At 59.2% G+C, this 113,707-nt stretch carries 109 protein-coding genes, 1 pseudogene and 3 riboswitches (2 of these 113 only partly in view); of the genes and pseudogenes, 53 read left to right on the top strand and 57 right to left on the bottom strand.

Annotation, left to right across the window (positions count from 1 at the left end; all coding sequences use genetic code 11):
• From PYR65_RS23400 to PYR65_RS23390, 3 genes are all read right to left on the bottom strand, one after another.
• A protein-coding gene (locus PYR65_RS23400; RefSeq protein WP_276121141.1) for an FAD binding domain-containing protein crosses the window boundary here: on the bottom strand, positions 1–210 show its 5' portion. It extends 777 nt beyond the left edge of the window; the window shows 210 of its 987 coding nt (coding positions 1–210); the start codon lies at positions 208–210; its stop codon lies beyond the left edge, outside the window.
• Positions 207–713, bottom strand: a complete 507-nt coding sequence (locus PYR65_RS23395; protein ID WP_276121140.1) for a 2Fe-2S iron-sulfur cluster-binding protein — start codon at positions 711–713, stop codon at positions 207–209. The genes PYR65_RS23400 and PYR65_RS23395 overlap by 4 nt, the downstream gene beginning before the upstream one ends.
• Positions 714–1,038: 325 nt before the next feature.
• Entirely contained in the window at positions 1,039–2,064 is a 1,026-nt protein-coding gene (locus PYR65_RS23390) for an AraC family transcriptional regulator (protein ID WP_407951354.1), read from the bottom strand.
• 60 nt (positions 2,065–2,124) lie between these two features.
• Here PYR65_RS23390 and PYR65_RS23385 point away from each other — a divergent pair, with 60 nt between their 5' ends.
• The 3 genes from PYR65_RS23385 to PYR65_RS23375 all read left to right on the top strand — a co-directional run bounded on the left by PYR65_RS23385 (position 2,125) and on the right by PYR65_RS23375 (position 5,290).
• Complete coding sequence (locus PYR65_RS23385) at positions 2,125–3,438, top strand: MFS transporter (RefSeq protein WP_276121139.1); 1,314 nt, start codon at positions 2,125–2,127, stop codon at positions 3,436–3,438.
• Positions 3,439–3,595: 157 nt separating this feature from the next.
• Positions 3,596–4,576, top strand: coding sequence for an oxidoreductase (locus PYR65_RS23380; RefSeq protein ID WP_276121138.1), 981 nt, complete (start codon positions 3,596–3,598; stop codon positions 4,574–4,576).
• Positions 4,577–4,687: 111 nt separating this feature from the next.
• Positions 4,688–5,290: a class I SAM-dependent methyltransferase gene (locus PYR65_RS23375; RefSeq protein WP_276121137.1), complete on the top strand. Its 603-nt coding sequence runs from the start codon at positions 4,688–4,690 to the stop codon at positions 5,288–5,290.
• A gap of 21 nt (positions 5,291–5,311) precedes the next feature.
• Here PYR65_RS23375 and PYR65_RS23370 read toward each other — a convergent pair whose 3' ends face one another.
• Positions 5,312–6,250 (bottom strand): LysR family transcriptional regulator, encoded by a 939-nt coding sequence (locus PYR65_RS23370; protein WP_276121136.1) that lies wholly within the window; start codon positions 6,248–6,250, stop codon positions 5,312–5,314.
• A gap of 94 nt (positions 6,251–6,344) precedes the next feature.
• Here PYR65_RS23370 and PYR65_RS23365 point away from each other — a divergent pair, with 94 nt between their 5' ends.
• The gene (locus PYR65_RS23365; RefSeq protein WP_276121135.1) at positions 6,345–7,181 is read left to right on the top strand and encodes an SDR family oxidoreductase; all 837 of its coding nucleotides are present in this window, start codon (positions 6,345–6,347) and stop codon (positions 7,179–7,181) included.
• Between the two features lie 55 nt (positions 7,182–7,236).
• Positions 7,237–7,734 carry a lipocalin-like domain-containing protein gene (locus PYR65_RS23360; protein ID WP_276121134.1) on the top strand — a complete coding sequence of 166 codons (498 nt, stop codon included), beginning with the start codon at positions 7,237–7,239 and terminating at the stop codon, positions 7,732–7,734.
• Positions 7,735–7,861: 127 nt separating this feature from the next.
• Here the strand turns inward: PYR65_RS23360 and PYR65_RS23355 are convergent, their stop codons facing one another.
• Entirely contained in the window at positions 7,862–8,767 is a 906-nt protein-coding gene (locus PYR65_RS23355; protein WP_276121797.1) for a LysR family transcriptional regulator, read from the bottom strand.
• A gap of 124 nt (positions 8,768–8,891) precedes the next feature.
• On the opposite strand from PYR65_RS23355, the gene PYR65_RS23350 reads away from it, so the two are divergent.
• On the top strand, positions 8,892–9,884 hold the full coding sequence (locus tag PYR65_RS23350; protein WP_276121796.1) for an MBL fold metallo-hydrolase: 993 nt from the start codon (positions 8,892–8,894) through the stop codon (positions 9,882–9,884).
• Between the two features lie 26 nt (positions 9,885–9,910).
• A complete protein-coding gene (locus tag PYR65_RS23345; protein WP_276121791.1) occupies positions 9,911–10,999 on the top strand; it encodes an aldo/keto reductase in 1,089 nt (362 codons plus the stop codon).
• 51 nt (positions 11,000–11,050) lie between these two features.
• Here PYR65_RS23345 and PYR65_RS23340 read toward each other — a convergent pair whose 3' ends face one another.
• Positions 11,051–11,740, bottom strand: a complete 690-nt coding sequence (locus tag PYR65_RS23340; RefSeq protein ID WP_276121790.1) for a FadR/GntR family transcriptional regulator — start codon at positions 11,738–11,740, stop codon at positions 11,051–11,053.
• Positions 11,741–11,933: 193 nt separating this feature from the next.
• Here PYR65_RS23340 and PYR65_RS23335 point away from each other — a divergent pair, with 193 nt between their 5' ends.
• The 5 genes from PYR65_RS23335 to hydA all read left to right on the top strand — a co-directional run bounded on the left by PYR65_RS23335 (position 11,934) and on the right by hydA (position 16,934).
• A complete protein-coding gene (locus PYR65_RS23335) occupies positions 11,934–12,734 on the top strand; it encodes an ABC transporter substrate-binding protein (protein WP_276121789.1) in 801 nt (266 codons plus the stop codon).
• A gap of 61 nt (positions 12,735–12,795) precedes the next feature.
• Positions 12,796–13,470, top strand: a complete 675-nt coding sequence (locus PYR65_RS23330) for an amino acid ABC transporter permease (protein WP_276121788.1) — start codon at positions 12,796–12,798, stop codon at positions 13,468–13,470.
• Positions 13,467–14,204: an amino acid ABC transporter ATP-binding protein gene (locus tag PYR65_RS23325; protein WP_276121787.1), complete on the top strand. Its 738-nt coding sequence runs from the start codon at positions 13,467–13,469 to the stop codon at positions 14,202–14,204. Before PYR65_RS23330 ends, PYR65_RS23325 begins: the two co-directional genes overlap by 4 nt.
• Positions 14,205–14,233: 29 nt before the next feature.
• Complete coding sequence (locus PYR65_RS23320) at positions 14,234–15,517, top strand: cysteine desulfurase-like protein (protein ID WP_276121786.1); 1,284 nt, start codon at positions 14,234–14,236, stop codon at positions 15,515–15,517.
• A gap of 16 nt (positions 15,518–15,533) precedes the next feature.
• Complete coding sequence (hydA, locus tag PYR65_RS23315) at positions 15,534–16,934, top strand: dihydropyrimidinase (RefSeq protein ID WP_276121785.1); 1,401 nt, start codon at positions 15,534–15,536, stop codon at positions 16,932–16,934.
• A gap of 159 nt (positions 16,935–17,093) precedes the next feature.
• On the opposite strand, the gene PYR65_RS23310 is transcribed toward hydA, so the two are convergent.
• Entirely contained in the window at positions 17,094–18,032 is a 939-nt protein-coding gene (locus PYR65_RS23310; RefSeq protein ID WP_276121784.1) for an AraC family transcriptional regulator, read from the bottom strand.
• A 104-nt stretch (positions 18,033–18,136) separates the two neighbouring features.
• On the opposite strand from PYR65_RS23310, the gene PYR65_RS23305 reads away from it, so the two are divergent.
• The 5 genes from PYR65_RS23305 (at position 18,137) to PYR65_RS23285 (ending at position 23,282) form a co-directional block, all read left to right on the top strand.
• Complete coding sequence (locus PYR65_RS23305) at positions 18,137–19,345, top strand: MFS transporter (protein WP_276121783.1); 1,209 nt, start codon at positions 18,137–18,139, stop codon at positions 19,343–19,345.
• Between the two features lie 362 nt (positions 19,346–19,707).
• Positions 19,708–20,817 carry a PAS domain-containing protein gene (locus PYR65_RS23300; RefSeq protein ID WP_276121782.1) on the top strand — a complete coding sequence of 370 codons (1,110 nt, stop codon included), beginning with the start codon at positions 19,708–19,710 and terminating at the stop codon, positions 20,815–20,817.
• A gap of 13 nt (positions 20,818–20,830) precedes the next feature.
• The gene (locus PYR65_RS23295) at positions 20,831–21,241 is read left to right on the top strand and encodes a response regulator (protein ID WP_060639544.1); all 411 of its coding nucleotides are present in this window, start codon (positions 20,831–20,833) and stop codon (positions 21,239–21,241) included.
• 179 nt (positions 21,242–21,420) lie between these two features.
• Positions 21,421–22,308, top strand: a complete 888-nt coding sequence (locus tag PYR65_RS23290) for a PAS domain-containing protein (RefSeq protein ID WP_276121781.1) — start codon at positions 21,421–21,423, stop codon at positions 22,306–22,308.
• Entirely contained in the window at positions 22,251–23,282 is a 1,032-nt protein-coding gene (locus PYR65_RS23285; RefSeq protein WP_328518516.1) for a sensor histidine kinase, read from the top strand. The genes PYR65_RS23290 and PYR65_RS23285 overlap by 58 nt, the downstream gene beginning before the upstream one ends.
• Before the next feature lie 54 nt (positions 23,283–23,336).
• On the opposite strand, the gene PYR65_RS23280 is transcribed toward PYR65_RS23285, so the two are convergent.
• From PYR65_RS23280 to PYR65_RS23215, 14 genes are all read right to left on the bottom strand, one after another.
• Positions 23,337–24,428, bottom strand: coding sequence for an ABC transporter ATP-binding protein (locus PYR65_RS23280; protein WP_276121780.1), 1,092 nt, complete (start codon positions 24,426–24,428; stop codon positions 23,337–23,339).
• A 2-nt stretch (positions 24,429–24,430) separates the two neighbouring features.
• Positions 24,431–25,477: an NAD(P)-dependent alcohol dehydrogenase gene (locus PYR65_RS23275; RefSeq protein WP_276121779.1), complete on the bottom strand. Its 1,047-nt coding sequence runs from the start codon at positions 25,475–25,477 to the stop codon at positions 24,431–24,433.
• A 19-nt stretch (positions 25,478–25,496) separates the two neighbouring features.
• On the bottom strand, positions 25,497–26,318 hold the full coding sequence (locus tag PYR65_RS23270; RefSeq protein WP_276121778.1) for a carbohydrate ABC transporter permease: 822 nt from the start codon (positions 26,316–26,318) through the stop codon (positions 25,497–25,499).
• Positions 26,315–27,178, bottom strand: coding sequence for a carbohydrate ABC transporter permease (locus PYR65_RS23265; RefSeq protein WP_276121777.1), 864 nt, complete (start codon positions 27,176–27,178; stop codon positions 26,315–26,317). Before PYR65_RS23265 ends, PYR65_RS23270 begins: the two co-directional genes overlap by 4 nt.
• Before the next feature lie 93 nt (positions 27,179–27,271).
• On the bottom strand, positions 27,272–28,549 hold the full coding sequence (locus PYR65_RS23260) for an ABC transporter substrate-binding protein (RefSeq protein WP_276121776.1): 1,278 nt from the start codon (positions 28,547–28,549) through the stop codon (positions 27,272–27,274).
• Positions 28,550–28,778: 229 nt separating this feature from the next.
• On the bottom strand, positions 28,779–29,723 hold the full coding sequence (locus tag PYR65_RS23255; protein ID WP_276121775.1) for an AraC family transcriptional regulator: 945 nt from the start codon (positions 29,721–29,723) through the stop codon (positions 28,779–28,781).
• A 78-nt stretch (positions 29,724–29,801) separates the two neighbouring features.
• Positions 29,802–30,563 carry a 2-keto-4-pentenoate hydratase gene (locus PYR65_RS23250; protein ID WP_276121774.1) on the bottom strand — a complete coding sequence of 254 codons (762 nt, stop codon included), beginning with the start codon at positions 30,561–30,563 and terminating at the stop codon, positions 29,802–29,804.
• Positions 30,564–30,580: 17 nt separating this feature from the next.
• Positions 30,581–31,636 carry an Ldh family oxidoreductase gene (locus PYR65_RS23245; RefSeq protein WP_276121773.1) on the bottom strand — a complete coding sequence of 352 codons (1,056 nt, stop codon included), beginning with the start codon at positions 31,634–31,636 and terminating at the stop codon, positions 30,581–30,583.
• Positions 31,633–32,601: a phosphoglycerate dehydrogenase gene (locus tag PYR65_RS23240; protein ID WP_276121772.1), complete on the bottom strand. Its 969-nt coding sequence runs from the start codon at positions 32,599–32,601 to the stop codon at positions 31,633–31,635. Before PYR65_RS23240 ends, PYR65_RS23245 begins: the two co-directional genes overlap by 4 nt.
• Positions 32,598–33,494 (bottom strand): dihydrodipicolinate synthase family protein, encoded by an 897-nt coding sequence (locus PYR65_RS23235; protein WP_276121771.1) that lies wholly within the window; start codon positions 33,492–33,494, stop codon positions 32,598–32,600. The genes PYR65_RS23240 and PYR65_RS23235 overlap by 4 nt, the downstream gene beginning before the upstream one ends.
• 35 nt (positions 33,495–33,529) lie before the next feature.
• Positions 33,530–35,146, bottom strand: a complete 1,617-nt coding sequence (locus PYR65_RS23230; RefSeq protein ID WP_276121770.1) for an ABC transporter ATP-binding protein — start codon at positions 35,144–35,146, stop codon at positions 33,530–33,532.
• Positions 35,139–36,062 (bottom strand): ABC transporter permease, encoded by a 924-nt coding sequence (locus PYR65_RS23225; RefSeq protein ID WP_276121769.1) that lies wholly within the window; start codon positions 36,060–36,062, stop codon positions 35,139–35,141. The genes PYR65_RS23230 and PYR65_RS23225 overlap by 8 nt, the downstream gene beginning before the upstream one ends.
• A gap of 10 nt (positions 36,063–36,072) precedes the next feature.
• Positions 36,073–36,987: an ABC transporter permease gene (locus PYR65_RS23220; protein ID WP_276121768.1), complete on the bottom strand. Its 915-nt coding sequence runs from the start codon at positions 36,985–36,987 to the stop codon at positions 36,073–36,075.
• 87 nt (positions 36,988–37,074) lie between these two features.
• Positions 37,075–38,565, bottom strand: a complete 1,491-nt coding sequence (locus tag PYR65_RS23215; protein WP_407951353.1) for an ABC transporter substrate-binding protein — start codon at positions 38,563–38,565, stop codon at positions 37,075–37,077.
• Positions 38,566–38,957: 392 nt separating this feature from the next.
• Here PYR65_RS23215 and PYR65_RS23210 point away from each other — a divergent pair, with 392 nt between their 5' ends.
• From PYR65_RS23210 to PYR65_RS23200, 3 genes are read left to right on the top strand one after another with little or no spacing between them, the layout of a single operon-like run.
• Positions 38,958–40,154, top strand: coding sequence for a sialidase family protein (locus PYR65_RS23210; protein ID WP_276121766.1), 1,197 nt, complete (start codon positions 38,958–38,960; stop codon positions 40,152–40,154).
• Positions 40,151–41,107 (top strand): 4-hydroxythreonine-4-phosphate dehydrogenase PdxA, encoded by a 957-nt coding sequence (gene pdxA / locus PYR65_RS23205; RefSeq protein WP_276121765.1) that lies wholly within the window; start codon positions 40,151–40,153, stop codon positions 41,105–41,107. Before PYR65_RS23210 ends, pdxA begins: the two co-directional genes overlap by 4 nt.
• 4 nt (positions 41,108–41,111) lie before the next feature.
• Positions 41,112–42,230 (top strand): iron-containing alcohol dehydrogenase, encoded by a 1,119-nt coding sequence (locus tag PYR65_RS23200; RefSeq protein ID WP_276121764.1) that lies wholly within the window; start codon positions 41,112–41,114, stop codon positions 42,228–42,230.
• A 24-nt stretch (positions 42,231–42,254) separates the two neighbouring features.
• On the opposite strand, the gene PYR65_RS23195 is transcribed toward PYR65_RS23200, so the two are convergent.
• The 7 genes from PYR65_RS23195 to PYR65_RS23165 form a co-directional block, all read right to left on the bottom strand.
• Complete coding sequence (locus tag PYR65_RS23195) at positions 42,255–42,965, bottom strand: FadR/GntR family transcriptional regulator (RefSeq protein WP_060637466.1); 711 nt, start codon at positions 42,963–42,965, stop codon at positions 42,255–42,257.
• Positions 42,966–42,968: 3 nt separating this feature from the next.
• On the bottom strand, positions 42,969–43,997 hold the full coding sequence (locus PYR65_RS23190) for a four-carbon acid sugar kinase family protein (RefSeq protein WP_276121763.1): 1,029 nt from the start codon (positions 43,995–43,997) through the stop codon (positions 42,969–42,971).
• A gap of 152 nt (positions 43,998–44,149) precedes the next feature.
• Positions 44,150–45,532 carry an FAD-dependent oxidoreductase gene (locus tag PYR65_RS23185; protein WP_276121762.1) on the bottom strand — a complete coding sequence of 461 codons (1,383 nt, stop codon included), beginning with the start codon at positions 45,530–45,532 and terminating at the stop codon, positions 44,150–44,152.
• Positions 45,533–45,582: 50 nt separating this feature from the next.
• On the bottom strand, positions 45,583–46,818 hold the full coding sequence (locus PYR65_RS23180) for an LVIVD repeat-containing protein (protein WP_276121794.1): 1,236 nt from the start codon (positions 46,816–46,818) through the stop codon (positions 45,583–45,585).
• Between the two features lie 99 nt (positions 46,819–46,917).
• Positions 46,918–47,925, bottom strand: coding sequence for a sugar ABC transporter substrate-binding protein (locus tag PYR65_RS23175; RefSeq protein ID WP_060637469.1), 1,008 nt, complete (start codon positions 47,923–47,925; stop codon positions 46,918–46,920).
• Positions 47,926–48,134: 209 nt separating this feature from the next.
• Positions 48,135–49,205, bottom strand: a complete 1,071-nt coding sequence (locus PYR65_RS23170; RefSeq protein ID WP_276121761.1) for an ABC transporter permease — start codon at positions 49,203–49,205, stop codon at positions 48,135–48,137.
• Between the two features lie 110 nt (positions 49,206–49,315).
• Complete coding sequence (locus tag PYR65_RS23165; RefSeq protein WP_276121760.1) at positions 49,316–50,836, bottom strand: sugar ABC transporter ATP-binding protein; 1,521 nt, start codon at positions 50,834–50,836, stop codon at positions 49,316–49,318.
• A 569-nt stretch (positions 50,837–51,405) separates the two neighbouring features.
• On the opposite strand from PYR65_RS23165, the gene PYR65_RS23160 reads away from it, so the two are divergent.
• Genes PYR65_RS23160 through PYR65_RS23135 form a run of 6 tightly spaced genes read left to right on the top strand, consistent with a single transcriptional unit; the run spans position 51,406 to position 56,243 of the window.
• Entirely contained in the window at positions 51,406–52,128 is a 723-nt protein-coding gene (locus PYR65_RS23160) for a FadR/GntR family transcriptional regulator (RefSeq protein WP_244490129.1), read from the top strand.
• Between the two features lies 1 nt (position 52,129).
• On the top strand, positions 52,130–53,128 hold the full coding sequence (gene denD, locus PYR65_RS23155; protein WP_276121759.1) for a D-erythronate dehydrogenase: 999 nt from the start codon (positions 52,130–52,132) through the stop codon (positions 53,126–53,128).
• A 1-nt stretch (position 53,129) separates the two neighbouring features.
• Complete coding sequence (otnK, locus tag PYR65_RS23150; RefSeq protein ID WP_276121758.1) at positions 53,130–54,380, top strand: 3-oxo-tetronate kinase; 1,251 nt, start codon at positions 53,130–53,132, stop codon at positions 54,378–54,380.
• Entirely contained in the window at positions 54,377–55,012 is a 636-nt protein-coding gene (gene otnC, locus PYR65_RS23145; protein WP_276121757.1) for a 3-oxo-tetronate 4-phosphate decarboxylase, read from the top strand. Before otnK ends, otnC begins: the two co-directional genes overlap by 4 nt.
• Before the next feature lie 4 nt (positions 55,013–55,016).
• Positions 55,017–55,793: a hydroxypyruvate isomerase family protein gene (locus tag PYR65_RS23140; protein ID WP_276121756.1), complete on the top strand. Its 777-nt coding sequence runs from the start codon at positions 55,017–55,019 to the stop codon at positions 55,791–55,793.
• A 33-nt stretch (positions 55,794–55,826) separates the two neighbouring features.
• Complete coding sequence (locus PYR65_RS23135) at positions 55,827–56,243, top strand: GlcG/HbpS family heme-binding protein (protein ID WP_276121755.1); 417 nt, start codon at positions 55,827–55,829, stop codon at positions 56,241–56,243.
• A gap of 206 nt (positions 56,244–56,449) precedes the next feature.
• On the opposite strand, the gene PYR65_RS23130 is transcribed toward PYR65_RS23135, so the two are convergent.
• Both PYR65_RS23130 and PYR65_RS23125 read right to left on the bottom strand, forming a co-directional pair.
• Positions 56,450–56,596, bottom strand: coding sequence for a DUF1127 domain-containing protein (locus tag PYR65_RS23130; protein ID WP_276121754.1), 147 nt, complete (start codon positions 56,594–56,596; stop codon positions 56,450–56,452).
• Between the two features lie 168 nt (positions 56,597–56,764).
• Positions 56,765–57,643 carry an NAD(P)-dependent oxidoreductase gene (locus tag PYR65_RS23125; RefSeq protein WP_276121753.1) on the bottom strand — a complete coding sequence of 293 codons (879 nt, stop codon included), beginning with the start codon at positions 57,641–57,643 and terminating at the stop codon, positions 56,765–56,767.
• Between the two features lie 298 nt (positions 57,644–57,941).
• On the opposite strand from PYR65_RS23125, the gene gcvA reads away from it, so the two are divergent.
• The 9 genes from gcvA (at position 57,942) to dhaL (ending at position 67,669) form a co-directional block, all read left to right on the top strand.
• On the top strand, positions 57,942–58,838 hold the full coding sequence (gcvA, locus tag PYR65_RS23120; protein WP_276121752.1) for a transcriptional regulator GcvA: 897 nt from the start codon (positions 57,942–57,944) through the stop codon (positions 58,836–58,838).
• Between the two features lie 430 nt (positions 58,839–59,268).
• The gene (locus PYR65_RS23115) at positions 59,269–60,276 is read left to right on the top strand and encodes a TRAP transporter substrate-binding protein (protein ID WP_276121751.1); all 1,008 of its coding nucleotides are present in this window, start codon (positions 59,269–59,271) and stop codon (positions 60,274–60,276) included.
• Positions 60,277–60,278: 2 nt separating this feature from the next.
• Entirely contained in the window at positions 60,279–60,872 is a 594-nt protein-coding gene (locus PYR65_RS23110; protein ID WP_276121750.1) for a TRAP transporter small permease, read from the top strand.
• Entirely contained in the window at positions 60,872–62,131 is a 1,260-nt protein-coding gene (locus PYR65_RS23105; RefSeq protein WP_060637638.1) for a TRAP transporter large permease, read from the top strand. Before PYR65_RS23110 ends, PYR65_RS23105 begins: the two co-directional genes overlap by 1 nt.
• A 142-nt stretch (positions 62,132–62,273) precedes the next feature.
• Positions 62,274–63,125: a transketolase gene (locus PYR65_RS23100; protein WP_276121749.1), complete on the top strand. Its 852-nt coding sequence runs from the start codon at positions 62,274–62,276 to the stop codon at positions 63,123–63,125.
• Between the two features lie 11 nt (positions 63,126–63,136).
• On the top strand, positions 63,137–64,180 hold the full coding sequence (locus PYR65_RS23095) for a transketolase family protein (RefSeq protein WP_276121748.1): 1,044 nt from the start codon (positions 63,137–63,139) through the stop codon (positions 64,178–64,180).
• A gap of 68 nt (positions 64,181–64,248) precedes the next feature.
• On the top strand, positions 64,249–65,007 hold the full coding sequence (locus PYR65_RS23090) for an SDR family NAD(P)-dependent oxidoreductase (RefSeq protein WP_276121747.1): 759 nt from the start codon (positions 64,249–64,251) through the stop codon (positions 65,005–65,007).
• A 54-nt stretch (positions 65,008–65,061) separates the two neighbouring features.
• Positions 65,062–65,880, top strand: coding sequence for a sugar phosphate isomerase/epimerase family protein (locus tag PYR65_RS23085; RefSeq protein WP_276121746.1), 819 nt, complete (start codon positions 65,062–65,064; stop codon positions 65,878–65,880).
• A gap of 34 nt (positions 65,881–65,914) precedes the next feature.
• A complete protein-coding gene (dhaL, locus tag PYR65_RS23080; RefSeq protein ID WP_276121745.1) occupies positions 65,915–67,669 on the top strand; it encodes a dihydroxyacetone kinase subunit DhaL in 1,755 nt (584 codons plus the stop codon).
• 347 nt (positions 67,670–68,016) lie between these two features.
• On the opposite strand, the gene PYR65_RS23075 is transcribed toward dhaL, so the two are convergent.
• Positions 68,017–68,952: a LysR family transcriptional regulator gene (locus PYR65_RS23075; protein WP_276121744.1), complete on the bottom strand. Its 936-nt coding sequence runs from the start codon at positions 68,950–68,952 to the stop codon at positions 68,017–68,019.
• A gap of 95 nt (positions 68,953–69,047) precedes the next feature.
• Between PYR65_RS23075 and PYR65_RS23070 the strand changes: the two genes are divergently transcribed.
• The 8 genes from PYR65_RS23070 (at position 69,048) to PYR65_RS23035 (ending at position 77,906) form a co-directional block, all read left to right on the top strand.
• The gene (locus PYR65_RS23070; protein ID WP_276121743.1) at positions 69,048–70,499 is read left to right on the top strand and encodes an aldehyde dehydrogenase family protein; all 1,452 of its coding nucleotides are present in this window, start codon (positions 69,048–69,050) and stop codon (positions 70,497–70,499) included.
• Positions 70,500–70,503: 4 nt separating this feature from the next.
• Positions 70,504–71,523: a membrane dipeptidase gene (locus PYR65_RS23065; protein ID WP_060639129.1), complete on the top strand. Its 1,020-nt coding sequence runs from the start codon at positions 70,504–70,506 to the stop codon at positions 71,521–71,523.
• Positions 71,520–73,172, top strand: a complete 1,653-nt coding sequence (locus tag PYR65_RS23060) for a hypothetical protein (RefSeq protein WP_276121742.1) — start codon at positions 71,520–71,522, stop codon at positions 73,170–73,172. Before PYR65_RS23065 ends, PYR65_RS23060 begins: the two co-directional genes overlap by 4 nt.
• Positions 73,169–73,753 (top strand): DUF3726 domain-containing protein, encoded by a 585-nt coding sequence (locus PYR65_RS23055; protein ID WP_082546818.1) that lies wholly within the window; start codon positions 73,169–73,171, stop codon positions 73,751–73,753. Before PYR65_RS23060 ends, PYR65_RS23055 begins: the two co-directional genes overlap by 4 nt.
• A gap of 5 nt (positions 73,754–73,758) precedes the next feature.
• Positions 73,759–74,763, top strand: coding sequence for an Ldh family oxidoreductase (locus PYR65_RS23050; RefSeq protein WP_407951352.1), 1,005 nt, complete (start codon positions 73,759–73,761; stop codon positions 74,761–74,763).
• Positions 74,764–74,873: 110 nt separating this feature from the next.
• Entirely contained in the window at positions 74,874–75,884 is a 1,011-nt protein-coding gene (locus PYR65_RS23045) for a glycine betaine ABC transporter substrate-binding protein (protein ID WP_276121741.1), read from the top strand.
• Between the two features lie 88 nt (positions 75,885–75,972).
• On the top strand, positions 75,973–76,845 hold the full coding sequence (locus PYR65_RS23040) for an ABC transporter permease (protein WP_276121740.1): 873 nt from the start codon (positions 75,973–75,975) through the stop codon (positions 76,843–76,845).
• Complete coding sequence (locus PYR65_RS23035; protein ID WP_276121739.1) at positions 76,845–77,906, top strand: quaternary amine ABC transporter ATP-binding protein; 1,062 nt, start codon at positions 76,845–76,847, stop codon at positions 77,904–77,906. Before PYR65_RS23040 ends, PYR65_RS23035 begins: the two co-directional genes overlap by 1 nt.
• Before the next feature lie 175 nt (positions 77,907–78,081).
• On the opposite strand, the gene PYR65_RS23030 is transcribed toward PYR65_RS23035, so the two are convergent.
• From PYR65_RS23030 to PYR65_RS23000, 7 genes are read right to left on the bottom strand one after another with little or no spacing between them, the layout of a single operon-like run.
• Positions 78,082–78,885 (bottom strand): transporter substrate-binding domain-containing protein, encoded by an 804-nt coding sequence (locus PYR65_RS23030; protein ID WP_276121738.1) that lies wholly within the window; start codon positions 78,883–78,885, stop codon positions 78,082–78,084.
• A 28-nt stretch (positions 78,886–78,913) separates the two neighbouring features.
• A complete protein-coding gene (locus PYR65_RS23025) occupies positions 78,914–79,645 on the bottom strand; it encodes an amino acid ABC transporter ATP-binding protein (protein ID WP_276121737.1) in 732 nt (243 codons plus the stop codon).
• Between the two features lie 27 nt (positions 79,646–79,672).
• Positions 79,673–80,344, bottom strand: coding sequence for an amino acid ABC transporter permease (locus PYR65_RS23020; protein ID WP_276121736.1), 672 nt, complete (start codon positions 80,342–80,344; stop codon positions 79,673–79,675).
• Positions 80,345–80,354: 10 nt separating this feature from the next.
• Positions 80,355–81,032 carry an amino acid ABC transporter permease gene (locus tag PYR65_RS23015; protein ID WP_276121735.1) on the bottom strand — a complete coding sequence of 226 codons (678 nt, stop codon included), beginning with the start codon at positions 81,030–81,032 and terminating at the stop codon, positions 80,355–80,357.
• Entirely contained in the window at positions 81,029–81,952 is a 924-nt protein-coding gene (locus tag PYR65_RS23010) for an NAD(P)-dependent oxidoreductase (RefSeq protein ID WP_276121734.1), read from the bottom strand. Before PYR65_RS23010 ends, PYR65_RS23015 begins: the two co-directional genes overlap by 4 nt.
• A 34-nt stretch (positions 81,953–81,986) precedes the next feature.
• The gene (rpiB, locus tag PYR65_RS23005; RefSeq protein WP_060639117.1) at positions 81,987–82,433 is read right to left on the bottom strand and encodes a ribose 5-phosphate isomerase B; all 447 of its coding nucleotides are present in this window, start codon (positions 82,431–82,433) and stop codon (positions 81,987–81,989) included.
• Between the two features lie 28 nt (positions 82,434–82,461).
• A complete protein-coding gene (locus PYR65_RS23000) occupies positions 82,462–83,208 on the bottom strand; it encodes a FadR/GntR family transcriptional regulator (protein ID WP_276121733.1) in 747 nt (248 codons plus the stop codon).
• A gap of 329 nt (positions 83,209–83,537) precedes the next feature.
• Here PYR65_RS23000 and PYR65_RS22995 point away from each other — a divergent pair, with 329 nt between their 5' ends.
• The 8 genes and pseudogenes from PYR65_RS22995 to PYR65_RS22960 all read left to right on the top strand — a co-directional run.
• Entirely contained in the window at positions 83,538–84,155 is a 618-nt protein-coding gene (locus tag PYR65_RS22995; protein ID WP_060639115.1) for a helix-turn-helix domain-containing protein, read from the top strand.
• A gap of 39 nt (positions 84,156–84,194) precedes the next feature.
• Complete coding sequence (locus PYR65_RS22990; protein ID WP_060639114.1) at positions 84,195–85,271, top strand: extracellular solute-binding protein; 1,077 nt, start codon at positions 84,195–84,197, stop codon at positions 85,269–85,271.
• 60 nt (positions 85,272–85,331) lie between these two features.
• On the top strand, positions 85,332–86,219 hold the full coding sequence (locus PYR65_RS22985; RefSeq protein WP_276121732.1) for an ABC transporter permease: 888 nt from the start codon (positions 85,332–85,334) through the stop codon (positions 86,217–86,219).
• Positions 86,220–86,223: 4 nt separating this feature from the next.
• Positions 86,224–87,009, top strand: a complete 786-nt coding sequence (locus PYR65_RS22980; protein WP_060639112.1) for an ABC transporter permease — start codon at positions 86,224–86,226, stop codon at positions 87,007–87,009.
• 2 nt (positions 87,010–87,011) lie between these two features.
• A complete protein-coding gene (locus tag PYR65_RS22975) occupies positions 87,012–88,127 on the top strand; it encodes an ABC transporter ATP-binding protein (protein ID WP_276121731.1) in 1,116 nt (371 codons plus the stop codon).
• A 16-nt stretch (positions 88,128–88,143) separates the two neighbouring features.
• A complete protein-coding gene (locus PYR65_RS22970) occupies positions 88,144–89,529 on the top strand; it encodes an NAD(P)/FAD-dependent oxidoreductase (RefSeq protein ID WP_276121730.1) in 1,386 nt (461 codons plus the stop codon).
• 27 nt (positions 89,530–89,556) lie between these two features.
• Positions 89,557–89,916, top strand: coding sequence for a cupin domain-containing protein (locus tag PYR65_RS22965; protein ID WP_276121792.1), 360 nt, complete (start codon positions 89,557–89,559; stop codon positions 89,914–89,916).
• 50 nt (positions 89,917–89,966) lie between these two features.
• Positions 89,967–90,329: pseudogene (locus tag PYR65_RS22960) on the top strand (integrase core domain-containing protein); the annotation flags it as partial.
• A gap of 238 nt (positions 90,330–90,567) precedes the next feature.
• Here the strand turns inward: PYR65_RS22960 and PYR65_RS22955 are convergent.
• From PYR65_RS22955 to PYR65_RS22890, 14 genes are all read right to left on the bottom strand, one after another.
• Positions 90,568–91,887, bottom strand: coding sequence for an LLM class flavin-dependent oxidoreductase (locus PYR65_RS22955; RefSeq protein WP_276121729.1), 1,320 nt, complete (start codon positions 91,885–91,887; stop codon positions 90,568–90,570).
• 9 nt (positions 91,888–91,896) lie between these two features.
• Positions 91,897–93,219, bottom strand: coding sequence for an LLM class flavin-dependent oxidoreductase (locus tag PYR65_RS22950; RefSeq protein WP_276121728.1), 1,323 nt, complete (start codon positions 93,217–93,219; stop codon positions 91,897–91,899).
• Between the two features lie 34 nt (positions 93,220–93,253).
• Positions 93,254–93,595: a hypothetical protein gene (locus PYR65_RS22945; RefSeq protein WP_276121727.1), complete on the bottom strand. Its 342-nt coding sequence runs from the start codon at positions 93,593–93,595 to the stop codon at positions 93,254–93,256.
• Between the two features lie 13 nt (positions 93,596–93,608).
• Positions 93,609–95,129 carry a sodium:solute symporter family transporter gene (locus PYR65_RS22940; protein ID WP_276121726.1) on the bottom strand — a complete coding sequence of 507 codons (1,521 nt, stop codon included), beginning with the start codon at positions 95,127–95,129 and terminating at the stop codon, positions 93,609–93,611.
• 329 nt (positions 95,130–95,458) lie between these two features.
• A complete protein-coding gene (locus PYR65_RS22935) occupies positions 95,459–96,223 on the bottom strand; it encodes an ABC transporter ATP-binding protein (RefSeq protein WP_276121725.1) in 765 nt (254 codons plus the stop codon).
• On the bottom strand, positions 96,220–97,260 hold the full coding sequence (locus tag PYR65_RS22930) for a FecCD family ABC transporter permease (RefSeq protein WP_276121724.1): 1,041 nt from the start codon (positions 97,258–97,260) through the stop codon (positions 96,220–96,222). Before PYR65_RS22930 ends, PYR65_RS22935 begins: the two co-directional genes overlap by 4 nt.
• An 8-nt stretch (positions 97,261–97,268) precedes the next feature.
• Positions 97,269–98,315 carry an ABC transporter substrate-binding protein gene (locus PYR65_RS22925; RefSeq protein ID WP_276121723.1) on the bottom strand — a complete coding sequence of 349 codons (1,047 nt, stop codon included), beginning with the start codon at positions 98,313–98,315 and terminating at the stop codon, positions 97,269–97,271.
• A 225-nt stretch (positions 98,316–98,540) separates the two neighbouring features.
• Positions 98,541–98,782, bottom strand: a riboswitch (cobalamin riboswitch).
• Positions 98,783–98,839: 57 nt separating this feature from the next.
• On the bottom strand, positions 98,840–99,628 hold the full coding sequence (locus PYR65_RS22920; RefSeq protein ID WP_276121722.1) for an SDR family NAD(P)-dependent oxidoreductase: 789 nt from the start codon (positions 99,626–99,628) through the stop codon (positions 98,840–98,842).
• 170 nt (positions 99,629–99,798) lie between these two features.
• The gene (nrdF, locus tag PYR65_RS22915) at positions 99,799–100,773 is read right to left on the bottom strand and encodes a class 1b ribonucleoside-diphosphate reductase subunit beta (protein ID WP_276121721.1); all 975 of its coding nucleotides are present in this window, start codon (positions 100,771–100,773) and stop codon (positions 99,799–99,801) included.
• Between the two features lie 183 nt (positions 100,774–100,956).
• Positions 100,957–103,083 carry a class 1b ribonucleoside-diphosphate reductase subunit alpha gene (gene nrdE, locus PYR65_RS22910; RefSeq protein WP_407951351.1) on the bottom strand — a complete coding sequence of 709 codons (2,127 nt, stop codon included), beginning with the start codon at positions 103,081–103,083 and terminating at the stop codon, positions 100,957–100,959.
• 53 nt (positions 103,084–103,136) lie between these two features.
• Positions 103,137–103,544: a class Ib ribonucleoside-diphosphate reductase assembly flavoprotein NrdI gene (gene nrdI, locus PYR65_RS22905; RefSeq protein WP_276121719.1), complete on the bottom strand. Its 408-nt coding sequence runs from the start codon at positions 103,542–103,544 to the stop codon at positions 103,137–103,139.
• Positions 103,545–103,583: 39 nt separating this feature from the next.
• Positions 103,584–103,805 (bottom strand): glutaredoxin-like protein NrdH, encoded by a 222-nt coding sequence (gene nrdH / locus PYR65_RS22900; protein WP_276121718.1) that lies wholly within the window; start codon positions 103,803–103,805, stop codon positions 103,584–103,586.
• A 281-nt stretch (positions 103,806–104,086) separates the two neighbouring features.
• A riboswitch (cobalamin riboswitch) is annotated at positions 104,087–104,309 on the bottom strand.
• Between the two features lie 162 nt (positions 104,310–104,471).
• A complete protein-coding gene (gene metE, locus PYR65_RS22895; RefSeq protein WP_276121717.1) occupies positions 104,472–106,817 on the bottom strand; it encodes a 5-methyltetrahydropteroyltriglutamate--homocysteine S-methyltransferase in 2,346 nt (781 codons plus the stop codon).
• A gap of 110 nt (positions 106,818–106,927) precedes the next feature.
• Positions 106,928–107,142, bottom strand: a riboswitch (cobalamin riboswitch).
• 141 nt (positions 107,143–107,283) lie between these two features.
• On the bottom strand, positions 107,284–108,483 hold the full coding sequence (locus PYR65_RS22890) for a multidrug effflux MFS transporter (RefSeq protein ID WP_276121716.1): 1,200 nt from the start codon (positions 108,481–108,483) through the stop codon (positions 107,284–107,286).
• 237 nt (positions 108,484–108,720) lie between these two features.
• Here PYR65_RS22890 and PYR65_RS22885 point away from each other — a divergent pair, with 237 nt between their 5' ends.
• A complete protein-coding gene (locus tag PYR65_RS22885) occupies positions 108,721–109,392 on the top strand; it encodes a TetR/AcrR family transcriptional regulator (RefSeq protein ID WP_276121839.1) in 672 nt (223 codons plus the stop codon).
• 46 nt (positions 109,393–109,438) lie between these two features.
• On the opposite strand, the gene PYR65_RS22880 is transcribed toward PYR65_RS22885, so the two are convergent.
• Complete coding sequence (locus tag PYR65_RS22880; RefSeq protein ID WP_244490097.1) at positions 109,439–110,653, bottom strand: ROK family transcriptional regulator; 1,215 nt, start codon at positions 110,651–110,653, stop codon at positions 109,439–109,441.
• Positions 110,654–110,966: 313 nt separating this feature from the next.
• Here PYR65_RS22880 and PYR65_RS30605 point away from each other — a divergent pair, with 313 nt between their 5' ends.
• Positions 110,967–111,143 (top strand): hypothetical protein, encoded by a 177-nt coding sequence (locus PYR65_RS30605; protein ID WP_407951360.1) that lies wholly within the window; start codon positions 110,967–110,969, stop codon positions 111,141–111,143.
• On the opposite strand, the gene PYR65_RS22870 is transcribed toward PYR65_RS30605, so the two are convergent.
• The 4 genes from PYR65_RS22870 to PYR65_RS22855 form a co-directional block, all read right to left on the bottom strand.
• Positions 111,121–112,041, bottom strand: a complete 921-nt coding sequence (locus PYR65_RS22870) for a fatty acid desaturase (RefSeq protein WP_276121715.1) — start codon at positions 112,039–112,041, stop codon at positions 111,121–111,123. The two genes, PYR65_RS30605 and PYR65_RS22870, sit on opposite strands and share 23 nt — an antisense overlap.
• 176 nt (positions 112,042–112,217) lie before the next feature.
• Positions 112,218–112,733 (bottom strand): RES family NAD+ phosphorylase, encoded by a 516-nt coding sequence (locus PYR65_RS22865; protein WP_276121714.1) that lies wholly within the window; start codon positions 112,731–112,733, stop codon positions 112,218–112,220.
• Positions 112,726–113,097 carry an antitoxin Xre/MbcA/ParS toxin-binding domain-containing protein gene (locus PYR65_RS22860; RefSeq protein WP_060636662.1) on the bottom strand — a complete coding sequence of 124 codons (372 nt, stop codon included), beginning with the start codon at positions 113,095–113,097 and terminating at the stop codon, positions 112,726–112,728. The genes PYR65_RS22865 and PYR65_RS22860 overlap by 8 nt, the downstream gene beginning before the upstream one ends.
• A 77-nt stretch (positions 113,098–113,174) precedes the next feature.
• Positions 113,175–113,707 carry the 3' portion of a crotonase/enoyl-CoA hydratase family protein gene (locus PYR65_RS22855; RefSeq protein WP_276121713.1) on the bottom strand. 259 nt of this gene lie beyond the right edge of the window, so 533 of the gene's 792 nt are visible here — the last part of the coding sequence; its start codon lies beyond the right edge, outside the window — the gene reads right to left on this strand; it ends in the stop codon at positions 113,175–113,177.

Below are 113,707 nucleotides of genomic sequence, written 5' to 3'. Positions count from 1 at the left end.
CGCGCTGCCGATCATCAGGCCTCCGCTTTCTGTTTCCTGGATCGCCGCTGAGAGGCTCGTTACGTCAATCAGGTTGTCGGGGCGCGCTATCGTCTCACGCATCAAATCGACGAGATTGGTGCCGCCCCCCAGGTAGGCAGTTGTACTTCCCTGCCCCAGTCGCACCGCTTCCGCAGCGTCAGCCGTACGCACATATTCGAACGGGTTCATGCCACCATCTCCGCAGCGACCGTATCGCGGATTGCATCGATGATCCCATTATGCGCGCCGCAGCGACAGAGGTTGCCACTCATGCGCTCCTGCAGTTCCTCACGCGTCAGAACCACGTCGGCGCGCAGATCGGCGCTGACATGACTTGGAACGCCGCGCCTTGCCTCTGCAGCCATTCCGATTGCCGAACAGATCTGTCCAGGTGTACAATAGCCGCATTGGAAGCCGTCATGGTCGATAAAGGCCTGTTGCAACGGATGCAGGCCATCAGGGGCCGCAAGTCCTTCCACCGTCGTGACCGCGCGTCCGTCATACTGGATGGCCAGCGCCAGGCAGGACAAAATCCGTTCCCCCTCAACCAGCACCGTACAGGCCCCGCATGCGCCTTGGTTACAACCCTTTTTGGTGCCGGTGAGGTGCAGTTCCTCACGCAGAAAATCCAGAAGCGATATGCGTGCATCGCGCGGTAGTTCGGTAGGCGACCCGTTAATCATTATCGACATGTGATGGCCTCGTGATTGCACAGCGTATTTTTATCAGTCCGACACAGCAAAACACGCAGCTTCAATGATGGTTCCGCGAAACATCAACGGTGTATGAAAATGCAATACCTGATCCTGCTTGCCAGATCCTCCATCACAAGATGCTTGGTGCATTCGCTCATTTTCCAGCCGAAACCCCCAGGTTGTTTTGTAGAGATTGGATCGTCGCGTTTGTCGTTCCTCGTTGACCGGCTAGTTTTGTGCTAGCCGATCGTCAGGGAACAACTTGGTGTTGGGTCTCAGGATTTGCACTCTCGAAATCGGTTGCCACGTCGCGTCTTTCAGCTCAGGCGGTTCGAACCGTGCGGCTGGCATATTCATTATAGAGCCGCTGCTGGTTTAGAACATCCTGTTTCGGTGCGATCCCGAACTCACGTGAGTATTCCCGGCTGAATTGTGAAGGACTTTCGTATCCCACTTTGTAGGCAGCATCGGCCACATTGGCGGCCTCGGCCACCATGAGGCGCCTTGCCTCCAGGAGCCGGAGTTGTTTCTGGAACTGCAGAGGTGTCATCGAGGTCAACGCTTTGAAGTGCTGATGAAACGACGACGGGCTCATACGCGCCACATCTGCCAGCTGCTCGACACGCAATGTCTGCGCAAAGTTGACATGCAGCGTCGCGATTGCCTTGACGACCCGCTCGATGTTCGATTCGGGCAATGCCAGTTTGCAGAGTTCCCCGCCATGTGGACCGCTGAGCAGCCAATAGCAAATTTCGCGCATGACTGAGGGCGCCAGTATCGGAATTGCTTTCGGCGTTTCTGTCATTCTGACAAGACGCAGGATGCAATCCGCAAGTGGTTGATCCACTTTTCCCACGAACGCGCAAGGGCCGGAGGTGGCGGCTGGGGCTGGCGGGGTGTCGAGCTGTTCCAGAACCTGCCGCATCGTGACGACGTCGAAATCAATCAGGACGCCCACATACGGATACTCGGGACTGGCCTCCACGATGCGTCCGGCAGCTGGAAGCCCAATGCTGACAACGAGGCATTCCATGGCGCGGTAGTCAAGCCGGTCGTCGCCGAACCGGATTTCCTTCGCGCCTTGAAGAACGACACAAAGTGAAGGGCGATAGAGCGCACGCATCGGCATCATCGCCTGGTACGAACGCACGATGCTGAACCCATCAATGGCGGTGGGAAACAAGCCCTGTCCCCCACCCTGACTCTCGATATACGTCGTGACAGCGTTGAGTATCGGTGATGCCAAGCGCGATTCCGGTTGTTTTTGCGGCCATGGCAACACGCGGCCTTCACCCGCAGTGGTATCTTCTTGTGTAGGAATAGGCAAGTTTCTTGAAGGTTCGGGCATTCTGGTCATGGGACACTCCATCTAGCTTAAGGGTGCAACCAAGCGAGGAGTGACCCCAAGATGACAGAAATTGTCGCCCGGTCAATAGACCCTTCAGAGATACGACCCCTACCCGCTGCCGCCAGCCGGGACTACGCAAAAGGCCTGCGAATGGCCGCCATATGCATCATACTTTTGCTCATCAACGTGTTCTCGCAGATTGATCGAATACTTCCATTCATCCTGGCGGAAAAAATCAAAGCAGACCTATCGTTGACCGACACGCAGATGGGCCTGCTCACCGGCCTTGCATTTGCCGTGTGTTACGCACTTCTATCATTGCCGCTTGCCCGTGCGGCGGATCGGGGATCACCGCGGCTGGTGCTGGTGTCCTGCGTTTTGATCTGGAGTGTCATGACGACACTCGGCGGTTTTGCCGCCAGTTTCATGTTCCTGGCCCTCACACGCTTCGGCGTCGCATTCGGAGAGGCAGGCGCAGTACCGGCGGGCCATGCTCTCATCGTCCGCAAAATTGCGCCGGAGCAGCGCGGTCTTGCCATCGGTCTTTTCGCAATGGGCATCCCCCTGGGCACGATGGTGGGATTTGCGGCCGGCGGCGCGATTGCAGATGTATTCGGCTGGCGCATCGTTTTGATGGGCGCGGGAGCGATCGGCGTCTTGATCGGGTTGTTGACCATTCTTGTCACCGGCCCTACTCCCCCGCGTCCCCTGACAGCCGGTCGCAACGAACCCTTTCTGCGAACCAGCCTTGACCTGCTATCGTCTCCGCCGTTCCGCTGGCTGTTCACAGGTGCCGTTTTCCTGGGCTTCGCAGGAGCGCCCTTTTATGTCTTTTCCATTCCGTTTTTGATCCGCACATATGGCTTCACCGCAACCGAAGTCGGCATTTCCTTCGGCATGTTGCAAGGGCTGATGGGGATTATCGGGACACTGGGCGGTGGACGCTGGTTTGACTACGCTGTTCGCTCGGGCACCGGCAAGGTGCTCGGCCCCCCGGCCATTCTTTTCCTGGTCGCCAGCGTAACGACGACGGCAGCATTGTTTGCACCAACCGGATGGATATCCATCGCGCTCTTCGTCCCCGGAATGCTGTCGTTTTCGTTCATGTTGCCTTGGGGCTTCGGGGCTGCGCATCTGATTGCTGGTCCGGGACGTCAGGCACAAGCGACCAGCCTCGTGATGATCGGAACCGGTCTTGCCGGCCCGGCGCTCGGCCCTCTGATCGTTGGCATCGTCAGTGATGCGGCGACAGCAGCCAACATTCCGAACGGCCTTGGGCTTGGCCTGTTGATCGTGCCCTTGGCGAGCGTTCTGACCGGCATCGTCTACCTGATCACAAATCAACGCATCGCGGCTTTCCTCCGCCATCGCTGACCCGCGCCAACTTCATCGGAAAGATGACTTCGCCCCATTCCCGATCTGAGAAGGTCGCCTTCACCCCATGGCGACTTCGGAGTCCGCTGAAAATGCCCCGCAAATTGGCATCTTCGGCGGACCTGCAAATCTTGCTTCTCTCCCGAAAGGAAAGACAATGACCAAATTCTGGACACTTGAGGATATGCCGTCCCAGAAGGGCCGAACGATCGTGGTCACCGGCGCGGGTGGCTTAGGTTTTGAAGATGCGATTGCCCTGGCCCGGGCGGGCGGTGACGTCATCATCGCCGGCCGCAATCCGGCCAAAGGCGCCGAGGCGATGCGACGGATCAGGCAGGAAGTGCGGAACGCTTCCGTTACTTTCGAGGCAGTCGACCTTGGCGACCTTGGGTCGATTGCGGCTTTCAGCCAGCGGTTAAAGGGTGAACGAGATCATATAGATGTTCTCATCAACAATGCCGGTGTGATGATGCCTCCGGCCCGCAAGACAACCGTCGACGGCTTTGAATTGCAGTTCGGCACCAACTATCTCGGCCATTTTGCGCTCACCGCACAGCTTCTTCCACTGCTGATGCGCGGCGAAGCGCCGAGGGTAGTGACTCTGTCGAGCGTGGCCGTGCGCGGCGGCAATGCCGCAATCAACTTCAACGATTTGCAGGCGGAGCATGACTACAAGCCCATGCCGGTTTATAGCCAGTCCAAACTGGCATGTTTGATGTTCGCGCTCGAACTTCAGCGTCGCAGCAAGGCGGCCGGCTGGGGCATCACGAGCATCGCAGCACACCCCGGCATCTCACGCACCGACCTGCTTCACAACGGGCCGGGACGGGTGAGCGCCCAAGGCCGCATCAGATCGTTGCTGTGGTTCCTGTTTCAGCCGGCGGCGCAAGGCGCACTGCCCACCCTTTTCGCAGCCACGTCAACTGCGGCACGCGGTGGCGCCTATTACGGCCCCCATAAATTCGGCGAGACGAGAGGATATCCCGCAATATCGCAAATCCCCGCCCAAGCATTGGAAACGCATGTCGCGCACCGTCTGTGGCACACGTCCGAACAATTGACCGGCGTTGCCTTCGACAGACAGATTGCGCCCCCGGCGGTCGCTCATCTCGATGCGGCAACAAGCGGGGATCTCTGACATGGATCCTCTTGGCAACCTCGTAGAATGGATTGGGCTCTACGGCCTATTTGGTTTGATGGCGATGGGACTGGCGGAGCGTTTTATACCCGCCATCGCGAGTAACAAGTGATGACAAGCAGGATCGCTGAAGCCTCTTTGTTTTTTAGAGCCTGGCTTTCTGCGCCGTTACAGGTCGCGTCCATCACGCCGTCTGGCCGAGCGCTTTCAGCTTTAATGACAACGGAGATTTCGCAAGAAACCGGGACGGTTATTGAACTGGGGCCCGGAACCGGTGTGTTCACGACGGCTCTGCTCGGCAGGGGCGTCCCAGAAGAAAATCTTGTACTGATCGAATTCGGTTCAGACTTTGCGGCGAAGCTCGAAGTTCGGTTTCCCAAGGCCAGAACCATTCAGATGGACGCCGCACATTTACTCACACTGGCGCTCCAACCGCACACTCCAGTGGGCGCAGTCGTGAGTGGTCTCCCGCTTCTTTCGATGCCGGCGCGAAAGGTTATTGCCATACTTGATGGTGCGTTCTCGCACCTGCGTCAGAACGGCGCCTTTTACCAATTCACGTATGGCCCAAGATGTCCGATACCAAGACCATTACTCGATCGGTTGGGCCTCAAAGCAACGTATGTGGGACGCACGCTTGCAAACGTCCCGCCTGCGGCAGTCTATCGTGTTAGCCGCCGTGCTCCAAGGCGCACTGTCCATCAGGTGACATGACCTCACTGACGCTAATGCCATTCATTCGCGACGCGTTGAATGGTGGTGCTGCTTCCTGTTGTCCTCATCTTGGAAGATGACCTTCATGGTATCGATGAACGCCCGCAATGTCGCCGGGACATGGCGGTTGCGGGGGTAGTAAAGAACCAAGCCGGGGACTGGCGGACACCACTCGTCCAGGAGCGTGACAAGTTGCCCCGAGGCCAGGAACGGATGTGCAAAGCTATCCGGAACGTAGGCAATGCCTTGGCCGTCCACTGCAGCTTGAACGAGAAGGTCGTTGTCGTCCAATGTGAGCTTACCTGGAACGTCGATCGCAACCTCCGCCCCTCGTCTCGAAAACTCCCACCGATATCGCTTTCCGCTGGGCAGGCGCTGCCGGATACAGGCGTGGGCCTGGAGGTCGTCCGGCGTGCCAGGGGGCACTCTGTCCTTGAGATAACGCGGCGCGGCAACCGTTATGAAGCGGACGGTACCGCCGAACTTCACGGCAACCATGTCCTGCGGCACGGCTTCGGCCAGCCGTACCCCGGCGTCAAATCCCTGATCGACGATGTCGACGAGGCGCCCTTCCGAAACGAGATCGATTTCGACTTCCGGGTGGCTATCGAGAAAATGAGGAATGACGATGCGAAGAAGAGTGCGCGAGCCGCTCTTGTTGGCGTTGATCCGCAAAACTCCACTGGGCGTTCCGCGGGTCTCGGCGAGCGTGTCGAGCGCCGCGTCCAGATCCTGAAGAACGGGGTCAAGACGCGCGAGCAACTGCGCCCCTGCCTGCGTGAGGGACACGCTGCGCGTGGTGCGATTGAAAAGCCGGATACCGAGCTTGCTCTCGAGAGCGATGATGGCATGGCTCAGAGCCGACCGCGAGACGCCGAGTGTCTCTGCGGCGATGCGAAAATTGCGGTGGTTGGCCACCGCAGCGAATGACGCAAGGTCGTTTAGGGTTGGCCGAACCATTCGTGAATTCTTTGCACTTGGTCATCCTGAATTGGATGTCTTATTGCACCAATTGGTCTCCGCTACATTAAATTCAGTTCTTATGAAAGGGTTTATGACGATGAAGACCTGGCTGATCACCGGCGTGTCCTCTGGCTTAGGTCAAGAGATGACACAACAGCTCCTCGCCCGCGGCGACAGGGTCGTCGGCACGGTACGCAAAAAAGAGATGCAGTTGGATCTTGAGCAACGCTACGGCGGAAACTTTCGTGCTGCGCTCCTGGATCTGGCCGACATTGCCAGCATCCGAAAAGCGATCGACAGGGCGTTCGAGGAGATGGGACAGATTGATGTTGTCGTCAGCAACGCAGGATACGGCTTGTTCGGCGCAGCGGAAGAACTGACCAACGATCAGATCGATCAACAAATCGCGACGAACCTGACAGGCTCGATACAAATCATCCGGGCGGCGTTGCCGTGGCTTCGTGAGCAAGGCGGTGGACGCATCATCCAGATTTCGTCGGAAGGGGGTCAGATCGCCTATCCCTGTTTCAGCCTCTATCATGCTACCAAATGGGGCATTGAAGGGTTTGTGGAGTCGGTAGCCCAGGAAGTTGCACCCCTCGGCATAGATTTCATCATTGTCGAACCAGGCCCGACGGGAACGAATTTCGGTTCCGGTCTCGTGCGCGCCACCCCTATGGAGATCTACGAGAACACCCCAGCGGGCGCCGTGCGGCGAGCAATCAGCGATGGCAGCTTCGTCCTGAAGGGTGACGCCGCTCGAACAGTCACGGCGATCATCTCGGCCGCCGACAGCGCCAGACCGGGCTTGCGTCTCGCGCTTGGAAGCACTGCTTACGCTTCCATCTCGACAGCACTCGCCGCACGTCTGGAGGCAATCAAAGGGCAACAGCAGATTGCACACTCCGCGGACCGGCAGGACCTTTGATGCTTGGAGATCAAGCTCGCTCGCACCCAACAACGTTGTCGCAAAGGAATTCCTCATGAAACTTCGATCAACGCTTCTCTGCGCGTTCATCGCCTTGTCTCCGGTCGCCGCCGCCGCGCAGACGGCTCAAGTCAATCAGATCGTTGGAACCTGGCGCATGATCTCGGCGCAGATCGACCCGGAGGGCGCAAATACCCCGGCTTACGGGCAGCGCCCACTCGGACTGCTCGTGTTCACACCGGACATGCATTTCGTCGAAGTGCTGACGGACGCCGATACGCCTCGCTTCGCATCAAATGCCCGAGGCGGCGGTACCGATACGGAAAATCGCGATGCGATGGCGCGCAATATTGGTTTCTTCGGCACCTATACGGTCGATGAAAACGGTGCATTCAGCGGTAACCGCGTGGAGGCTTCAACGTTTCCGAACTGGGTCGGCGGAACGCGGACGACACAGGAACTGACTCTGACCGTTGTCGGCGATCGCATGCATGAGAGCTTTCAACGTCCGGAAGGCACTAAGATCGTGATCGAATGGGAACGCGTCAAATAAGCACGCCGTCGTCAGCAGCGCCAAGCGCTGAAGTCCGTTAACAGCGGACATCCGACCAGAAGAGACAACACATGACCGTACACCTTCGTTTGCTGTTCAAAATCGGTGTGCTCGCCGGGCCGGTCGGTTATGTGCTGGTGTCCCATTTGTAGCCTCTTATATAGTCCAGAAATGCGCGCATGGCCGCACTCGGAAGACGGCGGTTGGGGTAATACAAAAACCAGCTTGGCAAGGAAGGGCTCCAGTCGATGAGGAGTTCTACCAAATGACCGCTTTGAACATAAGGTTTCGCGTAGTCGTCCAGAACGTGCGCGATGCCTTTGCCGGCCAATGCTGCCTGAAGCTCATTATGCGCCGAACTGAGTGTCAGCCGTCCGTCCGGCGTGACATCGAGCTCTTCGCTTGCATTGGTGAACCGCCATGTCACCAGCGTGCCGCCAGGGAACCGTCGCCTTACGCAGTCATGATTGACGAGATCGTGCGGCGTTTCGGGCCGACCTCGCCGTTCGATGTAGTCCGGAGAGCCAACGATCGCATATCTGAGCGATGGCCCTAACGGGACTGCAATCATGTCCTGGGCCAACTGCTTGCCGAACCTCACGCCCGCATCGAATCCCTGTTCGACGATGTCGATCACTGCGGCGTCACTGATGATTTCTACTTTTACCTCGCGATATGTTTCCATGAACTCGAAGACGAGGCGGCACAGAAGATGATCAACGGCAGGGGCAGGCGCGTTGATCCGCAAGGTTCCCGAAGGCGTATCTCTCAACTCATCGACCTCGGCAATGGCAAGCCTGATGTCCGTCAAGGCTGGATTAAGGCGGTCCAGCAGACGTTGCCCGGCCTCCGTTGGAAAGACACTTCTGGTGGTCCGATTGAGCAGCCGAATACCAAGCGTCTCTTCCAGCGCGTTGATTGTTTGACTCAATGCCGAAGAAGACACGCCACGTTCAAGCGCCGCCGCGCGGAAACCACCGCAGCGGACAATAGCGGCAAAAACATCAAAACTATCGAGACGTAACGCACTGATTGCGAAGCTCACCTTATCAAGCCGATCTATTTTACATCACTTATCAGCGCAGCCCGTGGATGTCATGGTCTTTCGAGATGTCCTGATACGCCTCGGCGTCTCATTGATTTTGAAAGGAACCATGATGAACGCGTTCACCATCAAGAGACGGGCTGTGATGCTCTCTGCCGTCGCCGGCGCCTCGAGCATGCTCTTGCCAGGCGTAAGCGGCAGCGGCATTGCACAAGCACAGGCAAAATCCTCTCTTAGCGGCAATGCCGGTTACTATCGCTTCCGCATTGGCGAAATAAGCGCAACGGTTTTGAGCGACGGTATGATTGGCGGTCCGCCACGGGTCTATGCAAGCGACGCTCCAGAGGCAGAGCTACAGGAGGTTCTGCGGCGCGCATTTCTTCCAACCGACCACCTGGCGCTCAACTTGAACACCCTTCTGATCGAAACGGGCGGCCGGCGCATCCTGATCGAAGCCGGGGCCGGTGGCACGATGGGTCCAAATGGTGGCCGACTTTTTGAGAATCTGGCTGCGATCGGGCTCAGTGCAGCTGATATCGACGCAATCGTCATTTCGCACACTCATCCAGACCACGTTGGTAATCTCAGGGCTGCAGACGGTGGCAGGGCTTTTCCCCGCGCCACCGTTTTCCTGCCAAAGGCGGATTGGGATTTCTTCGTCCGCACGGACCCTGATCTATCTTACCTGCCGGTCCCGGAAGAATTCCGCCTGCGCTTTGCTGCAGCCATCAAGAGCAGCCTGCAGCCGGTTAAAAGCGACGTTGAACTGTATGAGGCCGGGGCCGAAATCCTACCAGGACTGACGACAATTGTTGCCTCAGGGCACACGCCCGGAATGGCGACGTTCCTCGTGCATTCGGGAAATGATCAGTTGATGCTGACCGGCGACCTTGCCTACCACCCGGTTGTCAACGTGGACAGGTCCTGGCTTCCGGGGCCCGACCGCGACAAGGAGACCGCACTTGCCTCTCGCCGGCGCATTTTCGACAGGGCGGCCGCCGATCAGATTCCGGTGCTCGGTTTCCACTATCCGTTTCCCGGCCTTGGCCGAATGCTCAAGACCGATGGCGGTTACGCCTGGGTGCCTGCCAACTGGCAGTTTTGACAGTAAGCTCACACAGGAGATCTCCCATGGACCAGTCGAAGATCAACAGACGCAAGTTCCTCGGAACGGTGAGTGCAGCAGCAACCGGCTTGGCCCTCGCCGGTCCTGCCACCGCCGTGGCGCAGACGCAGGGCGCAAATTCAGCTTTGCCAGAATCCGCCCCCAAGCCCGATATCCTGACCCGCACTTTGCCGCGCACCGGTGAAACGGTGACGGCACTTGGCCTTGGTACGTTTCTGACATTCGATCTGAGGCCCGGCGATGCTCGCGATAGCCTACGGCAGGTTTTCGAGAGATATGTCGCGGCCGGCGGTCGCGTCGTCGACACATCGCCTCTCTATGGTTCGGCAGAAGTGAGCGTCGGCCAGCTCATGGGTGAATTTCCAGGCTCAGACTCGCTATTCCTCGCCGACAAGGTGTGGTCGACGGGAGAATATCTCGGCGATGAAAGCCATGCGCAGGAAAGCTTCCGGCAATCGCGGCTGCGCACCTGGCGGGGCATGATCGATCTCCTGCAATGCCACAGCATTACCAATGCACCGGTCGTCATCCCGCTGATGAAGGCATGGAAAAAGGAAGGGTTGATCCGGCATGTCGGCGTGACGCATCATGAGACCTCCGCTCAGGATCAACTCGCGGCCATCGTGCAACGCGACGATGTCGATTTCATCCAGACGAATTACTCGATCTTCAGCCGCGACGCCGAGCGGCGCCTGCTGCCACTGGCTGCCGATAAGGGCGTCGGCGTGCTTATCAATCTGCCGCTCGAAAAGGCGCGGCTCATGAAAGTTGTGGAGGGCCAGCCTCTTCCGGGTTTTGCGCAGGAATTTGGCGCGACGAGCTGGGCGCAGTTCTTCTTGAAATGGGTCATGGCGCATCCTGCTGTCACGAGCGTGCTGTGCGGAACATCGAACCCGGATCATATGAGCGACAACGTGCAGGCGATGACCGGTCCGCTTCCAGACGAGCGCATGCGCGCCCGTATGGTCGCGCATATGGAAACGATCGCCGGCTTCGGCTCTATTGGAACCATGCCCTGGTATCCGGGCAAGGAGAAAATGTATTCAGGCCTTATTAGAGAGGCGCAGGCAAACGCTTCAAGGCGCCTCCAATAAAGCGGCGTCAATCGCCGCACGCATCAGGGCTCCTGCCGCATGACGTTCTTTCTAGGGCTCGAGCCCGGCGCAGCGCGCCGTATTGCGGATATGCGTTTCCATTTCAGCACGCGCAGCGGTGGGATCATTGGAGCGCAGGGCCGCTATGATACGACGGTGCTCCGCGATGGACGCGCTCATGCGGGCCGGGTCGGTTATCGGGATTGGCTGGCGCTGTGTTTCCGTCAGCTGTTCGCGCACGGTTTCATAGAGCGCACGCAGCATCGTGTTGCTGCACGCCGATGCGATGATTGCGTGGAATTCCAGGTCGGCCTCGACATTGGCCAATAGATCCTGTTTCGCCCAGCACTCTTCCATCTGGCGGGTTGCATGCTCCATTTGCTCCAACTGATTGGCCATGAGCCTTCCGGCTGACAGGCTCGCGATCTGCCCCTCCAGCATGATGCGCGTCTGGAAGACGTCGAATACCGAATAGCTGCCGGAATAGCGCCAGGGCGCCATATGGTTGGATTCCGAAGACGGACCGCCTGAAACGAATGTCCCCCGTCCCGCCTCCGTTTTCAGCAAGCCAAGTGTCTCGAGGGTCAACAAGGCTTCCCGCAACGATGCCCGGCTGATGCCGAATTTCTGCGAGAAGTCCCGTTGCGAGGGAATCTTTTCGCCAATCTTCAAGCTGCCATTCTGGATCATGGTCTGGATCTCGCGGGCGACCGATTGGGGAACCAAAGTTCTGTTCAACATTCTCGTGGGATCCATTCGTACCATCGCGCTGTGCGCCACAACGCTGCCGCCTATTATCTGAGCCAGTCTATTTTATCGGCACGCTGTCTTGCAATTGCCAGACAGTCATGCTTCCTTGGTTGAACCGGTCTGACCAGTTAGACCAGTCAATCCAGCGTAAACGTGTTTAAGCCAAAAAATCAAGGGGAACATCATGAAAACGCTCACCCGTATCAAGTCCACCATCCTGTCCGCTCTGCTTGCCACGGCAGGCTTTGCATCCTCTTCCATCGCAGCCGATCTGACAGTCGGCGCAAACATCGGCAACGTCCCGTGGGAATTTCAGGATGCGTCCGGCAAGACCGTCGGCTTTGAAATCGACCTTGTGACCGAAATCGGCAAGCGGCTCGGCAAGTCCGTCGAATTTGTCAACATCCCTTTCAGCGGGCTGTTTTCCGCCGTGCAGTCCGGCCGCATCAATATGGCCGTCTCGTCCATCACGATCACCGAAAAACGGCTGGAATCCGTCACTTTCGCGCAGCCATACTATGACAGTGACCAGTCGTTGACGGTGCTGGCCTCCAGCGGCATTTCCGGCCTTTCCACCATGGAAGGCAAAGTCGTCGGCGTCGATACCGGCTCGACCGGCGACATGTGGGCGACCACCAATACGGCAAAATACAAGCTTGGCGAGATCCGCAAGTTCGAGGGCCTGTCGCCAGCCATGCTCGACCTGGCTGCGGGCCGCATCGACGGCTATATCAGCGATATTCCGGCACTTCAGTACTACGTGAAGGACAAGCCGGAACTGAAGGTGGTGGAGCGCATCACGACGGGCGAGAAATATTCCGTCATGTTCAACAAGGGCGATCCTCTGGCGACCGAGGTCAATGAGGTCATTTCGACGCTGAAGAAGGAAGGGTTCGTCGCCAAGCTGCACGAGACCTGGTTCGGTGCCAAGGCCGAGGAGACGACATCGACCGTGATGGTCATGGACATGCCGTCAGCCAAGTAACCGTGACCCCATGTGATGACGGCGTTGGCGCGCCGCCATCACATTCAAAGCCGGTGGCCTCATGAATCTGCTCAATACCTTCTTCAATATACCAATCCTGATCGAAACCTTTCCGCTGCTTTTATCAGGGCTTCTGGTGACGCTGGAAATCGGCATTACAAGCATCGTCGCCGGTCTGGCCGGCGGCCTGTTTCTGGCGCTCGTCAGGCTTTACGGAGCCGGTCCATTTCCGTTCCTTGCCAAGATCTACATCGACATTTTCCGCTCGATCCCTCTTCTGGTGCTGCTGATCGTGGTCTATTACGCCCTGCCCTTCGTCGGCATCCGATTTTCGCCATTCGTCTCGGCCGTCGTGGCATTGACCCTAGTGTCATCGGCCTATACGGCGGAAATTTTCCGTGCCGGCATCGAGGCCATTCCGCATGGCCAGTTTGAGGCATCGCAGGCGCTGGGGCTTTCCGGCCGCCACATGATGATCGACGTGATCCTGCCGCAGGCCATCAAGATCGTCATTCCGCCGCTGACCAACAATTGCATCAACGTCCTCAAGGACACCGCCCTCGCCTCTGTCGTCGCCATGCCCGACCTTCTCAAACAGGCCACCCAGGCGCAGGCGCTGTCAGCCAATCCGACGCCGCTGATCGGTGCGGCCCTCATCTATGTTGCCCTGCTCTGGCCGCTGGTCAGCATCGTTGCGCGCCTTGAAAAACGCTTCGGCGGGGAGAAGCGCTCATGAGCCCCCTCATCCAGATCACCAATCTGAAAAAGGCCTACGGCATCTTCACCGTTCTGCATGGCATCGATCTTGACATTGCCGAGGGGGAAGTCGTCTGCGTCATCGGGCCATCCGGTTCGGGAAAGTCGACCCTTATCCGCTGCATCAACCGGCTTGAGGCTTTTTCCAGCGATAGCAGCATTGTCGTCGATGGCGTCACCGTCGGGCCGGGCAAGGCGCTGGCCAAGGTTCGGGCCGAAGTGGGCATGGTGTTCCAATCCTTCAACCTCTTCCCGCATCTGACGGTTTTGAAAAACGTCATGCTTGCCCCCATGCGCGTGCGGGGCAAGAAGCCTGAAGAGGCCGAGCGCAAAGCACGCGAGCTTCTTTCCCGTGTCGGCATTGCCGAGCAGGCGGAGAAATATCCCGGAAAACTATCGGGGGGACAGCAGCAACGCGTCGCGATTGCCCGCGCCCTGGCGATGGAGCCGAAGGTGATGCTGTTCGACGAGCCCACTTCGTCGCTCGACCCGGAAATGGTCGGCGAGGTGCTGGATGTCATGAAAAGGCTCGCTGGCACCGGTGTGACGATGATCGTCGTCACCCACGAGATGGGATTTGCCCGGCAGGTGGCCGACCGCGTCATCTTCATGGATGGCGGCCGCATCATCGAACAGGGCACGCCGGGCGAAATCTTCGACAACCCCAAGGAAGAGCGGACACGCGGGTTCCTGCGCGCCGTTCTCAACCACTGAGAAAAACAAAAGACGGTCTGGAGGACCCAATGCCGAACCAAGACAACCCGACCCAGGACCGACTGGATATCGACTTCGTCCGTAGCCAGTTTCCCGGTCTTTCCCATGGCTGGACGTTTTTCGACAATGCCGGCGGATCGCAGATCCTCAAGCGCGCCGTCGAGCGGATCAACACCTTCCTCTATGACAAGAACGTCCAGATTGGCGGCAGTTACGAGGTGTCGCAGGCGGCCGCCAAGGCCCTTTATGAAGCCCGCACCGCGGCGATGCATCTCGTCAACGCGAGGCGGCCGGAGGAAATTGTCTTCGGCAATTCGACCACCGCGCTCTTACAGAACCTTGCCCGCGCCATGACCAGCCAGTTGACGCCAGGCGACGAGATCGTCGTCACCATTGCCGACCACGAATCCAATATTGGCCCCTGGGACCGGCTGCGCGATGCCGGCATGGCCGTCAAATTCTGGCCGCTGAACAAGGACACTTTCACGCTCGATCTTGCCGATCTCGAACCGCTGATGTCAGAGCGCACGAAGCTTGTCTGCATCACCCATGTGTCGAACATCCTCGGCTCGATCAATCCGGTGCGGGAGATCGCCGATTTCGTGCACTCCAAGGGGGCGCGCATCTGCATCGACGCCGTCGCCTATGCGCCGCACCGCGCGATCGATGTCCAGGACTGGAATGTCGATTACTACGTCTTCAGCCTCTACAAGACCTATGGTCCGCATTACGCATTGATGTACGGCAAGTACGAGCACCTGCTCGAACTCGACACGCTCTACCACTACTTCTACGGCAAGGACAAAGTGCCGGGCAAACTGGAGCCCGGCAACCCGAACTATGAGCTCGCCTATTCGACCTGCGGTATCGTCGATTACCTCAGCGAGCTCGGCGAAAAGGCCGGAGAAACGGGCTCCACCCGTGAAAAGATCGTCGCGGCCTATGGCGCGATCACGCTGCAGGAAAATGCTCTCGTCGACCGGCTTCTCGGCTATCTTCGGGGCCGCAACGACTGCCGGATCATCGGTCAGAGTACCAACCGCGACGGCCACCGCATCCCGACCATCAGCTTCGTCTTCGACGGCCGTGACTCGGCTGAAATCTGCAAGGCGATGGATGCCCATCGCATCGCGATCCGCTTTGGCGACTTCCACTCGCGCAGGCTCGCTGAATATCTCGGCCTCACCGAAAACAATGGCATGGTCCGTGTCTCGATGGTTCATTACAACACGATCGAAGAGATTGACCGGATGACGTCGGCGTTGGATCAGATCCTCGCCTCCGCCGGCGCTACCGTCACCACGCCCGCTTGAACCCGGAGGATCCCGCATGAAGTTCGACACGATTATCCGCAACGGAACCGTCGTTACCGCCAGCGATACCTTCCGGTGCGATGTCGGCATCCAGGATGGCCGCATCACAGCCCTCGCCGGCAGTCTTGATGACGCGGCGGAGATCATCGATGCCAGCGGCCTCTACGTCATGCCCGGCGGTATCGATAGCCACGTGCATCTTGCGCAGTCGTCCGGCGACGGCATCGTCATGGCCGATGATTTCGCCAGCGGCACATTGTCGGCAGCTTTCGGCGGCAACACCACGGTGATGCCGTTCTGCATGCAGGAAAAGGGCACGACGCTCAGGGAATCGCTCAAGGTCTATCACGCCAAGGCTGACGGTGAATGCTATGTTGACGTCAGCTTCCATCTCGTCGTCACCGATCCGACCGGATATGTGCTGGGGCAGGAACTGCCAGCTCTGGTCGAGGACGGCTATACCTCGATCAAGGTCTTCATGACCTATGACAATCTGCGCCTTCGCGATGACGAGATCCTGGCGACGCTTGACAGCGCACGCTCGTCCGGCGCTCTGGTGATGGTCCATTGCGAAAATGAGGATGCCATCCGTTTCCTGATCGGCCGCCATGAGAAGAACGGCGAACTGGCGCCGAAATATCATGCCAGCAGCCGCCCCGTCGCTGCCGAGCGCGAGGCAACCCACCGGGCATTATCGCTGGCCGAAATCGTCGATACGCCGATCGTCATCGTCCACGTGTCGAACCGCGAGGCCATGGAAGAAATTCAGCGGGCACGCGCCCGCGGCAGCAAGGTCGCGGGGGAAACCTGCCCGCAATATATGATGTTGACGGCGGACGACCTCGACGCCACGGAGCTGGAGGGCGCGAAGTTCGTCTGCTCCCCGCCGCCGCGCGACAAGGAAAGCCAGGCGGCTTGCTGGGAAGGCCTGCAGAACGGAACGTTCGACCTCTTCTCCTCAGACCACTGCCCGTTTCGCTTCGAGGATGATCAAGGCAAGCTGAATGAAAAAGGGAAGCGGAATTTTCGCTGGATCCCGAATGGAATTCCGGGTGTCGAGACCCGGCTGCCCATCCTGTTTTCCGAAGGCGTCGTCAAGGGGCGGATCGACCTCAACCAGTTCGTCGCTCTTTCATCCACCAACCATGCCAAACTCTATGGCCTCTATCCCAACAAGGGAACAATCGCCATCGGTTCGGATGCAGATATTGCGCTCTGGGACCCGAAGAAATCCGTCGTCATCACGAACGGCATCCTGCATCACGGCGCTGACTATACACCCTATGAGGGCCTGAAGGTCACGGGGTGGCCGGTGCGGGTGCTTCTACGCGGAAAGACAGTGACAAACGGTGAGGTGCTCGTCGCGACCAAAGGGTCAGGCAACTATCTCGAAAGAGCGCGGACGTCTCTTATTTAGTACGCGAATACGTCATCAATTGTTTGCGCCAGCATCTCGCCCGCGTTCACTCCAGATCCGCGTTCGGCGGCAAGACGCACGTCGTCAATCGATATGAAGGACGTGCAACATTCGCGTTCGCCGGGCAGCAAAATTCAACGATACAATTTCCAACTCAGATCAAATGCGCACGGCCCCATTGCTCTTCCCATGTTCGCGGAACTGGCTCGGCGACGCGCCGATGATGCGTTTGAAGGCGCGGCTGAAGGACGCTTCGGATTCATAACCGAGGCGTTCGGCGATAACCGCGACACGTTGCCCATCCCTCAGCCACTGATGGGCTTGGTGCATACGCATCTTGGCCACGTACCGGGCCGGCGTTTCACCGACGACGGTGGCAAACAGTTGCGCAAAACCGGAGCGGGAGGCCCCCATGTGGCGGGCCAGTTCGTTGACGCTCCAATCATGCGACGGATCCAGGTGAATAGCCGCCAGCACACGGCCGACTTCCGGATTGCGGACGGCCGCAAGCCAGCCGGTCGAGTCGCCGCAACCATGCTCAACCCAGGTGCGGATAAGTGTGGCGGTCAGAACGTCAGCCAGGCGCGAGAGAATTCCCCCTGCCCCGACCCGGTTCATATCGACCTCCCGCATCATTGCATCCAGCAGCAATGGGATCGTCGGCTCGCTGACAGCCAGGTCGCTTGTGCGCATGACGTCCGGCATCAGTTCCAGGAGCGGATGCCGCTTATCGACGTTGAACCGCATTACCGCAAAGAAAAGAAGATTGCTGGTGTCAGGGCAGGCGCATTGCAGATCGACGATACCATCGCAAAGACGCTTTCGCGCCATGCATTCCACCGGCGTTGATGGCAGCCCAGGCTCGCTTGCCAGCACATGCGCGTCGCCGCGTGGCAAGAGGACCGCATCGCCGGCATGCATTTCGGTCCATTCGCCCGAAGGTGACTGCAGAAAGGCATGACCAGCAGCCAGGAAATGGAACTGCGCTTCCGCCTGCCTCGGATATGCCGTCGCCCAAGGGGCGGATGGCTGGCAACGGCCATATTCCACACCGTCCAAGCGCAGTCCCCGCAGCATCTCGGTCAACGGATCAGTCATCTCAGCACCCAAGTTGGACGAATAGTCATGCCTTTTGGCTTTTACAGCATAGAAACACCAGAACATCCCGTCTAGCCTTCTGTCAACATTTATGGAGACAGCAGATGAATACCAGACATGAAACAAACGGTTTTCGCGCCGACGACGGCACCACGAAGCCCGCCTGGGCGGGTGTGGTCTCTCTTTCCCTCGGCGTGTTCGGTTTGGTGACCGCAGAATTTTTGCCGGCGAGCCTGCTGACACCGATGTCGCATGACCTGGGCGTCAGCATCGGCGCGGCCGGGCAATCGGTGACCATGACAGCCGTTGTCGGTGCGATCGCAGGACCCGCCATCGTCGTCGGCACCAGCCGTTTCGATCGGCGTTATACGCTCTTGGGTCTCACCACGCTACTGATCGTGTCCAGCCTGATCGCAGCCTTATCCAGCGGCATGACGATGCTGCTCTTATCACGCGCCCTTCTTGGGATCGGCCTTGGTGGATTCTGGGCCATGTCACTTGCCTTGGCGATGCGGCTCGTGCCGGAACGGCTAATGCCACGGGCCATGGCCATCATCATGGGCGGCGTCTCCGCCGCAACCGTCTGCGCAGCACCGGTCGGGGCCTGGGTCGGCGAAATGATGGGCTGGCGGTCCGCCTTTGTCATCACGGGCGTGCTCGGGGTGGTGGCGCTTTTGGCGCAGGCACTCACCTTGCCGGCCATGCCTTCCACCGGGCCGGCCAATCTAGGCACGATGGCAACCGTCCTGCGCCGCCCAGCGATCCGCATCGGGCTTCTGACCATCCTACTGGTCGTCGCAGGACACTTCGCAGGGTTTACGTTCATCCGCCCGTTTCTGGAAGATGTACCACATTTTGGCGTCGAAGGCGTCTCAGGAATTCTGCTGGCATTCGGTATCGGTGGGTTTTTCGGGAATTTTGCCGGCGGATTTCTTGCCGAGCGCAATACCGCCCTGTCAATGACACTTGCGGCAGCCGGTATTGCCATCACCGCGTTCGTGCTCAGCTTTGCCGGCGCCTCGCCCATCGTCGCCACAGTCGCCACGACCCTGTGGGGCTTCGCCTTTGGCGCTCTCCCGGTCAGCGTCCAGAGTTTTGTCACTCAGGCGGCGTCTGACGAACCGGAAAGTGCCGGTGCGTTAACGCTCACGACTTTCCAGATCGCCATTTCGAGTGGTGCCGTCTTCGGCGGTTTGATCGTTGGAACCCATGGCCCCGCCGGTGTCTTCGCCTTCGCCGGTTTGTCCGCCCTACTCGGCGCCACGCTGATCGGCTTTGCAGGCCGCACACGACTAGCCGCAGCCGCCGAATAGAGGAACTCACTGGCCTCTAGCGTTGAGGGAGTGTCGAGACGGGCACTCCCGTAATATCCGCCATTGGCGGATTGCACGCGACACGGAGACACTTCCCCACGAGTGAAAGCACGATTATCCGCCAGCTAGTTACGTGGGCGGCCATTTCAGCGGTGTCAACGGCCATCGCGGGCATCCACGAATTCCTGACAATTTACTATTATAAGTATATATATTTTCTGAGAGCTTTTCGAGAATTACTGCACTGATCGCAGTTGGTTGCATCGAATCGGCTTTTTCTCCTACCTGCCAAAATGCATATTCAGGGAGTGGAACATTTCACATTCCTGCGCGTTACCGACGGATTCACAAAAGGCGTGTTAATGGACGACGAAGTTTCGGCAAAAAGAGGTGCGCAAAACGCCGGAAACAGACTTCTTGCGGAACACCCATCGGAAGACCCATTCGCGGCGGCGTTCAAGGCTACCCGCATGCCAATGATCATCACTGATCCCCGGCAGCATGATAACCCGATCATTTTTTCCAATAAGGCGTTTAGCGATCTGACAGGCTACGCCGCAGACGAACTGATCGGACGCAATTGCCGTTTTCTACAAGGACCGGAGACCGATCGCGCATCTGTCCAGAAAATTGCCGAAGCGATCAGCGAGTTTCGCTCCATAGCGATCGACATTGTCAACCATCGCAAGGATGGATCGATATTCTGGAACGCTCTCTTCATTAGTCCGGTTTTCGACGAAAGCGGCGAGGCGATCTATTTTTTCGCGTCTCAACTCGATTTCACCGACGACAAGATCAAGCTGATGAAAACGGCGTCCGCCCGCAGAAAAGCCGAAGCCGAAGTTGCCGCGCGAGCCAGCGAATTGAGCCAGGCACTCGACGCCAAGATCACACTTGTCCACGAGGTGGACCACCGGGTAAAAAACAACCTATTGACCATCGCGTCGATTGTGAAACTGCAGGCCCGTAAAACCAAAGATGAGACGGTGCGCCATACACTTCTCTCGGTCCTGAACAGGGTCGAGGCCCTCAGCACGGTTCAACGGAAGCTCTTCACGGCACACGACGTAGCCCGTTTCGACGTTGCTGACTTCGCCCGCGATCTCGTCGTAGACCTTGTCGGATCACTCCGACGCAACGATATCCAAATTACGATGGAGCTTGCTCCCGTCCTCGTTCCTGCTGCAAAAGCCTCCCCGCTCGCACTCATTGTCAACGAGCTGATCGGCGACGCCGTGCGCCGGGGATTACGGGACGGCGGCGGTCAAATTCACCTGACGGTCAATCAGCCGAATGGACATTTCCTGATCGAGGTCAGAGACACTGCCGATCCAGTTGCCGTCAATCCAGAAGACGACGACTTCGGACGGCTTATGCTGGAGACCTGCTGCCGTCAGGTCGAGGCGGAAATCCATCGTGAAATCCGAGGGCGGGAGACAATCGTCCGCGTCACGCTGATGGTGGATCATTGACATGGAGCGCCGTTTGAAAATCATGATCGTCGAAGACGAGGCCCTGCTCGCACTCGAACTCGAGGAAGAAGTCGAGGCAGCCGGGCACTCCGTCATCGGCCAGGCCATGAGTGAGAAACAGGCAATGGCAATTCTGGAGCGGCAGGTGCCCGAGTTTGCGTTCGTGGACGTTCACTTAACGGATGGCCCGACCGGGATCGACGTCGGCAGACACCTTGCGGAGCGGGGTATCCCTTATGTGTTCGTAACCGGAAACCTTAAACGGGTACCGGATGATTTTGTTGGTGCAATCGGTGTGATTGAGAAGCCCTATACGATGAACGGGCTTCAAAACGCCCTCAGCTATATTGCGCGTCTTCTCCGTGGAGACGTCAATCTCACGGTGCCTCCAAGTATCATCGTCGGCCCCCGGGGATCGGCTTGAAGTAGTAGACGCGTGCATCCCGAAAAATGACTGAGCTATGTTATGCTTTAATTGACTTCGAATGCGGCCGCTTCTACCTGGAAGGGGCTGCAGTTCCTGGCTCTGGCTAACCATGAGATGAAACGGCCAATGATGAATTTCGCGACGACGTTCCCGATACTTTGCCCTCCGGCAACAATATGAGCGGCGCGGCCCCTCGCCTTCCCGCTGCGCCATTCGAACAGACTGCTGTTGACGCGACGCTGATGGCCGAAATTCTGTCGGCGTCCGACGATTGCATCAAGGTGATCGGTCTCGACGGAAACCTGAGCTTTATGAGCGTAGGTGGAATGCGGGTGATGGAGGTCGATGACTTCGACACCATCCGCGGATGCCCCTGGCCAGATTTCTGGAAAGACGAAGGGAACGAGGCTGCCAAAGAGGCCCTGGATTTTGCGAGAGCAGGCAAGAGCCACACCTTCATCGGAACGGCGGACACCGCGAAAGGCAATCCGCGATGGTGGGAGGTGAAAGTCTCTCCGATCTTCGGGCCTGACGGCAGTCCAGACCGCATTTTGTCCATATCACGCGATATTACGGGGACCAGAAAGGCTGAAGAGGCCGCCTTGCGTTCTGAGCGTCGAATGAAGGACACGTTGAAGGCGGGGAGCCTTGGATACTGGGAGCTTGATCTCAAGACGATGGTTCTGGAGGCATCCGATGTGTGCAAAAAAAACTTTGGACGCGACGAGAACGAAGCTTTTACCTACGACGAACTCATCAGTGTTATACACCCGGACGATCTGTCCCGCATGCAGGCGGCTGTGCGCGAAACGCTTGCAACTGGCATAGGCTACGATATCCAGTACCGGATCGTTCGCTCTGACGGCAGGGTGTCTTGGGTACTTGTGCGCGGTCAGTTGGTGAACGACAATCGTGGCCAGGCTGCCTTTATGAGCGGCGTTTCGCTGGATATCACCGACCTTAAGGCGATGCAGGAGAAGTTGGCCAGAAGCGAGGAGCGCCTGCAATCGGCTCTTGGCGCATCCACAATGGTCGGCATCTGGGACTGGGACCTGAAAACCTGATTTACGCCGACCCCAACTTTGCGGAAATCTACACCGTTTCACCAGACAGAGCATCCGCAGGAGCGCCGCTGGAAGAATATATCCGCAATTTCCATCCCGACGACATGCCTGCTTTTGAGGCAGAACTCGCTCGCGTTTTCGCGGGTCAGCCAACCTTCTCCGCCGAATATCGTATCGTCCAGCCAGACGGAGGGGTTCGTTGGGTGCATGCAAGAGGTCGCCTCATTCGCGACGCCACCGGCGAACCTGTGAGGTTTTCAGGTGCGGCGGTGGAAATCACCGAGCGGAAGAAAGCGGAAGAAACCCAGCATATGTTGATGCATGAGCTGGCTCATCGCGTCAAAAACACGCTTGCCGTCGTGCAAGCGATCGCGGCGCAGTCGTTGCGGAATGCCTCTTCGGTCAAAGAAGCCGGCGAAAAGCTTCAATCGCGTCTGACGGCACTGTCCAAAGCGCACGATGTGTTGACCCAGGACGATTGGCGCGGCGCAGCAATGAGAGACGTCGTCGATAATACCGTTCGCAATATGGGCATGCAGGACAGCGGCCGCGTTCAGGTTCGAGGTTCCAAAGTGGTTCTAGGACCACAGGTAGCCATGTCGTTCGGCCTTGTACTGCACGAGTTGATGACGAACGCTGTTAAATACGGCGCGCTTTCGAACGACGAAGGGCGCGTCGAGATCGATTGGTCGGTTGTTTACGCAGACGATGAAAAGACATTCCAGTTCAGCTGGGTGGAGATGAATGGCCCCACGGTTGTCGCTCCCGAGCGCAAGGGCTTTGGTTCGCGGTTGATTGCCTCAAGCCTCAGCGCATTTGGAACGGTGGATGTGGCCTATCGCCCAACTGGCCTCAACCTGCGATTGAGCGCGCCAATGGCGCAGGTTGAGGCCACCATGTCGCCGGTCGCCAGCGAAACAGGCGCGCGTCAGGATAGCGTCGTGCAGATCCGCAACGGCCGATCTCCCTCGTGACCTTTGGTTTTGAAGACCTCGACGAACTCGCGCAGCAATAGCGCGATGGAGCACTCATTGTTTTAAAAGAGTAAGCCCGGTCTGGGCATCGAACAGATGCATGCGGTTCTCATCGACGGCAAACCGGACGCCATCGCCGGATTTCGGGCAGCCGCCTGCTTTAACGAGAGCTCCGATTTCCTTACCCGCGAAGAGGAAGGTGACGAGAGCATCGTTGCCGTGGAATTCGACGAGGTCCGCCGTACCGGCAACGCAATTGACCTCCACCGATCCCACTGCTGCGGTATCCAAGTCTGCAGGACGGATGCCAAGCACGATCTTTTGACCGTCAGACAGGAAGAACCTTTTATCGGAGACCGCAAAACTGGCTCCTTCCACGTGCAACAACCAGCCGTCTCCTTTTGTTTCGGCGGTTGCGTCAATGAAATTCATGTTTGGCGTGCCGATAAAGCTGGCAACGAAGAGCGTGCGCGGCCGCTCGTAGATTTCCGCCGGCGTGCCCACCTGTTCGATGCTGCCATCTTTCATCAGCACGATTCGGTCGGCGAGCGTCATGGCCTCCAACTGGTCATGGGTGACATAGACTGTGGTCGTCTTCAGCTTTTGATGCAGCCGGGCGATTTCGACGCGCATGTGGTTGCGCAGCTTTGCATCGAGGTTGGATAGAGGTTCGTCGAACAGGAACACACGCGGCGTCTTGATCATTGCACGCGCGATGGCAACGCGCTGTTGTTGGCCGCCGGAAAGTGCATTCGGCTTGCGGTCCAGATATGGACCAAGGCCGAGCGTCGCCGACACCGCCCTTATCCGCGTGTCGATTTCCGGACCCGGAATCTTCATACGCTTCAGCCCGAAAGCGATATTGTCGTAGATCGTCATGTGCGGATAAAGCGCGTAATTCTGGAAGACCATAGCGACGCCCCTGTCACGCGGCGGCAGATCGTTGACTGTCTTGCCGCCAATGATCACGTCTCCGCCTGAGATGTCTTCGAGCCCTGCAATCATCCGCAGCAGCGTGGACTTGCCGCAACCGGAAGGTCCGAGAAAAACGATGAATTCCTGATCGGCAACATCCAGGTTGAAATCCCTGATCACGTTTACCGCGCCATAGGCCTTGTCAACATGCGCGCATACAATGGTCGCCATGCTCAAATCTCCCCGTTATTCATCAGGATTTGCAGTTTCACGTCGGAGGGATTGGCCGCCACCGCACGATCGAACGCCTTGATGCTGTCCTTGAAATCGAATGTGCCCGTAATCAGCGGCATCAGGTCCACTTTTCCTGATGCAATGAGGGCCAAGGCGCGATCGAAGATGTTGGCATAGCGGAATACCGTTTCGATCCGGACTTCCTTGGAGATAGCACCGGGCACGTCAAAGGCGACCGGTTCGACCGGCAATCCGACAAGAACCACCGCCCCGCCCGGCCGGACGAGATTGAAAATGCCGTTGAAGGCTTTTGCGCTGCCGCTTGCCTCGAACACCAAATCCGCGCCCCAGCCTGCGGTTTCCCGCTGCAGGACGTCCGCGAAAGATTGATCGGCGATGTTGACCGGCACGATACCCGGATAGCGGCCGGCGATAGCAAGCTTTTCAGCACTGAAATCGGCTATGAACACACGGCTGCAGCCGCCGGCCAGCGCCGCCAGCGCCACCATGATGCCGATCGGCCCGCAGCCGATGACGGCCGCCACATCGCCCGGCGCAATGCGCGCCCGCGCCGCCGCCTGCATGCCGATGGCGAAAGGCTCGACCATTGCACCTTCGGCAAAAGAGACATTGTCCGGCAGCTTGTAGGTGAAGGCTGCCGGATGGACCACATGGGGTGTCAGAATGCCGTGGATCGGCGGCGTCGCCCAGAAGCGAACATCGGGATCGACGTTATAAAGGCCAAGCTTTGACGCCCGCGAAGACAGATCCGGAACGCCCGGTTCCATGCAGACGCGGTCGCCCACAGCCAGATTGCGGACATTGCTGCCGATCTCCACGATCGTGCCGGCCGCCTCATGGCCGAGTACCATAGGCTCGCGCAGGACATAGGGGCCGATCGCACCATGTGTATAATAGTGCACGTCACTGCCGCAGACCCCAACAGTGTGAATGGCGATCTTGACGTCATCAGGACCGACATTCAGTGGAAGATCGATTTCCCGCAGGCTGAGTAAGCCTTTCTGCTCGAGAACCAACGCTTGCATTGTGTATTCCTTTGAATGTTCAGGATGTCTTGCGCTTGAAGGCATTGTTGAGCATGCCGCTGAGAATGCCGATAAAAAGAAGAGGCGGTATCGATAGCAGCACGACGGAGGCATTCAGGATACCCCAGGGCACATCGCGCCCGAGCTGCGTCAGTTCCGAGGCGACGATGGGAAGTGTCTTGGCATCGGACGTGGTCAGCATCAACGCGATCAGGAACTCGTTCCAGACCAGCACGAAACTGAAGGCCACCGCCCCGATCAGGGACCGCGAGGCGATCGGCAGCGCGATCAGGAAAAAGATCGCATAAGGACCGTAGCCATCCACACGCGCGGCTTCCTCCACCTCCTTTGGCACCCTTGCAAAAGCCGGAACGCTGAGCCAGATGACGGTCGCGAGCGTGAGCAACGTATAGGTTATCGTCATCGAAAGGCGCGTGTCGTAAAGCCCGAAATCCAGCCAGATGACCATCAGCGGGATCGCGATCGCGACCGGTGGCAGGAAGCGCAGCGACAGCACGAAGAACTGGATGTCATGCGACCAGCGGTTCGGATAGCGGGCAATGGCATAGGCGGCCGGCAGACCGAGCACCGCACCGATCAGCACCGAGGCACCCGAGATCAGGATCGAGTTGACCAGCCCCTCAAACACGCTCGCCCGGCCGAGCACATAGGCGAAATTATCCAGTGTCGGCGTGAAGAAGAACAACGGCGTCGGCGTGACGATATCGACCCGGTTCTTGAAAGCATTGAGGAGCGTCCAGAAGACGGGGAAAACTGCCGAAAACGCAGCCGCGTACAAGATGATGCGGCCGGCGAAGCGGCCAGGACTGCGGGCACTCATGATTTGACCCTTTTCCAGAGAAAGGTGAATGCCAGCGAAGTCGCGATCATCATCAAAACCGCCATACTGGATGCATAAGAGATGCGGCCGGACTCGATGAAGCCTTGTGAAAAGGCATACATATCCAGTGTTTCCGTCGCGATACCCGGCCCGCCGCGGGTCATCACATAGATCAGGTCGAAGGCGCGCAGGGACTCGATCATCTTGACGAAGGCAAGTGAGATCAGCGGCGCCTTGAGCATCGGGATGGCGACATAGGCATAGATTTCCCAGGTTTTGGCGTGATCAAGCCGTGCCGCCTCGAAGGGTTGCGGTGGCAGCGTTTCCAGGAGTTTCAGCACGATGACGGCAAAAAACAGGCCCCATTGCCAGACATCGACCAAAGCAACGGTGCCAAGCGCAGTCAAAGGGTTAGACAGCAGATCAAGCGGCTGGCCGGTGATCGCCTTGTAGGGATAGGTGATGATCCCGTAGAGCGGATGGAAAGCAAATTTCCACACAAACGCGGCCGAAACACGCGGCAGGATGACCGGGATCAGGAACAGAAAGGAGACGACATTGCGCATGCGCGGCGAGGCGCATTCGAACAAAAGAATGCCGAGACCGATCGCAATGATCAGCGTCATGCCGACCGTGACCGCCTCCCAGGTCAAAGAAACACCAATGGCATTGATGAACCGGCGATCGGAAAACAAGCTTGTGTAATTCGCAAGACCGATGAAGCTGCCATCCGGCCTGCTGAGCTCCCGGTTCTGGAAAGAAATGATCACGGCATAGACCGTCGGCACCAAAGCCAAGACGGCGAGGATCGCTATGGCCGGCGTCAGGAAGACTGCCGGCAGGGTATTTTTCTGTTTCACGAAGCCCCCTTCGAAAAGTCGCAGTGCTTCCCGTTGGTGTAAGGATGCCCGGCAAGGGCTCGCCTTGCCGGGTCAGTGTCAGCGAAGGTCAGCTTACTGGCTGCGGGCGACGAGGTCCTTGGCAAAGCCGTTGAGCTCGTCGAGACCATCCTTGATGTCCGTGCGGGTGCCTGCAATCAGCTCTTCCAGAATGATGCCCCAACGATCGCCGAGATCCGGCCATTGCGGGCTTTGCCAGAAATTGACTGCCGTAACCTTGCCGGTTTCGGCCAGGGCTTCACCGAGGTCCGGACCATAAAACTCGGCGAATTTCGGACTGGTCATGACACTGGTGCGATTGAGTTCGCTGAACTGGTTTGCTTCCAGACGGCGGTTCTCGTTTTCCTTGGAGGTCGCCCAGGCGATGAAGAGGCCGGCGCAGGCCTTTGACGCCTCATCCGCATTGGCTTTGATGCCGATGGCAAGACCGTGGCCGTATCCCCCACCCGTCAGCGGGGTTGGCGGCGGCATGTAACCGACCTTGCCAGCGACCTGGGAGGATTTCGGATCGATCGCCATGCCGACCAGTGGTGTGGATTCGATGATCATCGCCACCTGGCCGGATGTGAAGGCGCCGACGACTTCGTCCCAACCGCCGGTCTGGCTGCCGGGAGCCGAATATTTGAAAAGCTCCAGATAGGTTTCAGTCGCCTTGATAGCGGCCTCGCTGTCGAAGACCGGCGTCTTGCCGTCAAACCAGTTGCCGCCGAAACCCTTGAAGAAGGGCATCCAGCGCCAGACATTGGCACCGGACCCACGCTGGCCGCGCAGCGCCGTGCCATAGATGCCCTTGTCCGGCTGGTTCAGCGTCTTGACGGCTGCAATGTAGGCGTCAAGCGTCTTGGGCGGAGTGATGCCTGCGGCCTCGAGCAGGTCCTTGCGGTACACCATCAGATCGCCGCCACCCGTCAGCGGCGCAAACCAAACCTTGCCGTCATAGGTGGCAACCTTCTGCCGGCCTGGATCGAAATCGGCATAGTCGTACTCGGCCGGATAGTAGTCCATCAATGGCGCGACCCAGCCTGATGATGCAAACAGTGCCACATTGGCTTCATCGATATAGTAGACATTGTACTTGCCGATGGTGGAAGCGTCGGCCTTGCTCTTGGCGCGGCGATCGTTCTCGTTCAGATAATCGATCTCGAAGGATGCGCCGCCGCTGAGCTTTTCGAATTCCGATTTTTGCTCCTCAAGCAAAGTCAGTCCGTCGCGCGGCTGGGCAAGAACCTTGATCGTCCCGGAGCACTCGGCCGCAATCGCGATCGAAGATACCGAGCTGGCAAGAAGGCAAGCGAAGGCAATGCTCGAAATGAGCGTCTTTCCATTGGTCATATGATGAACCTCCCCTAAAGGTCACTGCGATAGCCGCTGGAATCTCCTCAGATCAGGCGGCCGTCTCTCCATAGCGAAGTTTTTCGCTGGCCTGATCCTACGTATCTGGTGTGGGGGGACTAGTGCGCGCCATGCGTCGAATCTATAGTTTAATGCGAAAAAATAGCGACAAATCGCTTTTTACAGGGCAGTTGCAACATAGCTTCATTGCTCTGCACAAAAACCAGCATCAAGCACGCGAAGGGCGGCGCTGTCCCGCGAGCCGCCGGTAGGCGGACGGCGTCATTTTATGATGCAGCAGGAATGTCCGGTTGAAATTGGAGATATTGAGATAACCGACCTCGAAGCAGATTTCGGTAATCGGCATATCGCTCTCCGCCAAAAGTTTGCAGGCCTGCCAGATACGCAGCTTGTTGACATGGTCGGTGAAACTGTTGCCGGTGTTCTTCTTGAAAAACCGGGAGAAAGCCGTCTCACTCATGCCAGCCAGACCTGCCACCTCGGCAAGGTGGATATCGTTGGCGACATTCTCGAAAATATAGATCAACGCGCGCTGCAAAACGTCGAGGGTTTCAGCGTTCAGCTTTGGCGCAAATTCCGGAGACGACAGGATTTCGTATTCCTGCGTGGCGCTTAAAAGCTCAAGCAATTGTACGAACATTGACAGCCGGGCAAAGCCCTTCACCTTTCCCATGCTTTCCACAAGGTTGATACCTTCAGCCAGCGTTTGACCGTAGAACACAAGTCCGCGTTCGGCACGGGCGAAAAAGTCCTCCAACTGTATAAACTCCGGGAGCATGGCCGTGATGTTGCGGAGGCGATCCGGATCGAATTGGATGACGATATCGCGCCCCTCGATGACCTCGCCCGGCGCCGTTGCCGTTACCCAGTCATGCGGCAGATTGCGGCCAATCACAGTCAGATAACCGGGTTGGAATTCACCAATGTAATCTCCGACAAAGGCCATGCCAGACGCATGCCGCAAGAGATGGATCTCGATCTCCGGATGGTAGTTCCAGACATTGCGCTCCCACGGATAGTCATCCACGCGCCAGAGAAAACTCTCCGTGACATCGGTGACGATGTGCTCAAAGGTTGGCAAACTGCCGCTCATCATCGCGGACTTTTCGCCAAGTACAGCCTTTGCAGCCAGATTTCTCCTGTCCTTCAACATGCGATTAGTGCCTGATCTCGCGATGGAAAAAACGTCCAAGCGTTAAACCATCGCCAAACTGCGCGAGTCAAACGGATCTCAACTTGACGCCGTCAGCGTCACGTTGATCGCATAGTCCTGCGCCAGCCGAACCTCGACCCTACCCGGCCCTGGCAGCAGCATCGCGCCGGTCAGTGCTCCTGTGGTAATCACCGTCCCGGCTCGGAGAATGTTGTTGGAGCTCGAGGGATCGTTGGCATAGGCGAGAAGCCAGGCGAGTGGATCGCCTGCGGGATGTTTCGCAGGCTGTGAAAAGAGGGGTGCGCCGTCATGCGTGATATGCGTTTCGGTACCCTCGATCGTATCGAGCAACACTTTCGCTACAACCGGCCCAAGCGCATAACCCCGGTTGCCGATCCTGTCGGCGACATAGAGTGGAAACGAGACCTTCCCGGCGTCCGTGACAGCCGACGAAAGGAGTTCGGCACCGATATGAACATGCGACACCGCCTCGACGATCTCTGTGCGGGAGTACGGCTCCGTACGCGCGGGGAGTTCACGACCGAGCCGGAGCGCCAGTTCCAACTCGAACTTCATACCGGGCAAATACGGCAACTGCGCCTCAAGCTCCGTCTCGACATATGGATACAGCCGGGCCATCACCGCATGCTGGTCAGGCGACATTGCAACTTTCCACGCCGTATCGCTCGCGCCTTCCAGCCTGGCAAGAGCGTGCTGGACTTCCATTGCTTCTGCCAGATTTGACGGCAATACGAAGTTTGCCGTCGGGTTTGATTGCCCGCCGGTTCGCAGGGTGTAAAGGGTATTCGCGAGATCGCCGGTGTTGATCGCGTTTGGCAAGCGGGCCTCCATAAGTGTCAGTCTTGTGTTTCAGACGGCATTGCGATTCCCAGCCGTTCGGCATGGGCTACGAGGCTGTCGATGATGCCAGGGTGAAGCGCAACGCCGTTTTCCAAAGCCGCCCGCTTGCGTGCCAATGCAGCTTCGCCCGGAAGTCTCACCTTGCTGACGCCTGGACGCGGTGGATTGGCGCGGCATGCGTCGGCCAGCCAGCCAGTTTGCTTGAGAAATGCATCTGTGCCGCCAAACGCCGTCGGATCCCATACCTGAACGGTGACTGCAGCATTGGTTCCCTTCGGTGCATCCGCTCTGCCAAAGCCGGCGAGCCCCTGGGTCATCGCTTCCGCGATGAGCGCCATGCCATATCCCTTTTGTCCGTGATCGAGACCGCCCGTTGGCAGAAGCGTGCCGCCTTTTTCAAGAACACGTGGGTCTCGCGAAGGCCGCCCCTCAGCATCCATCAGCCAGTCTTCATCGTATTGCCTGCTCTCGCGGATCAGCCTTTGCGCCATATTGACGGTCGTGATGGAGGCGGAAATGTCGATAAGGATTGGACCATCGGGCGTTGGAATGCCATGAGCGACCGGGTTCGGCGTGTAAAGCCCCTTGAGGCCACCGAAAGGCGCGACCTGGGCACCGGATGGAGAAGAGGATGCGATGGACACGAGCATGCCCTTGGCCGTCGCGATGGGCAGATAGGCCGCCAGCGCGCCAATATGATGGCTATTGCCGATCACGATGGTCGCGGTGCCAAACTGCCCGGCACGTTCGGTGGCAAGCTTGACAGCCTCGGAGGTCAGCCAGGCGCCAGGAAGCCGATTCCCGGCCCAGCAGACAGCCGGGCCACGATCGCTGACAACCTCAAAAGAACCATGCGTCGTCATGATGCCATCGGCAATACTTTGCAGATACCAGCCCGCGAGTGCCAAACCGTGGGTCGAATGACCCATCAGGTCGGCGTCCAGCAGATAGGTCGCAACGGCGGTTGCCTTTTCGGCATCCAGACCAGCGGCAGAAAAGAGAGAGCGGGCAAAATCGAACAGCGTGTCTGAAGCGTAGCGGGGGGTGGTCATCGGGTGAAAACCTCCGGATTGAGAACATGTGCCGGGCGTCGTCCAGCGATGAAGTCCTGGATATCCCTGATCACCATAAGGCCCACATTTTCGAAAGCCTCCAGGCTATCGGCTCCACTATGCGGCGTGAAGACGACGTTCGGAAGCGCAAACAGAGGATGCGATACATCCGGTGGCTCGGTGACGAAAGCGTCAATCGCCGCACCGCGAAGGCGTCCCTCGGACAGGGCGTTGGCGAGAGCGTCGTTATCAACAACTTCGCCACGGGCGAGATTAAGAAGGCAGGCTCCCGGCTTCATCAGTCCCAGCTTTTCCGCGTCGATCAAGGCCGTATTGCCGGTGCCGCCGAAAACATGGAGCGATACATAGTCGGAACGCGCTAACAATTGCTCCAATTCAAGGATCTCTATTCCATGCTCGGCGACAAAGGCGCGGTCAGGGTAGAGATCGGTGGCGACAACAGCCATATTGAGCGCGATCGCCTTTTTTGCCAGCAACTTGCCGATATTGCCCAGACCCACGATCCCCAGAACCTTGCCGGAGATTTCCGTTCCGGGCTGGCGATCCCAGCCGCCGGAAACCACGCTCATATGCCCGGATGCAATATTGCGCGCCATCGCAAACATCATTCCGACGGCAAGTTCCGCAACGGCATTGGAGTTGGCGCCCGGCGTGTTCGTGACCGGATAGCCTTTTGCCGTGCAGGCTGGAATATCAATGTTATCGGTTCCCACGCCATGTTTTAAAACGGCTCGAAGCTTGGGCGCGTGTGCGATCGTTGCCGCGTTGACTGGCAGCAGACCGGGGACTAGAAAATCGGCATTTTCAATGTGCTTCGACAGGCCGCCGTCAGGAACTTCGTTGTCCGTGCAGCGGATGATGGTCCAGCCGGTTTCCTCCAAAAGCTCGCGCACCCGGCCGTGGCGGCCGAAGCCAGGCGACGTCGTCGCAATCACGATACTCATGCAGACTTTCCCGGAAGAAGGTCGTATTTCTGCAGGATTGCGGCGATCTTCTGATCCTGCTCGGCACTCGGCAGCAGCGCAGGCTGGCGGCTCGCGCCAACGGACGCGTCCTGCAGGTAAAGCGAGCGCTTCACCATCGCGGGCGCAAAGCCGAGCGCATAGAGGTCCGTGCGGAAGGCGGTATAGATCGCCTGCTGGCGCTCGGCCTCAGCAAGGTCACCCGCATCGAATGCCTTGAGAATATCGGCCAGGACATGTGGAAGCGCGTTTCCAAGACCGGAAATGCAGCCTGCGGCGCCATTTTGTAGCGACCACAGCACGAGATGATCGGGGCCCGAATAGACGTCGAAGCCGGGGGTTTCCTTCGAGACCTGCAGATAAGCCGCCAACGTTTCCTGAGCGCCACCCGAATCCTTGATACCAGCAATATTGCCGTGCAGCGCAAGCTTGGCCGCGGTTTCCGGCTCGATGTGGTTCTGCGTCCGCGCCGGGATGTCGTAGAGATAGGTCGGCGTCGTGACACTGTCGGCCACGGCGGAAAAATGCCGGATCAGACTGTCCTGCGTGCAGGCGATGAAGAACGGGGTGATGACCGCAATGCCATCGACGCCGATTCGGTCGAACGCTTTGGCCAGTTGGATCGTCTCGAATGTCGCCGGCATGCCGGCATTCACGATGACCTTCGCCTGGCCTGCAACCTCATCGACGACCTCTTCGGTCAGACGAATCTTCTCCGCATGCGTCAGCGCCGTGAAATCACCGTTGGTGCCGGCGCACATGATGTTGTTGCCGGCGGCCACCTGCCGGCGAACCTGACGGCGGGTCGCCTCATAATTGATCGTCTCATCTTCGTTGAAACAGGTCACGAGGGCGACAAAAGCGTTCTTGGTCATTCATTCAACTCCAGTTTCCGCTTCGAAAGCGGTGATCAAGCATGTTCCATCCGGGCAGCGCGTCGGGCGGCCTGGACATCGGGATCGGGATCTAGCCCGGCAGCAAGGAGGGCGCGGGTATAGTCTTCGCGCGGTGCGCCAAATACCGTCTGCACCGTGCCGAGTTCGACGACTTCGCCCTTGCGCATAACCATGACATGGTCGGCGAAGTCGCGGACCACGGGCAGGTCGTGGGCGATGAAGATGAAGGCGATGCCCATTTCTGCGCGCAGCTTGTCGAGAAGCGCAATGACCTGCGCTTGCACCGAAACGTCGAGCGCTGACACGGCCTCGTCGCATATGATAAGCTGCGGCTCGAGCGCGAGAGCGCGGGCGATAGCGATACGCTGACGCTGGCCGCCGGAGAACTGATGCGGATAGCGTCCCATATGTTCGGGACCGAGACCCACCTGAACGAGAAGCTCTGTGACGCGACCCCGCCACTTCGATTTGGGCAGAATGTCGGGATGGATCACCCAAGCTTCGGAAATCAGCTGATAGACTGTCATGCGCGGGTTGAGGGACTGGGTTGGGTCCTGAAAGACCATCTGCAGATCGCGCCTCAACTTATAAAGTTCGCCGGGCGGCAGGGTGAACAGATCCCTGCCCTTCCAATGCGCGCTGCCGCTATCGGGTTCGTCAAGTCTCAAAAGGATGCGGGCGAGCGTGGATTTACCTGAACCGCTCTCGCCGACGACAGCCATCGTCTCGCCCGGCATAAGATCGAAGGAAACACCCTTGAGTGCTTGGAAAGCTCCATAGGTCTTGCGCACGTCACGGACCGAAAGAACCGGCTCCTTGCGTACCGTCGCGGCATGCATGGCGCCTTTACCGGGAGCGGCGGCGATCAGCTTCTTCGTGTAGGGATGTTGAGGATTCTTATAGACCGCACTGACCGTACCGGCCTCCACCAGCACGCCCTTCTCCATGACGACGACCCGGTCCGCTATCTCTGCAACGACACCCAGATCATGCGTGATGATCAGCACGCCCATGCCGGTTTCCTCCTGCAACTCCTCAAGGAGAGCAAGAACCTCGGCCTGAACCGTCACATCGAGCGCCGTCGTCGGTTCGTCGGCAATCAAAAGGTCCGGTTTCAGAGCGAGCGCCATGGCGATCATGACGCGCTGACGTTGACCGCCGGAAAATTCGTGCGGATATTTGTCCAGCGCATGCTCCGCGTCCGGAATGCCGACGCGCGAGACAAGGCGAAGCGCTTCGGCGTGAGCTTGCGCCTTACCAGAGCCATGGGTGATCAATGCCTCACGGATCTGCCAGCCAACGGTATAGACAGGGTTCAGATGGCTGAGCGGATCTTGAAAGATCATCGCGATACGGCGGCCATTCACCTGGCGGCGCGCCTGTTCTGACATCGTCAGGAGATCGACGCCATCCAGCAGGATTTCGCCGGAACTGATGCGGCCGGGCGGCATGTCGATCAGGTTCATGATCGCAGCCGAGGACACCGACTTGCCGGAACCGCTCTCGCCGAGAATAGCCAGCGTTTCGCCGCGGTCGAGATGGTAGGAAATGTCGCGAACCGCTTTTACCACGCCGGTTGCCGTAAAGAATTCAACGGAGAGGTTCCGGACTTCGAGGAGATGCTCAGCCATTCTTGCGTCCCTTCATTTCAAGGCGCCAGCGCTGTACGGGATCGAGCGCGATACGCAGCCAGTTGGACAAAAGATTGAGCGACATGGTGGTGAAGATGATGGCGAGACCTGGCCAGAAGGACAACCACCAGGCATTGGTGAGATACTGGCGGCCCTGCGAGATCATCAAACCCCAGGTGATTTCCGGCGGTTGAATACCGATGCCGAGGAAGGACAACGCACTTTCCGCTAGCATGACATAGGCGAAATCAAGTGTCGCAAGCGTCGTCAGTGTCGGCAGGACCACCGGAAGAATATGGCGGAATAGGATGCGCTTGTTGGAGGCACCCATCACACGGGCGGCTTGAACGAACATCCGCTCCCGGATTTCCAGCACCTCTGCCCGCGTCGTGCGCAGATAGACGGGAATACGGGTAATCGACAGCACCAGCATCAGATTGAGGATCGACGATCCGAGAATGTATAGGACGATGACAGCGATCAACAGCGACGGGAACGACATGATGACGTCAGCAATTCGCATGATTACCTGGTTGACACGCTGCGATGAGAAGCCAGCGATCAATCCAAGAACCGTGCCGGCAATGGCCGAGAGCAGCACCGCGCCGGCGGCCACCATCAGTGTGTTCTGAGTGGCGACGATGATGCGGGCAAACAGTGGCCGTCCCAAGGCATCCGCGCCCATCCACCACACCCAGCCGCGTTGCCAATCGAAGGGGGCGGCATTGCGGCCGCGCAGGTTCTGCTTGGTCGCAAGGTCACCGATCCAGCTCGGACCGATAATGGCAAGCACGATGATCAGCAGCAGGAAGATGGCAGCGCACAGCGCGAACTTGTCGGCAAGCAGCATGCGCAACATCCGCTTGGCGAAATGCGGTTCCGTTGAGATGGCCGTATCTGAGGTCTGAAGGGTCATGATAGGCTCCTCAATGCCGGATGCGCGGATCGAGCAGCGCGTAGGCAATATCGATCAGTACATTCATGAGGAAGATTGCCAGTGCCGTGACGAGGATGGCGGCGAGCACGACATTGAAGTCCCGTTGCAGGATGGAGTCGATCATCAACTTGCCGACGCCCGGAAAACCGAAAATCGTTTCGACAATGACGGCGCCATTCAACAAACCGGCGGCCTGGTCACCGATGACGGTAATGACGGGCAGCATAGCATTGCGAAGCGCGTGCACGAAAATGATGGGTGCGGATTTGACGCCCTTGGCGCGCGCCGTTTTCACATAGGCTGAAGAGAGCGCTCCGATCATCGAGCCTCGCACCACCTGGACGATAATGCCGAACGGCCGGATGAAAAGGACCGAGATCGGCAGGATCCAGTGCAACAGTGACCCTGTCCCGGAGGTCGGCAACCAGGCGAGATTGACGGAAAACACCACGATCGCAACGATGGCCAGCCAGAAATCGGGAACGGACGCACCCACAAGCGAAATCAGTGACGAGAAACGGTCGAAGAAGCCACCGGCACGGAACGCGGCAAGGGAGCCGACGACGATTGCAGAACCGGTCACCAGAGACATGGTGATCAGCGCAAGCCAAAGCGTCCAGGTGAAGGCTTCAAGCACGATATCCAGCGCCGGGCGCGCCTTGCGCAACGATTCTCCGAAATCGCCGGTCACGACGTCACCGACATAACGGCCAAACTGCTCCAAAAGAGGATCATTCAGGCCATGAAGTTCGCGAAACTGCTGCTTCATCTCCGCAGACGCCTCAACCGGCAGAAACAGAGCAGCCGGATCGCCTGTCAGGCGCGAGAGGAAGAAGACCATGACGAGCAGTCCGACAAGAGAGATCAGACTGGCCACAGCACGTTGTCGAATAAATCTCAGCATGGCATCCTCAAGGGGATCTGGGCGGCGGATTAGGTCCGCCACCTCGATTGCTGTTGTGCACGACGAGAATAGCCCGCCACGGAACAATTACTTTATTTTTATCTCAGAAAGCTGCAGCGTTCCGTTCGTCGCGATCGTCGGCTTGAATTCCAGCCGCTCTGAAACGCGTGAGAAGCCTACCATGTGGAAAAGCAGGACGTCGGCAACCACGTCGTCATGCAGGTAGGCAAAAAGTTCGGACCAAAGCTTTGCACGTTCATCCCCGACAGCTGCCGACGCGCGCTTGATCAGATCATCGACCTTGGGATCCGAAAAGCCGGATTGAGTGCCTTCCGTCGCATACTTGAAAAACATCGTGAACGACGGGTCGCCCTTCGAGTTGTCATGCATGGATGCAACGATGGTCGGACCACGGCCTTCCTTGAAGGGCTTTGAGTAATATTGCTCGTGCTCGGCCACCTCGACAAACTTCAATTCCACCTTGAAGCCAACATCCTGCAACTGCGCCTGGATCGCCTCCATGATTTCGGTGATATTCGGGAAATTGGCCGTGCGCGCAATGATCGTGATTGGCGTATCAACCGGTTCGCCCGCTGCCCTTGCTTCCTCAAGCAGCTTTTTTGACTGTTCAGGATCGAAGGGGAACACCTTGACATCCTTGTTCCAGCCAAGCGTGGTCGGCGGGACAAGCGCCGTTGCCAGAACCGCCCCGTCCGGCACAAGCGTTCCGATAAAGGCTTGGCGGTCGATAGCGAGATTGAGGGCCTTGCGAACGCGCACGTCGTTCAGCGGTGCGATATTGTGGTCGATACGCAGGTAAACCGTTTCGCTGTCGAGATAGAAAAAATCGGTTGCCGGGTTGGTCGCATCAAGCTGTGAGATAGAGGGTGACAGATCGGCTTCGCCGGTCTGGACCATTGCTGCACGAACGGAGGGATCGGCGCGAAAGAGATAGGTAGCTTGCGTTACTTCGGGCTTTTTGCCCCAATAGTCATCGCGGGCACTCAGGACGATCTCTTGGCCAGGCGTCCAATTGGTCAGCTTATAAGGGCCGGTGCCGATTGGCTCACGGATGAACTCAATCGGCGTTTCTTCCGGTACAATGGTGACAAGCGACATGAGCAGCGGCAGGATCGGCTGGACCGGATCGGCTTTGAAATCGATCGTATAGTCATCAACAACCGTCGGCTCGACCTTCATTCCGCCGAAATATCGGCGCGACTCGCAGGTGATTTTCTCGCTCATGGCACGGTCGAAACTATGCTTGACGTCTTTCGCATCGAAGGTCGTGCCGTCAGAGAATTTTACGCCCTGGCGCAAATGAAAACGCCAGCTGCCGTCTGCATTCTGTTCCCATTTTTCTGCCAGGCGCGGCATGACGCCCTTGCTGCCGCGCACATCGATCTCTGTCAGCGTTTCATTCACGTTCTGCAGGATGATGCGTCCGATATTCGAGCGTGTAGCCATGCAAGGCTCGAGCAAGTCTGCCTCCTCCGGCAGAACGATCTTAATCGAACTTGATCCGGCATGCGCCGGCGACAAGGCTGATCCTAGGATCAGGGTCCCCAACAAAATCATTCTCTTCACGGCATTTCCTCCCTATTAAAATTCCGGTCAAGCTGTTGTGGTTCTTCCAGATCTTGCAACAAACGCTGCACGACAGATAAGCCCGCTCAACTAGGGTCATCAGTGCAACGTGTTTTCCCGCGACAGCAAAGCCGCTTAGCCACGAGCGCAGTCACACCAGTCTTCCGGCATCCTCTTGCCGATCGCCCAAAACATCTACCTTTCACCCAAGTTTGTCAAATTAATTCACTATGTAAATTTTATTTGCCAAGAAATCTCCATTTTTAATATGGAAAATCAATATTTTAATATTTTTATACGTAAAATCTTCCGATTAAAATAACATCAATAAACTTGACAACTTTGAAGTTTTCAAGAATTTCTATTGCAACAGGAGGAGACCAATGACACCTAAAGACATCGCCAGCCGCATGGATGGCCTCATCAGTCATACGTCCCCCGGCCGTGAAGAAGCTTTTCTGCCGTCGCCGATGATTCAGAACCATGCCGCATTTCTTCACATGTTCGCCGATGGCGCGCTTGCGTGCACTTGGTTCGGCGGCACGCTGGAAGGAAAATCGGATATTTCGGTCTTCGCATCAGTTCTGCCGAAAGGCGCCTCGCAGTGGGGTTCGCCCCAGCGCCTCAGCTTCGATACCGCCCGCTCCGAACAGAACCCTGTTTTTTTCGCCGCGCCGGACGGAAGACTATGGCTCTTTCACACATCGCAACCGTCGGGCAATCAGGACGAATGCCGGATAAGAATGGCTGAAATCTTTCGCGGTGGTCCAGATGTGACAACGCTGACTGCAGCAGAGGGCCGCTATCTCGACCTGCCGCAGGGGTGCTTCGTGCGCGCGCCGCTCGTAATCCGGGACGATGGCGCCTGGCTGTTACCGATCTTCCGTTGTATCCAGCGTCCGAACCAGAAATGGAATGGCAGCCATGATACGGCCGCCGTCGGCCTATCGCTGGACGGTGGCGAGACCTGGACGCTGGAGGATGTCGACCAATCGACCGGCTGCGTCCACATGTCACCGGTTGAGATCGATGACGGCAGTTTTGCGGCCTTGTTCAGACGGCGCCAAGCGGATTTTGTCTATCGGACGCAAAGCAATGACGGTGGCCGCACTTGGTCGGCTCCGCAAGCGACCGATGTCCCGAACAACAACTCTTCCATCGCTGCAATCCGCCTTCTCGATGGCCGCCTGGCGATGGTCTGCAACCCTATCAGCGCGGCGCAATCTGCGGACCGCCGGGCATCTCTTTATGATGAGCTCGGAGAAAACGACGCCCGGCCCGACGCCGACCCCACCGGCGGTTGCGTCCCGGTCTGGGGCGTACCCCGCGCTCCGGTGGCACTGTGCCTGTCGTCGGATGGCGGGCGGACCTTTCCGGACCGGATTTTGATCGAGGACGGTCCCGGCACCTGCCTTTCAAACAATTCCACCGATGGACGCAACAAGGAAATGTCCTATCCCTGGCTACTGGAAGGCATGGATGGCGCCCTGCACCTCGCGTACACCTATCACCGACGCGCGATTAAATATGTTCGCCTGGCTCCTGGCTGGGACCGTGCCGACGCAAGGAGACTGTTATGAGCAATATCATCGGAATCACCATGGGCGACCCTTGCGGTGTCGGTCCGGAAATATCGGTGCGCGCTCTTGCCGGCATGACGGCTGAAGAGCGCAAGACCATCCGGATCTACGGCAATCTTATAACCCTTGAGACAGCGCGCGAAGCGCTCGGTCTTGATATCGATCTCACCGCCCATGTCGTCGATCTGCCGATAGAAGGCGCTCCTTTGCCCTGGGGGAAACTCAGCCCTGTGGCGGGCGACGCAGCATTCCGGTTTATCGAGAAAGCAGTACGCGACGCGGAATCCGGTGTCATCGGCTGTATCGTCACGGCACCGATCAACAAGGAAGCGCTCAATCTTGCCGGCCATCACTATGACGGCCACACAGGAATGCTGCGCAGCCTTACCGGATCGACGGCCGCGTACATGCTGCTGGCTTCGGAGCGTTTAAAAGTCATCCACGTTTCCACCCATGTGTCGCTCCAGGAAGCCATCCGCCGTTCCACGACGGAGAGGGTGCTAGCGACAATCCGGGCCGGTAACGCGCATCTGAAACGCACCGGCTATGAGGCCCCGCGCATCGCAGTCGCCGGCATCAATCCGCATTGCGGCGAAAACGGCTTGTTTGGCACCGAAGACGACGACCAGATTGCGCCCGCTGTCGCGGCTGCACGCGCCGAAGGCATCGATGCCTATGGTCCGATTTCCGCAGACACGCTTTTTTACCGCGCCTACGCGGGCGCCTTCGACCTCGTCGTCGCGCAGTATCACGACCAGGGTCACATACCGGTCAAGCTCGTGGCTTTTGATACGGCCGTGAACGTTTCGGTGGACCTTCCGATCGACCGTACCTCGGTCGACCACGGCACTGCCTTCGACATTGCCGGCAAAGGCATTGCCGATCACGGCAACTTGAATTCCGCAATCGCCTATGCCCGCAAGTTGGCGTCCGGCCCCGGCAAGCGAGGATGATATCATGACCATCGCTCCCATCACGCTCCATCAACCGCGCCGGCTCGCCATCGGGGCAGGCACCATCGGCGATGTTGGTTCCTGGGCCGCCGATGCAAAATCGGTCCTTGTCATCGCAACGCCGATTACCGCCGATTTCGTTCCCGGGCTCAAACTGTCCGGCCGTATCACCCTGTTCGATGCCATTCCTGGCGAACCGGACACCACGACACTGGACGCCGCCCTCACTGCAGCAAGACAATGCAAACCAAACCTCGTCATCGGCCTTGGTGGCGGTTCGGTGCTCGATGTCGCCAAGCTCGTCGCCGTGCTGTGGGACAGCGAACAGACACTTGCAGACGTTGCCGGCCCCAACCGGGTCACCGGCCGCCGGACCCGCCTCGGCCAGGTCGCCACCACAGCGGGCACGGGCTCCGAAGCAGGTATCCGTTCGCTGATAACCGATCCCGGCAAAGGCACCAAGATCGCGGTCGAGAGCCCGCACATGATCGCCGATTTGGCTGTCCTCGACCCGGAATTGACCTATTCCGTACCGCCGGCAGTGACCGCCGCCACCGGCGTCGATGCGATGGCGCATTGTGTCGAAGCCTTTACCAACCGCCGGGCGCATCCGATGATTGACGGTTTTGCCCGCATGGGGTTTGGGCTTGTCGGCAAGTATCTTGCGCGTGCCGTCAGGGATGGGACCGATACAAAAGCCCGCGAAAGCATGATGCTTGCCTCCTACTATGGTGGCATTTGCCTTGGACCCGTCAACACGGCTGCGGGCCATGCCATCGCCTACCCGCTCGGTACGCGCCTTCGCCTGCCACACGGCCTGGCGAACGCCATCATCTTTCCGCACGTCCTCGCGTTTAATCAAACGGTAGCGAGGGAAAAGACTGCAGAAGTGGCGGCAGCACTGGGGCTGGGCAAAGATCTCGCCGGGGAACATCTGCTCGATGCGGCCCATGGCTTCTGCCGTGACCTCGGCATCGAGATGTCTCTGGCAGCCCACGGCGCGAAAACAGAGGATCTATCGCTTTATGCCAGTGAAGCGCATGCCAATCGCCGTCTGATGGACAACAACCCTATCGACATGAGCTTGGACGACGTTCTTGATGTCTATCAGGCGGCGTTTTGATACCGTTGTCACAGATTCCCTGGCTCAGCCGGGGCTTTTGTTCGATTTGAACAGGCGCTCGCGCGAACCAACCAGGTGATCAAGCATCAGCTGGTGCGCTTTTGGGCCGTCACGCGCTGTGATGGCATCGGCGATCGCCTCGTGCTCGTCGAAAACGCGTGAAAGGCCGGCGGTTTCACGTTTCAACGACGCCCCGTGGAACCGCATGCCGACGGCGATATGATCCTTCAGCGCTTCCATCGCGGTGAAAAAATAGCTGTTATGGGCTGCGCGGGCGATGGCCAGATGGAACTGGAAATCCGCATCCTCGCGGTGGGACTGCCGATTGGTGGCGTCGCGCATGAGTTCCAATGCCTGGCGGACGGCAATGAGTGTGGCCGCATCGTGACGCTCCGCCGCCGCTGCCGCCGCCGCTGGTTCGACGGTCAATCTGAACTCGTAACAATTCACCAGGTCGGCAACGTTTTCCAGGGTGCCGAATCCAAGCGGCTCCCGCATGCCGACAGCACGAACGAAGCTTCCAGCGCCGCGCCGCGAGTAAATAAACCCCTGATCTCGCAACCGGCGCAGCGCTTCCCTGACGATCGGCCGGGACACCTCGAATTCGATTGCCAGATCGTGTTCCGTCGGCAGCCGCTCGTCCGGCCTGTAGGCACCGGACTTGATCGCACGGTACATGCGATCGAAAACGAGATCGCCCAAGCTCCTGCGTGCTGTTCCTGTCTCCAGTCCCATGTCCTATCCCGTCTTGTGGCGCATTCGGCCTGCAATTTCTTTGAGCGTGTCCGGCTGTCCAAATCCACCGGATTTCGCGATAATGCAATGCCCTTGCGCATGCGCCAAGCCCAGCCCTGGCAAGCATTCACCCAGCAGGCGAAACCCTGCGATCCCCATCTTTTTCAAAATTGCCTCTGCGGTCGCACCACCGGCAAAAAGAATCGTCGATGCGCCGTCTGTCAAGGAAGGGCAGACGCTTTCTGCAAGAGCCTGCGATACCTGCTCGCTACTGACGTTCCCTTCGCCCGGAACGGCCTGCACAAGTGTCAAGGTGCTGCCATCCGCCTTGACGCCGTCAAGGCGACCATCCGGCGCTTTCAAATGGCGGATGGTTTCATCGCGGCATAGAACATCGATTTGGGCCAGCGTGATGTCATCACGCGAGCCAATGACGAAAACGCCCGGCCCCACGGGAACATCGGCGGCAACTGAAGGGGCATTTCCACTCATCCGCTCAGCCAGCGCCTCGGCGAGGCCGCGTGCTCCAACGAGCAAGTCGATGCCGTCTGCCTCCGCCTGCATAAGCGAGCCAACCATCTCATCATGCGTCGAAATGTCGGGGATTTTGGCACGCGCCGCATGCGAACCCAGCCTGCCGGCAACGGATATGGGCCGATCGACACCAAATCCCGTCACGCAGCCGTTTTTGACGATGCGTCCGAAGGCCGGAATTGCGGGAATGACAAGAGCGGTCTTAAAGGGCATGGCGTCCAGTTCGGCAGCAATATGACCCTTGAGACGTGAATCCAACTTCTTGAAGAAACGTGTTCCGGCCGGCACGGCTGCGACCGCAGCCTCAATCTGCCGGCGGGCGGCATCAGCACCGCCCTCGCGAGATGCGAGATTGATCGACAGAATCTGCGGGTTTTTGTCGAGCGCTTGTGCAATTGCGCTGACGCCTAATGCCACTTCCACATGCATACCGCGCGCCGCAAACGGCGCCGCAGAATCCAACGAACCCGTCAGATCGTCAGCAAGAATGGCCAGCATACCGCGCCCCAGATAATGTTGTTATCTTATTTTCCCCATTTCTCATTGAAATGTCAACGAGTTTAGGAATAAGATTACAAATCAACTTGGCTTCTTCCGCCGAACACGGAAAGCAATCAATATAAGGCGCTCGACTGCGTTGCCTTCGGCGTTTAACCAGCCTGCTTCAGCACATCAGGCACGTCCTCGCCTGGGGTCCCGAGCCAGACCTTGAGCTCGCGCAGCCGCGCCTGAATATCGCCGACAGCAATTTCAGAGGTCGGCACGCCACGGCGTGCAGCCAAAGCGGCACCGATCGCAGCCGCTTCGCCGGTCATGGTGCAGGCAGGGACATTCCGGGTGGAACCGAAGGCGATGGCATCAGCCGAAATGCAGCGGCCGGCGATGATGATGTTGTTGATCTTGAGCGGGATCATCGTGCGATAGGGGATGCCATAGCCGATGCCGACGTGATCCATGATGGCTCGGCTGCCGCCGGGCTCATGTACATCGACGGGGGAATTACAAAGGCCGATGGCATCGTCGAACCGGCCATTGCCGCGAACATCGGCTTCAGTAATCGTATATTTTCCGGTGATGCGGCGGGTTTCGCGAATGCCGAGCTTCGGCGCGACCTCAAGAAAGATCGCATCCTCAAACCCTTTGACGAAGCGCTGCAGGAAGTCGAAGGCGCAATAAGCCTGTTTGCGGATTTCGATTTCCGCCTTGCTGAGATCGCGGTCGTCCAGTCCGTTGCCCTGGAAGCGGGTGACGTTAACGCTGATCTCGCCGGGGATCAGACCCGTCTTCATGGTGATGTGGTCTTTCGGGATGATCCAATCGAAGCCGTCCGCCACCTTGTCCTTGATGCGTTGCTGGAAGCCGGTGAGCAAAACGGCCATCGCATAATCTTCATTTCGATTGCCGGCTTCCTTCGGATAGACGACTTCCCACATGTCAGCGCGGTTTGCCTCACAATCGGCGATCAGTGCCGGAACATTGACGTTCAGAACGCGAAAATACGAAGTGATCGGCTGCGTCAGCCCGTCGGCTTCACGGCCAAGCATGAACTCAGCCCCTGCAAGGGCTGCGACATCGCCATCTCCAGACGCATCGATGAATGCCTTGCCCAGTACCAGGCTCTCGCCGGATTTGGTGCGGATGATCAACCCGTGAACTGCATTGTCCTTCATCACCGTCTGCACGGCCATGGCCCTCAGCAGCACTTCGACACCGGCCTCCTCCACCATTTCGATAATGACGCGCTGCATGACTTCGGCATCAAAGGTCCCGGTATACTTGCCCCAGTAGGATTCGCGCACGCGGCCGTCTGCCCCCTTATAGCCGACGCAGCGGTCAAGCATTTCGTGGAAAATCGGCGAATTGATCAGCCCAGTCGGCTTCGTCAGTCTGCCGCCGGTGATCAGGCCACCGAGAAAGCCGGTGCCTTCAAGCAGCAGGACCTTTGCGCCTTCGCGCGCCGCGCGGATGGCAGCGACGATGCCGGAGGAACCGGCGCCGGTGACAACGACATCATACGAGCCGAAGAGGTTCATGGGAGTAGTCCTTTCAGATGCGATGGAAATGGCGAGCGTCTGCCCTGCCCTTACCCGTTGAATTCCATGATGTAGAGACCGGCATTGTAATCGGTTACGTAGATGAGGCCCGTCTTGTCGACGAAGATGTCGCAGGTCTGGATGATCGGCTTCTTGCCGGGACGCTGGTCCATCATCGAGCGCGGCGGCGGCGGCACCAGAGCCCCGACCTCCTTCGGCTGTCGGGCGTTGGCGATGTCGAAGACTCGGACCCCGGCATTCTGCCAGGTCGAAAAGATCAGTGTCGAACTCTGGAAGGTTCCCGGCCGGTTCTCGTGGATATTGTGCGGGCCGTAATGCGCGCCCTTGTGCGGATAATCCGCATCCATTGGCGGCGGCATGGTCGAAACCGGCACCGGATTGGCCGGATCCTTGACGTCGAAAATCCAGATATTCTTCAAGCCGTCCTCAAAATCGTCGAGCACAGCCTCGTCCAGCACAACCAGCAGATCGCGATCGGCGAGCGGTAGGCAATTGTGCGTCCCACCCTGGAACGGCGGCGACCAATTGACATGTTTGATCAGTTTTGGATTGGCGCGATCGGCGACGTCCATCACGACCAGACCGGCATCGCGCCAGGCGCCCCAAGCAATATCTTCGTTGACGAGCGCATGGTGCAATCCGAACTTACGGTTCGCGTCCCATGAGGGCTTTTCACCTGCGGCCTGGTTCATCCCCGGCAGCGCATAACGCCCGGCCTCGCGCGGATGCGACGGATCGGACATGTCGATGGTCATGAAGATGAAATCCGTGTAGCCGTCGAGCAAGGCCGAAACATAGGCCCAGCGGCCGCCCGTGTACCAGATGCGGTGAATGCCGCCTGACACCGGCAGGAAGCCGATCCGCTTCGGCTGACCGGGGCTGGTAATATCGTAGACGGCAAGGCCAGCGTCCCAATTACGGGCGCTCGCTGGCGCTATTGTTCCAAGCGCTGTTCCAGCGGATGCCTTGTAGTAGCTCGCCTCATCGGCAAAGGCAGCATCGGCGAAGACGTCCTTGCCGTGAATCACCAGCAACAGATTATCGGCCACCTGCAGGTGGACATTCCAGGTATTCGGCGGGGCAGCCACATAACCGGCCGGCTTCGGGTTCTTCGGATCCCGCACATCGACGATGGAGAACCCTTGACTGAAAAGATGGCCGATATAGGCGAATCCGTTCTCCACCATGACCTGGATCCCATCGGTACGGCCGCCCTGGTCGCTGTGCCCGATGAGGCGCATGTTGCGGGCATGGTCCGGCGTCATGATATCTGTCGTGTTCACTGCAAGCTCCTGATCGTCAATCGCATTCGGCAGAAATCAGGGATGCGGCGGGCCGCACCCCTGTTGTTCATCGGGGTCAGATCACTTGACCATGTTGCCCCAGTTGTCCTTGCTGTCGACGTTTTCCTTCCAGATCATCACCGGCTGGATCAGCGTTTCCTTGGCAACCGGCTTGCCTGCGAAATGGTTTTCCATTTCGCCAACGATCGAAGAGCCCATCGAGAACGGATTTTGACCGACGTCGGCATCCTGCGTTCCCTCGCGAATACGCTGCAGGCCGAGCGGCGTGCCGTCGAAACCGATGACCGGAATGTGTCCTTCTTCGCCTGGTTTTTTCAGGCGGTCGATCTGGCGGAGCGCCGAGACGACACCGCGGATCATTTCATCATTGTGCGCCCAGATCGCCGAGACATTCGGATCGCGGGTGAACGCATCGACGGTCAGCGTCTGTGCATTGTCGGCGGTCCATTCGGCTTTCAGGGTTTCGATCTTGATGTCCGGATATTTTGCGTCCATCTGATCGTGGAAACCCTTGTAGCGCTTTTCCGACTGGCCGGAACCAATCGCGCCGCGTACTTCCAGCACCAGCCCCTTGCCGCCTGTGACCTTCGCCACGGCATCGGCTGCGGCAGCACCGCCGGCAACATCGTCAAAGGTATTATAGGCGACCCACTCCCCTTCCGGCGGCAGGTTTTCCAGCATGAACAACGGGATCTTGGATTCATTTGCCTTGCGCACCCCGCCCTGCAGCAGCGTCGCGTCGACCGGGTTCAGCAGGATGATGTCCGGCTGCTTGCTGACCACGTCGAGCAATTGTGTTGTCTGGGTGCTGGCATCGCCCTTGCCGTCATAGACCGAGATGGTCATGCCCTTTTCGGCTGCCAGTTTCTTGACGTGATCGACCAGCGTCACCTGGTATTCGTATTGCAGGCCGAAGGCGATATAGGCGAGGCTTTTGCCCTTCAGTGCGCTGTCCTCGGCAAAGGCGGCTGAGCCGAAACCAACGCCTGCGATTGTGAGTGCCGCTGCACCTGCAGCAAGGCTCATAAAAGTCCGTCGTGTCGTCTTTATTGTTGTGTTGATATCCATGGTTTTTCTCCTCCCAATTGGACCACTGCTTCCGGTTGACAGGCAACAGACCTCCGCCATGGGCCGCTTCCGGCCATGAGGTATTGTCGATGCTGTCGCGAAAAGGCACGTTCAAGGATCAGGCCAGGCGTTCTCCATCAACGCGTCCCACCGGCCTGCTTCACAGATGCGGCGATCCGCCCCTGCACCTTGCCATCATGTTTGTTCTGCTAGGACGGCTTGGGCTGTTTGCCGGCTTTCGTTGCGATCACTTTCTTGCGCATGCCCGCCTCCAGATAATTTCGCCGGTAGACATCGAGGGCTGCTGCGGCGGCAATGACCAGTCCGCTCACCACCGAGTCCCAGTTCGGCGGGACGTTCAGGAGATTGACGGCATTTTGCACGAGACCGAGCAGCAGAACGCCGAGCAGCATGCTGCCCATATTGCCTTCACCCCCAAACAGGCTGACACCGCCGATGACGACTGCTGCAATCACCGCAAGTTCCATACCCTGGGCAGCGGTTGCCGCACCGGCCTCGAAGCGAGCGGTGATCAGCAGGCCGGCAACCGCCGACATGAGCCCCGAGATCATGAAGGCTGCGATGATGACACGTTCCGTCTTGATGCCGGCGAGCCGTGCAGCCAGCGGATTGCCGCCGGTGGCATAGACGGAGCGGCCAAATCGCGTGCGCGACAGGACGACCTGGGCAATGGCGGCCAGCACCAGTGTCAGGACAATGACGCCGGGAATACCGAAGATGCGGCTTGCCTGCAGTTCGACGAAAATCTTTGGCACGGGCGCAATATTGGTGCCACCGGAATAGATGTAGGCAAAACCGCGCGCAATCGTCATCGTCGCAAGTGTTGCGATCAATGGCGGTATTCTGAGCTTCGTTACGGCGAGGCCATTAATCATGCCAACGCCCAACCCCGCAACAAGTGCGGCGATGATAGCGATCTCGGGCGGAAAGCCCTGAAACTGGACCAATCCAACGGAAAGCACCGACGACAGGACGAGAACGGAGGCAACCGACAGATCGATGCCGGAGACCAGAATGACGAAGGTCTGACCGATTGCCACAACAGCGATGATGGTTGCAGATTGCAGCACGTTCTCGATATTGCGCATCGTGGCAAAAACCGGGCTGAGCGTGGTCATGACCAGGCTGCCCAGCAGGATGACCGCCATGAGGCCAAGGCTCTGTACGAGGTCGATCAGCGAAAGCCTGCCGCGCAAGGCCGAAAGTCCGCCGGATCGTCGCGGCACGAGATCGGTCATGGGTGTATTCTCCACTGCCATTCCTTCATTCTCCTTGATGGGGTCACTGCGCGCATCGCCGGGATGCAGACATGCAGGCACCACGCTATGAATATGTCTATGCCTTCGGACCGTCCCGAAAGGGCAGTGCCCTACCCGGTTGTGGCAAAGCTCATGATCGTTTCGCTGGTTGCCTCTTCCCGTGTCAGCGACGCGGAAATCCGGCCTGAACGCATCACCAGGACACGATCGGTCAGCGTCAATATTTCCGGCAGTTCCGAACTGATCAGCAAAATCGCCATCCCGCCCTCGGCCAGCCGCAGGATCAGTTCGCTGATTTCCGATTTCGCTCCGACATCGATACCCTTAGTAGGCTCGTCGAGGATCAGAAGTTTAGGCTTACGCGCCAGCCAGCGGGCGAGCACCACCTTTTGCTGGTTACCGCCCGACAGGGTCGAAACACGCGTGTTCGAAGACGGCGTCTTGACCGCCAGCGCCCGGATCTCGCGATCAGCGATCTGCTGCTCCTTGGCCATGTTGAGGAAACCAAAGCTGGAGATGCGATCGAGCAGGCTGAGAGTCACATTGCTTTTGACGCTCATCAAGCCGACCAGCGCCTGCCGCCGGCGGTCTTCCGGGACTAGGCCGATGCCGGCCTCGATGGCGGCCTTGGGATCATTGGGGCGGATCGCATCACCGCCGATCTCGACTGAACCGCTGTCATACGGGTCGATACCGAAGATGCAGGAAGCAAGCTCGCTGCGGCCTGCCCCGACGAGGCCGGACATCCCAACGATCTCACCGGCCCGCACCTCGAAAGAAATATTGCTGAGGACATTGTCGCGAGAAAGATTGCTGACCCTCAAAACGACATCTCCGACGGGCCGCTTGCTGATGACGGTATCGCGAACCTCGCGGCCGACCATCATCCGGATGACCTTGTCATGATCGAGTTCCGAAATCGGCCGGCTGCCGACAAGGCGGCCGTCGCGCAGCACCGTCACGCGGTCGGCGATCCTGAAAACCTCATCCAGCCAATGGGACACGAACACGATAGCCATGCCCTTGCTTTTTAAATCATCCACAACCGCAAAGAGCCGGTCAATTTCGGGTGGCGACAACGACGTGGTCGGCTCGTCCATGATCAGCACTTTGGAATCCTCGGAGATCGCCCTGGCGATCTCGACGAGTTGCTGGTCTGCGGACGACAAACGCCCAGCGGGTGTCGATGGGTTGAGATGCGGGGCAACGCGCGCAAGCGCGGCTGCGGCCTTATCCCGTTGACGCCGCATCTGCAGCCAGCCATAGCGCGTCGGCCAGCGGCCAAGCATGATGTTTTCCGCCACCGACATGGCCGGAACGAGATGCGCATCCTGGTGAATGGTCGCGACGCCAATATGGTGCGCAGACGAAGGATCGGCATGCAGAACCGCGCCATCAACGGTGATCTCGCCGCTGTCCGGCGCATAAAAGCCCGCCATCATCTTGATCAGAGTGGATTTGCCGGCACCATTTTCGCCAAGCAGCGCGGTGACCTCTCCAGAACGCACGTCGAAATCGACATTGTCGAGCGCCAGAACGCCGGGAAACGACTTGGTAATCCCGCGTGCCACCAGCACGAGGCGCGGTGCCTCGTCATGCACGGCCAAAGCAACGCTGCCGGCAGCGCTCATGACATCCACCCGGAAAGGGCACACTTGCCTCTGGCGATCACGTGCATCGAATTCCTCCCTCACCCATCACCGGCTCCTCCAGAAAACAGATGCAAACCGAAAGAGCATGACCCGTTCGCTGCAATGACCGGCACGCTATTGTTCCGTTATCGGCTTGTCAACTGGTAGTTATAGCGGACCAGTTGATTTTTCGTTGCGGGGGCCGCTCTGACACGATTCAGGTTAAGGATGCGATGGAAATTTCGAGGCCGGGGAAGTATGCGGCTTCCGCGTCAAAACGGCCGCTGCTTTCGCATCTGCAACAAAATGGCATTAATTATGAAAATACAAATATTTGATAGATAAAAATTTTCCAGGAAACGTTTCCGCACGACAGGGAAACCGGCTTCGCGTTCGCGCCGCATGATGCGATATTTTTGGAAGTGGAACTCGCGAATTTATTTTTTTACACGTGACAGCGGCAAATCTTTGGTTTAACTGGTCCAACGAACAGTCCAGTTGTTGGTGAGCATATGTCAGCGCCGCTTTCTCCTTTACATGAAACAATCCACAAGCAGACCGCCAAAGAAATGATCCGCGACAAGATCGTTTCCATGATTGCTTCGGGTATCCTGCAGGTGGGTGACGAACTGCCCAGCGAGCGCGAACTGGCGACAATGCTGATGGTCAGCCGCGAAACCGTACGCGGCGCGGTGCAACGCTTGGCCGCCGAAGGTATCGTCCAGGTATCACAAGGCGCACGCACGCGGGTGGCAAGGGTAGACGTCGAGGTCAGCACCCAAAGAATCGGCGTCACCAACCCCACGTCGATCAACGGCTATAGTTTGGATGCTGTCCACGCCGCCCGCCTTCTGGTCGAAACGGCCGTGGTTGCCGACGCGGCCAAGCATCTCAGCGATGACGACATCCGGCGGCTGGAGGATTCCATCGCGGCCCAGCAGATGGCTTGCAATGATCCCGTCCGCTTTCTCATCTGTGACCGGGAATTCCATCTAACGATCTACTACGCATCATCGAACCGGCTGCTCGCCGATTTCGTCGTCGATCTCTATACCTATATGCTTGACCACCGGCGCATTGCCATGGCCCAGCCTGGCGCCATCGAAAAGAGCCTGGAGGACCACCGGTTCATCGTTCGCGCGCTCAAAATGCGCAACCCCGATGCTGTATCGGCCGCTTTCTCAGAGCATATCCTGCGCATCCACGATACCAGCCTTGCGGTCGATGAAGGAAAAAGCGTCAGGACGGCGCGCCCCTTTAGCGTCACGGACGGCAACAAGGAGTCCGTCTGACATGAACATATTGATCATTGGCGCCGCCGGCATGCTTGGCCGCAAACTTGTCCATGCGCTGATTGCCAAGGGCACGGTTGTCGACCGGCCCATCCGTCGTCTGGTGCTTGCAGACATTACGGCACCGGAGCGGCCGGACTTCAATGGCGAGATCGAAACGATTGCCGCCGATCTGTCGCTGCCGGGTACGGCCGAACAATTGATCGCATCGCGACCGGACCTGATCTGCCATCTGGCAGCCATCGTCTCGGGCGAGGCAGAAGCCGATTTTGAGAAAGGCTACCGTGTCAATCTGGACGGTACCCGGGCGCTGTTTGAAGCTATCCGGATTGCCGGGCAAACAGACGCCTATTGCCCCAAGGTGGTATTTACGTCCTCGATCGTCGTCTTCGGAGAGCCTCTGCCGGATGTCATTGGCGACGACCATTGCCTGACGCCCCTGACCAGCTACGGAACCCAGAAAGCTATCGGTGAATTGTTGCTCGCCGATTATTCCCGTCGCGGCTTTCTGGATGGTATCGGCATTCGTCTGCCGACCATTTCCATCCGGCCCGGCAAGCCCAATAAGGCAGCATCCGGCTTCTTTTCCAGCATATTACGGGAGCCGCTGATCGGCGAAGAGGCCGTGCTTCCGGTCAGCGACACCGTGCGCCATTGGTTTGCCAGCCCGCGCGCGGCCGTGGACTTCATCGTGCACGCCTGCGAACTGAATACCGACCAGCTTGGGTCCCGCCGTACGCTGACCATGCCAGGCCTTTCGGCCACAGTCGGCGACCAGATCGAAGCGTTGCGCCGCGTGGCCGGCGATGACGCCGCCAAACTCATCCGCCGCGAAGCCAACAAGACCGTTGCCGATATCATCTCCGGCTGGCCGCAGAGTTTTGATGCGAAACGCGCCGAAGCACTTGGTTTCAAGGCTGAAATATCGTTCGATGACATCATTCGCGTCCATATCGAGGACGAACTGGGCAATACGCTGCCGGCTCGGGAGCGAGCGTAACATGCTGCTGGGTGCTGTAGCCGACGATTTCACCGGGGCAAGCGACCTTGCCAATACCCTTGCCAAAGGCGGCATGGCAACGACGCTTTTTGTCGGGCCGAACGGAGAGACGGGCGACTGCGAAGCCGGTGTGGTCGCGCTGAAAACCCGCTCCATTCCGGCGAACGAAGCAGTCGCCCAGTCTGTGGAGGCCGCGCGTTGGCTGCTCGCGCAGGGCTGCCAGCAAATCCTCTTCAAATATTGCTCGACATTCGATTCGACACCGTCCGGCAATATCGGGCCGGTGGCAGAAGCCCTTCTTGATCTTCTAGGGGCAAACGTGGCAATCGTTTGCCCCGCATTTCCGGCGACAGGCCGCCGGATCTTCATGGGACATCTCTTCGTCGGCGACCGGCTGCTCAACGAGTCCGGTATGGAAAATCATCCCCTGACGCCGATGACCGACCCTGATCTGCGCCGCTGGCTTCGGCGGCAGACACAAGGCGAGGTCGGCCATGTCTCGCTTGATAGCATTCGCGCCGGCAAAACTGTCCTGGCGGAAGCGATAGCTGCGCAAAGCCACGCCTCCAGGCGGTTGATCGTGGCCGACGCGATTGCCGACGATGATCTGCATGCGCTCGGCAAGGCAGCGGCAGAGCATAAGCTCATCACCGGCGGCTCGGGCATTGCTATCGGTTTACCGCAGAATTTTCGCGATCAAGGCCGACTGTCGAACGAGAAGATTTCATTCCCTGAAGTCAGCGGACCCGGAATCGCGCTGTGCGGTTCCTGTTCGTCCGCATCGCAAAAACAGGTCGGCCAATACCTCAAGGACCGGCCCGGCCTTGCCATTCACCCAGGCGCCTTGATGAAGGGCCAGATGGACGTGCCCCGCGCGCTCGATTGGATCAACAGCCGGAAGGACCACGAGCCGATGATCTACTCGACGGCTGACCCGGCCGCCGTCTCAGATGCGCAGGCCCATTTCGGTCGTGACGTGGTCGCCGCGGCCATCGAACAGTTCTTTGGGGATCTCGCCCGGACGCTCGCAGACAACGGCACTCGCCGCATCGTCGTCGGTGGCGGCGAAACCTCCGGCGCTGTCGTCGAGGCTCTGCGGCTGCAGAGCCTGCAGATCGGCGCGGAGATCGATCCGGGCGTTCCAGCACTGTTTGCCGATCGCAACGGTCCGATCGGAATTGCGTTGAAGAGCGGCAATTTCGGCTCCGAAGATTTCTTTGCTAAAGCCATAAAGAGGGTCGGACACGCATGAACGAGAATGAACTTCGCCACGACATCGTCAAATGGGGACGCTCGCTGTTTGAGCGTGGACTGACGGCTGGATCCTCGGGGAATATTTCGGTCCGGCTGGACGACGGATATCTCACCACACCGACGAATTCTTGCCTCGGGTTCCTCGATCCATCACGTCTAAGCCGGCTCGACGTTGCCGGCCGGCAGATTTCTGGTGATGTGCCGACAAAGGAACTGCCGCTGCATTTCGCATTCTATGAGCAGCGCCCGCAGGCCCGCGCCGTCGTTCATCTGCATTCCACCCATGCCACGGCGCTGTCCTGCCTTTCGGATGTCGATCCGCTGGACGCGGTACCCCCGATTACCCCCTATGTGGTCATGCGGGTTGGGCGTGTGCCCATCGTTGCCTACACGAGACCTGGCTCCGCCGATATCAAGCCGCTGATCGAAAAGATCGCCGGAAGCCACGCGGCAGCACTCTTGCAAAATCATGGCCCCATCGTTGCCGGCAACACATTGGATGCAGCCGTGTTTGCCATTGAGGAACTGGAGGAGGCCGCCAAGCTTGTCTTTCTGACACGCGGCATGGCGGTAAGAATGCTGGACCAAAATGCGATTGCCGATCTCGATCAACATTTCAAACTGAAGTGAACCTATGCCGCGTTTTTCAGCAAATCTCGGTTTTCTCTGGCCGGATAGGCCGCTTCTTGAGCGTGTCGAAGCTGCGGCAAATGCGGGTTTCAAAGCGATTGAGCTACATTGGCCGTACGACGTTCCAGCAGAGGCCGTTCGCGCGGCTTGTCTGAAACATGAGCTTATTCTTCTTGGTTTGAACACCGCGACTGGCGACGCAGCCAAGGGTGAGTTCGGTTTAGCAGCACTTGCTGGGCGGCGCGATGATTTCAAAGCGTCCCTCGATCAGGCGATCGCTTACGCGCACGCCTCCGGAGCTTCCTCCATCCATGTGATGGCCGGCGTGGTACCGGCTGATGGCAAGGAGCAGGCGCGCCGCATTTTTGCGGAAAATCTGTCCCTGGCAGCGGAAAAGGCTCCTGATCTGACCATTTTGCTGGAGCCGATCAATCAACGTGACAAGCCGGGCTATTTCTATTCGACGATCGGGGAAGCGGCATCGCTGATTGATGAGATCGGTCTGGCGAACATCAAAATCATGTTCGATGTCTACCATGTCGGCGTCAGCGAGGGCGATATCCTCACGAGATTACGAAAATACTTGCCGCTCATCGGCCATATTCAGATCGCTGCCGTGCCCAGCCGGGCTGAGCCCGACGAAGGGGAAATAGCCTATCCCGCAATTTTTAAAGAACTTGATCGGCTTGGCTACACGGGTTGGGTCGGGTGCGAATACAGGCCTCGAGCGGGAACGGACGAAGGATTGGGTTGGACCAGCGCTTTGGGTATTTCACTTTGAGGCTGTGTCGGCATCTTTAAAATGGGGACATAAATGCTAGCGACCAAGACATCTCTCACCATCGCAGCCGCCAAGGCCATCGCTGAAGCTTGTGAAAAACAAGCCAAGTCTAGGGGGCTTCGCGTTGTTATTGCAATTGTGGATGATGGCGGCCATCTTCTGCTTCTTCATCGCGACGACGGATCTCAAGTCGGCAGTGTTGAGATCGCAACCCTGAAAGCCCGTACGGCTGTGTTGTTTCGCCGGAATACAAAAGCCTTTCAGGATGTGGTTGAGGGCGAAGGACGTTATGCGCTTCTTTGCATTCCAAACGGCATTCCGCTCGACGGCGGCGTTCTCCTCAAGGCCGGCGAAGAGATCATCGGTGCAATCGGCGTTAGCGGCGCGAGTGACGAGGATGACGGCGATATCGGACGTGTCGGTGCGGCGATCCTTGCATCGGCAAAGTAGCCGGGTCATCCGATCGTCAAAGAAGGCCCTCGGTCATTGATTGGATAAACGCCATGGACTGGTTTCCAATGGTTGAGCTTGAGCCCCTGGCAATCCATCGGATTTGGATCGACGGGCAATGCGAGGGCCGTCCTTATACCCTAAGGCTGCGACGTCAGTCGCCGTGGCGAAGAAAGGCCGCGTAAAGCAGTACTGTGCAGTTTTGCTCAGAGCGAAGAAGCGGCGCGCGCGACGCTGCGGATGTCAGCGCGGTCGATACCCAGATCGTGCAGTTCGCGTGCGCTCATGCGCCCCAGTTCGATAATGGTTTGGCGGTACTTACGCCAAGCGTTGAAAGAGCGCGCGACATTCATGATGATCCCTTTCCCGAAGGTCCGTTGGACGTCCGGAACCGCGTCGGGTTCCGCCGTCTTTCATGTCGTCATCATAATTGCTCGCGTCTTGCCCGAATATCGACATTGCATCAGGCCAGCCATGCACAAAACGCATTGCGCATTAATCATTGCTTAAAAAGCCGCCTTTTATGGCTGGCCACGGTTCAACAAGTCGTAGGACCGGATCACCTGGCTGTCGTCGATTGCGCCATCGCCCCGCCCGCTGGTGGCGAGAAACATCTGGTAGGCGGCAGCGGCAAGCGGGAGTGCGGCTTTTGCCTCACGGCCGGCCTCCAGAACGAGACCGAGATCCTTCACGAAGATATCAATAGTGCTTGTCACGGCAGGATCGTCCTGCAGCATGCGAGGTCCGCGATCCTTCAGCATCCAGCTTGCGGCCGCAGATCCGCTGAGAATTTCGAGAATGACCTTCGGGTCGATGCCGACCTTGTTGGCAAGGGCAAAGCCTTCAGCGGCAACGGCGATATGGACGCCGCAGAGCAACTGGTTGACCACCTTCACCGTCGCGCCCTGCCCGGCCTCGGTTCCGACATGAAAAAGCTTGTCGCCCAAGGCCCGCAAGACGGGCTCCATCCGCTCGAAAGCCGCCTTTGGCGCTCCAACCATAATGCTGAGCGTGGCCGCCTCTGCTCCCGCGACACCGCCGGACACTGGCGCATCCAGAAACGAGCGCCCCGTCTTTTCGACGCGCGCGGCCATGGTTTTGACCGCGCCCGGCGGGCAGGTGGCCATCAATACGACGGTACCAGCCGGCGCGAGCGCGTCGAGTACGCCGCCCTCAAACAGAGCCTGTTCAGCCTGAGCTGCATTGACGACCATGAGAATAACCGCATCTGCACCGGCCGCCGCCGCTTGCGCCGTAACGGCAGGCTTACCGCCATTGGCAGCAAACGCAGCCACGGCGTTCGAATTGAGATCGTATCCGGCAAGCGGGAAGCCTGCCGAGATCAGATTGCGGGCCATGGGCGTGCCCATGGAACCAAGGCCGATAAAGGCAATGTTCATATCGGATTTCCTCGAAATAAGCCGTCCGGCCTGGTTCGGGGAACCTCGTCATCTCGGCAGCGACAAGACCATTGATGTCTTCCCGGCAGACTGGTTTTCAAACCGCTCTGCCACCTCCCTTGCAATGCGAAACTCCTCCACCCAGACCGGGGTCAGCCGGTCAGTTCACATAAGTTTAGAAAGCAGCTTGCCAATGTTCAAACGAATTCGGGGCTCTGATTGTTGAATTCAGCTCAACCAAATGTCAGGAATGCATCGGTTGATTTCAGCGATCGAGCGACGTAATGGGAGTGGGACCATGAGGAAAATGCCGTCTTTGAAGTCGCTGCAGGCATTCGAGGCTGCTGCCCGTCGCGGCTCCTTTGCCGCCGCTGCGAACGAATTGCATGTTACAGCGAGCGCCATCAGTCATCAGATCCGGTTTCTCGAACAGGAGGTCGGCGTCAGCCTGTTTCATCGCAACACCAGAACGATTGCGCTCACCGATGTCGGGGAAAGCTATTTTCAGAGCGTATCGGAAGCTTTTACCACAGTCGAGGCCGCAACCCGCGATATCGAGCGGCACGGCAAATCCGACATCCTGACGGTTCACTCCGTTCCCAGTTTCGCGGCACAATGGCTGATGCCGCGCCTTGCACGTTTCAGTGCGCAGCACAGCAGCATCGATGTTCGCCTTCATGCGTCGGCGGACCCTGTCGATCTCAATGCAGGGCTCGTGGACATCGACATTCGCTACGGCAGCGTTCTACCCACACGCGGCGTGGTGACCATGACGCTTCCGGAAGAGGCCATCATGGTCTTCTGCGCACCTGATGTCATTGCTCGCGGTCCGATGAAAGAGCTGTCGGACCTTCGTCATCACACGCTCATTCATTCCGAAGTCAACCTGCTCAGCTGGCGCGGCTGGTCCAAGCGTCATGGCGATGTCCCTCTGGATTTCGACAGAGGTCCCCGTTTCGACCGCTCGTTCATGGCCATCAGTGCTGCGGTCGATGGTCTGGGAATTTGCCTTGAAAGCCATTTGCTCGTCGAGCGCGAACGGCAAACCGGCCGCCTCGTTCCGCTCTTTGAAAATCACCACGAGATGATCGCCTGTCACAGCTTTTCAGTGCTGAAAGCCAAGCAGAACGTGCCGAAAATCAAAGCCTTTCAGAAATGGATTCTGGAGGAGTTGATACGGTCCAAATACAAGTAGGATTGCATGCGATTTTGACGCAAGCTCGGACAAGCTGGATACCGCCGCACGGCTGGCCAATGCGGAACAGTGAATTAGATTCATGAATAAAGCTTCATTTCGCGTTTGACCTAACGACCCGTCCAAACAAATATCAGGCACAGAAGGTCCGGTTGGAGGAAATTTCGGACCTTTGGATACAGATCAGGCATGCGTGGTCGCAAGATCGTCTGCCGATCCGTTTGGGAGGAGTTCCGGATGCTGTTATCGAGCAACGATTTCGTGCGCGCTCGCATCATTGTCTGCCGTGCCGTTCGGTATCGCGCTTGTAATGCGTCACCTGTTTTCCCCCTGTATCAATGCTGACATGACCATTTGCGCCGACGGCCTCGCCCCGGCGCGATTGACAACACTCGTTTGACCATCATCGTCACAGGGAGGACTTTCAACGATGAACCTGACACTCAACCGACGCGGCTTTCTGGCCGGCACAACGGCCCTTCTCGCAGCGCCCGTCATCCTAAGTTATCCGCGTGGCGCACAGGCCGCCGTGACCATGACGCTTGGCCACAACGCCGCTCCCGGCAACCCGCGCGGCGCTGCTGCAGATGAATTTGCACGTCTCGTCACGGAAAAAACAGGTGGGGAATATGCGGTGCGCGTCGCCGGCGCCGAACAGCTTGGCAACGAGCAGTCGTTGCTGACCAGCCTTCGCACCGGCGCCGTCGATATGACCGTCAACAGCCAGGGATCCTGCGCCGCTCTCGTGCCTGAAGTCGCTGCCCTTGGTCTTCCTTTCCTGTTCGACAACAGCGCTGCTGCCTTCAAGGTGCTCGAAGGCGACACCGGCAAAGCGCTTGCCGAGCGGTTTGCCACCGTCAACATGGTGCCGCTTGGCTGGTGGGATAACGGTATCCGCCAGATCACCAATTCCAAGCGCCCGATCAACAAGGTCGCCGATCTCGCGGGCCTCACGATCCGCACGCCACCGGATCCGATGACCATCGATATCTTCAAGACATTGGGCGCCAATACCGAGCAGATCAGCTTCGGCGAACTCTATATCGCGCTTCAGCAGGGCGTCGTCGATGGGCAGGAGAACCCGCTGACCAATATCGCGAGTTCCAAGCTGTATGAGGTGAACCCGTTCATTTCGATGTCCGGGCACAAATGGGAAGTTTCACCATTCCTCATCTCTCAGATCCGCTGGGCACAGTTCGACGACAAGCAAAAGACGGCGATCCAGGAGGCAGCCGATGGCGCGACCACGATGCAGCGCGGCCTGATCAAGGACGCCGAGGCAAAACATCTGGCAACCTTCAAGGCCAATGCGAGCCTGAAGATCAACGAGGTCGACAAGGACGATTTCCGCAAAGCATCCGAGCCAGTCGCTGAAATCTGGAAGGCCAAGCCCTTTGGCGAATTTGTCACCAACCTCATCGCAGCTGCAAAGGGCTGACCATGATTGGACCAGACGATACACCGCGGGAGAAGCTGGGTAACTTCGCCATGGTTACCAGCCATCCGCTCACACCCATGCTCCGCCTCGCCAATGGGCTCGATCGCTTCGTCGCCGTCGTGGCGCGTACCATTGTGCTGGTCTCCGGCTGTGTCCTTCTGGTCCTGCTGTTTGGTAACGTCGTCGCCCGTTATGCTATGGGCGGCGGCTTCTCCTTTGCACAGGAGCTACCGGAGCGGATATTCCCCTTCTTCATCATGGCGGGTGTGGCGCTCGGTGTTCAGCACGGTGGCCATATGGCTGTCGAAATGCTGCCGGAAATGCTCGGCCGTCGCGCAGAACAGGTTTTCCGCATCCTGGCCCAGACCATCGTCATCATCGGCCATGCGGTCATGGTCTATGTGACGGTTCAGGTTGCCAATATTTCGTGGATCGACCTCAGCCCGGTTCTCAACATGCCGGCTAGCTATAGCTACTACGCGCTCGCAGGAGGGTCGGCTGCCGTCATCATCGCAACCGTGGCTCTGGTCATTCGCGTCACGATTATCGGTCCCGAGGCCATGCCCGTGCCGACCCCAGAGGAGACAGGCCAATGATGAGCCTTGCCATGATCCTTATCTTTTGCGTGCTGATGATGCTGGCGGTTCCCGTCGGTCATGGCCTTATCATATCGTCAGCTGCCGCCATCTTCTTCTTTGGCGGACTGCCGCTCAGCATCGTCGCGCAGCAGCTTTATCAGCAGACCCAGTCCTTCCCGATGCTCGCCATGCCTTTCTTCATGCTGGCAGGTACGCTGATGCTGGGCGGTAAACTTGGCACGGAACTGCTTTCGTTTGCCTCAAAGGTTATGGAGCGTTGGCGCGGAGGTCCGCTTGCAACGACGGTCGTCGCCTCGGTGGTCTTCGGCGGCGTGTCGGGTTCGGCAGTTGCCAATGCCAGCGCGCTCGGTTCCGTACTGATCCCGTGGCAGAAGAAACAGGGCTACCCTGCGGCCCTTTGCGCCGCCAACAACTCGACATCCGCCGTCATTGATATCCTCATTCCGCCCTCGATCCCCCTCATCCTCTATTCTCTGGTCAGCGGTACCTCGATTGCGGACCTATTCACGGCGGGCCTCCTCCCAGGCGTCCTGCTGGCAGGCGGACTTCTGCTCACCTGCAACTGGATTGCCCGCCGTCGCGGTTTTTCCAAACCCGAGCGCTCCGCAACGATGCGGGAGCTTGGCCGCCTCGCCTTCCTGTCCAGCCCCGCACTGATGCTGCCGGTTCTCATCCTGCTCGGATTGCGCTTCGGCATTGCCACGCCGACGGAAATCGCCGTGCTGGCGGTTGTCTATGCCCTGATCATGAGCGTGTTCTTCTACCGTGACATCACGTGGACACGGTTCAAGGGCAATATGATCGAGGCAGGCATCGCCACCGGCGTCGTCATGCTCGTCATCATCGGCAGCGCCGTCTGCGGCTGGATTCTGACATTCGACCAGGTGCCGGAGCGCTTTGCCGAATGGATCGGCGCCACGGTCCATAACCCGATCCTGATCATCATGTGCATGAACATCCTGCTGCTATTGGTCGGCATGCCGCTCGACCTGCCGCCGTCGATCCTGCTGCTGGGGCCCATCTTTGTGCCGCTCGCCGCCACGATCGGTCTCGATCCGGTCCAGCTCGGGCTGATCATGGTGCTAAACCTCGGCATCGGGCTCTATACGCCGCCCATCGGAACGACCCTGTTCATATCAGCATCGATCGCCAAGACATCGCTTGGTGCCACTACCCGTGAGCTCTGGCCGTTCTTCCTGGTATCGATGATCGTGCTTCTCCTGGTGAGCTACGTACCGGCGCTGACCATTTACTGATCCAAGGTGGCGCGGCCTTCACGACCGCCGCGCCCCACCATCACCGCGTCCATCCCCCGCATCGACGATCCCCGGATCGCCGAATGGACCCTGTCGCGCCTTCGCATGACGCCATTCGTATTGAATACAAGGAGAAGCACCCATGAGTGGGACCATCGCCACCCATCTGCCCAACATGAGCCTGCCACGCCGCGCGTGGGAAATCCGTCGCAAGGCCGTGCGCATGGGCGAAGTTCAGGGGCAAGGCTATGTCGGTCAGGCCCTCGGCATCGCAGACGTCCTTGCCGTGTCCTATTTCCATGCGCTGACCTATCGGCCGGAAGACCCGGAATGGGAAGGACGTGACCGCTTCCTGCTCTCCATCGGCCATTACGCCATCGCGCTTTATTCCGCCTTGATCGAAGCCGGCATCCTGCCCGAGCAGGAGCTGGAAACCTACGGAGCCGATGACAGCCGTCTCCCAATGTCCGGCATGGCCGCCTACACGCCCGGCATGGAGATCACCGGCGGTTCGCTCGGCCAGGGTCTCGGCATCGCCGTCGGCATGGCGCTCGGCCTCAAGGCCAAGAAGAACGCAGCTTTCGTCTACAATCTCATGTCGGACGGCGAACTTGGCGAAGGTTCGACCTGGGAAGCGGCAATGTCGGCGGCCCACCACAAGCTTTCCAACCTCATCTGCATCGTCGATTTCAATGACCAGCAGGCCGATGGCAAATCCACCCAGATGCTCAGCGCGGAACCCCTCTCTGAGAAATGGACCGCCTTCGGCTGGCACACACAGCGGGTGGACGGCAACGATATGGACGCGCTTGTCGCCGCCTTTGATGTGGCCCGCAATCTCGAAGATGCAAGACCCCGGGTCATCATCTGCGACACGCTGATGTGCAAGGGCGTGCCGTTCCTCGAGACCCGGGAAATCACTCATTTCGTGCGCGTAGAACCGGAGGAATGGCAGATGGCGCTCTCCGTGCTCGACGCAAACCGACCGGCTTGAAGGATAAAGCCATGACAGCAAACAGAAATTACGATCCCCATCGCAAGTGGGAACCCCGCATTCCCAAGCCTGGTGAAGGCGGCAAGACCTCGGCCATGATCGCTTCGCTCGCAGCCGAAGGTTACGACACGGTGTCGGCCCCGTTCGGCCATGCGCTAGTCGAGCAGGCCCGCAACAATGACCGCATCGTCGGCCTGACCGCGGATCTCGCGAAATATACCGACCTGCATGTCTTTGCCGAGGCCTTTCCCGAGCGCTTTTACCAGATGGGCATGGCGGAGCAGGTGATGATTTCGGCCGCCGCCGGCATGGCGCGCGAAGGGTTCATTCCCTTTGCCACCACCTATGCCGTCTTTGCATCGCGCCGCGCCTACGACTTCATCGCCATGGCGATCGCCGAGGAAAACCTGCCGGTCAAGATCGTCTGCGCGCTTCCGGGCCTTACCACCGGCTATGGCCCGAGCCATCAGGCGACCGAGGATCTCGCGATTTTCCGTGGCCTGCCAAACCTGACGATCATCGATCCCTGCGATGCGATCGACGTCGCCGAAGCCGTTCCCGCCATCATCGCCCATGACGGTCCGGTGTATATGCGCCTGCTGCGTGGCAAGGTGCCGTCCGTCCTGCGCAGGCATTGCCCGGACTACACGTTCGAAATCGGCAAGGCCAAGCTGGTGCGGGATGGCACGGATGTATTGGTGATCGCGTCGGGTTTCATGACCATGCGCGCGCTGGATGCTGCCATCGAACTGGAAAAAGACGGTGTCTCGGTTGGCGTTCTGCATTGCCCGACGATCAAGCCGCTCGACACGGAGACTATCCTGGCCGAGGCTGGAAAAGGTGGCCGCCTTGTCGTCACGGCGGAAAACCACACCCGCATCGGCGGGCTCGGCGAGGCCGTGGCATCGACGCTGCTGACCAACGGCGTGACGCCAGCATTCCGCATGATCGGTCTGCCCGATCAGTTCCTCGACGCCGGTGCGTTACCCACACTGCACGACCGGTACGGTATCTCCACCGCTGCAATGCTTTCCCAGATCCGCAGCTGGCTCTGACCACACACGCAAAATCCACATCACCCTCCTCGCCTGGGGCGAGACACGGAAAGAAAAAGGAAATTTTAATGGCAAACGCTCTGCTTGAGGGCAAATTCGCAGTCGTGACCGGTGCCGCATCCAAGCGCGGTCTGGGCAAGGCCACGGCCAAACTCTTCGCCGAACATGGCGCGACCGTCGCGATCCTCGATCTCGATGAAGCTGCGGCCAAGGAAGCCGCAGCCGATCTTGGCGCGCAGCATGTCGGCATGGCCTGCAATGTCACCGACCTTGATGGCATCAAAACGGTGATCGAAGCTCTTATTGCGAAATGGGGTCAGATCGACATTCTCGTCAACAATGCCGGTATCACCCAGCCGCTGAAGATCATGGATATCGGACCGGAGAACTACGATGCCGTGCTCGACGTCAACCTGCGCGGCACGCTCTATTGCAGCCAGGCGGTAATCCCGCACATGCGCGGCCGTAGAACCGGCAAGATCGTCAACCTCTCCTCCGTTTCGGCCCAGCGTGGCGGCGGCATTTTTGGCGGACCGCACTATTCTGCTGCAAAAGCCGGCGTTCTGGGCCTTACCAAAGCCATGGCACGTGAACTTGCGCCCGACAATGTCCGCGTCAACGCCATTTGCCCGGGCTTCATCGCGACAGACATCACCGGCGGCATGCTGACACCAGACAAGATGGAAGAGATCAACGCCGGCATTCCCATGGGCCGCGCCGGCACGGCGGATGATGTCGCGGGCTGCGCGCTGTTCCTCGCCTCCGATCTGTCGGCCTATGTCACCGGCTCGGAAGTCGATGTCAACGGCGGCTCGCTGATCCACTGATATCTCAAGCGGCGCCTGACGGGCGCCGCCCTGCCCTCAACGGAGAACAGCATAATGAAACTCGGATTGGGCAGCTATGCCTTCCGCTGGTCGATCGGGATCAAGGACCTGCAGCCCTCCACGCCGATGACGGCAATGGAGGTTCTGGAGATTGCCCATGCGCATGGCCTTAGGCTGGTACAATATGCCGACAACCTGCCGCTCGACCGCCTGACGCCGAACGAACATCGGGCGCTGAAGGCGCGTGCCGACAGCTACGGCATGTCTCTGGAACTCGGCACGCAATCCTTCGACGCGGCGGAGCTTGCGCGCTACATCCCGATCGGCGAACGCATCGGCTCCAGGATACTGCGGGTCGCGCTCGACGCGGAAGACGCGCTGATCCCCGTGCCGGAACTGGCGGCACAGATCCGCGACCTGCTGCCGGACGGAAAAGCGGCGGGCCTGCGGTTTGCGATCGAGAATCACTTCAACTACCCCTCCTCCCGGATGGTCCAACTGCTCGATGCCGTGGCCGACGAGGCACTCGGCGTCTGCCTCGACGTCGCCAATTCCATTTGCGCCGGCGAATGGCCGATGACGACGGTGAAGATGCTTGCACCCTACGCAATCAACCTGCATCTCAAGGATTACCAGATCACGCCCGATCCCTACGGCGTTGGCTTCCGCATCCACGGCACGCCGCTTGGCGATGGCCGGGCTGAGATTTCGGACATCCTCGATTGCCTTGCGCATTGCCCGGATGACATGAGCTGCATCCTCGAACATTGGCTGCCCCAGACATTCGACATGGAAGCCACGCGCCGCATGGAACACGAATGGCTGGAACGCACGGTGGCTGCCGCCAAACGGCTGGTCCCCGGCAGCCACTGAAACGCACATCCGAACGAACCGGACCGGAATGATCATGACCCAGAAAACCAAGAAGCTTATCAACGCGCCCGAGAATATCATCCCGGAATTCATCGACGGCTTCGTCAGTGCCCATGCCGATATTTTGGCCGTGGAAGGGCCGACCGGCCGCGCTGTCGTCGCGCGACATGGCCCGCGCGATGGCAAGGTCGGGATCGTCGTCGGGGGCGGTTCGGGTCACGAGCCTGCCTTTGCCGGCTATGTCGGCCGGGGCCTCGCCGATGCTGCAGCAGTCGGCAATGTCTTTGCTTCCCCCTCGCCCCAACATATTCTCGACGCCGGGCGCGCTGCCGATGGCGGTGCGGGCGTGCTGTTTCTCTACGGCAACTATACCGGCGACGTTTTGAACTTCACGATGGCGGCCGAAGAGTTGCAAGCAGAGGGAACGCCCGTCAAACAGTTTGCCGTTTCCGACGACATTGCATCTGCTCCGTTTGAGCGGCGCACCGAACGGCGCGGCGTCGCGGGAGATTTCTTCGTCTTCAAATGCGCCGGTGCTGCCGCCGATCGTGGCGAAAATCTCGACAGCGTGCATGCCGCCGCCATGTTTGCGAATGATCGATGCCGGTCAATGGGGGTCGCTCTTGGCGCCTGCTCGCTGCCGCAGACAGGCACTTTTAATTTCGAGATCGGCCCGGAGGATATGGAAATCGGCATGGGCATTCATGGCGAACCCGGCATGCGCCGCGAAAAGCTGGCGCCTGCCGATACCGTCACGGATGTGCTGATGGAGCCCATCCTGAAAGAACTGGCACTCGAAAGCGGCGATCGCGTGGCTGTCCTCGTCAACGGACTGGGCGCGACGACGCAGCTCGAACTCTTCCTCATCTACCGCCGCGTTCGTCAGATCCTTGATGCCTTGGGTATTGGCATCCATGCCAACTGGGTCGGTGAATATGCCACATCGCTAGAAATGGCAGGCGCCTCCGTAACCCTCCTCAAGCTCGATGACCAGTTGACCCGCCTGCTCGATCATCCCTGCCGCACACCAGCGCTCACCGTGGGCGAGGCAGGCAAGGCAGCGCCCGTAACGCAGCGGTCGGAACGCAAGGTTCGAGCCATCAAAAGGGACGTTGCTATCGACCGCGCAGCGCTTTTGACATCCGGCAGCGTCACATCGTCAATTTTCGTGCAGATGATGATGGCGATTGCCGACACGATCCGTACAGAAAAAGACCATTTGTCCCAACTCGACGGTGTACTGGGCGACGGCGATCACGGCGTCACCATGGATATCGGCTGGACGGCGGTGCGCAATGAACTGGAAAACGGCACCGATAACGGGGTGATTGTTGAAGTCTGCGAGCGCATGGCACATGTGTTTCTGACCGCTGTCGGCGCGTCCTCCGGTCCGCTCTATGCCAGCGGCTTTCGCGGGGCTGGTAAGGCCGTCGCCGATCGGCTTAATCTCGATGGCGCAGCCACGGCCGCCTGGATTAAAGGCATGAGCGACGGTATCCTTTCGCGAGGCGGTGCAAGTCCTGGCGACAAGACGATGGTGGATGCCTGGTTTCCAGCAGCAGAGGCCGCCGTCAAGGCAGCGCAGTCGGGTGCGGACGAGCTTGCGGTACTGATCGCCGCGCGCGATGGGGCAAAAGCCGGCGCGGAACACACAGCAACGATCGAGAGCCGCCGCGGCCGGTCCGCCAAGCTCGGCGCACGCTCGGTCGGGCATATCGATCCCGGAGCTCTGTCAGCCTATATGATCCTCCGCGCCATGACCGAGTCGTTGCAAAACGCTTCGGCATAGGCCTATTCGAGCAAGGAGCCGCTGACCTGCAGGGCGGCGGCGCCGTATCAATTTTCAAGATCGGCCCAGACGGCCTCTCGCAACTCATTATCGGAGAGCTCGACCGTTGAGCCTCGGCAGCATTTGGCCCACCGTTCCGTTTATCCACGAAATCAGGTGTGGTGGTTTGCCCCTCAATAATTTTTCCGCTCTAAATCGATCGCGGCAAACATCCAAATGAGGATAAAGTCATACATAAGCAACGATCCAAGCATTTCAAAGCGAGGTCCGCAGCCCTACAGTTCTGCTATTATCCCTCTAAACCCTTCTTCTTCTTTTCGCAGGCGTGATTGAAACCGTTTTCTGTATCACGTCGAACGATGCAGCGGGTAGGTCTCGGCATTTTCAATATGTTGAAGCCCAAAGCTTTTGAGGTGGGCCGGAAACAATTCAAGGCAGAGCACTTTAAAAGCCTCCGCAACAGGGCTTTTTATGCCGTCCTTGCGTTCCAGCATACCAACCACCCTCTCATTTCGCGTCTCCGCAATGTCGAGCACCGAGATGCCATCAGGCGTGTGAAATGCTGATAACGCCGGCAGTATGGTCACGCCCAGGGATGCCTTGACCAGAGCGAAGAGCGACGTCGTGTTGTGAACCGTCATCAACGACCTGGATGCGATGTCGATGTAAGCCTCCGCTCGAATCTGTTCGGACGATCCATTGAGGATGAGATTTTCATGGGCGAGATCGTCCCAGAGAATGGAACGGGGCAATGATGTAAGCCCTGATTTTTCCGAACACAAAAGTTTGTATCGGTCCTTGAACAGGGGTGTGAACCCGATCGATCCCGAGATGCGCGGTTCTCCGCTGAAGCCGATATCCGCCGTTCCGGTTTCAACCATTTGCCGCACCTGTGCACTGTCCATATCGAACAGTTCAACCTGCACCTGCGGCCGATCCTCGAGAAATTTCTGGAGCAGGATAGGAAGCAAGTGTGCCGCCACAGAGGGCACGGAGGCGATGGTGAGGCTGCCGATGCGGCTCTTTGCGAACGCCCTGACTGTCCGGATGCCACGGTCGAAACTTTTCAACTGCAGATGAGCCGTGTCAAAGAGAATACTGCCGAGCGCGGTCAGGCTGTTCTTGCGATCCGTTTGAAAAAGCGGGCCGCCCAGTTCGTCTTCCAGCTGCTTCAATGTCATTGATACTGCCGACGGTGTTCGCCCGACAATTTCCGCAGCGTCCTTGATGTTGCCTGCCTCGGCAACGACAACAAAGACCCGCAGGGCTTCCAACTTGATCATAGCGCACCTGTTTCAATAATTCTGAAGTTTGTAACAGAAATTTCTGCTTGCTTGAAGTGATCCGATTGGCAATCTGCAGGCCAAGGAGAAGGCATATGACAAATATCCATCAGAATCTCATCGCCGGCGCCTGGACAAAGAACGATGTGTCGATCGAGAACCGGAATCCTTCGGACATTGCCGATCTGGTCGGTTTGTTCGCGCAGGCGGATCGCAACGATCTGGACCGCGCCGTGGAGGCCGCAAAGATAGCCGCGCGTGCCTGGCGCGGCGTCGGGCTGGAGCAGCGGCAGAACATATTGCAAAACATTGGCGAGGAACTGATGAAGCGCTCGGCCGAACTGGGAGAGCTTCTGTCGCGCGAAGAAGGAAAGCCGCTCGCGGAAGGCAAGGGCGAGGTTTACCGGGCCGGGCAGTTCTTCACATATTATGCGGCCGAGACGCTGCGGCAGCTGGGCGAGAATGCCGACTCCGTCCGGCCCGGCATCGAGATCGATATGCGGCGCGAGCCGATGGGCGTGGTAGCGGTCATCTCCCCGTGGAATTTCCCGATGGCGACCGCCAGCTGGAAAATCGCGCCGGCTCTGGCTTACGGCAATGCCGTCATCTGGAAGCCCGCCAACGAAACACCGGCTTCGGCCTGGGCTCTCGCCGAGATCATCCATCGAGCCGGGCTGCCGGAAGGCACGTTCCAGCTTCTGATGGGCACCGGCAAGGATATCGGCCACGGGCTCGCCGGACATCGCGGCGTCGATGCGGTGACCTTCACCGGCTCCTACGAGGTCGGCCGGCAGGTGGCCATCGCTGCGGCGCCCAATCTCACCAAATACCAGCTCGAACTCGGCTCGAAGAATGCACTTCTGGTGATGGAGGACGCAGATCTCGAACTTGCGGTCTCTGCGGCCGTATCCGGCGGCTATTCCGGCACCGGCCAGAAATGCACTGCAAGCTCCCGGCTCATCGTGCATGAACAGATCCACGACGCCTTTGTGGAAAAGCTTACCGGGGCTTTGTCACAGATGACGGTCGGTCACGCGCTCGACGCTTCCACGCGCATCGGTCCGGTCGTCAGCGCGCGTCAGCTGGAATCGAACCTTGGCTGGATCGACGCGGCCCGAAAATCGGGCGCCAACGTCGCCTATGGCGGCGAGAGGATCGAACTTGCTCATCAGGGCTACTACATGTCCCCGGCACTCCTCACCGGCACGACGAACGACATGCCGCTCAACCGTGAGGAAATGTTCGCGCCGATCAGCGCCGTCCAGGCGGTTTCGAGTTATGAAGAGGGGCTGGAGAAAGTCAACGATACGGATTTCGGGCTGGTTGCGGGCATTTTCACGTCTTCGCTTGCGCGCGCCACGCATTTCCGTCGACATGTCGAAACCGGCTGCGTGACGATCAACCTGCCGACCGCCGGAACCGACTATCATGTGCCGTTCGGTGGCCGGAAGAATTCAAGTTCCGGACCGCGCGAGCAAGGACGCAACGCCGCAGAATTCTACACGCAGATCAAGACGGCCTATATCCGCGCCGGAAATCCGGAGTGACACCATGACCCAAACCATCGCCAGCCCGCTGATCGACTGCCTGCAATATGCCAAATGGAGCGAGACCGTGTTCCGCCAAATGCGGGCGGGCGGCGTTCACGCCGTTCATGCAACGATTGCCTATCACGAGAACTTTCGTGAGACCGTTTCCAATATCGCGGCCTGGAACCGGCATTTCGAAAATCACTCCGACCTTATCTTTCTCGGCCGCGACGCGGGCGACGTCAAGAAGGCGATAGAGCAAGAGCGGACCGCAATCTTTTTCGGCCTGCAGAACCCGTCGCCCATCGAGGATGATATCGGGCTGGTTGAGGTTTGCCACGCTCTCGGCATCCGCTTCATGCAATTGACCTACAACAACCAGTCGCTGCTGGCCACGGGCTGTTACGAAGCCGTCGATACGGGCGTGACGCGCTTCGGCAGGCAGGTGATTGCGGAAATGAACCGCGTCGGCATGGTCATCGACATGAGCCATTCGTCAGAACGTTCCACGCTGGAGACAATCGAGATTTCGGCCCGCCCGATTGCCATCACCCATGCCAATCCGTCCTGGTGGCACAACGGTCTGAGGAGCAAGTCCGATACGGTTCTGCGCGCCCTCACCGGTTCCGGGGGCATGCTCGGTTTTTCCATGTATGCGCATCACCTGAAAGGCGGTGCCTCCTGCACATTGCAGTCCTTTTGCGAGATGATCGCGGAATCCGCGTCGCGGTACGGGGCGGAGAACTTGGGAATCGGCAGCGATCTCTGCCAGGACCAGCCCGACTCCATCGTGACCTGGATGCGCAATGGCCGCTGGTCGAAGACGACGGATTACGGCGAGGGAACCGCGAGCGAAGCCGGTTGGCCTCAACAGCCCTCCTGGTTCAGCAACAATTTGTCGCTGACCAATATTACCCGGGGCCTGAGCGACGCGGGTTTCTCGCCTTCCGAAGTGTCCGGGATCATGGGCGGAAATTGGTTGCGCTTCTATGGCCATTCTTTCGGCCCCGCGGCCTGGGGAGAACGGGTTGCCGCGCAATGAGCGCGGGCAGCGCAAGCCGGCTGCGCAGCCCGGACGAGGTGATGCGGCTGAAGAGGCTCGGCGCATCGTTCCCGACGCGGCTCAGCTTCACGCGCAGCCTGCTGCGCCGGCTTGCTGCGGAAAAGGCGAAGGTCTCGCGTCCGCTTTGGGATATCGACGGGGACGGATATGGGCGAGCGGTCTACAGCGTCGTCCTCGCAGGCAACACATACAGCCTTGTTGCGTTTTCGACCCGGCTTGCGGACGAAGACCGCACCGACAGGGTCATTGCTGAAGCCTGGGATACGAGTTTCGTGCTCTATGATGGAACCCCGGATGCGTCCGAACTTGACCGCCTGTCGCGGAATGCACCCTTGCAGGAAGCCGGACGTTTCCGCGAGAGCGATCTGGTGCTCAGCAGGGCCAACAAGTCGGTGCGCTTTTTCGAGCATGTCGTCGCGAGACTGGCAAGCGGCCGCCAGCCGGACCGCGATCTGGTACTGGACGTCGGATACCTGATGCGCACGACCGCTGTCTACGGCAACGGAAAATTCGGCATTGCAGACCGTTTCGTGATTTCGCACCGGCCGGAGATGGCAGGGCCGTTTCAAGCAGAAATGCTGGCGGTCTGGTTGATCCGCGGCTTTTCCCATGATCTCGTCGAGCATATGGCGCGCTGCCGGTCTCCTGAAACCTGCGTTTCTCTGCAGCGATCCCTAAAGCAGCATCTTGGCATGGGGAACTCCACCGGCCTCGGCATGGCACCGTTTCTGGTCCATCACCCCGCTTTGTTGAATGCCTGGATTACGGCACGTGAAAAGGCGCTGGCCATGGTGCTTGGCGGTGAAGCACCGGTGAAGCCCGAACGCATTCTTGACCTTTGGCGCAACACGGTGGAGCACCTTCGGCAATGGAACGTCGATGATGCCGGTCTTTCCGAACGGATCGCCATTCTGCGTAAGGAATGGGCGGACGAACTGGTCGAACTCGAGCACGCTCCTTCCTCCGCAGCCGACATTGCCGCGAGGTCGAGGCTGCGCTCGGTCGATTTCCAGGAACTGGCTGCAGCGCTATTAATCGAGGCGGCCGGTCCTGTCGTGGACGCGCTTTGCGACGGGATGGCCGTCGCGGGCGAAGGCCATCTGGTGCCTGCAATGCCGCTTTCTGCCCTGCGCGCATTGCTGGATCGCCACTTCGGCTGGGCATCCGGTATCGATTTTCGGGAAAAGAGCGAAACCTCGCAGTTTTGGTACGTCTCGGAGGAAAAACTGGAGCCGCGACTGGGGCAACGCTATGAGGAGCCGGGGGCCGACCGTGAACTGCCACTCGATATCGCGCGACAGATCGGGGCGTTGCGGGAGGATTTGAGTGCCGAATCCGGGCTCTTGGATGTCGCCTCCTTCGTGGCGCGCTATCCGCAGCATCGCCATGTCGTGCGCCGGGTGCAGATGGCCGATGCCGCCCCCTATTCTGAGATCCGCGACAATCTCATCGCCGGTACCTGCCTTCCCATCGACATGCTGCGCTGCAAGCTGTCCTTCTTCGGAGCGGCGAAGTTCGATCCCCGCTCTGACCGCTGGACGCGAATAACCTTGTTTCAGGGCGCGCCGGATTTCGACGATATCGGTGCGGGCGAGACCGACAATTGCTGGCTGCCGGTGCTGACATGAGTACGGTCGAACTGTCGCTCAACGAGGTTGAGATGACCACGCGCAAGGCAGCGCTTGGAGCCGGGCTGACGCTTGGTGTTGCGGAAGAGATCGGCCGTGCGGCGCGCTGGCTTTCGGCGAGAGGTTATGACGGCCTTGCCGAGGCCGTGCGATTTCTGACCGCGGGTGAACAGACTTCCCCGGATGACGCGGCTTCGGTTGTCGCCGTGCTGTTTGATCTGGACAGGCTGTTATCGAGCCCGGCAAGGCAGGCGGTTTGCACCGATGGCCTGTCCTCGATGCCACTTTTCTACGGTCTTTGCGGTGCCATGGCAGACACGGTCCATGCGGATATCGTTATCGAAGCGGGAGATGAAATCTTTTCCACGGCAGAAGTACGGCTCCTGCCCGGTTTTCTCGGCAACATCCGCATTCAGATGCGGCCGAAGGCAACGGCGGCGCGCGCCGGTGAGCGCCGCCCGCAGCCGACGACGGAAGCGGTGCTGGCCGCTGCCGCAGCGCTCTGTGCGCGCACCTACGTTCCCGCCTCGCAACAATCACGGGTACGCGGGGCAGGCGCCGCAAAAACGGACAACGACTGAGGAGTTTGATTTTGACCTTTCGGATGAGCCTAGACGCGATCGAGGCGGCATGCCACTACGCCTTGACGGCGGCCGGAGCGACTGCGGCCAACGCCGCCTCCGTCGCGCGATCGACGCGGCTGGCGGAACAGGACGGTATCCGCAGTCACGGCCTGCTCTACGTGCCGATATATGCAAGCCACCTGCGCTCCGGCAAGGTTGATGGCGCGGCCGTGCCGACCGTGTCGCAGCCGCGTCCGGGCGCCGTTACAGTCGATGCCGCAACGGGGTTTGCCCATCCGGCAATCGATGCCGGCTGGGATGCCTTCATGCAGGCGGTGCGCGACAACGGCGTTGCCGTCCTCACGGTCAGCAACTCCTACAATTGTGGCGTACTCGGCCATCACGCGGAGCGTATCGCCATGCATGGGTTCCTCGGCCTGTGCACCACCCACGCACCGGCATCGATCGCACCGCCCGGCGGGCGCAGACCCGTCATCGGCACCAATCCTTTCGCCGTTGCCGTACCCGACGGAAAAGGCGCCGCCGCCTTCGTCATCGACCAGTCGGCCAGTGCGATCGCCAAATCCGAGATCTTGCTTCGCGCCCGCGAAGGCCGCGCGATCGAACCCGGCTGGGCGATCGACAGCGAAGGCCGGCCAACCACGGATGCGAAAGAGGCTCTCGACGGCGCCATGCTGCCAGCGGGTGGCTATAAGGGATTTGGGGCTGGGCTCATGGTGGAACTCCTTGCCTCCTGTCTCTCCGGCGCCGTTCTCAGCAAGGACGCAAGTGCCTTTTCCGGCGATGCCGGGGGGCCGCCGCGCACCGGCCAATGCTTCATCGCCTTCGATCCCGCTGCATTTTCCGGCCATTTTCAAAGTCAGGTGGAGGCTTTGATGGCGGCGATCAATGTTCAGGAGGGAGCCCGCCTGCCAGGATCAAGGCGGGCAGAAGCGCGGCGAATGACACAGCGCGACGGTGTTTCCGTTGACGCCAGCCTGTTGTCTCGTATTGCCGCAATGACTTAAGAAAAATTGAAATTTGGATAAGTTGTTTCGATTTGATTAAAGAGGATTTGTTGGCCATCGTTCATATGCCCGTCACGTAGTCCGGGCCAAGCCAGAACGAGGGAACAACAATGAAAATTTCGATCTCAACGAGTTTGTTCGCCGCTTTTGTCGCGGCGACCGCCGGCCTTACCGCGCAGCAAGCCCAGGCGACAGAGTGCGGGACAACGGACAAGATCACCATCGCCGAGATGACCTGGCTTTCGGCCGGCATGCTGGCGAACGTGACCAAAACCGTTCTCGCCGACGGCTTCGGCTGCAACGCGGAAATCGTGCCGGGCGACACCGTGCCGACAGCAACCTCCATGCTGACCAAGAGCCAGCCTGATATCGCGCCGGAACTCTGGGTTTCCACCGCCAAAGCAACCTGGGATCAGATGATCGCCAAAGGCAATGTCTACAAGGCGGGCGACATTTTTGAAAAGGGAGGAGAAGAAGGCTGGTGGATCCCGGACTACCTGGCCGAGAAGAACCCGCAGATCAAGTCCGTCGAGGATCTGAAAGCCAACTGGAAGGTCTTCGAAGATGCTTCCAACCCCGACAAAGGCCGCTTCTACGCCTGCCCCCCGGGCTGGGGTTGCGAGGTCATCACCAACAATCTCATCAAGGCCTTGGGGATTGAAGAAACATTCGAGATCTACCCGACCGGTTCCGGGGCCAACCTGAAGGCAACGATCGCACGTCAGGCGGCGCGTAAGGCGCCCTTCGTCGGCTACTACTGGGGTCCGACGGAAGTGATCGGTAAGTACAAGCTGAAGCGTCTCGACATGCCGGCCTACGACGCCGCGAAATTTACCTGCCTTACCGATACCAAATGCGAAGCGCCGCAACTGACCGGCTGGGCTGTCGGCGAAGTGGCGGTTGCCGTGGTGACCTCGCTGAAGGAGAAGGCCCCTGCGGTTGCCGACTATCTGTCCAAGATGCAGTTGCCCAATGATCAGGTGAGCGAGATCCTGGCATGGGGCGACGATAACAAGGCATCGCCGGCGGAAGTTGCCACCTATTTCTTCAAGAATTACGAGCCGATCTGGACGAAGTGGGTCCCCGCTGACGTGGCGGACAAGATCAAGGCGTCCCTTTGACGAATGACGGCAGGTCCACGCCCGGTAACACCTGCCTGGCGTGGATCACTCATCCACCTGACGGCCGCTCGCTTCAAGGATTGACATTTTGGCCAGCAATTTTCCTGAAATCATCGATCTGCGTTCTCTGCGCTTTGCCATAGACGACGGGTTCACGGCCGTGGTTGCAAATTACGGTGAATTTCTCGAGCACCTTTTCCTGCCCGTGCTGCGCGGCCTGATGATGCTTGAGCAAGTCCTGCAGTGGCTGCCGTGGTATGTGACGATCGTGCTGGTCACCGGCATCACTCTCGCCGCCTCGCGCAGCTGGAAAACTGCACTCGTTACCGCAATAATGCTTTTTGCGGTTGGGCTGCTCGGCGTCTGGGACGAAGCCATGGCGACAATCGCGCTGATGCTGGCCTCAACCATTCTTGCCATCGTTCTTGGCATCCCGATAGGCGTGCTCATGGCGCAGTCGAACAAGTTGCGGGCGGCGTGTCTGCCGGTGCTTGATATCATGCAGACCATGCCGATCTTCGTATATCTCATCCCCTTCGTGATGTTGTTCGGTCCTGGCAAAATCCCCGCCTTGCTGGCAACGGTGTTCTTCGCCATTCCGCCGGTCATTCGCCTCACCGATCTGGGCATCAGGCAGGTGGATAGCGAGGTCGTCGAAGCGATCGTCGCGTTTGGCGCCACATCCTGGCAGAAACTTCTCCGCGCTCAGTTGCCGCTTGCCATGCCGACGATTATGGCCGGGATAAACCAGACGACGATGATGGCATTGTCGATGGTCGTCATCGCCTCCATGATCGGCGCGGGCGGTCTCGGCTATCAGGTTCTGCAGGGCATACAGCGGCTTGAGGTCAGCACCGGGCTTTTTGCCGGACTTGCCATCGTGTTTCTCGCTATCATCTTCGATCGCATCGCTCAATCACTCGGACGGCGTTCACAGCAGCACCTGAAGGATGGCGCATAATGACGGCCGCAAACACCAAAATCGTCGTCGAAGGGGTCTACAAGATATTCGGCAATGCCTCCAAGACGGCGCTCGCCATGGCGCGTGAAGGCGTCGCCAAATCGGAAATCCTTGCCAAGACCGGATGCGTGCTGGCGCTCAACAATATCAGCCTCTCGGTCAATGCCGGCGAGACATTCGTCATCATGGGTCTGTCCGGATCCGGCAAGTCCACACTGATCCGCCATTTCAACCGTCTGGTGGAACCGACGGCCGGCAGCATCCGCGTCGATGGCGAGGATGTGCTCGGGATGAGCAGCGACAGGCTCCTCAAATTCCGGCGCGGCGGCATATCCATGGTGTTTCAGCGCTTTGGCCTGCTGCCGCATCAGACAGTCTTGGAAAATGTCATCTGTGGCCTCTCGTTGAATGGCGTACCCGAAGGAGACGCGCTCAGGCGCGGGATGGAGCAGATCGAGATTGTCGGCCTCTCCGGTTTCGAAATGAAATATCCCCGGCAATTGTCTGGCGGGATGCAGCAGCGCGTCGGGCTGGCGCGTGCGCTCGCAACCGAAGCCGACATCCTCTTGATGGACGAAGCCTTCAGCGCCCTTGATCCGCTGATCAAGGCCGATATGCAGGCACAGCTGAAAGACATCCAGAAGCGGCTGAGGAAGACGATCGTCTTCATCACACACGATCTTGACGAAGGGCTGCACCTGGGAGACCGCCTCGCCATTCTCAAGGATGGAAACATCCGGCAGATCGGAACAGGTGAGGACATCGTTTTCTCGCCTGCCGACGATTACGTGCGTCGGTTCGTGCAAAAGGTCGATTATGCAAAGGCCCTGTCAGTCCGTAGCGTCTTGGCAAAGGAAAATCCCGCCGCGATAGCCGAGGTGTCCGGTCAAACCATGAACTTTGGCCAAATGCCCGCATCGGTTGACATCAATTCCTCGTTGGCCTCCTGTTTCCCATTGCTCGGCAGTCATTCGACACTGGTGGTGACAGAAAATGGATCCCCCGTAGGCTCTATTTCCCGTGAGACGACATTTCGCGCCATGGCGCAGTCGTCAAACTGAATAGACCCCCGATACAGTGTTGCGGGGCAAGGTTGCGACTTCATTCTTATCGACGTTTGGGATTAATCCTGGAAGCCTTGCACCCAAGCAAGGCTTCCAGGATCCGTTTGTAAGGACGGTGACCGAATCTCAAGTCCAGATCCAACCACTGCGATCGCGGATTAGTCGCAAGCCATCATTTCGCGTTGATAATTTCTGCCGGGATCGGCGTGCCGTGATACTTCTGGTAGATCTCATTCAGCTTGCCGTTCTGCAGATTGGCTGCCACCCAATCATTGAGTTTGGCCAGCAGTTCCGGTTCGTTTTTGCGAACGCCGATAGCCAGGTTGAGCACGCGAATGGTTATCTTCGGCTCAAATGCCAGCGTTGGGTTCTTGTCGTGCACCTGCTTGACCAGCGTCGCCGAAGTCGCGATCATCTTCGCCTGGCCGGAGACCGCGGCAGTTACCATCGTGGCATCGTCATCGTAGCGCGTAACCGTAAAGCCATGTTCGCTCGCCATCTTGGTAAGCTCGGTGTCCTGCGTCGTGCCGCGGGTAACGGTTACCGTCTGGCCTTTCAGGTCGGCCCAGTCCTTGATGGGCGAAGTCGCCGGTGCTGCGATCACCGACTGGAGCCCGGCATAGGGCTTCGAAAAATCGATCACCTGGGCACGTTCTGGCGTGACCGACAAGGTCGAGACCACGATATCAGCCTTGTTGGTCTGCAGGTTCGGGATGCGGGTGGCGCCAGTCGTCTGGATGAATTCGACCTCGACGCCCCAGTCCTTGGCCAATTGCTGGGCAGTCTCCACGTCGGAGCCGACCGGTTTCAGATTGGCGTCGAGCATGCCGGATGGCGGGATGGCGAGATCGGTCGCGATGCGGATCTTTTTTGCGGCGATGATATCGGCGTACGTGTCGGCAGATGCCGGTATCGACTGGCTCGCCAGTGCAGCACCAACGATACCCGCAAGGGCGAATGTTCTGAGAATTTTCATCTTATCTCCTCCAGTTTTGATGATGAATTCATAGATCGTGACTTAGAAACTCCCGCAGTTCGGGCGTCTGAGGTGCCGCAAGCATGCCGGCGTCACCCTCTTCGTGAACAAGACCTTGGTGCATGAAAATCACCCGGTCAGCGACCTTGCGGGCAAAGTTCATTTCATGCGTGACCATGATCATGGTCATGCCGCTTTCGGCGAGTTTTTCGATAACGCGCAGCACTTCGCCGGTCAGTTTGGGGTCGAGCGCTGAGGTCACTTCATCGAAGAGCATAACCTTCGGCTCCATCGCCAGCGACCGAGCGATGGCGGCGCGCTGCTGCTGTCCGCCGGATAGCTGTTCCGGGTAGCTATCGGCTTTGTCGGACAGGCCGACACGCTCCAGGGCGTTTCGCGCCAGATCGTGCGCCTGCGCCTTCGGTATCTTCTTGACCGAACACGGCGCGAGCATGATGTTTTCTTCGATGGTCAGGTGCGGAAACAGGTTATAGCTCTGAAACACGATGCCGACGTCCAGCCTGAGCTTCCGAAGGTTGAGGTCCGGATCGTGAACCTTGTGGTCCGCAACCGAAATCTCGCCGCTGTCGATCACCTCCAGACGATCGATGCAGCGAAGCGCGGTGCTCTTGCCCGAACCGCTGGCGCCGATCAGTGCAGCAACTTCCCCCTTGCGGACCGAAAATGTGACGCCCTTTAGAACATTGACGGCACCGAAACTTTTCTTCACGTCGTTAAGCGCGATCATTGGCACGGGCATGATTTGCCTCCCTGAAACTGTTGAGCGTCATCTCGCTGGCTTGGCCGTCGCCCGCATTCTCAACCCCCGCCGCTCGAGCCTTTGACTGAGTGCCGACAGCGGGAAGCATAGGCAGAAGTAAAGGCCTGCAACGATGAGATAGATGAGGAAGGGCTCGAAGATGGAATTGTTGATCAGCTGCCCGGCCCGGGTCAGCTCGACAAATCCGACGACAGAAGCAAGCGATGTATTCTTGACGATCTGGACACTGAACCCCACCGTTGGTGGCGTCGCGATCCGAACCGCCTGCGGCAGGATGACCTTGAACATCCTCTGCATTTTGGAAAGCGCCAGGCATTCGGCCGCTTCCCACTGCGCCTTGGGCACGGATTCCAGGCAACCCCGCCAGATCTCGCCGAGATAGGCGCTGACATAGATCGTAAGAGACAGTCCGGCGGCGAAGAGCGGCGTGATCGACAACCCAAGCGTCGGCAAGCCGAAATAAATGATGAACATGATGACCAGCAGCGGCGTGCCCTGGATCAACTGGACATAGGCGCCGGTGACGATGCGGACGGTGCGTGACGGCGTGATCCTGCCCAAGGCCACAAGAAAGCCGAACAGTCCGCCACCGATGAACGCCATGACGCTCAGCACGAGCGTCCAGAAGGCACCGGTCACCAGAAACTGCAAATGGTTGATATTGAGTGCCGTGGTCATCGTTGCCTCCTCACAGCGGCGTGCCGAGCCGGCGACGGCGCGGGAACATGAACATGCCGAGCGCCCAGAATACGGCACGCATGATCAGCGACAGGAAAAGATAGAGAACCGCCACCACGATATAGGCTTCGAACGGCCGGTACGTTTCCGATTGGATGAAATTCGCGGCAGCGGTCAATTCTTCGGCAGATATCTGCGAGGTAACCGACGACGCCAGCATCAGGAGAATGAACTGACTGGTCAATGATGGATAGACCCGCTCCATGGCAGGGCGCAGTCCGACATGCCAATAAAGCTGTACCGGAGAAAGCCCCAAGCATTCGCCCGCTTCCCATTGGCCTTTCTGGATCGAATCGAAACCTGCCCTCATGATTTCAGCCGTATAGGCACCCACATTCACGGTGAGTGCGATCACCGCGACCACGAGCGCGCTGAAAGAGAACCCGAGGCTCGACAGGCCGAAGTAGATCACGAAGATCTGGACCAGAAACGGCGTGTTGCGAATGCTTTCCACATACGTCGCTCCGACGAACCGGAGAATAGGTCCGCCGGACCGGCGCGCGATTGCACACGCAGTGCCGATCACAAACCCGGTGATCGTCGTGATGAATGCGAGTTGGGCCGTCAGCGCCATTCCGTCGATCAGCATCTGCCATCGTAGCAGGACGACAGAGAAATCAAGGATCATGACTGGTTTTCCATAACGGGAAGGCGCGCACCGTCCTGGCCCGTCATCCGGTCGTAGACTTTGAACAGCGCCTGATTGCCATTGGAGCCTTCGCCATGAGCGCGGGCTTCGACATATTGTGCGGTCACGAGCGAGGTGCCCGGCAACGCAACATCGTTTTGCCCGGCCATCTCGAGTACGAGGCGAAGATCCTTGAGCATCAGGTCAATGCGGAAGCCAGCGCCGGCATCACCGGCGATCATGGCCGGGCCGAGCTTTTCGAGCATCCAGGACGAGGCAGAGCCGCCGAGCAAGACGTCCCGCATTTGCGACAGATCGACGCCGCTTGCCCGGCCGAGGGCAAGTGCCTCACAGACAGCCTGGATGTTGATGGCGCAAACAAGCTGATTGCACAACTTGACCGTCTGCCCCGCTCCTGCTGTGCCGACGTGACTGACTGTGGTCCCCATAATCCGCAGCACGGGCAATGCGCGATCGAATGCTGCTCGCTCACCGCCGACCATGATGGAAAGTGCCGCATTCTTGGCGCCGATAGGGCCCCCGGAAACCGGCGCATCAAGCATGGCGATGCCTTTCTCCGCAAGAGCAGTACCCATTGCCCGGGTCGCTTCCGGCGAGATCGTGCTCATGTCGATGAAAATGCCACCGCTTTTCATATTGGCGAGTACACCGTTGCGGTTGACGACATCATCGACCTCAGGTGTGTTAGGCAACATCGAGATGGCGATCTCGGCATTGCTCACCGCCGCAGCAACGCTGTCGCACCGGGTTGCGCCCTTTTCCTCCAACGCATTCACCGCTGTCAGAGAGATGTCGAACACATTCAACGGATAGCCAGCGGCCGCAAGATGAAGCGCCATTTCGCGCCCCATCACTCCCAGTCCGATAAAAGCCAATTTCGGCAGATTTTGATTGGTCATGTCGCTCTCTCCCTCCGTCCCGAACCGGATTCGGTCAGTTCGCCTGTTCAAGTGCGGTCAATTTCTCGACGCGGCGGACAAAGTCTTCATTCCGGTCGAATTCCGCCTCGAGATAGGCGACAACGAGATCGCGAGCGAGCCATGGGCCGACGATCTTGGCGCCGATGCACATCACGTTGACGTCGTCATGCTCCACACTCTGATGCGCGGAGTGAACATCGTGGCACACAGCGGCGCGGATGCCGTTGACCTTGTTTGCAGCAATAGCCGCACCAACGCCCGTGCCGCACACCAGAATCCCGCGCTCGGCTTCACCGTCGCGGACCTTCTTGCACAGCAGGCTGGCGATATCCGGAAAATCCACCGGTTCGGGTGTAAAACTTCCGATATCTTCAACAGCGTGGCCAAGCTCTTCCAGAACGGCAATGACATCCGCTTTCAACGGAAAACCTGCGTGATCGCTGCCAATGACAATATTCATGATTATCTTCCCATCTCGTTGAACTTGATTAGATCGAAGCGCCTGCGCCCAGAGCGATGTCGTGAAGGCTGGCGCGGCGCCGGAAATCGGCGCCGATTTCGAAATGCTGGTGGAGCAAATCATCGGCCCGCACCCGATCCCGCGCAGCAAGTGCTTCCAGAATCAGCCGGTGATGGTCGATCAAAAACTCCTGGATTCCATCGACCCGAATGATTTTCTCACGACGCTCAAGATGCGACCGCATCATCAGTTGCGAGATCGAAGCGTAGATCGTCACCAGCGTCGGCGAATGCGACGCATTGACAATCGCCTCATGAAACTGGAAATCGGCGATGCCGCCAGCGTCCGGCGTGTCGATCGTATCGACGATATGCCGGAGCGCGGTCGCGATATCAGCGAAATCTTGTTCCGTCGCGCGCTGGCAAGCGAGCCGCACGGCGTGATGCTCGATCGCCTTTCTAGCCTCCATGATGTCGCCAGACACATTGGACTCATGTGCTAGCATGAAGCTGAACACATCGCCGAGCGCTGTGGCATCCGGCCGTTTGACGATGGTCCCGACGCCGTGGCGAATTTCGACAGCCCCTATCATCGACAACGCCCGCAGGGCCTCGCGCAACACCGGTCGGCTGACGCCCAAATGCGCCGCAAGTTCCCGCTCGGGCAACAGGCAGTCTCCCGCTTTCAGCTCGCCTGACAGGAGCTGGTCGCGCAGGAAGGCCGCCACCCGGTTATGGGATCCAACTTCCTGCGGCTCGCGGCGAATTGTTTTCATGGCTTCAATTTTCTGTATTTACCGTGGTATGACCTCTCATATATCCACGGCATTGCCACTGTCAAGTCGCGGTGGCGACCTGGCATCCCCTGCCCAGCTTAAAAGACTTTTGATTATCGCCAGAATCCGAACCATCTATTGATTTCGCGCGTTCCCTTGAAGCCAGAAAAATGTTTTCAATCAACATTATAGGCCGGATTCGGTGTAACAATGCGAAGGGGTTCAAATTCTGCTGAATCCAACACCAGCACCAAAAAACAGCCGATGCTGAAATTCGCTGTTGCCAAGCGCCAATCCACTTAATACAATGTTAAGTGAGAGGTGAGGCCATGGACGATATCGCTGTTGCTGCGAAGAATCAGGCTGCTGTCGGTGCGAAGGTCAAGGCTTTCCGCAATGCCCGGCGCATGTCGCTGCGCACGCTGGGAGACACTACCGGCACAACCGCGAGCTTCCTCAGCCAACTCGAGCGCGGTCTAAGCGGCGTCAACATCAGCACGTTGATGCGCATTGCCGGCGCGCTCGGCATCAGCCTCACCGACCTTTTCGACGATGGGTCCCCGCCCGTCGGTCGCGTCCTGCGCAAACATGAGCGCCCTGCCCTGCCACCGGCCGAGGGCTATCGGAAGATGCTTCTGTCGCGCCGCCCGATCCGCGACATGGAGGTCTATATCGGTGAATTCGATCCCGGTGGCTCGACGGGCGACAAGCCCTACAGCCATGGGGATTCGCATGAACTCTTCTTCGTTCTGCGGGGCAAGGTGGAACTCACCCTCGGCGAAGAGCGCCATATGCTGTCGGCCGGCGACAGCATCGAATATCCAAGCTCGGTTCCGCACAAGACCGAAAACATCGGCACGGAAACCGCTGAAGTCCTTTGGATGATCGCGCCGCCTACCAGCGTCGCGGATGACCTCGATAAATACCTGCCACGGCTTGGCTCGTAACCGCAGCAGGAACAACGCAGGCGAGCGCTACTGGGAGTAATGACGATGAAGAATTTTGCGAGGGCTTTCGCCCTAACGATGACGTGCGCCCTGGCGTTGCCGGCGTTTGCACAGGAAAAGCCGGTCGCCGGCGAGGTGAAGGAAGGTTCGCTCAAGGGCAAGACGCTGACCTTCGTCTCCTATGGCGGCATCTACCAGGACGGCCAGGTCGCCGCCCTCCAGGATTTCGTCACAAAATCCGGCGTGACGCTGCTCAACGACGGCCCGACGGAAATCGCCAAGCTGAAGGCGCAGGTCGATGCCGGCAACGTCACCTGGGATGTCGTCGATACCGCCGACCTGCCGCCCTACGTCCATTGTGGCACGCTGTTCCAGAAGCTCGACTTATCCAAGCTCGACGTCTCGAAGATCCCGCCGAACCAGGTCGGCGAGTGCTCGGTCCCGGCGATGAACTACGGCGTCGTGCTGATGTACAAGAACGAGACTTACAAGGACAATCCGCCAAAGAACTGGGTCGATTTCTTCGACACGGAAAAGTTTCCCGGCAGCCGCGCCATCGACGGCAGCGGCGATCCGACCGGCGGCCTGATCGAGCAGGCGTTCAAGGCAGCTGGCGGCGACCCGAAGGCGATGACGGCCGATGATATCGAGAAAGGCATCCAGAAGCTGCGCGATCTCGGCCCGGACACGATCTACTGGAAGACCGGCGCGGAATCGCAGCAGCTTGCCGAATCCGGCGAAGCCGACATGGTCATGATGTGGACCGGCCGCGCGATGACCGCCGTGAAGAACGGCGCACAGTATACGCCGGTCTGGCAGGATTGGCTGGTCGTCATGGACCAGATGACCATTCCGGTCGGCGTCAAGGATACCGATGCTGCCTATGCGCTGCTCAACGCCTATCTCGGCGCCCGCTCGCAGGAGATCCTGGCTGAAAAGACGTCCTACACGCCGATCAATCTCGACTCCAAGCCGAAGGTGGACGACGTCACCGCCGCTTTCCTAACCAGCACGCCGGAGCGTATCGGTCAAAGCTATCAGCAGAATATCCCGTTCTGGGTGAAGAACTTTGATCTCGCCGCCGAGAAGTGGAACGCTCTTCTTTCTGGAAACTGAACCCCTGATCCCTCGCAAGTCCGGCCCCGGCCGGGCTTGCTTCCATGACGGGAGATCTCCATGACCACCGCCACCCCCGACCTGGCCACTGGTGCTAAACAGCCGGGCTTCCTTTCACGATTTCGCCCCCGTGGCACGGTCTGGCTTGCGGTGCCCGCCGTGCTGGTGCTGGTGATCGCACTGGCCTATCCATTGGCGATCGTCGTCGTCCGCAGTTTCACCGATCCAGCACCCGGCATTGGCAATTATGTCTGGTTCTTCCAGTCTGCGGTCAACAGGACGGTGCTGCAACGGACCTTTGTGGTTGCGGCCTGGGTGACGCTGGTGTCCCTCATCTGCGCCTACCCTTATGCCTACGCCATGACCATTGTCGGCAAGAATGTCCGGCTGGTGCTGATCCTTTGCGTGCTCGTGCCCTTCTGGCTGAGCGGCGTCGTGCGCACGTTGGCCTGGGTCATCCTGTTGCAGGATTCCGGCGTCATCAATTCCTTCCTGCGCGGCCTCGGCCTGTCACCCGTCAAGCTGATCCGCACGCTGCCGGGCGTTATCATCGGCATGACGCAGGTGCTGCTGCCCTTCATGATCCTGCCGATCTATTCCGTGATGAAGGGCATAGATACACGGCTGTTGCAGGCTGCCCGCAGCCTCGGCGCAAAGCCCTGGCGCGCCTTCGTACAGATCTACATGCCGCTGTCGCTGCCCGGCGTCTATGCCGGCGTCATCATCGTCTTCATCCTCTCGCTGGGCTTCTACATCACGCCGGCGCTTCTCGGTGGTCCGCGCAGCATCATGTTGTCCTCGCTGGTGCAGAACCAGGTACTGAGCCTGCTCAACTGGGGCCGTGGCGGAGCGATGGGCGTCGTTCTGCTGGTCGCAACCTTCGTGCTGCTCGCCATCGCCGCCCCGTTGATGCGCCAGAAACACACCAGCTCGCGCAGGGAGGCTTAAGCCGATGCCCTCTTTCCCGCGCATTTTCCTCGGTCTCTTCTGCCTGCTCGTCGCCGTGCTGTTGCTGGCGCCGACGCTGGTCGTGATCCCGATGTCGTTCAACGGCAACAAATCGCTGGCTTTCCCGCCGGTCGGTTTCTCGTGGCAATGGTACGGCAACTTCTTCACCAATCCCGACTGGACGACGAGCTTCACCAACTCGCTGTTCATCGCCCTCATCGTCGCGGTGGTCGCAACCATCGTCGGTACCCTCGCCGCCTTCGGTGTCACCCGCGCGGCGGCTCGCACCGGTGGACTGCTGCGTGCGCTTCTGATCACGCCGATGGTCGTGCCCGGCGTAGTGCTGGCGATCGGCATCTATGCCGTCTATCTCGACGCCCATCTGGTCGGTACCGTCACGGGCTTCGTGCTGGCGCATACAATGCTCGCTATTCCTTTTGTCCTGATCGCGGTGCAGGCCAGTCTTGAAGTCTTCGACCAGCGGCTTGAAACAGCGGCATCAAGCTTAGGCGCCGGCCGGCTGACGGTGTTTCGCACGGTGACGTTGCCGCTGATTCTGCCGGGCATCCTTTCCGGCGCGCTCTTTGCCTTCATCACGTCGTTCGACGAAATCATCGTCGCGTTGTTCATCACCAGCCCCTACCTGAAAACGCTGCCGGTACAGATCTATTCGTCGATCACCCGTGACGCCGACCCGACGGTTGCCGCCGTCGGCACCCTGCTCTTCATCGCAACGTCGCTCATCATCATTGCAGGCCTGCTCTTCGGCATGCGCCGTGGAAGGACATGACCATGAAAGCACCCCAACGATCCGCTGGTGCTGCGATCGAAATCCGCAAGGCTTCGAAGCGTTACGGCGCCTTCGTGGCCCTCAGCGACATCGATCTCCACATCCGCCCCGGCGAGTTCATGACGCTGCTCGGCCCTTCCGGTTCCGGCAAGACGACGACGCTGAACCTGATCGCCGGCTTCACCGACATCAGTTCCGGCACGCTGGAAATCGGCGGCAAGAGCGTGACCGGCCTGCCCTCGCACAAGCGCAACATCGGCGTGGTCTTCCAGCACTACGCGCTCTTCCCGCACATGACAGTCGGCAAGAATGTCGCCTATCCGCTGACGTTGCGCGGCATCAAGGGCGAGGACCGCGAACGACGGGTCAAGCGCGCGCTCGACATGGTGAAGATGGCGGATTTCGCTCACCGTTATCCAAGCGAGCTTTCCGGCGGCCAGCAGCAGCGCGTGGCGCTCGCCCGCGCGCTGGTCTTCGATCCGCCGCTGCTGCTGATGGACGAGCCGCTCGGCGCGCTCGACAAGAAGCTGCGCGAATGGCTCCAGCTCGAGATCAAGCGCATCCACCGTGAACTGGGAACCACCTTCGTCTACGTCACCCACGACCAGGAAGAGGCGCTGGTGCTGTCTGACCGCATCGCCGTCTTCAATGGCGGCCGCATCGAGCAGATCGGCACGGGACGTGAACTCTACGACAACCCGGCGACGCTGTTCGTTGGCCGCTTCATCGGCGAATCTACCGTATTGCGGGGCGCAAGCGAAGTCTCCGGCAACGATACGATCATGACCATCGGCAACGACAGGATCGTCGCGCGCGGCCGCCTTGCCGGCGATGCCCGGCCGGTCATGCTGCTGCGGCCGGAGCGCGTGGCCCTGAAACGCACGGGCAGCGATATCGTCACCGGCGAAAACCGTCTGTCCGGTACGGTCGCGGAGGCGATCTATCTCGGCTCCGGCTCGAAATACGAGATCCGGCTGAACGACGGCACGATCGCCGTCGTCCGCAGCCCGCTGGGCGCAACGGATTTCGCCATCGGCGACAACGTGGACATCGCCTTCACGCCTGCCGATCTCATTCTTCTGACCGACGATGCCAGCGCCGACGTGACGCTGACCTGAACCCGAAAGTATTCCCATGGACGTCAAGACCAACGGCAACATTTCCTTCTGGTACGCCGATATCGGCGGCATTCCCCAGAAGCGCCCTCCCTTACCCGGCGATCGCGAGGCTGATGTCTGCATCATCGGCGCCGGTTATACCGGCCTATGGACCGCCTACTATCTGAAGAAGGCCAATCCGGCCCTCAATATCGTCGTGCTCGAGCGGGAATTTGCAGGCTTCGGCGCATCGGGGCGCAATGGCGGCTGGCTCTCCGGTGGCTTCAGCTGGTCGCGGGAAAAGTATGCAAAAACCTCCAGCCGCGGCGCCGTCGTCGACATGCAGAACGCCATGGCCGGGACCGTCGATGAGGTCGAGCGCGTAACAAAGGTAGAGGGAATCGACGCCGATCTCATTCGCGTCGACAAGATCATCGCTGCGACCAACGCCGCCCAGCTTGAACGTGTGCGCGCGGGCTATCAGTTTGACCTTGATTGGCAGATGCCGCCGGAACGGGTGCAGCTTTTGTCGGCGGACGAGGCCGCAAAGCACATCAATATCGCCAACCTCCGCGGCGCCATCATCTACCGCGGCATGGCCCGCGTGCAACCGGCCAAGCTGGTGCGCGGCCTTGCGCGTGTCGTTGAAGGCCTTGGCGTGTCGATCTATGAGGGAACGAGCGTCAAGTCTTTTGAGAAGGGTCGGGTCGAGACAGACCGAGGCATGGTGCGCGCGCCATTTATCATCCGTGCCACTGAAGGTTTTTCTGCAGGCCTGCCGGGCTATGAGCGGACATGGCTTGCGCTGAACAGCGCCCAGATCGTCACCGAACCCGTGCCGGACGCGCTCTGGAAGGAAATCGGCTGGGAAGGCCATGAGTTGCTCGGGGATGCGGCGCACGCCTATTGCTACGCCCAGCGCACGCGCGAGGGCCGTATCACCATGGGCGGGCGTGGCGTTCCCTATCGCTTCGGCTCGAAGACTGACGTCAACGGCCAGACGCAGCAGGCAACCATCAACGCGCTCTACGGCATCCTCACGCGGTTGCTGCCGCAGACGAAATCGCTGAAGATCGACCACGCCTGGTGTGGCGTGCTCGGCGTGCCGCGCGACTGGTGCACGACGGCCGGTTTCGATCGCTCGACGGGTATCGGCTGGGCTGGCGGCTATGTCGGCCTCGGCGTCTCCAGTTCCAACCTTGCCGGCCGCACGCTTGCCGATCTTGTTCTCAACCGCGAGACGGAACTGACCGGCCTGCCCTGGGTGAACCGCACGGTCCGCAAGTGGGAGCCTGAGCCGTTCCGCTGGCTCGGCGTGCACTCCATGTACCAGCTCTACCGCATGGCAGACGACCGCGAATTCGCCGGCCAAACGCGCACATCGAAGCTTGCGGCGCTTGCCGACAGCATCACCGGCCATTGAAACACGGACTTTAAGACAGGACATATGATGATCAGTTTTGAGAATTTCGGCGACCTCCTCACCCTCGATCTCGGCGCCTTCGCGTCGAAACAGACCTCGCTTGAGGGCAATCAGGAGGAGGCGGCTGTCGCGCTCTGGACGAGCGCCGACGGCAAGATGGAAACCGGCGTCTGGGAATGCACGCCTGGCCGCTTCACCGCCGACCGCAGCCAGAACGCCGAGATCTGCCACATCCTCGCCGGCCGCGTGACGCTGCACAACACCGACGGAACGGCCAAGGAGATCGGCGCTGGCGAAATGTTCGTGCTGCCGCTCGGCTGGCGCGGCGAATGGACGATCCACGAGCAGACCCGCAAGATATACACAATGGTCGCTGCCGGCGTTTGAGCCGCTTCAACAATTCGTAATAGCGGCAAATGGACGGGCCGGGGCAAATCGATGATGTCGTTCAGACGCTGGACCGTGTCTGTGAGAAGACCGGCTATCCCAAAACGATCAGGGTCGATAATGGCAGAGAGTTTATCTCCCGCGATATGGACCTTTGGGCCTACGTCAACAAGGTCACGCTTGACTTCTCGCGGCCAGGCAAACCGACCGACAATGGCTTCGTTAAAGCGTTCAACAGCAAGCTGCGGGCCGAATGCCTGAACGCGCACTGGTTTCTGACCCTTGCGGATTCGCGCGAAAAGTTGGAGACTTGGCGTCGATACTACAATGAGGATCGTCCTCACTCGGCAATCGGATATAACGTCCCGATTGCGATACATAATCCCGGTGGCGCCACCAGCCCGTCATCGTGATGAAAGCCCGGAAACTCTAATCCCCGGCGATCCAAGGTTTGGGCTCAGAGCAAATAAACCGAAGACTCTCCTGAAAACTGGAGGGACGATGGGTCTCAGGTCAATGGTCTTCAAGCAATTGATATCCTTCCCAGACCGGCTACAAGCTAGCCTGGCTTTCCGGGTTCCCAAAGAAGCTCGTCACCCGTCGCGTCATTTGCCCCCAGCAAACGACCACTCCACACCCCATCTCAATCCCTCAATCCCCCAACAAATTGTCCCGCAACGTCGTGCCGGGATAAGCGTTGCGATACCGGCCGCGGCGTTGCAGTTCCGGGACGACGAGATCGACGAACTCTTCGAAGCAGCCTGGAGTGTAGGTTGCGATCAGCATGAAGCCGTCGGCGCCGCCTTCGTCCATGAAGGTTTCCAGTTTATCGGCGATATCGGATGGCGTGCCGACGAGGACGGGCATGCCCATGCCCTGCGCATAGATGATCGCCGCTTCGCCGATGGTCACGGGCGCGCCGTCGCGCGCGTAGAGGATCGATTCGAACAATCCCTGGATACCCGGCACTTCGATGTTCTGGACATATTCGTCCAGGTCGTATTTCGAGAAATCCAGTCCGAAATGTCCCGACATCCAGGCGAGCGCACCCTCGAGCGGGATGCAGGCCTTGATGCGTTCATATTTCGCCTGCGCCTCTTCGCGGGTTTCCGCGACGACCGTCTGGACACCGAAGATCAGCTTGACGCTGCCTTCTTTTCTGCCGAAACGCTCGCGCACCCGTTGGTCGAGGTCGCGGCTATAGTCGCGCATGCGGTTGACGGTCGGAAGGACGGCGAAGATCGCCTCGGCATGTTTGGCGGCGAAGTCCCGGCCCCGATCGGATGATCCCGCCTGCCAGAGCACCGGTTGCCCCTGCGGCGACGGTGCCACGAAATGGCGGCCGCGGCATTTGAAGAATTCGCCCTCGTGGATGACTTCGTGGACCTTTTCGGGATCGGCATAGATGCCGCTTGCCTTGTCGGCGATGATGGCGTCAGGCTCCCAGGAATTCCAGAGCTTGTAGCAAAGCTCCATATATTCTTCCAGGCGCTCATACCGGTGCCCCCGCTCGCTCATCTCCGCGCCATAGGCATCCCACTCGCTTTTCGAGTAGGACGAGACGACATTCCAGGCGACGCGGCCGCCGGACAGGTGGTCAAGGCTCGAAAGCCGGCGTGCCATCGAATAGGGGTGCTCGAACGCCGTCGAAAGCGTGACCCCTACCCCAAGATGCTTGGTTGCCCCGGTGATGATCGGCGCGATCGTCGATGGTTCATGGGTTGGGCATTGCACCGCATATTTCACGGTGAGATCGGAGGAATTGCCATGGGTGTTGTAGGGTGCCAGCTCATCGGCGATGAACATCGCGTCGAACAGGCCGCGCTCCATGGTGCGCGCCATATGCTGCCAATAGCCGGGGCTGGCATAATCCCAGCCGACCTTGTCCTTGGGATGGCGCCACATCCCCGTGGCATGGCTGTTGACGCCGTGCTGGATGAAGCCGAGGAGGTGAGCCTTTTTTTGTGTCATAGCGTTTTTTCAATTCTGCAGGAGGTTTTCACGAAGCGTCTTTCCGGCATAGGCCGTCCGGTAGCGGCCACGCCGCTGGAGTTCGGGAACGACGAGATCCACGAATTCCTCAAAACAGCCGGGCGTGTAGGTTGCGAGCAGCATGAAGCCATCAGCCCCGCCCTCGTCCATATACAGTTCCAGCTGGTCGGCCACATCCGACGGCGAGCCGACAAGTGCCGGCATGGCAAAACGCATGGAGTAGATATCGGCCGCTTGCGCGATCGTTACCTCAGCGCCGGCCCCTGATCTGACCAGGGCATCCTTAACCCCCTGGATCCCGGGTATCTCGATCTCCTGCAGGGGTGTATCGGGATCGTATCTGGAAAAATCGACGCTCAGCTGTCCCGACAGCATGGCGAGCGAGCCTTCTCTCGGCAAAAGCGCACGAATATCGTCAAACTTGCGCTCCGCCTCCCGGCGCGTCTCAGCCACGATCGGCTGCACGCCGTAGATCATCTTGACGCTTCCTGCCGCCCGCCCGAATTTGCCGGTCACCCGGCCATTCAGATCGTCGGAATAGGCGCGCATCTGAGCAATATCGGGATGGATCGCAAAAATCGCTTCCGCATGTTCTGCGGCAAAATCCCGGCCTCTTTCGGAGGATCCCGCCTGCCAGAGCACGGGCTGTCCCTGCGGCGACGGTGCGACGAAATGGCGGCCACGGCATTTGAAGAATTCACCTTCGTGAACGATTTCGTGGACCTTTGCAGGGTCGGCGTAAACACCGCTTTCCTTGTCGGCGATGATGGCGCCCGGCTCCCAGGAATTCCACAGCCGCTTGCACAGGCCGACATATTCCTCGATGCGGTCATACCGGCGGCTTCGATCGTCCATGGTGGCGCCATAGGCATCCCATTCGCTTTTCGAATAGGAGCCGACAATGTTCCAGGCGACGCGGCCACCGGAGAGATGATCAAGGCTGGAGAGGCGCCTTGCCATCGAATAGGGGTGTTCGAAAGCGGTGGACAAGGTGATCCCCACCCCGAGATGGGAGGTGGCGGTGGTGATGATCGGCACGATCGTGGAAGGTTCGTGCGTCGGGCATTGTACGGCCCATTTCACCGTCGCATCGGAGCTGTCGGCGAAGCTGCTATAGGGTGCCAGTTCGTCGGCGATGAAGATGGCGTCGAAAAGCCCCCTCTCCATGGTCCGCGCCATATGTTGCCAATAGTCAGGCCGGGTGAAATCCCACCCGACCTTGTCTTTTGGATGCCGCCACATGCCCGTTGCGTGGCTATTGACGCCGTTCTGGATGAACCCGAGGAAGTGCGCTTTTTTCTTTTCCGTCATGCGATCGATTCCGGCTCAAGGCCATTTCCAAAGGTCAGTGCGAGCGGTTCTGCTCTTTTTGAGCGGCCTCAGGCGAGAGTTCGATTTTTGTTTCAAAAAAGAACGCAACCCCTACCCCGACGGTGGTCACAAGCACGAGGAAAGGACCGACATAGATGAACCAGGAGGCGTACCCAATTCCCACGACGCTGACGATGGAGGTCAGAAAGGCAAGCGCGATGCCCGCCCAGTGACCGTTTTGGGGCACGGTGCCCTGATCGTCCTTGCCGTTGCGGAAGTCGGCAATCGCGTTGCGGACGCCACGCCAATATCCTGCGGCAAAATAGAGGGTGGACAGAAGCGCACCTGCGATGATGACGATGGTGATGTTCGACATTGTTTGCCTGTCCTTATTCGGCTGGAGACGCGATAGCAGCGCCGTTCGAGGGGTGACCAAGAGCGATGTCGTTGGTCTTGCGCAGGTCAGCGTAATCGAACCGCTGTGGCTGCAGCAGAGCGCCGATCACGACGGTCAAACCGCTGATCCCGACGATACTGATGGTTCCGATCAGATCTCCGTAGAGATGGCGGATCGGCATGCCGACGAGGATCGCAAGCACAATGCCGCTGACGAAGCCGAGGGTCGTTGTTCGCGGCCAAAGGATTGCGAGAACCAGCGGCAGCAGGATCGAGCTTTTCAGGGCGTAGATCGTCAGCACTAGCGTCGTGAAATCCACGCCCGACAGCACGATCAGGAATGCGATCAGACCACCGGCCAAAATGGAGACTTTGGTGATCAGGAAGAGTGCACTTTCCGTCGTCCCCGGCGCGAAACGCTTGACGATATCGACAGCGACGATCGACGAGAGAGCCGAGCTTGCGCCGTCAATCGTGGAATAGCAGGCCGCCAGGATCATCAGAACGTAGATGACGACGATGAACAGAGGCAGGCCCAGATGCGAGATCAGGTAAGGGCCAATGGCCGCCGTGTCGCCGCCGATATCGGCCGGTGTCAGGCCGTAGGCGATACCGATCAGCCCCAGCGTTCCCAAGGCAATCGGGATCGGATAAAACAGCACGCCGGCCCAAACGAATGTCCGGTTGACATATTCGGCCTTGATCGCCCAGGCTTTCTGCCAGAACGTCTGGTCGGCGATTGCCGCCGCAAAAATGCCGAGCGCAAGGGTGATACCGAAGCCAGCGGCCGCGTCCCAACGCAGAACCGAAAGGTTGTCCGGATTGGCCTCGCCGACGCGCTGAACCACAGCGGCCGTTCCCCCCGGAACGGCGTCGAAGGCCAATGCGACGATGATGGCTGCGGGCACCGTGATCATCAGCAGATTGATCGTTCCTGTCATGACGCTCGTCCAGAGCCCGCCGAAATAGGAATAGGCCAGCACCGATAGCAGGCCGACAAGGGCTGCATAGGTCCAGTCGATGCCGAAGACCGTCGACATGACGACCGACGTGCCCTTCAGGTTGATGAGGATCTCAAGGATGATCCCGAAGATCATCGTCAGCGTCACGATCGACGTCGCCACGCCGGACTGGTTGAAGCGGTTCTTTGTGAATTCCGAGATCGTGTAGCCGTTCGGCATCTGGCGGCGCAGGATCCTGGTGAAGGGCACCAGAAGCATGATGGCCAGGCCATTCGGAACCACGAACCAGAACAGGCCGGACAGCCCCCATTCGAACGTCATCGCCGATGTCATCATCACCGCCATGGACCATGTCCACACCGAGATGACGGAACCGACGCCGAAACCGAAGCCGATCTTGCGGCCAGAGATGATAAAGTCGTGGGTGTTTCGCACCAAAACGCGCCGGATGAAAAATGCCAGCACAAGGCTTGCGACACCCAGCCCGACGAGCAGGGAATATCCCAGAAGCGGTGTCAGCCCCGGCGTGAGCTGTAAAGTTGTCTTATCCATTATTACAATCCCCGAAACGTATCTAAAATGTCGCGAACGACGCGGCCGGGACCGTAGTGAAGCGGCAAATCGAACAACAGAGTGTTATGATTTAAATCTAGCGATTTTATAGAATATTTTATTCTTGAAGAGCAAAGCTGGACAAACGTTTTTCGTCTGCGCGTTTCGCCAGGCTGTTCCGCGTGAGACGGGGATCCGCACGTCAAATTTGATCAAATCGCGGCATCCAAGCTGCGATTGTGCCCGTTTATCAACACTTTATCAGGGTTGCGACATCAGAAGCGCGGAAAGGCCTATCTGGTGGATTGCGCTTTGAACGCTCTCACGGCTCAATCAAGCCGGTATTGCACATGCTGGCGCCCGTGATGGGCGGAGCGTTCGATATAGGCGCGCACACCAAAGACTCTCGCGATCAAATCTTCGGTCAGAACCTCTTCCGGCGTGCCGGCGGCCACGACTTTTCCGTGGTGGAGAATGGCGAGCCTGTCGCAGAACATGGCCGCGAGGTTGAGATCATGCAGCGCGATGATGCTGGTGACAGGCAGTTTGGCGACGAGCGACAGGATTTCGAGCTGGTGCTGGATGTCGAGATGGTTGGTCGGCTCGTCAAGCAGCAATTCGCTCGGGGTCTGCGCCAAGGCCCGGGCAATATGCACACGCTGGCGCTCGCCGCCCGACAGCGTGTGCCAGAGCTGTCCGGCCCGCTCCTCAAGGCCGGCATGATGCAGCGCATCGGTGACGGCCTTGTCGTCTGCAGCGCTCCAGGGCGTCAGCGGACCGCGATGCGGCGTGCGGCCAAGCCGCACCACATCCAGCACCGTGACCTGCGCCTCGGTTGTCGCCTGCTGCTCGACCAAGGCTACCCGCCGGGCGATATCGAGGCGGGCCATGCCGGCAATATCGGTACTCCCCAGCGAAATCACGCCGCTTTTGACATTGCGCAGACGGCAGATCAACTTGAGCAGGCTCGATTTTCCAGACCCGTTCGGCCCCAGCAGCCCGAGCGTCTTGCCGGCAGGCACATCGATGCTGATGCCATCGACGATCATCAGGCCACCGGCAGACCAGCGCACATCATGGATGACGATGCTCAAACCGGCCTCCTTGCCTTGTAGAGAATGAGCGCAAAGGCGGGTGCGCCGAACAATGCGGTGACGACGCCGATCGGCAGGATCTGCTGCGGGATGATGACCCGCGAGACGATATCGGCCGCCACCATGAAGATCGCGCCGGTGATGGCCGCCGCCGGCAAAAGGCGGCCATGCGCGGGGCCGACCAGAAACCGCGCCGCATGCGGAATGACCAGTCCGACGAAGCCGATCGAGCCGACGATGCTGACCATCGCCGCCGTCATCAGCGCGGTGGCGCCGAGCAGGATGATGCGCACGCGGTTGATGGCGATACCGAGCGCTGCCGCCGCATCGGCGCCGAAGGTGAAGGCATCGAGCGCCCGCGCGTAAAACATCGACACGGCAAAACCGATCAGGGCAACAGGGGCCGCCAGATAGACATCGGGCCAGCGCACGCCCGAAAGGCTTCCGAGCAGCCAGAACATGACGCCGCGCGCCTGCTCGGCATTGGCCGATGTGGTAACGATGTAAGAGGTCAGCGCGTTGAAAAGCTGCGAACCGGCAACGCCGGCCAGGATGATCCGGTCTGCCCCGCCGCCTGCACCGGCGGCAAGCGCCGAGACGAGAACGAAGGCGACGACCGCGCCGATGAAGGCACCGGTCGAGAGTGTCAAAACACCATAACCGAACCCCAGGATCATCACCGCGACAGCGCCTGTCGAGGCGCCGGCGGAGATACCGAGCACATAGGGCTCGGCCAGCGGATTGCGCAGCAGCGCCTGCAGGATGGCGCCTGACAAAGCAAGTGCGGCGCCTGCACTTGCCGCCAGAAGCGCGCGGCTGAGCCGGTAGTCCCAGACAATGCCCTGATGGATCCGGCTGAGTTCGAAAGCGGTGCCGAACAGGCGATTGGAAACGGCCTTGGCCGTCGTTTCCAAGGGAATGGGGATCTCGCCGATGGAGACGGCGAGACTGATGACGAAGCCGAGGGTCACGAAAGACAGGATGACGAGCGCGAGACGCGCCCACCACCTTTCGCCGGTCACCAGGGTTTGAGCCATGGCCAGGCTCACTGCGACAGGCCGAACGACTTGATGCCCTTGGCGAGGATCTCGATACCGTCGATCGTGCGGATCGTCGGGTTCATCGATTGCGCATCCATTTCAACGAAGCGCTTGTTCTTCACGGCATCGAGCTGGCTGGTGACCGGGTCATTCTCCAGGAAATCGATCTTCACGGCCGGATCGTCGGCGGCATAGCGGCGGCGGTCCATGGTGGCGATGACGATGACGGACGGGTTGGCCTCGGCATTCGTTTCCCAGCCGACCAGCGGCCATTCCTCTTCGGTGGTCACCACATTCTGGGCGCCCAGCGTTTTCAGGATATAGGCAGGGGCGCTGTTCTTGCCGGCGATAAAGGCATCCCCCTGCACTTCCTTGCTGGAAAACCAGAAGACCACCGGCAGCGCACCCGGCCTGGCGGCGCCGATCGAGGCAACAGCGTCGGCTTCGCGCTTCTTCAACTCTGCAATCAGCGCGTCGCCGCGATCCTGGATGTCAAAAATCCGCGAAAGCTCGCCGATTTCCTGGTAGATCAGGTCCATGGTGAACAGTTCGCGGCGAACGCCGTCGCCGCCGTCGGTATTGATCTTGGCCACGCAATCGGCCGGCGACACATAGGTATTGATGCCGAGGCCGGAAAACTGCTCGCGTTTGCCGACCGAGCCTTGAGCGCCGACATGCCACTCGAATTCGGCGGCGACCAGATCGGGCTCGGCGCCAACGACGGATTCAAAGCTCGGGTCGTTATCGGCCAGCCGCTTGATGCCCTTGTTGGTCTCGGCAAAGGCCGGCAGAACCGGACCCACCCAGACGGCGGTGCCCGCAATCTTGTCGGCGAGACCCAGCGAAAACAGGATTTCGGTCATGCCCTGGCCGATCGAGACGACCTTCTGCGGAGCCTTGTCGAAGCGCACGGTCTGGCCGCAATTGGTGATGTCGAGCGGATAGGTGGTGGGCGCTGCGGCAACTGGTGCGGCAAAGGCGATGACAGCGATGGCTGCAGCCGGCAGCGGCGCCAGAACACGGGACAGAGGAAGAATACGGGTGATAAACATTTGAACCTTCTTGAAAACGGAATTCCAGTCCGGGCGCCAGGGCGCCCGTGGAATTGAAAAGGGGAACGGCAGCTTTTGCTGTGCAAAAGCGCGCGTAGGCTTTCAGCCGCCTGCTTAGGGACGGCGACAGAATTCCGTTATGAAGAAAACGGCGCGAAAACGCCGGATGCGGCGGTCGAAATCAAACATGATGGCTCCTGTTCCGGGCAACCCCGCCCGGGAAGTTGGATGTTTCTTTCGACGGCAGGTCTCCTGGCTCACGGATATCTGTCTCTCGCCTGCCTTCCCGAAAACCTTGAGGGCTCGCAGTGGCTTGGCGCTTCTTAAAAGCGCCGGATGGCGATCGGCAATCCGCTTACAGTTGCGGGGGCAGCCACGGTCTTGGTCCCTGTTGGGTCTTCCGCACCGTGTTCCCTATTAATCCCCTCGAAGTCATCCATCGGGGAACCGTCAGATGTCACTTAGTCCAGCGGCAGTGGCGGCGTCAAGACGAGAGCGCCACGAGAGCGCCGCCCCTTCCCCGTTTACGGCATCAACTGGCCGCCATTGACCTCGATGATCTGGCCGGTGACATAGCCAGACAGCGACGGCGACGCCAGAAACAGAAAGGCGCCCACACATTCGTCGGGCGTACCGACCCGGCCCTGCGGAACGGTCTTGCGCTGGGCGTCCAGCATCTCCGGGCTGGTATAGCGGTCATGAAAAGGCGTGGCGATCACGCCGGGTGCGACCGCATTGACGCGAATATCGTCGGCGGCAAACTCCTTGGCGTGGCCGCGGGTGATGGTCGAGACGAAGCCTTTGGACGCCGCATAGAGAATGGCGCCGTTGCCGCCACCATTGCGGGCGGCAATCGAGGTCGTGTTGATGATGAAGCCACCCTGCTTCTTCAGAAAAGGATGCGCGGCGCGGGTCGCCGCCAGCACGGATCGGGCATTGAGGTCCATGACACGCTCGTAATGCGCATCGCTCATTTCGGCCGTCGTGACGCGTCCGAGCATGCCGCCGGCATTGTTGATCAACCCATCGAGACGGCCGAAATGGGCGGCAGCCTCCTCAACGACGCGTTCCGTGACACCATCGGCAGACAAATCGCCCTGCACCAGAACCGCCTTGCCGCCCTCGTCTACCACTTCGCCAAGCAGGTTTTCCGCAGCCTGCCTGCTCTCATTGTAATGGATCGCCACGCTTGCGCCCTGTGCCGCCAAAGCACGCACAAGGGCAGCGCCAATGCCGGTCGATGCGCCGGTGATCAAGACCGCCTTGCCGTCGAGGTCGCCGATACGCACCCCGTTCCATTGTCCCTGTGCCATCTCTCATCCTCGATTACAGTGAAAGGAAGCACGGAGAATAGCGTTCGAAACAGGATTGCCCAGTGCCGATTGCGTGCGGGTCTCCAAGGCGGGAAAGCACACCAGCGTGTCATCCCCCGATTGCCGGCGCATCACCGCCGGCAAGGAGAGACCGGAAAACTTGCATTGCCTCAAAAATCCCAGTCGTCATCTTCGGTCGCAACGGCCTTGCCGATGACATAGGACGAGCCGGAACCGGAGAAGAAGTCGTGGTTCTCGTCGGCATTCGGCGACAGTGCCGAGAGGATCGCCGGATTGACCTTGCAGGCCTCGGGCGGAAACAGAGCCTCATATCCGAGGTTCATCAGCGCCTTGTTGGCGTTGTAGTGCAGGAATTTCTTGACGTCCTCGGTCAGCCCGACGCCGTCATAGAGCGTTTCGGTATATTTCGCCTCATTGTCATAAAGCTCGAACAGAAGTTCGTAGGCGAAGTCCTTGATCTCCTGCTGCTTTGGCGCGCTCAACCGCTCCAGTCCCTTCTGGAACTTGTAGCCGATGTAATAGCCATGCACCGCCTCGTCGCGGATGATCAGGCGGATCATATCGGCGGTATTGGTGAGCTTTGCCCGGCTCGACCAGAACATCGGCAGGTAGAAACCGGAATAGAACAGGAAGCTCTCGAGAAAGACGGATGCGACCTTGCGTTTCAGCGGATCGGGATTGCGATAATGTTCGAGGATCAGCGCCGATTTGCGCTGCAGATGCTCGTTTTCCTCCGACCAGCGATAGGCGTCATCGACATCTGGCGTCGAGCAGAGCGTCGAGAAGATCGAGGAATAGGAGCGGGCATGCACCGCTTCCATGAAGGAAATGTTGGAATAGACGGCTTCCTCATGCTGCGTGATCGCATCCTCCATCAGCTTCGGCGCGCCGATGCTGGTCTGGATCGTGTCGAGCAGCGTCAGCCCGGTAAAGACGCGGATCGTCAGCTGCTGCTCTTCCGGCCGTAGCGTCGCCCAGGATGGAATATCGTTGGACAGCGGCACCTTCTCCGGCAGCCAGAAATTCCCGGTCAACCGGTTCCAGACCTCCAGATCCTTGTCGTCCTCGATGCGGTTCCAGTTGATGGCACGCACGCGCGAAACTGGTTTGATGGCGATGTTCATGGGAGATATCTTTCCTCAACAAAATCTGACAGGGCGCCTGGCCCCCTCACCCTGCCCTCTCCCCAAGGGGAGAGGGGGACCTCGCGCTCGCCGCACGTCTCTTCTCCCCATCGGGGAGAAGGTGCCGGCAGGCGGATGAGGGGGCTCCGGGCTCAGGCGTGACGAAAACGGTAGCGCCTCACATCACAAACTGCACGACACGCAGCCCTGCACTTCCGTGCCGGACAAGGCCATCTGCCTGAGGCGGATGTAATAGATCGTCTTGATGCCCTTCTTCCAGGCATAGATCTGCGCCTTGTTGATATCGCGCGTCGTTGCCGTGTCGCGGAAGAACAGGGTCAGCGACAGGCCCTGATCGACATGCTGGGTGGCCGCCGCATAGGTATCGATGATCTTTTCAGGGCCGATCTCATAGGCGTCCTGGTAATAGTCGAGATTGTCGTTGGTCATGAACGGCGCCGGGTAATAGACGCGGCCGATCTTGCCTTCCTTGCGGATCTCGATCTTAGAGACGATCGGATGGATCGAGGAAGTCGAGTGGTTGATATAGGAGATCGATCCCGTCGGCGGGACAGCCTGGAGGTTCTGGTTATAGAGGCCGGTCGCCATGACGGCGGACTTCAGCGCCAGCCAGTCTTCCTGCGTCGGGATGTGAATACCTGCGGTCTTAAACAGTTCGAGCACGCGCGCGGTCGCCGGTACCCATTCCTGTCCGGCATATTTGTCGAAATACTCGCCGGATGCGTATTTCGAATCCTCAAAACCCTTGAAGCTCGATCCCCGCTCGACGGCGATCCGGTTCGATGCCCGGATGGCATGGTAGGTCACCGTGTAGAAATACATGTTGGTGAAATCGACGCCCTCGTCGGAACCGTAATGGATGCGCTCGCGGGCGAGATAGCCATGCAGGTTCATCTGGCCAAGGCCGATCGCGTGGCTGTCGTCATTGCCTTTCTCGATCGAGGGCACCGACGAGATATGGCTCATGTCGGAAACGGCCGTCAGCGCCCGGATCGAGGTTTCGATCGTCTTGCCGAAATCGGAACTGTCCATTGCGGCTGCGATGTTCAGCGAACCGAGATTGCAGGAAATGTCCTTGCCCATATGCTTGTAGGACAGGTCTTCATTATAGTCGCTGGCCTCGCTCACCTGCAGGATTTCCGAGCAGAGATTACTCATGGTGATGCGGCCGGCAATCGGGTTTGCCCGGTTCACCGTGTCTTCGAACATGATGTAGGGATAGCCGCTCTCGAACTGGATTTCGGCCAGCACCTGGAAGAATTCGCGCGCCTTGATCTTCTTCTTGGAGATACGGGCATCATCCGCCATCTCGCGGTATTTCTCCGTCACCGAAATTTCGGTGAACGGCACGCCGTAGACGCGCTCCACGTCATAGGGCGAAAACAGGTACATATCCTCGTTGTTCTTTGCCAGTTCGAAGGTGATATCCGGCACGACGACGCCGAGCGAGAGCGTCTTGATGCGGATCTTCTCGTCGGCATTTTCGCGTTTCGTATCGAGGAAGCGCATGATGTCGGGATGATGGGCGTTCAGATAGACGGCCCCTGCCCCCTGGCGTGCGCCAAGCTGGTTGGCATAGGAGAAGCTGTCTTCGAGGAGCTTCATCACCGGAATGATACCCGACGACTGGTTCTCGATCTGCTTGATCGGCGCACCCGCCTCGCGGATATTGGTGAGCGACAGGGCGACGCCGCCGCCGCGCTTCGACAGCTGCAGCGCCGAATTGATGCCGCGGGCAATCGATTCCATATTGTCCTCAACGCGCAATAGGAAGCACGAAACGAGCTCGCCGCGCTGCTTCTTGCCGGCATTCAGGAAGGTCGGCGTCGCCGGCTGGAAGCGGCCGGAAATGATCTCGTCAACCATGTCGCGGGCCGTCGCTTCATTCCCTTGCGCCAGCGCCAGCGCCACCATGCAGATGCGGTCTTCGTACCGCTCGAGATAGCGTTTTCCATCAAAGGTTTTCAGCGTGTAGCTGGTGTAATACTTGAAGGCACCGAGAAAGGTCGGGAAGCGGAACTTCTTGGCATAGGCGTGATCGTAGAGGTCGCGCACGAAATTGAACGAATACTGGTCGAGAACCTCGCGCTCGTAATAGCCCTCGGTCACCAGGTAATCGAGCTTTTCCCGCAAGTTATGGAAGAACACGGTGTTCTGGTTGACGTGCTGCAGGAAATATTGCTTGGCAGCCAGCCGGTCCTTGTCGAGCTGGATCTTTCCTTCATCGTCATAAAGGTTCAGCATCGCGTTCAGCGCGTGGTAATCAATCGCGGTTTCCGTCGCCTTCAAGGGGCGTTCGCCAGCGGAATGAGCCAAAGTGTTGAGCGGTTTTGCGCTCCGCGTCAAAGTCTCTGAGACGTCCAAAATCGTTCCAATCCATTGATGACATTGGCGACGTCCTCGTCCGTACCCAGAAGCTCGAACCTGTAGAGGTACGGCACCCGGCATTTTTCCGAGATGACATTGCCCGCGAGACCGAATGTCTCGCCGAAATTGCTGTTACCGGCGGCGATCACGCCCCGGATGAGGGACCGGTTGTCCGCATCGTTGAGAAAGCGGATCACCTGCTTTGGAACCGCGCCCTTGCCGTCATCGCCGCAATAGGTTGGCAGGATGAGAACGAAGGGTTCGCGCACATCCGGCGTTTCCACGCCGTTGCTGACGGGAATGCGGATGGATTTCAAATTCAGCTTGGCGACAAAGCGATGGGTGTTTTCCGATAGGCTGGAATAATAGACGATCAGGCCCATCGCTTGTCCATTCGTGTTCAGGCCACGCTCAGGCCGTACTCAAGAAAGCGCGCTGATCTTGTCCGGCCGGAACCCAGCCCAATGATCCTGCCCCGCGATCACCACCGGCACCTGCTGGTAACCGAGGCCGATCACCTTTGCGAAGGCGTACTCGTCCTTGGAAATATCGACGACCTGATAGTCGATGCCTTTGCGATCGAGCGCGCGATAGGTCGCGGTGCACTGGACGCAGGAAGGCTTGCTGTAAACGGTGATATCCATGATGGTCCTCGTGGGTCTTGTGATCGTGGGTCTGTGATGTTGCCGGCAGGCGAAAGGCTCCGAGCCGCTGCACGCGGGTCCGATCGCTGTTGTTCATTTCCGATATTTGCGAGGGGTTAGGCCTGCGCCGCCGATCGCGATTCCGCGTCTGTTGGTCTGCGAATTCGATTGACTGACATGCCTTCACCCCGAAGCCTTGTTTGGCGGGCATCGGACGAACGCGAGCACAAAGCGGACTCATTCCGCCACATATCACGCGACCTTCCGGGCACCCCGCCCGTGGACGTTTTCGCTCAATGGCAGGTCTCCTGGCTTACGGGTCGTTGCGTCCATTCCGCCTTCCCGAAGCCTGATGCTTCAGTGACTTGAAATGAAACAGACGCTCGCCGCTGACAGTTGCGGGGGCAGCTTCGGCTTTGCCGGAGCTTGAAAGCCCTGGCGCACCGTATTCCCTCTTAGCCTCCTCACCCTTCGATTCGGAGGACCGTTGAACACTAGATATAGTATACGACGGGAAAATGACGTCAATGTGTAGACGCCGGATTCAGGGCCTGCGCCACATTATTTTTGCTGCGTTGTGGATAATGGGGAATTAATGCCGGAGATCGATGAGGCGGGACTGCGCCGGGAAATCTCCCGGCGCCGTCTGTTGTTTTGCGGCTGGCGTCATGAATTGACCGCGCGGCCCCGCTCCAGGCTGGCACGCAGCCGGATGGCTGCGGCAACCATGTTGACCAGCGCCGGCTTGACCTCTTCCCATTTGCGCGTCTTCAGGCCGCAATCCGGATTGACCCAGATCTGTCCTGCGACCAGTCCCTCGCTCGCCTTGTCCAGAAGCTCGACCATTTCCTCGACAGCGGGTACCCGCGGCGAGTGGATATCGTAGACACCCGGCCCGATTTCGTTCGGGTAGCCACGGCCGGTGAAGGCCGACAGAAGTTCCATCTTCGACCGCGACGTCTCGATGGAAATCACGTCGGCATCCATGGCGGCGATTGCCGGCATGATGTCGTTGAACTCCGAGTAGCACATATGCGTATGGATCTGCGTCTCGTCGGAAACGCCGGTCGAGCAAAGGTGGAAGCTTTCGACCGCCCAGTCGAGATAGGCTTTCCAGTCCGCCCGTCGCAGCGGCAGTCCTTCGCGCAAGGCCGCCTCGTCGATCTGGATCATCGCCGCGCCCGCCTCGGCAAGGTCATGAACCTCGTCGCGGATGGCCAGCGCAATCTGCTTGCAGACGGTGCTGCGCGGAAGATCGTCGCGGACGAACGACCAGTTAAGGATCGTCACCGGTCCGGTCAGCATGCCCTTGACGGTCTTTGCCGTCAGCGCCTGCGCATATTTCCACCAGGCAACGGTCATCGGGTTCGGACGCGAGACATCGCCATAGATGATCGGCGGGCGGACATAGCGCGAGCCGTAGCTCTGCACCCAGGCATGCTGGGTGAAAGCAAAGCCGGAAAGCTGTTCGCCGAAATACTGCACCATGTCGTTTCGCTCGAATTCACCATGCACCAGAACGTCGAGGCCGATCTCCTCCTGCCAGCGGATCGCCTGCGCGGTCTCGTGCTCAAGAAACGCCTGGTAATCGACATAGGAAAGCTCGCCCTTTGCATGTTTCGAGCGGGCCTTGCGCACCTCCGCCGTCTGCGGGAACGAACCGATCGTCGTCGTCGGAAACAGCGGCAAGCGCAATCGCTGCTGCTGCAACCGCTGACGTTTTGCAAATGGCGACGTGCGCTTCAGCATCGTGGCATCGACCTGCTTCAACCGGCCTGCAACGAGCGGATCATGCACTTTCACCGATGTCAGGCGCGCGCTGGCCGCCGCGATCGATGTGGCAAACACCGTCTCCGCCTGCGCGCTACCGGCATCGAATGCCTTTGCCAGCAAGGCCAGCTCATCGAGTTTCTGATTGGCGAACGCAAGCCAGGACCTGAGTTCCGGATCAAGCGCCGTTTCAAGCGTCAGATCGATCGGCACGTGCAAAAGCGACGAGGACGGTGCCAATTGCACCTTGCCATGCCCATGCGCTTCGATCAGCGGCTGGATGCGCTTGGACAGCCCGACAAGATCGGCGCGCCAGACATTGCGTCCGTCGATGATCCCCAGCGACAGGACGAGATCCGCCGGTGCCTTGTCGATCAGCACGGCGGCCTGCTGCGGCGCCCGCACCAGATCGACATGCAGGCCCGCGACCTTGAGTTTGAGCGCCGTCTCCAGATTGTCACCGATCGCGCCGAAATAGGTTGCCAGCATGACCTTCAGGCCGGGCGCAGCAGTGCTGAGCGTCTCGTAAGCATGAGCGAACGCGGCACGTTCCGCCTCCGTGAGATCAAGAACCAGGCAAGGCTCGTCGATCTGCACCCAATCTGCACCCGCTTGCGAAAGCTCGGCCAGGACCTGTCCGTAGACCGGCAGCAATTTGTCGAGCAGGCTGAGCGGCGAAACGCCATCCTGTGCCGCCTTGCCGAGTTTGAGGAATGTCAGCGGCCCGAGAAGAACCGGGCGGGTGTGCACACCCAATGCCTTTGCCTCGCGAAACGCGTCGAGCGGCCGGTTGGCCGTCAGCTCGAACGTCTGACCGGCTGAGAATTCTGGCACCATGTAGTGATAGTTGGTGTCGAACCATTTGGTCATCTCAAGGGCTGGTACGCCATGCCCGTGCTCCGCATGGCCGCAGCCCGCGTGGCCGCCGCCCTGGCTGCCTCGCGCCATCGCAAAATAGGTCTTAAGATCGACTGGACCACCTTTCCAGCCATAGGCGGCAGGGATGGCGCCGACCATGACGGCGGTGTCGAGAACATGGTCATAGAGCGAGAAATCATTGGAGGGGATGGTGGCGATACCCTTGTCTTTCTGGAGCGCCCAGTTTTTGACACGCAGATCCCTTGCGGTCGCAAGCAGTTCGTCTGCGGACGACTTGCCGGCCCAATAGCTCTCCAGCGCAAATTTCAGTTCGCGCTTGGCCCCGATCCTGGGAAATCCCAGATTTGCTGTGGTGATGGTCATTTTCCTTACCCCGATTGTTGAGGGCAAGGGACAAAGTGGACGCATTGCGTATCGAACGATGGACAAAAGGTCCCCGTTGCGCAAAGCGGCACACCGGGACACCCCGCCCGTGGACGTTATCTATCGCGGCAGGTCTCCTGGCTTGCGGGTCATCGTCGCTGTCCGGTCTTCCCAGGGCATTTGCGTCCCAGTGACGTTCGGTAGACAGAAACTCGCCGCTTACAGTTGCGGGGGCAGCTCCGGCATGGACACCTTGCGGCATCGCACCGGATTCCCTCTTAGCTCCGGATGCGAACTCCGGAGAACCACGATATATCCAACATGCGGCAAACGGCACACTCAGTCAAGAGACATAAAGGAATGCTTATGTCTTTAAGCGATGACGGGTTCTAGTTGCCCGCTCAAAATGCAAAAGGCCCGGAGATATCTCCAGGCCTTTGCCACTCATCCCGTAACAGTCAGGCACTTATTCTGCAGCGGCAATCGCCCGGCGGCGGCCGATGGTTGCCTGCGTCAGCAGCAGCGCTCCGACGGCACAAAGAGCAATGCCCAGGGCCATCGGCACGGCCGTGCCGTCGAAGAATACCGAGGCGATCACCATGGCGACGGCGGCCGTGACGAAATGCAGCGTTCCCATCAGCGACGATGCCGTGCCGGCGATCTCGCCATGCTCTTCCAGCGCTAGAACCGCGCTGGTCGGGATGACCAGGCCGAGAAAGCCGTAGCCGACGAACAGGAATGCGGCCATGACCGGAAGCTGGTTGAACCCGAGGCTCATGACGATGGCCATGGCCGCCATGGTCAGCGCAAAGGCCGTCACCGCGATCCGCATCACCCGCACAAGCCCGAAGCGCTCGCCAAACCAGCCGGTTGCCTGCGATACCGCAAAGAACGACACGGCATTGATCGAGAAGGCAAAGCTGTATTGCGTTGGCGTTAGCCCGTAATAATCGATCAGCACGAAGGGCGAATTGGCGAGATAGACGAGGAAGCTGGAAATCCCAAGGCCACCGATGAAGGTCAGCGTCAGAAAGTTCTTGTCCCTCAGCAACACGCCATACGCTGCCATGGCGCTGCGAAGGCCGCTTTCGGCACGGTGTTCCCTCGGGCGGGTTTCCCGCAACTGTGTTGCGAGCAGAATGAGGCCGATCAAGGCGGCGATCGTCACGGCCCAGAACACGCCGCGCCAGCCATAGAACTCGATGACGGCGCTGCCGGTCAGCGGCGCAAGGATCGGCGAAATGCTGAACACCAGCATTAACAGCGACATCAGCCGGGCAGCCTGTACGCCGGTATGCATGTCACGGACGATGGCGCGAGGAATGACCATGCCGGCCGCGCCGCCGATCCCTTGCAGGAAGCGGAAGGCGATCAGCGTTTCGATGTCGCTTGCCAGCGCACAGCCGATGCTGGCGAGCGCGAAAATGCCGATGCCGATATAGAGCGGCGCCTTGCGCCCCCACATATCCGACAGCGGACCATAGATCAGCTGCGCCAGCGCAAAGGAGATGAAGAACGCAAGCAGGCTGAGCTGCACCACCTGGTTTTCCGCGCCAAGGTCCTGCCCGATCGAGGGCAATGCCGGCAGGTACATGTCGATGGCGAAGGGGCCGATGGCGGACAGGAGGCCGAGGATGAGGGCAGTCCGGAAGAAGGAGGACGTCATGGGATCATCTTTCAGAAAACGGCAGCACAAACCCGGATCAGTCTTGCGCTGCGTTGCTCTCACGAGGGTTCAATGGATCGTTGCCAGGGTTTCACGCGGCGCTTGGGAGGACGTCTGCGCGCTTGGCAGTTCGTGTCAATATAATTGGACACAGCTGTAAAATTAGACACCATTGTCTAAAACGTCAAGAGGCATTATCTTAAACCCATGAAAGCCAATCGCGACACCGTTTCGAAGATGTCCGTGCATAGCCAGCGCGGCCAATGCGCCAAGCGCAAGTCCATTCTGGAAGCCGCTGCGGAAGTGTTTTGCCGCCAGGGCTTTACCGGCGCCAGCATCGACGAGATCGCCGCCGAAGCCTGCGTCTCGCGCCAGACCGTCTACAATCACTACCGGGAAAAGGAAAACCTGTTCACCGCCGTGGTCGAGGACGTCATGGACCGGGCAAACGCCATGCTGTTCACGACCCTGTCGACCTTTCCCGAAAATCCGGGCAATCTGAAGGACGATCTTGCGGCCTTTGCCGTGCGCCTCAGCCGCAGCTGCATCTGCAACCAGGATGGAAAATTCCTGCGCAAACTGGTTCAGTCGGAGGGCGAGCGCTATCCGCATCTGTTCGAAAGCTGGCGCCTGCACGGCCCCGGCAAGATCGGCACGGCACTGGCCGCACTCTTTGCCCGCCTCGCCCATAAAGGCCTCCTGCAGATCGACGACTTCGATGTCGCCGCCCGCCAGTTTCTGGCGCTTGTGAATGCCGACCTGCAGATGAGCACCCTGTTCGGCGCGACGCCGAGCGAAGCCGAACTGGAAAGTGCAGCCCGCAACGCGGTATGCACCTTCATGCGGGCCTATGGCGCCCCAGACATTGGCAAGCTCGAACCTGCCGCAATCAACGCCGCATCCCGCTGACGCGCAGCTGCATGTAACCCCTGCTATTACAGGCCATCGGGCGCAGTTATTGTAGCTCTTCCCGAAACGCCACCGTTTCCGCCGGCGGCAGCGACATGCGGCTATCGGGGGCATCGGCGCCAAACAGCGCATTGTGGAGATGGCTGAGCCCGATCGCCGCAGCCCCGATGATTGCCGCACGCGGACCGAGCTGGCTTGCCTCGATATCGACGGGATAGGGAAAGCAGGCCGGCAGGAATTTGCGAATGCGCTCGATCAATTCCGGGCGTAAGCCGATCGACCCGCCCATGATGACCTTTTCCGGATTGGCAATCGCCGCAATGGCGCTGATGCCGCGCGCCAGATATCTCGCCGTCTCATCCAGCGTCGCCGCAGCATGGGTATCGCCGCGCGCTGCCCGCTCAAAGATTTCGCGAACATCCGCCGTCTCACCGGATGCCGCCGCATAATGCTCCATGATACCGATCGAGGCGGCGACCCGTTCGAAGGCGCCGGTGCGCAGCGATTCCGGATCGAAAGGATCTGCGCCGAACGGCAGGAACCCCAGTTCGCCGGCGGCATTCATTGCGCCGCGCACCAGCTGTCCGCCGACCATCAGCCCGCCGCCGATCCCCGTACCGACGGCGATAAAGGCGAGATTGTCGATGCCCTGCCCTTGCCCCAGCCAGTTTTCTCCGAGCACCGCCAGATTGACGTCGTTTTCCAGAATGACGTCAATCCCCAGCGCCTTCTCGAAAGCGGCAGCCACGTTCATCGTGTCGAAATCGGCAATGTTCGGCGCCAGCAGGATACGGCCGGTCCTGGCGTCCGGTGCGCCCGGCGCGCCGATCACGGCCATGCGGATGCGTTCGCGCGGGATGTTCAGATGGCTTGCGGCCTTGCCGCAGAGATCAGCGATCTGATCGACGACGAACTGGCCGCCGCGCCGGTCGGTCGCCACGACCTCCTCGGCGAACACCTGACAGGCGAGATCGGCAATGGCGAGCCGGATCTTGGTGCCGCCAAGATCAACCGCCGCAATATAGGCCGCATCCGGCACCAGTTCATAGGTCACGGCCGTGCGTCCGACATGGCCGCTGGTGCGCCCCGTCTCGCGCACCCAGTCGTCCAGCTCTAGCTGCCGCACGATCTCCGAAATCGTCTGCTTGGAAAGCCCCGTCTGCTTGGCAATCGACGCGCGCGAGATCGGACCGTTCTGGATGATGGCCTCCATCACGGCCCTTTGGGAAAACTTCCGGGAGATACGCAGGGTTTCGCTCACGGCCACCTCAATTAATTCGTTCGTTGACCGAACTATTGAGGTGAGCGGACCGTGAGTCAACTGGAAATGGGAGGAACAGTGGCGAATGTTGAAAATCTATGCGCTGCCCTGATGAGCGAACCAGGCACGGACCTGTGTTTTTGCAAACATCTTTTCAAGAGATAGAGTGACGCCAAACAGGCCGGAGGGACCATGTGATGGCGCTGAATATCAACGACCCGGAGACCGAACGCCTCGCCAGATTATTGGCGGAAAAAAAGGAGAAACGATCACCGTGGCAATTCGTCGGGCACTCCAAGAGCGCCTTCATCGCATGAGAGGCCGGGCGGAAAAAGAGATCGTGCTGAAAGAACTCGCCACAATCCGCCGGCACTTGGCCGCGCTTCCTGTACTGGATCATCGTTCGGCAGACGACAGTCTCGGCTATGACGAAAACAGGCTTCCAAACGAACCCCGACGCAACCCCATCAAGAATGCTTGGGATGCGTGATGTCGTCATGCGGCTTCAAAAAATACCGGCGGGCAATGTCCCAGTAGCTGTTATAGACGAGCCCACCATTAGTGCCGATCAGGGACTCGCGGTGACGGCGATAAACCGACGGCAGCTGGTACCAGGAAATGCCGGGTTTGAGGTGATGCAGCACATGCAGGTTGTTGTAGAGAAACAGCAGCCCGAACAAATGGCTGTTCTCGACGATCGCTGTGCGCTCCTCGTGCCGTTCGGCGTAACGGTGCTCGGCATAGGACCGCAACCGTGTCAGTGCCGCCCCGAGATAGACGAAGCCAAAGAAATAGAGCCAGAACGGCATGCCGCAGATCACCGTGACCCAGAACAGCACGGCAGCGGCACCCACCATGTGTACCGCCCAGATGCGCGCCCGGCCGGGTTCGCCGGCTATCAGCAATCGTACCTCCTGCGCCAGAAAGCTCGCCAGCATGACGGCAGGCCCGATCGTCAGCCGCCCGAACAGCGTCGTGTTCCAGCGTGCCAGGAGCTTGCCGGCTGTTCCCAGCCGCTCCCAGGTCGCGCGGGTAAAATAGGAGGATTCCGGGTCCTCGATCGGGTCGGTCAGATGCTCGTCGCGGTGATGTTCCAGATGGCTTTCGCGGTAGATCGGATAGGGCAGCCAGAGTGACAGGGGGATCGCGCCGATCGCATCATTGATGCGCTGGTTGCCGGTCGGATGCCCGTGGATAACCTCATGCTGCAACGATCCCTGCCAGGCGATCAGCCAGCCTCCTATAAGCGCCACGGCGATAACCGGCAGCGATTGCCACCAGAATGTCAGCGCCAGAAAGCCGCCATAGATTGCAACTGCCAAAAGAACCGTCGGCCATTCCAGACGGCGGGCCGGGACTTTGATGATGTAGGACGGCGTGTTGGGCATGCACTGATATCCCCCGGAAGTAGAAGGAAATTACAGCGCCACACCAGTTTTAGATAACTATGTTGATTTATTTTATAGACTATTGGAGAAAAATCTTTCGCCTTGCGCGCCACCACCGGCAGCTTTCATCCTCCGCCAGCGTGTTTCCCTTAGAGCCTCGTACGATCAATGAGGCTCTAGACCCACGATGCCCGGGTCTTCGGCAGGCGGCCATCCGGATCGACCACGTCGAGACGCGGCGCACCCTTTCCGTTCCAGCGCCAGAGCGCCACGCAGGTCCCGCCCGGCGACATGAAGGATGGATAGACGACGCCGTCAAACCCGTCGGCGATCAGCCGCTGCCGCAGATGGTGGGTCGGCGGCACCTTGCCCGCGTCGAGAAGCATCCGCCATTCGCAATGATGAATATCATCCGGTACGGCAAGATCGGACAATACCTGCGGATCAGTCAGATCGGCGAGTGCCGCCTGCTTGAGGTCGAGCTGCGCGATCAGCGCCGGATGCTGGACAAAACCCTGATTGTATTCGGCCCAGGCGGTCGAGAGTTCGCGGGCCGCGTAGATGGTGGCTGCACCCACCGGGTTCCAGCGTCCGCCAAAACGGGCCGCCCCTTCGCCTGAAAGCGGCGCGAAGGCCCATCGCGGCACGAAGGCGCGCCACAGCGTCAGCGTCTGCCGGATCGTGTCAGGCATAAACGCCGGATCGCACCGCCTCGAGATAGGCCAGCACCTTGTCCGATTTGCCTTCGCTCACCAGATCATAGGCGGTCTTGCCCGCCCAGCCGGGGATCGGCTGATGCTTGAACCAGATGGTCGCGCGGTTGTCATCCCCAGCCATTTCGCTGGCCATGGAAAGGATGCGCACCACATGGCTCAGCGCATGATCCACCTTGCGCGCGCCAGATTTCGCGTTCAACGTATTGCGGGCAACGCCGATCAGCTTGGCAAGCTCGGACAAGGTGACACCGAGCTGCTTGGAGACCCGCTCCGCCGACAGAAACGGCGATTGACCGTCGCCAAACCGGCTTGCCGTCATATCAAAGCTCAAAGCTGTCATGACATTTCCTAACACATATTGATAAGTCTGATATCAAAATATGCTCAAACCCTGCGCATTTCAAGCGCAAGATTGGATTAAACGGGCACGCGCCAGGAGGGCGTGCGCTTTTCCAGAAATGCCGAAATCCCTTCCCGTGCCTCGTCTGTCTCCCAGACATCGGCCAGGCGCACGATCGTCGCCTCGATGACCTCATCGGTGATCGGCATGCCGAGCGAGCGCGCCAGCGCCTTGGATTGCCCAACAGCCCCCGGCGCGACCTGCAGAAAGGGCGATATTTCCGCCTCCACCCCCGCATCGAGATGGTCCTGTGGCACCACGCGCGTCAGGAGCCCGGCCGCCTGCGCTGCCTGCGCATCCAAAATCCTTCCCGACATGAACAGCGGCCGCGCCTGCCCCTCGCCAATCCGCGCCACCACATAGGGGCTGATCGTCGCCGGGATCAGCCCGAGCCGCGTTTCCGTCAGTCCGAACTTGGCGGTACTGGCCGCAACCGCCACATCGGCGATACACAAAAGCCCAACGCCGCCGCCGAAACCGTTGCCCTGAACGCGGGCGATCACCGGCTTTGGCAGATCGTTCAGCGCCTTGAACATCAGCGCCAGCCGCC

The sequence above is a fragment of the Pararhizobium qamdonense genome, from assembly GCF_029277445.1.
GTDB lineage: Bacteria > Pseudomonadota > Alphaproteobacteria > Rhizobiales > Rhizobiaceae > Pararhizobium > Pararhizobium qamdonense.
The sequence above is the reverse complement of the archived record's forward strand: the minus strand, read 5'-3'. Positions and strand labels throughout refer to the sequence as shown.

What these genes read in the sequence shown, in the direction of transcription:
- PYR65_RS23165 (WP_276121760.1), bottom strand. Translation starts at nt 50,836, where the DNA reads ATGAGCGCTGCCGGCAGCGTTGCTTTGGCCGTGCATGACGAGGCACCG.
- PYR65_RS23185 (WP_276121762.1), bottom strand. Translation starts at nt 45,532, where the DNA reads ATGAACCTCTTCGGCTCGTATGATGTCGTTGTCACCGGCGCCGGTTCC.
- PYR65_RS22930 (WP_276121724.1), bottom strand. Translation starts at nt 97,260, where the DNA reads ATGGCTCAAACCCTGGTGACCGGCGAAAGGTGGTGGGCGCGTCTCGCG.
- PYR65_RS23160 (WP_244490129.1), top strand. Translation starts at nt 51,406, where the DNA reads ATGATCCGCGACAAGATCGTTTCCATGATTGCTTCGGGTATCCTGCAG.
- PYR65_RS23305 (WP_276121783.1), top strand. Translation starts at nt 18,137, where the DNA reads ATGAATACCAGACATGAAACAAACGGTTTTCGCGCCGACGACGGCACC.
- PYR65_RS23105 (WP_060637638.1), top strand. Translation starts at nt 60,872, where the DNA reads ATGAGCCTTGCCATGATCCTTATCTTTTGCGTGCTGATGATGCTGGCG.
- PYR65_RS23230 (WP_276121770.1), bottom strand. Translation starts at nt 35,146, where the DNA reads ATGGCTGAGCATCTCCTCGAAGTCCGGAACCTCTCCGTTGAATTCTTT.
- denD (WP_276121759.1), top strand. Translation starts at nt 52,130, where the DNA reads ATGAACATATTGATCATTGGCGCCGCCGGCATGCTTGGCCGCAAACTT.
- PYR65_RS22950 (WP_276121728.1), bottom strand. Translation starts at nt 93,219, where the DNA reads ATGACGGAAAAGAAAAAAGCGCACTTCCTCGGGTTCATCCAGAACGGC.
- PYR65_RS23190 (WP_276121763.1), bottom strand. Translation starts at nt 43,997, where the DNA reads ATGCTGGCCATTCTTGCTGACGATCTGACGGGTTCGTTGGATTCTGCG.
- PYR65_RS23110 (WP_276121750.1), top strand. Translation starts at nt 60,279, where the DNA reads ATGATTGGACCAGACGATACACCGCGGGAGAAGCTGGGTAACTTCGCC.
- PYR65_RS23210 (WP_276121766.1), top strand. Translation starts at nt 38,958, where the DNA reads ATGACACCTAAAGACATCGCCAGCCGCATGGATGGCCTCATCAGTCAT.
- PYR65_RS23260 (WP_276121776.1), bottom strand. Translation starts at nt 28,549, where the DNA reads ATGACCAATGGAAAGACGCTCATTTCGAGCATTGCCTTCGCTTGCCTT.
- PYR65_RS23100 (WP_276121749.1), top strand. Translation starts at nt 62,274, where the DNA reads ATGAGTGGGACCATCGCCACCCATCTGCCCAACATGAGCCTGCCACGC.
- PYR65_RS23290 (WP_276121781.1), top strand. Translation starts at nt 21,421, where the DNA reads ATGAGCGGCGCGGCCCCTCGCCTTCCCGCTGCGCCATTCGAACAGACT.
- PYR65_RS23085 (WP_276121746.1), top strand. Translation starts at nt 65,062, where the DNA reads ATGAAACTCGGATTGGGCAGCTATGCCTTCCGCTGGTCGATCGGGATC.
- PYR65_RS23345 (WP_276121791.1), top strand. Translation starts at nt 9,911, where the DNA reads ATGGACCAGTCGAAGATCAACAGACGCAAGTTCCTCGGAACGGTGAGT.
- PYR65_RS23270 (WP_276121778.1), bottom strand. Translation starts at nt 26,318, where the DNA reads ATGAGTGCCCGCAGTCCTGGCCGCTTCGCCGGCCGCATCATCTTGTAC.
- PYR65_RS22995 (WP_060639115.1), top strand. Translation starts at nt 83,538, where the DNA reads ATGGACGATATCGCTGTTGCTGCGAAGAATCAGGCTGCTGTCGGTGCG.
- PYR65_RS23385 (WP_276121139.1), top strand. Translation starts at nt 2,125, where the DNA reads ATGACAGAAATTGTCGCCCGGTCAATAGACCCTTCAGAGATACGACCC.
- PYR65_RS23235 (WP_276121771.1), bottom strand. Translation starts at nt 33,494, where the DNA reads ATGACCAAGAACGCTTTTGTCGCCCTCGTGACCTGTTTCAACGAAGAT.
- hydA (WP_276121785.1), top strand. Translation starts at nt 15,534, where the DNA reads ATGAAGTTCGACACGATTATCCGCAACGGAACCGTCGTTACCGCCAGC.
- PYR65_RS23390 (WP_407951354.1), bottom strand. Translation starts at nt 2,064, where the DNA reads ATGCCCGAACCTTCAAGAAACTTGCCTATTCCTACACAAGAAGATACC.
- PYR65_RS23035 (WP_276121739.1), top strand. Translation starts at nt 76,845, where the DNA reads ATGACGGCCGCAAACACCAAAATCGTCGTCGAAGGGGTCTACAAGATA.
- PYR65_RS23070 (WP_276121743.1), top strand. Translation starts at nt 69,048, where the DNA reads ATGACAAATATCCATCAGAATCTCATCGCCGGCGCCTGGACAAAGAAC.
- PYR65_RS22890 (WP_276121716.1), bottom strand. Translation starts at nt 108,483, where the DNA reads ATGACGTCCTCCTTCTTCCGGACTGCCCTCATCCTCGGCCTCCTGTCC.
- PYR65_RS23365 (WP_276121135.1), top strand. Translation starts at nt 6,345, where the DNA reads ATGACGATGAAGACCTGGCTGATCACCGGCGTGTCCTCTGGCTTAGGT.
- pdxA (WP_276121765.1), top strand. Translation starts at nt 40,151, where the DNA reads ATGAGCAATATCATCGGAATCACCATGGGCGACCCTTGCGGTGTCGGT.
- PYR65_RS22970 (WP_276121730.1), top strand. Translation starts at nt 88,144, where the DNA reads ATGGACGTCAAGACCAACGGCAACATTTCCTTCTGGTACGCCGATATC.
- rpiB (WP_060639117.1), bottom strand. Translation starts at nt 82,433, where the DNA reads ATGAATATTGTCATTGGCAGCGATCACGCAGGTTTTCCGTTGAAAGCG.
- PYR65_RS30605 (WP_407951360.1), top strand. Translation starts at nt 110,967, where the DNA reads ATGAGAGGCCGGGCGGAAAAAGAGATCGTGCTGAAAGAACTCGCCACA.
- PYR65_RS23175 (WP_060637469.1), bottom strand. Translation starts at nt 47,925, where the DNA reads ATGGATATCAACACAACAATAAAGACGACACGACGGACTTTTATGAGC.
- PYR65_RS23380 (WP_276121138.1), top strand. Translation starts at nt 3,596, where the DNA reads ATGACCAAATTCTGGACACTTGAGGATATGCCGTCCCAGAAGGGCCGA.
- nrdH (WP_276121718.1), bottom strand. Translation starts at nt 103,805, where the DNA reads ATGGATATCACCGTTTACAGCAAGCCTTCCTGCGTCCAGTGCACCGCG.
- gcvA (WP_276121752.1), top strand. Translation starts at nt 57,942, where the DNA reads ATGAGGAAAATGCCGTCTTTGAAGTCGCTGCAGGCATTCGAGGCTGCT.
- PYR65_RS23170 (WP_276121761.1), bottom strand. Translation starts at nt 49,205, where the DNA reads ATGGCAGTGGAGAATACACCCATGACCGATCTCGTGCCGCGACGATCC.
- PYR65_RS23140 (WP_276121756.1), top strand. Translation starts at nt 55,017, where the DNA reads ATGCCGCGTTTTTCAGCAAATCTCGGTTTTCTCTGGCCGGATAGGCCG.
- PYR65_RS23325 (WP_276121787.1), top strand. Translation starts at nt 13,467, where the DNA reads ATGAGCCCCCTCATCCAGATCACCAATCTGAAAAAGGCCTACGGCATC.
- PYR65_RS22945 (WP_276121727.1), bottom strand. Translation starts at nt 93,595, where the DNA reads ATGTCGAACATCACCATCGTCATCATCGCAGGTGCGCTTCTGTCCACC.
- PYR65_RS22860 (WP_060636662.1), bottom strand. Translation starts at nt 113,097, where the DNA reads ATGACAGCTTTGAGCTTTGATATGACGGCAAGCCGGTTTGGCGACGGT.
- PYR65_RS22990 (WP_060639114.1), top strand. Translation starts at nt 84,195, where the DNA reads ATGACGATGAAGAATTTTGCGAGGGCTTTCGCCCTAACGATGACGTGC.
- PYR65_RS23375 (WP_276121137.1), top strand. Translation starts at nt 4,688, where the DNA reads ATGACAAGCAGGATCGCTGAAGCCTCTTTGTTTTTTAGAGCCTGGCTT.
- PYR65_RS23095 (WP_276121748.1), top strand. Translation starts at nt 63,137, where the DNA reads ATGACAGCAAACAGAAATTACGATCCCCATCGCAAGTGGGAACCCCGC.
- PYR65_RS22965 (WP_276121792.1), top strand. Translation starts at nt 89,557, where the DNA reads ATGATCAGTTTTGAGAATTTCGGCGACCTCCTCACCCTCGATCTCGGC.
- PYR65_RS22885 (WP_276121839.1), top strand. Translation starts at nt 108,721, where the DNA reads ATGTCCGTGCATAGCCAGCGCGGCCAATGCGCCAAGCGCAAGTCCATT.
- PYR65_RS23045 (WP_276121741.1), top strand. Translation starts at nt 74,874, where the DNA reads ATGAAAATTTCGATCTCAACGAGTTTGTTCGCCGCTTTTGTCGCGGCG.
- PYR65_RS23200 (WP_276121764.1), top strand. Translation starts at nt 41,112, where the DNA reads ATGACCATCGCTCCCATCACGCTCCATCAACCGCGCCGGCTCGCCATC.
- nrdI (WP_276121719.1), bottom strand. Translation starts at nt 103,544, where the DNA reads ATGGGCCTGATCGTCTATTATTCCAGCCTATCGGAAAACACCCATCGC.
- PYR65_RS23340 (WP_276121790.1), bottom strand. Translation starts at nt 11,740, where the DNA reads ATGTTGAACAGAACTTTGGTTCCCCAATCGGTCGCCCGCGAGATCCAG.
- PYR65_RS23195 (WP_060637466.1), bottom strand. Translation starts at nt 42,965, where the DNA reads ATGGGACTGGAGACAGGAACAGCACGCAGGAGCTTGGGCGATCTCGTT.
- PYR65_RS22865 (WP_276121714.1), bottom strand. Translation starts at nt 112,733, where the DNA reads ATGCCTGACACGATCCGGCAGACGCTGACGCTGTGGCGCGCCTTCGTG.
- PYR65_RS23215 (WP_407951353.1), bottom strand. Translation starts at nt 38,565, where the DNA reads ATGATTTTGTTGGGGACCCTGATCCTAGGATCAGCCTTGTCGCCGGCG.
- PYR65_RS23130 (WP_276121754.1), bottom strand. Translation starts at nt 56,596, where the DNA reads ATGAATGTCGCGCGCTCTTTCAACGCTTGGCGTAAGTACCGCCAAACC.
- PYR65_RS22955 (WP_276121729.1), bottom strand. Translation starts at nt 91,887, where the DNA reads ATGACACAAAAAAAGGCTCACCTCCTCGGCTTCATCCAGCACGGCGTC.
- PYR65_RS23225 (WP_276121769.1), bottom strand. Translation starts at nt 36,062, where the DNA reads ATGACCCTTCAGACCTCAGATACGGCCATCTCAACGGAACCGCATTTC.
- PYR65_RS23350 (WP_276121796.1), top strand. Translation starts at nt 8,892, where the DNA reads ATGAACGCGTTCACCATCAAGAGACGGGCTGTGATGCTCTCTGCCGTC.
- PYR65_RS22940 (WP_276121726.1), bottom strand. Translation starts at nt 95,129, where the DNA reads ATGGATAAGACAACTTTACAGCTCACGCCGGGGCTGACACCGCTTCTG.
- PYR65_RS23300 (WP_276121782.1), top strand. Translation starts at nt 19,708, where the DNA reads ATGGACGACGAAGTTTCGGCAAAAAGAGGTGCGCAAAACGCCGGAAAC.
- PYR65_RS23255 (WP_276121775.1), bottom strand. Translation starts at nt 29,723, where the DNA reads ATGTTGAAGGACAGGAGAAATCTGGCTGCAAAGGCTGTACTTGGCGAA.
- metE (WP_276121717.1), bottom strand. Translation starts at nt 106,817, where the DNA reads ATGACCATCACCACAGCAAATCTGGGATTTCCCAGGATCGGGGCCAAG.
- PYR65_RS23220 (WP_276121768.1), bottom strand. Translation starts at nt 36,987, where the DNA reads ATGCTGAGATTTATTCGACAACGTGCTGTGGCCAGTCTGATCTCTCTT.
- PYR65_RS23115 (WP_276121751.1), top strand. Translation starts at nt 59,269, where the DNA reads ATGAACCTGACACTCAACCGACGCGGCTTTCTGGCCGGCACAACGGCC.
- PYR65_RS22870 (WP_276121715.1), bottom strand. Translation starts at nt 112,041, where the DNA reads ATGCCCAACACGCCGTCCTACATCATCAAAGTCCCGGCCCGCCGTCTG.
- PYR65_RS23370 (WP_276121136.1), bottom strand. Translation starts at nt 6,250, where the DNA reads ATGGTTCGGCCAACCCTAAACGACCTTGCGTCATTCGCTGCGGTGGCC.
- PYR65_RS23330 (WP_276121788.1), top strand. Translation starts at nt 12,796, where the DNA reads ATGAATCTGCTCAATACCTTCTTCAATATACCAATCCTGATCGAAACC.
- PYR65_RS23075 (WP_276121744.1), bottom strand. Translation starts at nt 68,952, where the DNA reads ATGATCAAGTTGGAAGCCCTGCGGGTCTTTGTTGTCGTTGCCGAGGCA.
- nrdF (WP_276121721.1), bottom strand. Translation starts at nt 100,773, where the DNA reads ATGAACATCGCCATCAAACCAGTTTCGCGCGTGCGTGCCATCAACTGG.
- PYR65_RS23000 (WP_276121733.1), bottom strand. Translation starts at nt 83,208, where the DNA reads ATGAAAACAATTCGCCGCGAGCCGCAGGAAGTTGGATCCCATAACCGG.
- PYR65_RS23060 (WP_276121742.1), top strand. Translation starts at nt 71,520, where the DNA reads ATGAGCGCGGGCAGCGCAAGCCGGCTGCGCAGCCCGGACGAGGTGATG.
- PYR65_RS23395 (WP_276121140.1), bottom strand. Translation starts at nt 713, where the DNA reads ATGTCGATAATGATTAACGGGTCGCCTACCGAACTACCGCGCGATGCA.
- PYR65_RS23275 (WP_276121779.1), bottom strand. Translation starts at nt 25,477, where the DNA reads ATGCAAGCGTTGGTTCTCGAGCAGAAAGGCTTACTCAGCCTGCGGGAA.
- PYR65_RS23090 (WP_276121747.1), top strand. Translation starts at nt 64,249, where the DNA reads ATGGCAAACGCTCTGCTTGAGGGCAAATTCGCAGTCGTGACCGGTGCC.
- PYR65_RS23135 (WP_276121755.1), top strand. Translation starts at nt 55,827, where the DNA reads ATGCTAGCGACCAAGACATCTCTCACCATCGCAGCCGCCAAGGCCATC.
- PYR65_RS23025 (WP_276121737.1), bottom strand. Translation starts at nt 79,645, where the DNA reads ATGCCCGTGCCAATGATCGCGCTTAACGACGTGAAGAAAAGTTTCGGT.
- PYR65_RS23030 (WP_276121738.1), bottom strand. Translation starts at nt 78,885, where the DNA reads ATGAAAATTCTCAGAACATTCGCCCTTGCGGGTATCGTTGGTGCTGCA.
- dhaL (WP_276121745.1), top strand. Translation starts at nt 65,915, where the DNA reads ATGACCCAGAAAACCAAGAAGCTTATCAACGCGCCCGAGAATATCATC.
- PYR65_RS23310 (WP_276121784.1), bottom strand. Translation starts at nt 18,032, where the DNA reads ATGACTGATCCGTTGACCGAGATGCTGCGGGGACTGCGCTTGGACGGT.
- PYR65_RS23360 (WP_276121134.1), top strand. Translation starts at nt 7,237, where the DNA reads ATGAAACTTCGATCAACGCTTCTCTGCGCGTTCATCGCCTTGTCTCCG.
- otnC (WP_276121757.1), top strand. Translation starts at nt 54,377, where the DNA reads ATGAACGAGAATGAACTTCGCCACGACATCGTCAAATGGGGACGCTCG.
- PYR65_RS23055 (WP_082546818.1), top strand. Translation starts at nt 73,169, where the DNA reads ATGAGTACGGTCGAACTGTCGCTCAACGAGGTTGAGATGACCACGCGC.
- PYR65_RS22920 (WP_276121722.1), bottom strand. Translation starts at nt 99,628, where the DNA reads ATGGCACAGGGACAATGGAACGGGGTGCGTATCGGCGACCTCGACGGC.
- PYR65_RS23065 (WP_060639129.1), top strand. Translation starts at nt 70,504, where the DNA reads ATGACCCAAACCATCGCCAGCCCGCTGATCGACTGCCTGCAATATGCC.
- PYR65_RS23240 (WP_276121772.1), bottom strand. Translation starts at nt 32,601, where the DNA reads ATGAGTATCGTGATTGCGACGACGTCGCCTGGCTTCGGCCGCCACGGC.
- PYR65_RS23010 (WP_276121734.1), bottom strand. Translation starts at nt 81,952, where the DNA reads ATGACCAATCAAAATCTGCCGAAATTGGCTTTTATCGGACTGGGAGTG.
- PYR65_RS23020 (WP_276121736.1), bottom strand. Translation starts at nt 80,344, where the DNA reads ATGACCACGGCACTCAATATCAACCATTTGCAGTTTCTGGTGACCGGT.
- PYR65_RS22925 (WP_276121723.1), bottom strand. Translation starts at nt 98,315, where the DNA reads ATGTTTATCACCCGTATTCTTCCTCTGTCCCGTGTTCTGGCGCCGCTG.
- PYR65_RS23125 (WP_276121753.1), bottom strand. Translation starts at nt 57,643, where the DNA reads ATGAACATTGCCTTTATCGGCCTTGGTTCCATGGGCACGCCCATGGCC.
- PYR65_RS23280 (WP_276121780.1), bottom strand. Translation starts at nt 24,428, where the DNA reads ATGGCGACCATTGTATGCGCGCATGTTGACAAGGCCTATGGCGCGGTA.
- PYR65_RS23180 (WP_276121794.1), bottom strand. Translation starts at nt 46,818, where the DNA reads ATGACGCCGGACCATGCCCGCAACATGCGCCTCATCGGGCACAGCGAC.
- PYR65_RS23320 (WP_276121786.1), top strand. Translation starts at nt 14,234, where the DNA reads ATGCCGAACCAAGACAACCCGACCCAGGACCGACTGGATATCGACTTC.
- PYR65_RS23335 (WP_276121789.1), top strand. Translation starts at nt 11,934, where the DNA reads ATGAAAACGCTCACCCGTATCAAGTCCACCATCCTGTCCGCTCTGCTT.
- PYR65_RS22985 (WP_276121732.1), top strand. Translation starts at nt 85,332, where the DNA reads ATGACCACCGCCACCCCCGACCTGGCCACTGGTGCTAAACAGCCGGGC.
- PYR65_RS23015 (WP_276121735.1), bottom strand. Translation starts at nt 81,032, where the DNA reads ATGATCCTTGATTTCTCTGTCGTCCTGCTACGATGGCAGATGCTGATC.
- PYR65_RS22975 (WP_276121731.1), top strand. Translation starts at nt 87,012, where the DNA reads ATGAAAGCACCCCAACGATCCGCTGGTGCTGCGATCGAAATCCGCAAG.
- PYR65_RS22980 (WP_060639112.1), top strand. Translation starts at nt 86,224, where the DNA reads ATGCCCTCTTTCCCGCGCATTTTCCTCGGTCTCTTCTGCCTGCTCGTC.
- PYR65_RS23245 (WP_276121773.1), bottom strand. Translation starts at nt 31,636, where the DNA reads ATGACCACCCCCCGCTACGCTTCAGACACGCTGTTCGATTTTGCCCGC.
- otnK (WP_276121758.1), top strand. Translation starts at nt 53,130, where the DNA reads ATGCTGCTGGGTGCTGTAGCCGACGATTTCACCGGGGCAAGCGACCTT.